We start from the raw sequence: 115,343 nt of genomic DNA on the forward strand, positions 1-115,343 counted from the left end.
TACCAATAACGGTGCGTGTCGGTCACCCATCCACCTTCCATAATGATAGGAAGCTTATATCTGTATTTCAAGGCAATATTTTTCTCCCAATCTTTATAATAGCCACTCATACCAAAAGCGTCGTGACGCAGGATGTATCCGTTATTGAGGGCTATGTTCAGCAACGGCTCCGCATCAGGCGGCACTGTTTCCTGCCAAGAATCCTGATAAGTATCGCCCAACATACGGTGATAGTTGATCACCAGAGGCACTTTCGTGAAATGACGTGCATACAACGCTGTAATCCACTCCATTACCTGAAACTTATTTCCATCGTTAGCATAAATCATAGCATGCGACTCTCCCCATTTACCCAATCCGTAACCGTCAATAAAATCTACCTTATCGGGGTCATTGTATTGGCGGGCAAAAGCCTCGATAAACTCTCCATAGTGCTTTTGGAACACTTGGTCATCAGGATAAGGACACTTATTGTTTGCTGTATTATACCATTTACAGCCTTCATCGAATACGAACTCAGGAGTATTCTGTTTTTGGTCGCGCCCATCCACCAGTACACGCAAGGCGATACGTAATCCTCTATCATGTACACTTTTAATGATACGTGAGATATCGGAGCTAGGGTCATCCCAAGCATATTTTCCCTTTTGGGGCTCCAATGTCTTCCAATTCGTACGCAAGTAGCAGGAAGAAGCGTAATCGGAGACTTTTACGTATTTTGCCAGATCGGGTACATACATGTGGTCATAGCCTCTTTCTTCCCAAAATGTCTCGTTTTTCTCACGCGCCAGATACAGTACCCAGCCATTCAGAGGATTCCGAAGAACACGTGTCTTATTAGGGTTAATCCGCACCGTTACATTCTCGGCAGGCAAATCCCCATCACCGGTATTTCCCGTTTCACTTTCACTATCCGAGCAGGCAATTGCTACCATAGCCCCGAAGAGCAACACTCCCAAAGGCATCATTATTCGTTTCCAGTTCATTCTCATATAATTATTCTTTAAAAAGAAGGATATGCCGCCCTAAAAACAGGGCAGGCACACCCTCTTCAGTAAATGACTTTAATATTCGCTCATGTATATCCGCATATTTCTTAAGTCGACGATGGTGAGCAACGGTCTCATGTACCATGTGAACATAGCTTCACGATACTGTTCACGAGCTTCGCTTTCCGCATGGATAGGTGTCCAGGTGTTCAGTTTCAACTCTTGCTTGTATTTCCATCGGCTATCACTCTTGTCCAGCGCAAGTATATCGTCAGGAATTACAGGAACAAGACACCATGAGAAATGGGGACCACCGGGATAACCGCCTTCGAAATGCGGAACATCAAGAACAAACTTACCGTTTTCTTTCTTATCCGAACCGCCTCCCCAAGCGGAAGTCCATGAAATCTTGCCGACAAGCAGTTGCGGATCGACCAAACTCGGCTTGAAGCCGCCGCCCTTCAGATCATTCCCCCACTTGGTAATGTCGCCATATGCCCAAAGGTTGGTAACATCTACATCATGCCATCCATTAAGTTTATCCTTAAAATGCGCCTTATATGGTTCCAGCTTCTTATCCGGTGAGTAAATTTTCAGTTTCCGGGTTTCCGTGTTCAATATTACACGATATTCTCCGTCTTTAGGCAAATTCAGCATCGCAGGCTCATCTCCCAATACAACATCTACCTCTTCACCGTCTACCCAGTTGTTAACGCCTTCTGCCAGTTGGATATAAGATTCACCCTGTTCTGTTTCCAAAGCAATCCCCATCTCACCCTGCACTAAATCTTGTACAAACGCATATTGGAACTCATTCTCCATGGTTTTGCTCATTACCAGCTTATCATTGTCGGTAGAAGTTCCGGAAAGAACAATGCGATTGGCTTCCCATACCAATGGACGGTAAGGACGCACATTTACAGTAACAGTACGCACTTCGGGCATAGCATAACGGGGACCACCCTCCCATTTTGCAATGACACGAAACTGCACGGGCACCACTTTGGAGTAGTTCTGTCCCCACTTATCCACCAGCAACATTTGCAGCTCTTCAGTGGTATAACTCTTACTAAATACTCCATAGTCCTCATCAACACGTACACAGCTTTCAAACTCGTGTCCTTCAATATCTATTTTAGTCACATAAGAGATAGCATAGTCTTCGGGCATCTCACGAGCCGGTGTCCACTCAAAACTCACCGCCACTTCATTCGGTCTGTCCCTATCTAATTCTATATCGGTAGCCGAAACAGTCAGTTCCATCTTCTCACCGGGGTTGGTGAGCCATGTCAAATCAGCTTCTTTATCATCTTTACATCCGCCAAGGATAAACAGTACTACCAATGGCAGATATGCATAAAATAGTTTGTTTCTCATATTTCTTATTGATTTTATAGTGTTAATCAATTCATCCAACCCGGCATCTGTTTCAAGTTCGGATTCTTGTCTATCTCATCCTGAGGTATCGGCCACCAATAACTTTTGAACTTACGAGTTTGATAACGCACACGTTTATAAAACTCATCTCTATTCCCCTTTTCAGCCAGCATGTTCATACCATAGAAGTTACCATTCAGCACATTCTCCGCCTCTTTCCAGCGACGCAGGTCGAACCAGCGCAAACCACCTTCGCAGTTCATCTCAACTCTTCTCTCACGACGAATCAGTTTACGCATCTCTTCCGGGTCGGTAGGAATTCCGAGCTTTTTTTCTCCTGCTGCATATTGCGGAATGCCGGCTCTTTCACGAATTTTATCAATGTATTTCACAATATCTGTCTTGTCGGCATCATAAGTACCTTTAGCAATACTATACTCGAGTGCTGATTCTGCATAGCTCAGATAGGCTTCAGCAAGGCGATAAAGAATACCTTGACGCGACTTATAGCTACCGGTATTCGTTGAATGAACGAAAGTAGGATCAACATGCTTCCGAATCAGGTAACCGGCTGACGGGTTATCGTGCGACGGCTGCCCATCTTCACCATTAAAAAAGAAGTTGGTCGCTTTCCCTTTCCCCCAATGGTACTGTTCGTTGTAGACCACCGAAATATAGAAACGAGGTTCACGATTACAATACATATTGAACGTATTCTTTGGAGCAACGACATGACGGTCTCCACTAGCTTTGGAACCGGCTACGGCATAATGCCAATTAGTAGCACGCACATCATCTTCTGTAGAATAACCTGTTTCACTATATCCGGACTCCAAATCAACAATGGCTGTTTGTGTTTCACCACTATTGTTGTATCCTAAGATAGGCATTTTACCGTCTTTCATAAAGAAATCGTCCACCAGCAACTGAGTAACACCTAGCGAACCAGACCCACCAGCACCACGAGGAAGAGCTTGGTCGTCAAACCAACCTGCATTATCCTTAGTACGCGGGAAAATAATTTCCGTATTGCCGTCCTTATAACGAAGCATCATCATGTTCTGATAAGAAAGGAACGGATCAATAGTTACTCCATCAGACAAATATTCCTTATATAAAGCGTGTCCCGCTTTCTCGGCTTCTTCAATCAGCAGTTTATTGGCGTCTTTTGCCCGTTTCCAATGATTTTCATTGAAAGTGGAATTAAAGATTTTCACTCCATCTACATTAGTCATAGCCTGCATTTCAGGATCCATATCTTTCCCAGGACTAGGATTCACCAAATCACTGGCAGCAAACGTCAGCAAACGGGCACGCATAGCAAGACAAATCAGTGAAGTGATACGACCGTATTTATTGGCTTCGTCATAAGAAGCGGGTAACTGTCGGGAAGCTTCCAACAACTCGTTAGCCGCCCAGTCTACAACAACATCAAAAGGTTCTTGTTTCAGTAATAAAGATTCCCCCGATAGTTCTACAGCCGCTTCCCGAATAATAGGAACTGCTCCGTACGTCATCGCCATCATAGCGTGGTAGTAAGCAATGAAAAAACGACACTCCGCTTTCATATAATTAATCTCCTTTTCAGATACATCGGACAAAGGATGCGCATATTTAATCAAAGTGTATGCTTGACGAATTGCCTTTGGATACTTATCCCAATAAGTCACTACTCCCGGACTGATAGGCGTCCAGTTTCCATTCTGATACTGAATCGCCTTAAATCCCTGTGACTCCCACCCTACAGAAGGTGCAAGTTCGTCACCAATGGCGTCCGGACCGTCATAAATATAAAACTCCGGCATTACAGAATAGAGATAGGAAAGCCAACGTTCCAGATTGCCCCTGTTGGAAAATACATTCTCCAATGTCAGCTGGTCATCCGGCATTTTGTCCAGATAATCAGAGCATGAAGTTAAAGGCAATACACCCAAAACGCCCAATAATATATATGTAATAATTCTGTTTTTCATATCATATTTATTTTAGAAAGTAATGTCAAAACCTACTGATACTGATTTCATAGCCGGATATTTAGCACCGTCACCGGTTGCCAGCTCCGGATCCCACAGATTGAACTTGGAGAAGGTTAGCAGGTTCGTTCCACGCACGAAAACACGGGCATTGGAAATCACAAACCCCTGCAACCATTTCTTCGGACAGGAGTATCCTAATTCTAAATTTTTCAGACGCAGGAAACTCATATTGCGCAACCACCAGGTAGACTTCTGGCTATTATTGGCATTCGGTCCGTAATCGGCACGCGGATAGAATACATCCTGGCTTTGGTTATCCACCGTCCAACGGTCTTGATAGTTATCAAAGATATTATACATGGAGCCTTTATTGGATGCCGGCATAATATTTGAAGAAAGGATACGCCAAGTACGTCCAATACCCTGAAACATTGCTCCAAAGTCAAGCTCTTTCCAGCGTAAATTCACTCCGAATCCGTAAACTATCTCCGGATTCTCGGTACCTCCGATAGCCATTTGGTCATAAGTATCGATAAATCCGTTCTTGTCCAGATCCACATACTTGATATCACCCGGGCGAACTTTTGCTGTAAAAGTTTGTTTCGGAACACCATCTTTCAAAACTCCGTTCTCCACATCTTTAAAATCATCTTCTGTAAACAAACGGTCGTGGACATAGCCGAAAATCTGCCCTACCGGATGACCGGTTTCAGCACGAGTTGTTCCAATGGTTCCCAAAGGTTCATCTTTGTCGATGATTTCATTATGGGCATAAGTGAAGCTACCCATCAGACCGATAAAGAAATCTTTGCCGATTTGCTTGTTGACATTCAACGTTACTTCCGCTCCCTGATTCTTCACTTTACCACGGTTGCCCCATGGGTTCCTATAGAAACCGGAGGTAGCAGGAATAGAGTTCAACTCTACAAGGATGTTGTTACGGCGTTCGTCGAAAAAATCTACCTGAAGGTCTACCATACCATTGAACAGACCCAGTTCCAAGCCAACGTTGGCTTTGTTTACAATTTCCCAAGTCAAGTCAGGAATACCGAAGTCGCCCTCTACCATGTTATTACGTCCATAATCTCCGTCCAACCCCCAACGGTATAAGTCAGGCACATCATTCCATTGATCAAGGATAGTGGATATATAGGCGAAACGACGTCCTTTCAGATTAGCATTACCTACCTGTCCGTAGGAAGCACGCAACTTCAATTTAGAAATCGTGTTGCGAAAAGGCTGCATGAAAGGTTCTTCCGAAACAATCCAGCCAACAGCAGCCGACGGAAAGAAACCATAGCGTTTTCCTTTGGCGAAGTTTTCAGTACCGTTGTACCCAAAATTGAATTCGGCTACATACTTTCCACTGTAGGTATATGAAGCACGTCCGGCCAATCCCTGATTACGGTAAGGCAGCGATTCCCCCTTATCGTAATGGCGACGGTTGAAGAGTAGCATGGCAGATACGGCATGTTTGTCAGCAAAGGTACGGTCATAATTCAGGCTGGCTTCCATATAGATACTCTTGTCACCATATTCTGCCGATTTGGAAGTACCCAAGAAGTTACCACCTTGTTGTTTTTGGGCCAGAATCAATTCGCCCTCTTCGTTTCTGCCGCTAGCGGCATTCCAATATTCTATTTTCTTGGAACGAGTCACTTTGCCGGTAGAATAACGGTCAAATGAGAAAGTTCCTTTTATTTTCAAACCGGGAGTCAAAAATTTCAGGTCTTGCTCCAGAGAAAACAGCGTCTCAATCTTACTGGCAGTGGAACGGGCGAAACCGCTCTGAGTAGCCATTGCCCAAGGATTACCCTCTTCCTGCCAAGCAGGAATCTCACCGGATGAATAGCGGATGGGAAACATGAAGGGAGTGAAACGGAACGCACGGCTGAAAATTTGGTCCGTACTTTCAGGTGAAGAGTTACGATCCTGAAGATATCCCCCGATATTAAAACGAACTTGAGTGGTGGGAGAGAGTTTCAAGTCAACATTGGAACGTACATTGTAACGTTGCAATTTGATAGTAGGATCCCAATCCAGGCTCTTGTCGCGTGTAAGAATGCCACGTTCGTTGTAAACCGCAGCCACAAACGAATAACGCAAATTTTCCGAACCACCGGATACATCTACTGTAATACGTTGGTTGGCAGCATGGTCTCTAGAAATAGCATCAATCCAGTTTACATCAGGATACAAATCGGGGTCATATCCCGCACGTGTTTTGGCAATCCGGTCGGCATACATCGGAGACTGTCCGGTATCATCCAATACATCATCCAGCAACTGCATATAATCGGCAGCCCCGATATAGCTGGGAAGTTTTATCGGTTGCGTGAACGCAAATTCCGATTTCACCACTACCCGAGGCTTACCCACATGTCCGCGCTTGGTATTAATCAAAATCACACCATTCGCACCACGTACACCATACACTGCACTGGCAGCCGCATCTTTCAATACGGAGAACGACTCGATTTCTTCTACATCAATATTATTCAGGCTACGTTCAATACCATCTACCAGCACCAATGGGTCTTTACCCACATCCTGAAAGGTACTGATACCACGGATCCAAAACGAAGAGTTATCGTATCCCGGTTCTCCGGAACGCTGCACACCAATCACACCTGTCACTGTGCCAGCCAAATTGTTACTCAATGAACGGGAAGTAGAAACATTCAATTTTGCCGGTTCAACAGTTGTGATAGAACCCACTACAGACTCTTTCTTTTGTGCGCCATAAGCCACAACAACAACTTCATCTAACTGACCAACATCTTCTACCATTATCACATTCAGTACTCTACGATTATTGACCTTTTCATCTTTCGGGACAAAGCCGATATAGCGGAAGGAAAGTTCAGCATATTTATCCGGCACAGCAATGCTATATGCACCATTCATATCTGTTATCGCATTCACCGTAGAGTCTTTTTTCATAAAGATTGAAACACCAATCAAAGGTTCACCCTTCTCATCGGTAACGTTACCCACAATCTTAAAACCTCGAACTTGCTTTATCGCAGGAGCCTGTTCCGGCACTGAAATCGTAATCTGTCTTCCCGACATTTTATAATTCAACCCCGTTTTTGAGAACAGCTCATTTAATACAGCATCTATTTTCTTATTGGAAACTGAAATGGAGACTTTGTTATTCAGATTCTTTTTCACATTCTCTGAATAAATAAATATGTACTTACTATGTTTCTCGATATAATCTAAGATATCTTTAACTGTAGCATTCTCATACTGTACTGAGAATAGATCTTCTTCGGAATTCCAACTAATAGAATTAGCACCGAATGAAGAAAATGGAATCATAAAAAAGACGTTTATAATGCAAAAAAGCTTAAGTCTTTTCTTTAAGTGTAAAAAATACTTTTCTTTACCATAAAAATTTCTTTTTAGGTTAACAATTTTGGATTTATTGATTTAACGAAGGAATTAATATCGGGTAAATACGCCAATATTTATCCGATTTTTTTGTGTATCATGAATAGTATTATCTGTTTCTCATAGGCTATATTGGTTTTATAAGATTAATTAAATTGTCATTATTTACTCAAGTATATACTAGTATCACTTTTTTCTACTTCAATAGGGATTGTCTGCCGGATACATTCAATCACCTCATCAATATCATCTTTCAAATCCAGTTTTCCATAAACCTTTTCTTTACCTACCATCGGATCGCATTGAATAGGAATGCCATAATAAATACTCAACTTCTGAATGATATGAGATAAATCATTACCATTTAACAACATGACACCATCCACCCAGCTAATATATTCGGCTACGTCCACTTGCTTCTGATAGGCAATTGCGCCATTGGCTATATTCAGCAAATCACTAGGTACCAGTTGCGCTTTTCTCTCATTCCTATCGGTCACCTCAACAGAACCTTCCACCAATACAATATTAGTTGCCCCCCCCTTGTAGTTTGAAATATTAAACTTCGTACCTAATACCCGTAATTTGAAATCTTCAGATTCTACAATGAAAGGGTGTTGCTTATCATGAGCAACTTCCAGAAACACCTCTCCCTGGGCATATATTTTACGAATATCTCCATTAAAACGACAAGGATAAATCACTTTTGATTGAGAGTTGACAACCAATCGGGTTCCGTCAGACAGTTCAACCCGCACTCTTTTCCCTGCAGGAACAAGTAACTGGTTATATTCCGGTTCGGCCTTTACTTTCTTTTCCTCTTTTTCTCTTATTACTTTAGAATTAACAGTAACCTTTCCTTCTTTTGAATAGGTAACAAAAGCATCCTCATCCAAATTGAGCTGTTCTTTAGCAGTGATAAGAGTCACTTCTTCAACAGACTGGCTGTCCATCTGTTCGGCAATAGCCTGAAAATCTAAATTAGTGTTTTCACTATGAGTTAAGAAGTGGATGGTTGAAATACAAATTAAAATAGAAGCTGCGACAGAAGCAGAAGCTACTAAGAAATAATTTCTTCGACGCCTCATTACATCTCTCCGGATCTTTTGTTTGGTTCGCTCTATTATAGAAGAAGCATCAATCTTTTCATGCCCGCATTTTTCCCAAAAGAATTTCAGTTTCCCGCCTTCAGGTATAGTAGTAAAATCATCCTCAAGCTTTTCTTGAGAATTCAGTTTACCAAATAAATCAGCAAGGCAATGGTATCCTTTTAAGTCCATAATCTTCTTTAATGTTGTTTTATAAATAAAGACGCAACATTAAAAAAAATCTCCTAGTTAAAAATGAACTTTTTTTATTTTTCTCGAAAAGTAAAAATAGCAAGAAGCTCTTTTAAACAATTAAGCCATTAAAATACAGACAATTAACAGTATACCTTCTATCATTTCTTACGCAAAACCAGATTCAGATTTTTAGCAATTTCTTCTAAAGCAAAAGCAATATGATTATTGATAGTCTTCACAGATATATTTAATATGTCTGCAATCTCTTTATAAGGTAACCCTTCTATCTTCGCCAAGAAAAAGACATGTTTACATTTAGGTGGTAGCTGTTGGATAGCATTGTTTATTTTCTCCATCTCCTCTTTACTAATCATCGCCTCGTCAGGTGACTGGATAGGAGCAAATATAAAATCCCCTATACCGTCAAGCGATAATTCAGTTTTTCCCGTTTCCTTCCTCAAATAAGAAATAGCTTTCCGATAAGTAATCGTCTGTATCCAGGCATTCATATTTTCTATACCACCCAAGGTTTTTCTGTTTTTCCAAACCTCATAGAAAACATCACTTACAACCTCTTCAGCCGGTTCCTTTTGACCAATCAAAGCAAAAACATAATGATATAGACGTGAAGAATAACGTTCCATAAAACGGCAAAAAGCCGCTTCATCACTGTTTATAATTCTGTCTATGTCATTACTTTCAGGTTTCACGGAAGTGTTTTACAGATTATTTCTAATTAACAAAATTGTGCCAAATATAGTAGTATATTAGCAATTATAAAAATAAAAAACCACAAAAACGAATTAAAAGTTATCAATTACGAAAGATTAAAAAGTAACTTGGTAGGACGTGCCATCAGAGACAGATTCTTTTACGCCTCACGCAATAAGTTTTCAAACATGGGGTTCACCTTTCACCTTTTCGTCGAAACCCTTTATTCATCGATGGTAGCGGGTGAAGGCTCTTCTTTTCACCGAATTTTTCTCTCTGAATGCTGTATCGTCCTTACTCTAGTGGTTCTTTTTCAATTTAGTTGACTAGTCATTGTAACCCACTACTTCATCTCCAATCTATTAATAGATAAGTTCTGTTTCATTAGGAGTAAAGTTACTTTCGTCTAATAGTAAAGTTATTTCCGATAGTACGGAAACTATAAACGCAAATTCTGATCATATAAATGCAAGCTTTGTTTTTATAAACGCAAGTTTCATTTATAAAAACAAAACTTGCATTTATAGTTTGCATCCATTGAAAAACAACTTTACTCCTAGACCAAAAGAAGTTTGCATAGGAGCAAAAGCAACTTATCCAGTAATAGACTACATGTAAGCTATTACTAAATTACATAAAAGAATGACTCAATCATCATTCATGCATTTGCATCCGGTACAATTCATTTTTCTAATTAAATACGAGGTGAAGGAGTGCCCCTTCACCCGCTATCGCTGATGAATAAAGGATTTCGAAGAAAAGGTGAAGAGTGAAGGGTATGTTCTCAACATTTCCTGTATGGTCACTTAAAGTGATGCTTTTAGCAATCAGAAAGCATCGGGACTTTTGAAAGACCCAAATATTGATTTATAAAAGCCTCTTACTTAAATAACGTACAGGATACCACACAGAAAGGAATCCGACTGCCAAAACGGTGATAAAAATAAGTACCACATCCCAAGCATGAACGCTGACAGGATAGGCGTCTACAACAAAAGTACCACCACCGCCTCCCAATGAAATTATACCAAATTTCTGTTGGATAAAACATAGGATTAAGCCCAGGGCAATACCGGAGATAGCGCCAAAAAGAGAAATGAGACGTCCTTCAAAGAGGAATATTCGGGAGATGAGTTTATCACTAGCTCCAAGACTCCGCAAAGTTACTACATCATCCTTCTTATCCAAGATCAACATAGAAAGAGAGCCTATCACATTAAAACAGGCTATCATTAAAATAAAAGTGAGGAACAAATAAGAGATTAGTTTCTCTATCTCCATAATACGGAAAACATCTGCCTGTTGCTGATAACGATTCTGAACAACAAAATCATCACCTAGTATGTTTTCTATTTTAGATTGTACCGATGAAGTATTTACATTAGGTTTCAATTTCAATTCCATCGCAGAGACTTCTGTTGTATAATCCAGAAGCTGACGAAGAAAATCGAGAGAAGTCAGAATATATTTTCCATCATATTCTTGCTGATTCACCACAAATACGACACCTGGAGAATACAGATAATCACGGTTAAAAGAAGCGCCGGGATTTGCCATGTTCACTTTGACATTTCGCTTGGGAAGATATACCTGAAGAGGATCGACAAACTCCAAACCAGTTCCCAAGGTCGCAACCAATTCCACTCCCATGACGCCATAATTCACGATCGAATCATGAAGAACGAATTCTCCCGCGCCATAAAGTATGCTGTCTATGGCCGTCAACTCTTCAAAATTATCTTCCACCCCTTTTAGTACAACCATAGCCTGACGGTCCTTGTATTGCACCATTGCATTCTCTTCGAGCGTCTCTGTAAACACCTCCACTTCAGGAAGCGCACAAACGGCACGAATCCGTTCATCTTGTGCATCAAAAACCTTTCCTTCACGGACCGTAATTTTCAACTGCGGATCAAAAGCCGTAAAAAAGCTGGCCACCATATCCTGAAAACCATTAAAAACAGAAAGAGTGCAAACCAAAGCAAGCGTAGCAAGAGCCACCCCACATACGGAAATGCCGGATATGATATTAATAGCATTATGCTTTTTCTTTGAAAAAAGATAACGCCTGGCTATATAAAAAGGGAAGTTCACCTCTGCAATGAGTTATTTCACTTCAGCAATGAATCTATTTTCTCAATATAATCCAATGAATCATCCACGAAGAATTTCAGTTCAGGAATGATACGTAGCTGGTGACGTACACGAGTCCCAAGCTCATAACGAATGGATTTCATATTGTTATTGATATTCTTCACCATCTCTTCTGCTTTCTCTGAAGGGAAAACACTGAGGTAGACACGGGCAATACTCATATCAGGACTAATGCGAACTGCGCTAACAGAGACCAATGTACCCGGCATGGACTTTGTTTGAAGCAGGAATATCTCACTTAGCTCTTTCTGCAACAGGCGAGATATCTTATTCTGTCTGGTTGTTTCCATAAGTTATTTACTGTTTTACGATTTACTACTTACTATTTTCTTCCTTATGATCGTTAATCCGTCACGCAAAGGAAGTATTACTTTTTCCACTCGCACATCTTGTGCTACCAAATCATTAAAGGCTTTAATACCAATTGTTTGAGCGTCCGTATTACGAGGCTGTTCAAGCACATGTCCGTCCCACAAAGTATTATCAGCAATGATATATCCGCCTTCGGAAAGATACGCCAATGTCATCTCGTAGTATTCAATATACTTACGTTTATCGCCATCAATAAAAGCCATATCAAAAGTAACACCTAAACGCGGAACAAGTTCTAAAGCATCACCTATATAAAAACGAATTTTATCGGCAAACGGTGATTTCTCCAACCATGGACGGGTAAAGTCCTCTTGTTCATCATTGATCTCAAACGTATGCAACAGTCCACCTTCCGGCAGACCTTCCGCCAAACAAAGGGCAGAATAGCCGCTATACGTTCCGATTTCCAATATCTGACGAGGCTGAATCATTTCTACAAACATCTTCAGCATCCGTCCCTGCAAATGCCCGGAAGCCATACGAGGACGAAGGAGCTTTACATGCGTATCCCGATAGAGCGATTTCAAGTAATCGCTCTCGGGATCAATATGCTGCAAAATATATTCGTCTATCGATTCGGTTTCCTGCATAAAACTTACCTCTTTAAAAATTAAAGATAACGGTTGTTGTTAGGTAATACAGTCTCCTCTGCATGCTTCAAAGCATCTTCCACTACATTAATTTCGAGGAATGAGGTCTTTGTTCCTGCCTTACCACTACTCAAATATCCTACCATATCGGAAGGCTGCAAACGGCCTTCTTTCAACAGACGGCGCAATGCCGCAAAGTAATATTGCTGTCCGTTAGCCAATTCCGGCATATAGATAGCTTCCACACCATAAGACAAAGCCAAATGACGCATTGTCTTTTCTTTATAGCAGATAGCCAGCACTGGATACTTTCCACGGAAAGCAGCCAGGTTACGAGCAGTGCGTCCGCTATAACTATCAGTGATAATAGCACGTATTTTTAGCTTAGAAGTAGCTTTTACTGCTTGTTTAGCAAGGAACGCCGTAACATCATTACTATTCTCATCTAACGGAATACGGATATCATTTTCTTCCAGTTTATCTTTTTCTGCCTGAGCCGCAACTTTAGTCATTGTTTTCACCGCTTCTACCGGATACTTACCATAAGCGGTTTCTCCGCTCAACATCAAAGCATCTGTACGATAGTAGATTGCATTGGCAATATCAGTCACTTCCGCACGAGTCGGACGAGGATTATTTATCATTGTATGGAGCATTTGAGTAGCAACGATTACCGGCTTCTTTGCCAGAATACACTTGCGAATCAATACACGCTGGATTCCCGGAATACGTTCTTGAGGCACTTCGATACCCAAGTCACCACGGGCAACCATTACGCCATCTGCCACTTCCAGAATTTCATCGATATTATCCACCCCTTCCTGATTCTCAATCTTAGCAATAATCTTAATATCACTATTATGTGCATCCAGAATTTCACGTATGTCAAGTACATCCTGACGGTTGCGCACGAAAGAGTGAGCGATAAAATCAATATCCTTTTCGATAGCATAAAGAATATTGTTACGGTCTTTTTCCGTTAATGAAGGAAGATTGATGCGAACACCCGGGACATTTACGCTTTTACGGCTTCCCAAAGTAGCATCGTTCTTAACTTCACACAGCAAATAACCATCCGTCTTATCAATAACTTCCAGTTCCAGATCGCCATCATCAATCAGAATCGTACCACCGATATTCAGGTCAGACACAAAGTTCGGATATGAAACAGCAATACATTCACGAGTTGTTTCCAAATCCGGATTACCTACAATCTTTACTTTCTCTCCTATTTTATATGGAATCGGCTCTGCATTAGCCGTCGTACGAACTTCCGGACCTTTTGTATCCATCAAAATCGCAATACGGTTGGACACAGCACGTACATTTGCAATCAAAGCTTCAAAACCTTCACGGCTAGCATGCGCTGTATTCATACGCACTACATTCATCCCAGCTTCAAACAACTGTTTTATAAAATCCACATCACAACGTCTATCCGAGATGGAAGCCACAATCTTAGTCTGTTTCAATAACATAGTCTTTCTACCTATTATATATTATTACCTTATTTATTATCTATCCAATAAAGCCTCCAAAGCCAAACGGTACGAATTTAGCCCAAAGCCACAAATCACTCCTTTACAAGCACAAGCAATCATCGATACGTGCCGGAAAGACTCGCGACTATGCACATTGGAAATATGCACCTCAATCACCGGAGATGTCACAGAACGAATAGCATCCTGCAAAGCTATGGAAGTATGTGTATACGCACCTGCATTCAAGATTATACCATCCACATCAAATCCCACCTGCTGTATGCAGTCTATCATTTCTCCCTCGATGTTCGATTGAAAATAGTCGATCTCCACGTCAACGTATCTTTTGCGAAGATCAGCCAAGTAATCTTCAAATGTAACGCTTCCGTAAATGGAAGGTTCACGCTTACCCAACAGATTAATATTCGGGCCATTAATAATTTGTATCTTCATCGCGCAATCCTGTTTTTTTATACCTTTGTATCTGAAAGAATGTGCAAAGGTAGAAAAAAGAAATGGAAATCAACGAAAAAAAGCATAAGAAGGAACAACAAGAGCTGATAATCAGGAAGTATCAGCAGTATCTCAAACTGGAAAAGTCCTTATCTCTTAATACGCTGGATGCCTATCTGACGGATCTGGACAAACTGATGAGCTTTCTGACATTGGAAGGGATTAACGTATTGGACGTATGCCTGTCCGATCTTCAACGTTTTGCGGCCGGATTACATGACATCGGTATTCATCCCCGTTCACAAGCCCGCATCTTATCAGGAATCAAATCATTTTTCCGTTTTCTCATCCTCGAAAACTATCTGGAAGCAGACCCCAGTGAACTATTAGAAGGCCCTAAAATAGGTTTCAAACTTCCTGAAGTACTGACTGTGGAGGAAATTGACCGGATTATCTCCGCCGTCGACCGCAGCAAAGCTGAAGGACAGCGAAACAGAGCTATTTTAGAAACACTATACAGCTGCGGACTTCGGGTATCAGAACTTATCACCCTTAAACTATCCGACCTCTATTTTGATGAAGGCTTTATCAAAGTAGAAGGAAAAGGAAGCAAACAACGACTCGTACCAATCTCCCCCCGGGCTATTAATGAAATAAAACTTTACATACCAGACCGTAACCAAATTGAAGTAAAAAAAGGGCATGAGGATTTCGTTTTCGTCAGCCAACGGAGAGGCAAAGGCCTTTCCCGGATTATGATCTTTCACATGATAAAAGAATTAGCGGAAAAAGCAGGCATTACCAAAAACATCAGTCCGCACACTTTCCGGCATTCCTTCGCCACTCATTTACTGGAAGGTGGAGCCAATTTGCGAGCCATTCAATGCATGCTCGGACATGAATCTATTGCGACAACGGAAATCTATACACACATTGACCGCAACATGCTTCGTAGTGAGATTATTGAGCATCACCCGCGAAATATCAAGTACCGGAAAGAAAAAGAGGAGTTGTTTCATTAAATTATGATAAAATCGCCCCCTTATCTATATAATTATATTAAGAATTAATATCTTTGCGTTACTTTTTCTGTGTGAGCAGAAGGAGGTTGGCAAATAGACGATATTTCAATTACAAACATTTAATTTATACCTAAAATGACTAAGAAGTTGTACTTGCCTTTACTCATGGCAATGGTTGTTGCATTATTCTCTTCTTGCAGCAAAAAAATGGGTGAATTATCAGCTGATTACTTCACTGTTACTCCGCAAGTGCTGGAGGCAGTAGGTGGTAAAGTTCCTGCGACCATCAATGGTAAATTTCCTGAAAAGTATTTCAACAAGAAAGCGGTTGTAGAAGTTACTCCGGTTTTGAAATGGAATGGCGGCGAAGCTAAAGGCCAACCAGCTACTTTCCAAGGTGAAAAAGTGGAAGGTAACGACCAGACTATCTCTTACAAGATGGGCGGTAGCTACACTATGAAAACTTCTTTTGACTATGTTCCGGAAATGGCTAAGTCTGAATTGTACCTGGAATTCAAAGCTACTATCGGTAAGAAAGTAGTTACTATTCCTGCTGTGAAAATTGCTGATGGTGTAATCTCTACTTCTGAATTAGTAAACAATACATTAGGTAACGCCAACCCTGCATTGGGCGAAGACGCTTTCCAACGTATTATCAAAGAAAAACACGATGCTAACATCATGTTCTTGATCCAACAAGCTAACATTCGTTCCAGCGAGTTGAAGACTGCTAAAGAATTCAACAAAGAAGTAGCTAACGTAAACGAAGCTGCTAACAAGAAGATCAGCAACATCGAAGTTTCTGCATACGCTTCTCCTGATGGTGGTGTAAGCTTGAATACTACTCTTGCTGAAAACCGCGAAAACAACACAACCAAGCTGTTGAGCAAAGACCTGAAGAAAGCAAAAATCGACGCTCCGATCGATGCTAAATATACTGCACAGGACTGGGAAGGTTTCCAAGAACTGGTTTCTAAATCTAACATCCAAGACAAAGAGTTGATCCTCCGCGTTATTGCAATGTATCAAGACCCTGCTCAAAGAGAAAGCGAAATCAAAAACATCTCTGCTGTATACAAAGAATTGGCTAACACTATTCTTCCTCAGTTGCGTCGTTCTCGTTTGACTTTGAACTATGAAATCATCGGTAAGTCTGACGAAGAAATCACTAAACTGGCTTCTTCTAATCCTTCTGAACTGAATGTAGAAGAATTGCTGTATGCTGCTACACTGACTAGCGATCCTGCTAAACAAGAAGCTATCTATACTCAAGCTACCAAACAATTCCCGAACGATTACCGTGGTTACAACAACTTGGGTAAATTAGCTTACCAGGCTGGTAACATTGACAAAGCTGAATCTTACTTCAAGAAAGCTGCCAGTGTTAATGCTACTCCTGAAGTTAACATGAACTTAGGTTTGGTTTCTTTGATGAAGGGTGACAAAACTGCTGCAGAAGCATACTTCGGTAAAGCTGCCGGAACAAAAGAACTTGGCGAATCTATGGGTAACCTGTACATCGCTCAAGGTCAATATGAAAGAGCAGTTAACTCATTCGGTGACTCTAAGACTAACAGTGCTGCTTTGGCTCAAATCCTTGCTAAGGACTACAACAAAGCTAAAAACACATTGGCTAACGTAACAAGACCGGATGCTTACACTGACTACCTGATGGCAGTTTTAGGTGCTAGAACTAACAATTCTTCTATGGTAACAAGCAGCTTAAAGAGCGCAGTTGCTAAAGATTCGTCATTAGCTAAGAAAGCAGCTACTGACTTGGAATTTGCAAAATACTTCACAAATGCAGATTTCATGAACATCATTAAATAAGAGAATTACCACTCTATTTTAAATATTAAGAATTGCCTGTCATTATAAATGACGGGCAATTCTTTTTTTTTATCTGTAAAAACCGTACTTTCGCAGAAAAGAAATCAAAGCAATGAAAAAGAGTAGCATTTTAATCCTCATAATCATTTGTCTATGCAGTTGTGGTAAATCTTCAAAGAAGGTTAGCATAACCGGGGAAATCAAAGGCCTGGGCACAGATACGCTTTATCTGTATGGAATGGACGAATCATTCGACCGGATAGATACCATTTTCGCGAAGAACGATAAATTCTCTTATACAGCTTCAATAGACACCATTACTTCTGCCTTTTTACTTATTGACAATCAGACAGAATATCCAATCTTCCTTGACAAAGGAAATCAGATCAAAATAAAAGGAGATATCAATCACCCGGAATATCTGGATATCAATGGTAATATATATAATGAAGAGTTTACAAACTTTCAGAAAGAACTAAATAGCCTGCCTACCCCATCCGAGAAAGATTTAGAGCAAAAAGCAGAAGAATTCATCATGAAGCATCATTCTTCTTTTGTCAGCCTCTACTTGTTGGATAAATACTTTGTTCAGAAAGATTCGCCCGATTTCAACAAAATAAAGAAGCTAATTGAAGTCATGACAGGAATATTGCAAGACAAGCTGTATATTGAACAGCTCAACGAAGCCATCTCACTGTCAGAGAAAACAGAAACAGGCAAATATGCTCCCTTCTTCAGTCTATCTAACATAAAAGGAGAGAAAATTACCCGGTCATCAGAAGATTTCAAGAAAAAGAACTTGTTAATCAACTTTTGGGCTTCATGGGGAGATAGCATTTCCAATCACCAAAGCAATACCGAGTTAAAAGAGATCTATCAGAAATATAAGAAGAACAAACATATAGCCATGCTCGGTATCTCCCTTGATATGGATAAACAAGAATGGCAGGATGCTATAAAACGTGATACGCTCAATTGGGAGCAAGTCTGTGATTTTGGCGGACTAAATTCCGAAGTAGCCAAACAATACGCCATCAAGCAAGTTCCCAGCAACATTCTTCTGTCGGCAGACGGTAAGATTCTCGCGAAAAACCTCAAAGGAGAACAATTGAAGAAGAAAATTGAGGAAGTAGTCACTGCTGCTGAAGAAAAGGAAAAACAAGACAATAAGAAGAAAAAATAATCAATAATCAAACGTGTTAATTAAAGTATTCGGAGCGGCTGTTCAAGGGATTGATGCAACACTCATCACAATCGAAGTTAACAGCTCGCGCGGCTGTATGTTCTATCTCGTCGGCCTTCCGGATTCTGCGGTCAAAGAAAGCCATCAACGTATTATCTCCGCACTGCTGGTGAATGGTTATAAAATGCCCACTAGCAATATAGTAGTCAATATGGCACCAGCCGACATCCGTAAAGAGGGTTCAGCTTATGACTTGCCTCTTGCCATCGGGTTGTTAGGAGCTAATGAAACAATCTCTTCCGAGAAGTTTTCCCGCTATTTGTTAATGGGCGAACTAAGCCTGGACGGAAGTATACAACCTATCAAAGGTGCGCTTCCCATTGCTATTAAAGCGCGCGAAGATGGTTTCGAAGGACTAATCATCCCCCAACAAAACGCACGGGAAGCTGCCGTTGTCAATCAATTAAAAATATACGGAGTCAGTAATATCAAGGAGGTCGTCGAATTCTTCAATAATGAACGCGAATTAGAGCCGACTGTTGTTAATACACGGGAAGAATTCTATCAACAACAGACGAACTGCGACTTGGATTTTGCAGACGTTAAAGGGCAAGAGAATGTAAAAAGGGCACTAGAAGTTGCAGCAGCCGGAGGGCATAATTTAATAATGGTAGGTGCTCCGGGTAGCGGTAAATCGATGATGGCCAAACGCCTTCCTTCCATTCTTCCTCCTCTTTCACTGGGTGAAAGTCTGGAAACCACCAAGATACATTCAGTTGCCGGACAACTAAAACGCGGGTCCTCATTGATTTCCCAACGCCCATTCCGCGACCCTCACCACACAATTTCCCAAGTGGCGATGGTTGGTGGAGGTAGTTTTCCACAACCCGGAGAAATCAGTCTGGCGCATAATGGGGTACTTTTTTTAGATGAATTGCCGGAATTCAACCGAGGAGTGCTGGAAGTGTTGCGTCAACCATTGGAAGACCGCCAGATCACTATTTCCCGCATCAAAAGTACTATCAGCTATCCGGCCAATCTGATGCTGATTGCATCCATGAACCCATGCCCCTGTGGATATTACAACCATCCGACAAAAGCATGCGTATGCAGCCCCGGACAGGTTCAAAAGTACTTGAATAAGATATCCGGTCCATTATTAGATCGCATCGACATTCAGATAGAGATTGTACCTGTACCCTTTGATAAGATTTCCGATCAAAGACAGGGAGAATCGAGCAATATCATCAGACAGCGAGTGATAAAAGCCCGTCAAATGCAGGAAAGACGCTACACCGAATATACCGGAATTTATTGCAATGCACAAATGAACAGCAAACTGCTTGCAATGTACGCTCAACCGGATGCCAAAGGACTTGCATTACTGAAAAATGCAATGGAACGACTCAATTTATCTGCCCGAGCCTACGACCGGATTTTAAAAGTTGCCCGTACAATCGCCGATTTGGAAGGAGCAGAACAAATACTCCCCAATCATTTGGCAGAGGCTATCAGTTATCGGAATCTCGACAGAGAGAACTGGGCTGGATAATAACAATGAATATAAACATAAGAGAATTATTTCATCGATAACACTATCTTTTTTCATATATTTGTTTTACATTTGTGACAAACAAATATGCAATCATATGAAAACATCAATAACAAGTCTTTTAATGATATTTTGTTTGAGCATATTGGCTTATGCGCAAACTCCCCAGGACAGAGCCACAGAACTAAAAAAACAAGCGCAAAGCAGTCTCAATCAAAAAGATTACATCAAAGCGCGTTACTTATTCAAAAAAGCATACGAAGCATTTGCAACCCGCGGAAACTATCCACAGGCGATAGAATGTGGTGTTCAGGCCAATGCTTTATACGTCAGAGAGAACTTTTACAAAGAAGGATTCGAACTTTGTCGTGACATGGACCAACTTATATGGACCGGAGAGCAAAATCAGAAGAAAGTCTTTTATGACCTCCGCTTCCTCGTAAACAAGGAGCGGTTGCAGATGTACACGGCACTTAAAAATCCAGCCCAAGCAAAAACACAGCTGAATAAATTGGAAGAAACCGCTAACCTTGCCAAGAATGACTCACTGACAGAGGTTTTACTGTATACAAAAGCCAACTATTACTATACATTTAACCAAAACACGCAAGGTGATGCCTGTTTCCGCAAACTGATTAATCAATATAAGGAAAAGAAAGACTATGCCAAAGTGAATGATTGCTACAAGAACCTTATCGGAATTGCCCGTAAAGCCAATAATGCCCCTTTAATGGAACGCACCTATGAAAGTTACATCGTTTGGACAGACTCCGTGAAAGCTCTGACAGCTCAAGACGAACTGAATGTACTGAAAAGGAAATATGACGAAAGCCAACTGACTATACAAGAAAAAGACGACACACTATCAGCCAAACAATACATCATTATAGGTCTGTGTGTTCTTGTAGTCATCCTCGTTGCCGGACTGGCAATACTGGCCGCCATATTACTGAAATTTATAGCCGGCAACCGCAAATTAAAGAAAAGTGTGAAGATTGCCAATGAACATAATGAATTAAAAACCAAATTCATTCAGAACATATCCTCACAGATGGAACCGACTTTGAATACGTTGGCTACCTCTGCGAATGAACTTTTACAGAAAGCCCCTCAAGAAGCGAGCCAAATGCAGAGCCAAGTCGCTGCTCTGAAGAAATTCAGCGATGATATCCAGGAACTGTCTTCATTAGAGAATTCATTAACCGAACTCTATGAATTGGGTGAAATCAACGTAGGTACTTTCTGCGAAAATGTAATGGATAAGGTTAAGGAGCATATAAAAATAGATGTTACTCCTTCAGTCAACGCTCCCAAACTTCAGGTAAAGACAAACAAGGAGCAACTGGAACGTATCCTTCTCTATTTACTGAAAAATGCAGCCTACTACACCGAACAAGGACGTATCAGCCTTGAGTTCAAGAAACGTGGTGCACATACTCATCAATTTATCGTGACGGATACGGGAATCGGTATTCCGGCAGAGCAACAGGAAAATATTTTCAAGCCTTTCACGGAAGTGAAAGACCTCACTACAGGAGATGGGCTAGGATTACCAATCTGCTCACTTATCGCCGCAAAAATGAATGGTAGCCTGACGCTAGATACCAGTTATACCAAAGGAACCCGTTTCATACTGGAACTTCACGTCTAAATTTTGCATAAAACGAATAACTTGTATCATTAGATTACTTTCTAATTTGTTTATTATAGTTACCTTTAGCAAAGAGTATTCCAAACGCAAACTTGAAAACATACAAAAATATGAACAATTTCCCATATAAACGGATATCACGTTTTAAATAAACCTTTGAGTAGTTTATTAAGAACAGTATTTGAGTTTATTAAAAACTTTGCAATCGGATTTCCGAGTTCTCAACTCTATCTATTACAACAAAAAGGCTGCAAATTTCATGAAATTTGTAGCCTTTTTGCCTATAGCCGATACACCATTTCTGATACTAATCAGGAAATAAAAAGCATTTGTCAAGAACCTATTGTTTTTTTGCTGAAAAAATAAAGAGAAAACTAACTTATATATAATAAGATAGCCTTCTCTCTATTTATAAACTGACTTTCCGCTTTATTCTACAGAATATCATCTCACGATATTTTGTATCAATAAATATCAGACAATAAGATCTTACTCTTGCGGCATATTTCCCATTTTTACCACTGAATAGCTTGGTCTGTATCAGGAATCAAGCTATTAACTTTTCGTTCCATCAACATACTACCTTCAGCACGACAAGGTACAACGATATCTTTATCTTCATACGTTGTCACATCATCATACGTATATGACATATAAATCGTCGTGAAATGATGTTCCAAATAAGGAGTTACTTCATCTAAAGACATGCTAGTCGTATAAGTAGGCGCATCTCCTATAAGTCGGAAGTTCATGGCATTAGTCGGATCGGCAGGTTCAGCTGTCAGTGTCCCATTTTCGTTAAAAGTCAACACAATCTTATATTTATCTCTATCCTTCAATTCTTCACTAATGACTCCGGCATAGAAGAAGCATTGATTCTCACTCACTACATGCAAGGTACGTGTACTTGAAACCATAGCACTCGTATTATCCATCATATATACAAACATATTGGTGGCCCCATAAGCTCCTGAATGATCATTAAACGGCATCACACGGAGAAGTGCTTTACGATAATTCTTGCGTGGATTCGGATCATACGAGTCACTATCCAAAATCGTCAATGGAAGTACCCATTTATCAACAAGATCCAGTCCGCTAAATTTGAATTTAATATCAAACAAACCTTGACATTCCCCAGCCGGAATATGACAAGTAGGAGAGGCAAACTCATAGTGTTTCTTATCCAGCAATTGAAAATACAAGTCTTCACGTTGTTTCCAGCGAGCTTCATTCAAACCAATCAATGTATCCGGATCCACATCAATAGCAACATCCAGATCTCTTTCATTCATAGTAGAGCCACCTACAATCACCGGTAGCCGATAAGTCACTTCACCGTTCGCTTGATAACGCAAATATACATCAGTCACTCCCTTACTATTGACAGGGGCTTTCAATCCGACATTTTGCACATACACTTCTTCCACCCATTCATTGTTACATGCACCAGTCAGAACAAGCGTTAATAACAATATAAAATATACGATATAATTTTTCATATTTTTCCATTTAATAAGGTTAATCATAATATGTCCATCCCGGGTTCTGAGTCAGACGCAAGTTTCTTCTCAACTGATCATGGGAAATCGGCCAGAAATACATTTTACGGCTAAAAGTAGTCGGCAAGTTCGAATTGATCACTTGAGTATGAAATAAGTCTCTTTCTGTTTTACTCATATATGCATTGCAACCATACATCTGCTGCGACTCCTCATATTCGGCATCCTTCCAACGGCGCAGATCAAAGTAACGACTGTTTTCTGCAAATAACTCTATCTGGCGCTCATGCTTCAAATGCTTGCGGAACTCATCAGCATTCTCATAAACATCTGATCCAAAATCGGGAACTCCTCCACGAATACGAACTCTGGAAATAGCATAACTCATTTCATTCTTATCACGTGAAATATCATAAGACTGAGTTCCATCCCATGAAGGAATCTGATAAGTACTCGCACCTAATTCATTTAATGCCTCTGCATACCATAACAACACGTCAGCATAACGAATACCAATCACAGGCTTTGAGATAACCCCTCCCTCTGTCTTAAAGTTGTCACGAGAACTAACAAATTTCCTGATCCCAATACCAGTAGCCAACCAACGATCACCTGAATTACTCCAGCCACTCTCTTCACCACGATAATACCATATGATTAGATTCCGGTCATACGACTGTACAGCATTAGTACCATTCCATAAGCAACCATTGTATGCTACCGTAGCATAAAAACGTGGTTCACGATGTCCATATTGTTTATTCACACCTTCCACCAATGGTGCCCAATCACCACTAGCTGCTTCCTCGGCACTCACATAATTTTCATCACCCGTCCAGTCTTTCGTCTTATCAAAAGGTTTTCCGGTATTCATCTGATAGGCATCGCATTGCTTACCTGTCATAGCATGACAATTATAACCTCCGAATGCTATTGGCATCTGATGTTGAATCATCGTATTGATATCTCCGTTGTTCTGTCCGGTTGTAAAAATCATCTCTTTGTTTTCCGAAGGAAAAATCACTCCATTAAAAAGTGTCTCGTAAGACTGTAACGGGTCAATATTCCGCCATCCTGCAGGAAAATCCGCATGAGAATATACCGCATGCGTAGGAGGAGCAATCGTTGCCGGATTATCAATTGTACCAGTAGAGTGAGCTGAGACCGTATGTAGCTCATACACACCCTTACGACCAAGTTCTACCACATCACGAGCAGCTGCTGCCGCCTTTGCCCACTTTTCTTCATTGTATTCTTGAGCCATCAGATAGCGTCCTTCATCATCCACCAAATCCGTGAAACGTTCAGTATCGGTTGGACGCGGATTATTGAGAGGGCTGGCAGCATAAAGCAATGCTTTTGCGCGAGTTGCCAAAGCTGCTCCGCGAGTAGGACGTGCCATATTACGTGTATCACGTTTCAATGGTAAGTCTTTCGCTGCAAGCTTCATTTCCTCTGCAATGTAGTTGACACAATCGTCATACGTGCTACGTGGGATATAAAGATCCTCATAAGCAGCATTATAGTCCATCACACCATCATTAGGTATAATTGGTATAGGCCCGTACTTTTGCAACAACTTCCAGTAGAAATAAGCGCGTACAAAACGAGCCTGTGCCTTATAATCAACAATTTCATCCGGAGTCATTTCTTTATTTCTGTCAATATTATGAATAAAAATCGAGGCATGACGGATACCATCATAAGCTTGTGCCCAGGAGTCTTGTTTCCAATTCTCATCATATTCACAATATTTGAATACACGATATTCAAGATTACGGTCGCTATAACACATATCGTCAGAAAAGTTAGTAATACAGTTATCTTTCGAACCAATATCGATGTTACTCCATGTCAGCCAAGCGTATGCAGTCGCCAACCATTGTTCCGACCATTCTTTATTTTCGAATATATTTTCCAAACTCTGGGTATTTTCTCCCAATTTCCCCTCCACGCTCAAATAATCTGAACAAGAGGAAACCATCATTCCCATACTGATAATGGTGGAAAACAATATATGTTTCTTTTTCATATTTCGTATTATATATTAACAGTTAAACCTAAAGTGAGCATTTTAGACAATGGATACTGCTGCCCGTTAGAGCTCCCCATTTCAGGATCCCATAATTTGAACTTAGAGAATGTTAACAGATTTGTCCCGATAAAGAAGATGCGTACATTATTCATCAAGATTGCACGACTGATGTTCTTTGGAAGTGTATAACCCACCTCTACCGTTTTCAGGCGCAGATATGAACCATCACGCAACCAATATGTCGATTCACGGTTATTGTTACTGTTATTCTGCCAGGTCAAACGAGGATATTTGGCATCAGGATTCTCATTCGTGCCAAGACTCCAGTAGTTTCCTACTACATCCGTAAGAATGTTACCCCAGTCACCACCACTAAATGGTCTGACTCCAAAACCATCAATAAAGAAAGAGGATTTACCAGCACCTTGGAAATGTAGATTCACATCGAACCCTTTCCATGTAGCAGACATACCAAAGCCGTAAATCAAATTCGGACGGGTTGTAGAACCAATAGGTACCCTATCACTATCATTAATCACGCCATCACTGTTCACATCTTTATATTTAATATCACCAGGCATTACTGTTCCCCATTCTGTTTGTTGAGGACTGTTACGTATATCATCATAATCCTTAAATAAGCCAAGAGCTATCAGACCTTTCGCTTGATTGACACGATACCCTGTATCACGTATATAAGGATATGCGCTATTTGCCTCGTCAGCAGCCAGAATCTTATTATTACTATAAGTGAAATTACCGCGTACAGTCAGACTGACATTGCCTATATCCTGTTTGAAAGCCACATTTCCATCAAAACCGGTAGAACGTACCTTACCTACATTCGCACTAGGTGTAAGATAACTCAAACCTAAAGTTCCTGGCAAACTTTGACGCTGCATAAAGATTCCATCACGTGTTTCATGAAAATAATCTACAGTACCAGTAAACCTGTCATCCCATAACGAGAAGTCAACACCTATATCATGCTTAGTAGCAATCTCCCATGTCACACCAGAAGAAGATATCTGCTTATAAATCTGTCCATTATCCACATTAGGAGTATTGTAATCTCCCCAATTATAAGGATTTCTACTTTCAAAAAGCTCCAGATAAGGGAAACGAGTTCCAATATTGTCACTACCTACCTTACCATAAGAATAACGAAGCTTAAACATATTCATCCATTTCAGATTCTTCTTAATAATAGGTTCTTCCGCAATATTCCATGCTACTGAGTATGCAGGAAAGAAGCCAAACTGGTTGCCTGGGGCAAAATTTTCTGAACCATTGTAACCAAAGTTGAAATCAACCATATAGCGATATTTCCATCCATAGGTAATACGACCAGCAAGTCCCATGTGTCTATTAGGTAGCCAATCATAGCCGGCTGTACTTTGTGTGTTGACATATTCATCCTGAGTATATTTCAACGTACCGCCCACCGAATGATCACCGAATCGACGATCATATTGCAAAATAGCCTCCAAAAACTGCCTACGGTTACCTGAAGCAGAAGACTCATGAAACATCAGCTGTTTCTCTGCCACTTTTTTGAAAACGATTTCCCCGTTAGAATCTCGCTGACGTTCGGCTTGCCATTGTTCAGGCCACTGCTTATGATTACGATAGTTATTGTTATAAGTATCAAATCCAAAACGTCCGGTAAACTTCAAACCTTTCGTTATAAAATCCAATTTCTGATCCAAAGTCGCATTCGTTTGAATTACGTTCTGCCACTCCTCATAATAACCGGTTTGTGTAGCAATTACCCATGGATTAGTACGTTCACTTGTTCCTGCAGCCGGAATTCTTCCGTTCGAAAAAATCACCGGCATATTAATAGGTGTTTGTCCCATTACGGACTTCCACAATGCATCAGAGCCAAGTCCCGGATCATTCTGAGTAGAAAGCCAGCCTGAAACACCTACCGTCACCATGGTGGTCTTTGTAACATCAAAATCTACATTCATACGATAGTTCCAACGCTGGTAATTGGCATTTGTATTATAATCTTTCAACTTACCGTCTGTCTTATACATACCTCCCTCGCTAACATAGCTTGCTGACACAAAGTAGCGTGCCACAGAACCACCGCCACTTATATCAAGATTAGCACGATAAGTCATTGCACCGTCTCTTAACAATACATCCATCCAGTCTACATTCGGATACAAATCCGGATCCAGTCCTGTCTGAATCAGTCTCAACTCATCTTGGGAATACATCGGCTGTTGAGAACGAGTTGTACGTGATTCGTTCAGCATGGTAGCGTAAGTATAACCATCTACAAAGTCAGGAGTCATGGTACGTGTATTATAAGAAGTTTCCACTTTCGCATTGATATTAATTTTACCAGCCTTACCTCTCTTAGTAGTAATCAACACTACGCCATTTGCACCACGACTACCATAAATTGCTGTAGCTGAAGCATCCTTCAATACAGAGAATGACTCAATATCTTCCACATTGACTTCATTCAGGCTACGTTCGAATCCATCTACTAAAACCAATGCTCCGGAACCTGCCCCAAAAGTAGAGATACCACGAATCCAGAATTCTGACATATTGGCTCCCGGTCTACCGGAAGTCTGCCTTGCTAACACACCAGGAACATTTCCAGCCAATGCATTTGCCAGACTTGAAGTAGGAGATGACTTCAACACATTCACATCTACCGTAGAAACTGCACCTGTCATTGTTATTTTCTTTTGAGCACCTGTACCGGTGATAACCACTTCATCAATCACACTAGCAGAAGATTCTCGCAATGTGACATCAATCTTACTCATATTATCCTTTATCAGGACTTCTTGTGTTTCAAATCCTATATAAGAAAAGATCAGCGTACTGTAAGGAGCTATTTTAATCTTATACTCACCATCAATGTTGGTGATAACTCCCAAACCTGCAACATTCTTTACCGAAATATTGACTCCAGCCAAAGGTATCTTTTCGGCATCTCTGACCATACCGGTTACCTCTATCGTCTGACTCTGGGCATACATATCAATGACGTAACCTGTTGTCAATAATAATATCATAAATAAAAATTTCCTCATAAAATAAGAATTGTGTGTTAATCATCAATTTACTGTAATGCAATGGTACGAACACGGTGATTACCGTTGTCACCAACATAGAAAGTACCTGTAGACTCTTCATAACAAAGTCCTAAAGGATAGTTGAAACGTGCTGTTTCACGAGGATCACCGTCAATATATCCTGACACGATCTGATCTGTCGAATAACTTCCACGACCGGCAAACGTTGTAACAATACCATCAGGAGTGATCTTACGAATACAATGATTGGCAGCATCAGTAAGATAAAAATCATATATATCCGCACGTTGCTCTGCCACATATTCTTCGTTCAACACAAAACACCCTTGCATTGGATTATCAAAACGGGCAGAATTCTGGGATGCGTCCTTGTAACCATATGATCCGAACTCTCCAGCAAAAGTAATAGGAGTTTCCAGATATTTACCAGCCCAATTATATTCTGCTTTCATCACACATTGCTTGTCACGTGCTATTAAATAGGCAAAATTTCCACTTGGATGAAAAGTAACACATTGGAACCAGCCGCTTGGTCCCATCTTGGCAATCTGCTTCGGATCCCACATTTGTGTCTTCTCATTCCAAACCGCTTTATGAAGCGTAGCATCACGACCACGACACAAAAAGATAGTACCATCTATAGGATGCGTGAATAATGTATTGAAATCATCTCCATTTAAAGCCGGATAAGAGTTTTTAAAATTTTCTTTACGAAGTAGGTAATAAGCTCCTGCACGTTCTACATTCCCCTGCGGACAGTTCACAAACATAGTATCCCTGTCCACACTCCAGCCAAGTCCACTCGGAGCACTACTCCAACCAGCAGCACCATTAGTAATCACAGTAGCTATGGAATCCTTATCTAGATAAATTTTACGTAAACTATGTTCATTCTCGAAAAAATAAATGCAACGTTCGCCTGATGATTCGTCATAGTACATGGCAAGAGGAGTTTGAGTTCCTGCTTTATCAAAATTACCATCCGTAATAGAAGTATTGCCTTCACTATCTACTACACCGCACAACGTGCCGACAACTACATTATACTGATAAGAGAACTTTTGGTCAAATGTATAGGTAGCATTCAAACTTTTATCTTTATTCAATATATCCACCTGCACAGACCCTCCATCCGCACGGGAAGGAACAATACAATAAATCTGTGTACCGGAAGAGCTAACAACCTTCGCTTCCTTACCACCGACAACCACTCGTATCAGTGAGGGATCAGTCCCAAAATTACTACCATTGATAAACATGTTCGTGCGTACAGCACCTTCCAAAGGAGAATAGTCAGTAAAAACAACTTCAACATTAGGATCAGAAGCTACATAAGACGGAAGATTTACTTCCACATTTTTGTCCATGCAACTACCCAATCCACCCAAGCAAATCAAGGAAAACAATACAAACCTAACCTGTTTCCCTCCTTTTTTTGTTTTAAAAAGACTTTTCATTGTATTAAATTATTCGTTAAACAATAAATATAAAAATCAAAAGAAAAAATAACTATGCATTATTCCAATGTGCACTATTAACGAAATGCAAAATAAAACGCTATCCTATTAATAGAATAAAAATAACGGTTCAATAAATGACAAAAACAGGTCAAAAACCTATAAAACAGCTATCCTAGTATGTTTTGGAGCACTTTTACTATTTTAGCTTATGTTGTGTGCTTTTCTCTATTATCATCCAACCTATATCTCCCCCCCCGAAAGTGATATTACATATAGCATAGTTGTATAAATGGTCATAAAAATACAAACTCTTTCTAAAATGGAGCAACATCAGAAAATATCAACTACAGTAGTATCTGGCTTGCCCTTCATTACTTATATAAAAAAATAGTGGGAGCTTTTATCACCCCACTATTACATTTCTCATACTATTGCTTGCTCCAGCAAATAGATTGCAAAAACCAAGCTTTATTTTCGTCATTCAAACCCTGACGCTTCAAAACCTCCGGGAGGTCAGTATAACTTTTCCAAAAATCGGAAACTAAAGAAGAGATCTTCTCCGGTGCATAGATTACCGCTTCACTCAGACTTCCCATTTTACCAAATTCTTCCTTAAAGCAAATATATGAATCACGGTATTTTAACTGCTCCATAGATTTAGCTATTCGTCTAGATACTCCCAACAAGCCGTTCATATCAGCTGTTTCCGTAGGATAAACTATTTTAATAACCTTTTCCTGATCACATGACAAAACAGGCAAATCAACCGAAAGAGCAAACTCTTCACCCAAATATTCATATTTGGCAGGTTGACCATTTACAGTGACAGACTGAGGAACAAGTGATGAGAGCACTTTCACTTTGAATGAACGAGATTCAGGCATATCTTTATATCGGCCATCACGTTTACCGATAACAATCGTTCGTTCCTGCCCTTGGCTGAAAGATGTTAATTTAGTCACAGCATATTCCGAAGCATAGTTCTTATCATTTCCATTATCTTCATAAAAATTAAAGGACGAAATTCCATTTCCACCAGGGAATACGGTAACAACAACCTCCTCATCATTACCGTTCAGGTTCATCACCTTTCTTGTATACATCGGCAATACCGCTCCCGCTTTTACATAAATCGGATATTCGTCAATAGCAAAAGGACGTTCCACTATTTGTCCTCCTTTCAGTAAGGTACCTGTATGCAACTCATACCATTCACCTTCGGGCAGCCACACACGCACTTGTACATAACCATCTTTTGCAGGAGCTGTGGCAGGAGCAACCAGAATATCATCTCCAAACATATATTCATTACGGAACTCATATGCTTCCTTATTATCCGGATGATCATAATACATCGGACGGCAAAGTGATAATCCTTCATCATAACCTTTACGAGCCATTGTATAAATATAAGGCGCCATCTCATAACGTTGCTGGATTGTCTTACGAAGAACATCACAATATTCTTTGTTGAATACCCATGGTTCCTTATTCAAACCGGCACTTTTTTGAGAATGTGTACGCATAATCGGGCTTAAGGCTCCGAATTGCAACCAACGAGTGTACATTTCCGGATCTATACTTTCACCGATATGTCCTCCTAGGTCATGACTCCAATAACCATATAATACATTGGAAGCTGTCGAGTTGAAGTAAGGCTGAAAATCTAATGATTTCCATGAAACAACTGCATCACCGGAGAACCCCACCTGATAGCGATGATTACCCAAACCTCCCCAACGGTGATATAGCATCGGACGTGTGTCCCTGTTCTTTTCCATATTACTAAAGAAAGCATAATTAATCCACCAAGTGTTGCTCAAATTCTTCACCTTCGGATCATATATCCTTTGTTGCCAGTCCAGCCACCAAAAATCAACACCATCTTTCTCCATTGGCGTCAATACATTCTTAAACATATTTTTAATAAACTTCTTATCTGAATTTATCCATGGAATAGTCTGTTTGGACTGAGGATCAACTCCCATATCTTTTGCTAATCCAGAATATTTTTCTTCATAAGAAGCTACTCCATCCGCCGGATGTAAGTTAAGGGTGATTTTCACATCATTCTGTTTCAAGTATCCCAAAAACTCCTTTGGGTTCGGGAATAAATCACGATTCCATGTCCAACCGGTCCAACCACCTTTTCCTTGTTCTGTATAATGCCAGTCCATATCTACCACCAATACATCCAAAGGAATCTGATAAGTATGGAAATTATCAATCAGATTACGGAACTCCCTGTCAGAATATAACCAATAGCGTGACCACCAATAACCAAATGCATACCGGGGAGGTAATGGTACTTTTCCCGCAAAGAGGGTATAATCTTTCAAGGCAGCTTTATAGTCATGTCCATATGCCATGAAATACCAATCCTGTCCGCCATTAGCCGGACGCTCTTTCACCCAATCCCAATCTTTATTATCATCAAACAAAAGTCCCTGAGAATCATCAATCAGAGTCCAACCGTCCGTAGCCAACAGGCCATCTTCCAGTTTCAGTTTATCACCTTTCTTTGTATCAGCCACCCATGTTTGTGTCTGTGTATCACCATCCATACCATCCAATGTACGATAGGTTCCTTTCAAGTTGCCCTTCTGTTGCATACCGGGTTTCCAAGTAAAAGGTAATATTTCTTTAGAGGCAGTGATAACCAAGTTCTTATCTGTAAACTGTCCACTCTTTTTCTTATAACGCATCTTCATTTTGGAAGTCGTTATTTCAACCCATCCTCCTCTTGTTTTTAGCTTGTAATCTACCTGGGGATAGTTACGATTCACAACGATGTGAGATCTATCGTCCACGAATTTCCCATCCGGTGCATATTCCAGACGGATTGCTCCATCAGAAATGACTGTAAATCTTACATTGCCATCTGTATAAGCAATATTTCGCTGTGTGTTTTGCGCATGCAATACAAATATAAAACTCTGCATGACACAGAGTAAAAGCAATAATCCTCTTTTCATGATAACATTTAAAAGCAATAAATTTATAATTCGAGAATAAAATAGGGTCGTTGCAGTTATCATAGCTACAACCACCCTATGTCAACTACTTACTCTTCTTGAAAGTCGGAGCTTCCGCCTTCACAACCGGTCCGTCCCCTACGAGATACGGCCAATCATCGTCATCCCAATAAACTCTATCAAGCAATACTACACGACCTAAAGATGGATCGGCAGTCCGGTAAGCATGATAGATAATCCAATCTTTACCTTCATCATCCTGCACTATTTCAGCATTGTGCCCTGTCCCCAGAAACGCATCATTTCTGTGTATCAGTACCTCATGTTTATTATCATTCATGTTGTCACCTGATTTATTCAAATAAGGACCAAAAAGCTCGGTGGAACGACATACAACTGTCTGGTATGTACTATTTGCACCGTCACAGCAAGTACCTGTAGAGCAGAACAAATAATAGTATTTACCTCTTTTCAAGATATATGATCCTTCATAAGCATTGGTACCTCCAGTATTGGCAGCAACCTGTATTTTTGTCGCTTTTGCATTTTCAATACCTCCTTTCAGTCCAAGACCGTCTTCAGTCAATTCAATACCCCAAATACCATACCAGCTTCCCCAGAAAAGATATTTTTTACCATTATCTTCAATATAGAAAGGGTCGATACTATTATGAACATCGATCTCATTGCTACGGAATAATTTGCCTTGATCGGTAAACGGTCCTTCCGGCTTGTCCGAAACAGAAACACCAATACCACAAGTTGCTCCACCTCCCCACTTGGACAAGGAGTAATACATCACATATTTTCCATTGATATAATTGATATCCGGCGCCCAAATACCTGCTTCCGGTTCCCATGACGGTTTTTTATCATCCTCGTAAGCACCGCCCACATAAGTCCAGTGAACCAAGTCTTTGGATTTGTGTATCCATGTATTTCCTCCGGTAGCATACAAATAGAAATATCCGTCTTCCGCTTTTATCACTGTCGGATCCGGATTATCGGAATCGATGACAGGATTTGAATACCACACTTTGTCTGCCAATGGAGCTTGTTCTGCTTCACCTTTCTGTTTATCGCTGTTACCACACCCCCATGTAAGCAGGGAAAATATTCCAAGCGTAATTGTATGTTGTAAGTATAACATAAGTTCTCAGTTTTTATTAATTTTACTAATCTATTCCATACTCGAATTCAATTCAACACCAGGTCCCAATACAATATGGATTATGGAAGTCTTTGATTCTTTGTCCGTTTCTGAAGTAATTGGCATACCATCCGACTGAAACGCTTCCAATGTAATGCTAAACTGAGCTTCTTTTTCGTCCACTCCAAAAGCTTTCATATATTCCATTATCTGTTGATTGGTAAAAAGCTGTTCGCGTACTCCGTTATAAGTAAGTATGCTTTTATCTTCCACACCCATTGTTTCAGTTATTTCTCCATCTACCTGCAGTCCTAAAGTCATAACATACTTCGATGCTGTTTCTATATCCAGCCAACGGTAGACAAAAGCAACCCCATCCATATTTTCCTGTGTAATCTGTACATAATAATCATCAGATTCCACTTCTACTCTCGGTACACGTGGTTGTGGGTCACCCTCACTTTCCACATCTCCACATGCTCCCAATACAAATATATTAGTAAGCAGATATAGTATTATAAACAGTTTTTTCATGATTTTCATATTTTAATTTACTTCTTATGGAGATTATTCAGTCGGCTCCAAATATATCTTCATCTCATTAAGGTCTACTGTCAAAATGTATTTACCATCAGCAGCAACAATCCATTTCAAGTCACCGCCATTATCCTGATACCTTGCTTCTCCGAGTTCATGTTCTACGCCCGGATTTGCTCCTTGTGAAGGAGCAAAAAAGAATTTTCCTGCAAAATCTGCTCCATTCGGCTCCAACGCCAACTTAAACTCTTTACCGCCATAAAAGTTACCTGTATACGTCCAACGTTCTGGATGGCGTGGATCATTATTCACAAATGCACCTTCCTTTTTCATTTTACCCCAATCCCATCCGATGGTACTGGCATCGCCAACAATCCAAATCCCACCTTGCGGTAAAGGGTAAATACTAACGATATTCACATCCAAACGATTTAAGTCCACAACTATTGTATAGGTACCGCTTTTTGTGTTTTCAAACATCTCACCATTCCCTGCTTCTGCCACATATTGCAAAGAATTATCTCCATTCTCAGCTTTCATGTAGCATGGATAATCAGAATCCGGACTAAGTGCAAAGAAGTACTCACATGGCTTCAATTCTGCTGTCGACTGATATACTCCTGAACCCACAACCTTCTCGGTCATTCGGCGAACAGTTTTCTCTCCAGCATCATCCACCATCACCATATATATCGCAGTAGCATTCTTATCATATCCGATCACATTCAATTGCGTCTTCGACAACTCCGGTTTCAAGTATTCTACAGATGAATTGACCTGTCCTATAACCTCTGCTTCAATAGTCACCTTATCCCCAGGAAGTATACTCCAAGAAGCCAGTATATCATTTAACTCCTTATGCGTGAAACTAATGGAACGCTCTTCCGATTCAATCTCATACAAATCTGTCACATTAGAGTGTAAGTCTGCCATATACATTCTGAAAAAATAGGTGATAGTAGCATCAGCTCCTCCACGTTGAGCTGCAGCATCCCATGTAAATATAACAGCTGCTTCATTCTCTTTTTCTTTCTCCAAAGTAATTTCAGAAGAAGAAGCCTTCAAAAGCATCTGATCTACAGGAGTTTCAAGCGTGTAATACTCCGGATCTTTATTACAGCTCGCTACTATCAACATAAGAAAGAGCAAGCATATTAGTTTCATTATCTTATTCATAATTATGCTTTTCATTTAATTAATTCCAGAAAGGCGCCTGAACCAAGTTCGTGTTCTTATTCATTTCATCTATATATACCGGGAACCAGTACATCGCCCTTTTCCACACACGTGTCTGGAATACGGTTCTCTTATAAAATTCCTGACTATTTGTTCCTGCGAAATTCATACCATAATCATCTCCACACATCTCCGGGAGCTGTTCCACAATTCTCCATCGACGGATATCCGACCAGCGTGATCCTTCACAGCAAAGTTCAACACGGCGTTCCATACGAACTGCCTCACGTACTGCCAGTTGATTGTCATCTACATGAATGTATTTTGCATCATCTGCCGCTACGGCATCCAACGTATATTGGCGCACGCCTGCACGTTCACGGACTTTATTCACATATTTTAATGCATCCTCACGAGATGCTCTATTATCATAAGCCTCATTAACAGCCTCAGCATAATCCAAATAGGAAGCAGCTAAACGATATAGGAACATTTGACGCCATTTGTAACTACCATTCTTCGGATTATCCTGTGAATATACTTTCTTACGAACCAAATAACCATTTTGGGGTGCATCATGTGTATAATCATTATCTTTCTGATTCTTAAAGAATTCGAATTTACGCTCTGCCAAAGCATACCAAGAACCATTATAACTTACTGTAGTATAAAAACGAGGTTCGCGATTACAATACATATTATATGTACCTTCGGCAGTTATTTCTCCCTTTTGCCCTGTACCACCAGTCCAATTAGTAGATCGGGTTTCTGTCTCCGTTGAAAAACCTTCTTCTACATATTTCGAATTATCATCGTCTTTCGGAAGCCCATTCTTCATGAAGAACGCGTCCACCAAACCTTGATATACACCTAAACCATTTCCACCACCATATTCTTTAGTTACAGCTTTATTCGTATAGAACTGGTAACTTTGATAAGCATCTTCTTTTGTATATGGGAACAATATCTCCTTATTTCCATCTTGAAATTTCGTAAACCAAAGATTTTCAAGCGAAGTAAACGGGTCTATTTCTCCCTCATCATTATATTCTACGTACAAACGATAACCGGCTTGCTCTGCTACATCAAGCAATCGTTTGCAGGCTTCTGCCGCTTTCACCCATTTTTCCTGGCTATAAGTAGAATTGAACAATTCCTCACCTTCTTTATTCTTATGTCCAATGTACCACTCATTTCCATTTACCAACGGACTTGCAGCAAATAATAACATCTTCGCACGAACAGTTAGACACATAACTGAAGTTATACGACCATATTTCTCCACACTCTGCCATACAGCAGGCAATTGTTTAGATGCTTCCAACATCTCATTATCCAAATGGCTGACAATCTCATCAAAAGGTCTTTGTCCGACCATTAAATCTGAAAGAGTAAAGTCAGTCGGAGCAATGTAATTCGGTCTAAATGGGATAGGACCGTATGTCTCCAATAATTGCCACCAATAATAGGCCGCAAGGAAACGTGCTTCCGCTTTCATATAATCCACTTCTCTCTGAGGAAGGTCGGAATCAGGTAATGCATGTACACGTTCTATAAAAATATAAGCCTGACGTATTTTTCTCGGAAGACCATCCCAGAAATTTCCTGCCCATTGTGTATTCGGTGTCCATCCACCAAAAATCTTGGTGATATTGGGCCAGTCCCATTGCTGCCAACGTGCAGAAGCAGTCAAGTCATCTGCAAACACTTCCCAACCATACGTATTTAACCAGTCATTACCCGGATTAGGGATACGGCTGTATACATTGGCCAGCCATGATTCTACTTTTGTCTTATTCTCAAAGACCATGTCTATATCAATTTCCGTATCCGGTTCTTTATCAAGATACGTACAGGAACCCAACGATACGATGCCTATTAAACCAGCAACTATATATTTCTTAAGTTTCATTATCGTCATTTTTTTTAATTAGAAATTCAGGTCAACTCCAAACATTACAGAACGCATAGCCGGGTAACGCAGACCGGTGTTCGTATTTAATTCCGGATCCCACAGTTTGAAAGGAGAGAAACAGAATAAATTATTACCACTCACGTAAAAACGAATAGCTTTAGAATGTATCTTATCAGTTACAGATTGCGGTAAAGTATATCCAAGTTCCAGCGTTTTCAAACGCATAAAACGCATATTCTTTTTCCACCATGTAGAATTCCGGTAGTTCTGTCTGTTAGGTTCCTCCGTCAATCTCGGCCAGAATACATCTTGGGAAGGATTCTCTTCTGTCCATCTGTCGTTATAATTAGAGTAGACATTGCCTTGTAATGTTTGTCCACTACCCGGAATGAAATACGTAGTTCCACCAATCACACGATAAGTATCACCTGTTCCCTGGAAGAAGAAATTCAAATCCCAGTTTTTGTAGCTCACATTACCTCCGAAACCATAAACAATACGCGGGTCTACCGTTCCACCAATGTATCCTTCATCCGCATCAGTGATAATGCCATCGCCATTCATATCTATATATTTGATATCACCGGGACGTACTTTTGAAGCTCCAACGTCCTGTGTCGGTATACCGAATTTCAAATTACCATTCGCATCGAAATCATCTTCTGTAAACAATCTTTCTGCCTGCAATCCATACAAAGTATTTAATGAACGGCCTGTCAATCCTCTGTATGTACCTTTCACAGTTTCTGGCTCATCGTATTCGTCCACCCTATTAATAGCATATGTGAAATTAGAACGGAAACCTACAAACCAATCTTTATTAATTTGTTTATTATAGTTTAAGGAGAATTCCACACCGCGGTTAGTCACTTCACCAAAATTGGCCCAAGGGTTAGTCAAGAATCCTGTCTGTGAAGGAATAATCTTACGCTGCATAAAGATATTGGTACGTTTTTCTTTGAAAACATCTACCTGTAATTCCAATTCATTCCATAATCCCAGTTCAAAACCAAGGTTCATTTTCAGAGCTGTTTCCCAGGTAAGATTTTCAACTCCAACTTCTCCTTCTGAAATACCGGTACGACCAATCTGTCCTGTATCACCCCAGTTATACTTATCTGCATTGGTATTCAATGTTGTTATATAGGCAAAACGGCGTCCTCCGATATCATCATTACCAACTTTTCCTATAGAACCTCTTAATTTCAATTTACTCAATGTATTTCTGAAACGATCCATGAAAGGTTCTTCAGACAATAACCATCCGACTGCCACAGAAGGGAAAAAGCCGAAACGTTTACCTTTAGCAAAATTCTCTGAACCATTATATCCAAAGTTGAACTCCGTCACATAACGGCTATCGAAAGTATAAGACAATCTACCCGCAATACCTTGTTTTCTATAAGGTTGTACACTACCATTATCATAACTTTGCTGATTATACAGAAACAATGCATCTACGTCATGCTTTCCGAAAGTGTGAGCATACGTTAATGTTCCTTCAAAATAAACCCTCGAATTTCCATATTCCCCTTTATTTCCATGTCCCAAAGAGTCATCTCCATATTTAAGTACAGAATGAATCAGATTACCTTCAATGTCACGTCCGGTAGCAATACTATGATAAGTAGCATCCTTTCCCCTTGTAATCGAACTCTGATTCCAACGGTCGAAAGAAAAGGTTACTTTCGCTTTTAATCCCGGCGTGATCATCTTCAGATTCTGTTCAATAGCAAAGAGTGACTGAATCTGTGAAGCTGTAACTACGTCGTAACCTTGCTGTGTCACCGCTGCCCAAGGGTTCACATCATTAATAGCCATAATTGGAATAGTCCCATCTGAATAGCGGGCAGGATACACGAAAGGAGAAGTTATAAACGCTCTATCAAAAGCATCGTCCGTACTAAATGCCTGTTTGCGGTGTGTTTGGAGGAACCCACCGACATTTAAACGCAGCACTGTTGTCTTAGTCACATCCAAGTCAACATTCGCACGCATATTATAACGAGTTAGTTTCGTTCCTGTATCATAAGGCAAAGACTTATCCGTCTCCATGATTCCCTTCTCACCGAAATAAGAACCAACCAACGAATAGCGCAGGAAATCGGAACCACCTGATACAGTCAGATTCGCACGAGTAGAATAAGCATAATCCTTTGTTATTTCATCCAGCCAATTTACATCCGGATACAAATCTCTGTCATAACCATCTCTCGTTCTGTCAATCTGCTCCTGACTGAAAGGCAAACGCGACTTATTCTCTGTTATTTCATTTATCAATGCCATATGATCGGCTGCCCCAATAAAATCCGGAAGTTTTGTCGGCTCTGCAATAGAATGTTCCACACGCAAATTGACAGAAGGAGCTCCTACTTTACCACGCTTCGTATTGATAACAATGACACCATTTGCACCACGTACACCATACATAGCACTCGCCGATGCATCTTTCAATACTGAGAAAGATTCAATTTCAGCGGGGTCTATGTTATTCAAGTCGCGCTCGATACCATCTACCAACACTAACGGAGATTGTCCACCGGAGAAAGAAGCAATACCGCGAATCCAAAAATTCGAGGAATCGTAACCCGGTTCTCCCGAACGTTGAACCGCTATCACACCGGCAATCTGTCCTGCCAGATTATTAGACAAAGAGCGTGTGGCACCAACCTGTAACTTCTTAGGCTGTAATGTCTCGATAGAACCGATAACCGACATTTTCTTCTGACTACCATATCCAGTAACTACAACTTCATCCAAGGCTTCAATATCTTCTTCTAAAATTACATCAAAATTAATCTTACTTCCAACTTTTATTTGTTGAGTTTTGAAGCCAATATACGAAATCTCTATTACAGAATTCTTTCCGGGTACATTCAAATAAAAATGTCCGTCCATATCCGTAATCACTCCAGTCCCTGTCTGTTCCAGTACACGTACATTCACACCAGGAAGAGGATTCTTGTCCTTATCGGTTATCGTACCACTGATACGAATACCTTTCGCTTGCTCCGACATATTAGTCTTACCAGACATAGAAGAATGTTCCGGTAAAGCGGAGTTAGCGCTTGTTCCATAATAGAACAACAAGCAAACAAACAATGCTTTCTTCAAGTCCATAATATTAAATTTAAAAAACTCATAATAAATACTTTATCTCATATTGAGTGAGAGCAAAAGTAGACAATTAATACAAAATGTAATAAAATAGATAGACCAATAATTAAAAAAAATCGTTCAAAATGAAATTAAAATATAATTGAGATATCTTCTGACCTATTTCTGTCATTTTAAGAAATGTTCCGCACGCCCCGGAGTCAATAACTCCCACAAAGAAGCGACTGTCCATCCCGGTGCGAAGATATCGTTATAATACCCTTTCCCATTTTTGCCATAATCCCAGTTGGTATGTTGAACGACTTCCGGATAAAAACCGGATTTGGCAATTCCACATAGATGCCCTTCATGAGGTAACAATTGGCGCATGGAAGTAGAAATCACCTCCGCGAAATGGGCAAAACGTGGCTCCTTATATTCCTTTGACAACCATTGCAGTACCGAAGCAAATTCAAAAACAAACACATCAATATGGTTATTTTCTACAGAAACATTACCCCAACCACGAGTTTTTAGACCGATATCACCCAACATCTGACCTTGAGCAAAAGGAACGTCCCATACATAATACCATGACAATGCAAAATAAGCAGCCTTTCTTGTCAGGTCGGCATAATGACGATGCTCATCTCCTTTCGTTATCAACGAAAGATAATAAGTTGCCGTAGCAGCATAAAGAGAAGCCTCTTTATCTTCACAATTGGCATCGAGAGTAGATGAAAAATAGTCAGCTTTAGATATCAAGACTTTCTCCAAATAATCTGCTGTCCTTTTAGCACTAGCTAAATAACGTTTATCCTTAAAATATTTATATCCCATTATTAAAGGTAAAGTGGCCGAGGGTGTACTTCCTCCACTATTATCGACTATTGTAAAATCATCGTGGAATTTACGGGGGAAACTGCCATCTTCATGTTGCAACTGCAGAAGTATATCGAGCATATTTTTCATCTTTTGTTCCCATTCAGGATGACGACGGCCATTCTCCCTTTCATAAGCAAGAAAATGAAGCATAGCATAAACTCCTTCTGATTGACGACGAATACTATGTACAGGATCTTCATACCCTCTATCAAAGTTTACCGATTCTTTAAAGAAACCAGCCTGGGTAAAGCCATTCTTCAAATAACTATCGAATACTTTCATACTGTTTTCTTTCAGATCTTCTCTGCCACATTGCCAACTATATTCCCAAGCATTGAATGCATTAAGGAGTACACGGCCAATAAAACCAACTTCTGCCTGACCGTTACTCTGACAATCAGCAGTCCGCAAATGAATACCCGAATTAAAAGTCAACGAATTACCAGTCACCAGACTATTCACAAAAAAACGGCTCATAACTTCTTTCATATCCTCAATAGAATAAGGAGTATCAACCGGAACCGGAGCATAAGTGTCATAGCTATACTCCCACGCATTCCGAATAAAATCAGAATAATCATCAGCTTTATTCTCCAAGATCTCCCATGTCAGTAACATTGTTTCTCCTTTTCTCAGAGACTGAAAAGCCTCTACCGCCGGAGCCAATGTTAATTTTCGAATATAGCTTTTAGGTGCTTCACGGTAAGGAAAACCGAAAGAAAGTGTTGCCACTCCATTCTGATTTTCGAATCCAGTAAAACCTATTGAAGTTTTACCTGAAAGAATGATTTCTCCCTCTCGATGAGTAGACAAAACCTCATTAGCAAAATTGTCTATACGACTCACCGTCACAAAGCTTTTTTCCTTTTCTGAATAAATACCTGTAAGAGGAGCACTCAATCTATCCTCACGCACCAACCAGCTGTCTGATGTATGAAATGAAGGTGCTTCCTTAGGAGATCGCAGATTGCGACGATACCAGAACCCCGGCATATAGAACTGGCAATCATCATGATTAAAACCGGTTGACAACTGCTCGCTAAAATTAAAATAAACATCCTCTAATGCAGTTAGACTGACATTGATACGTAACTTACCATTCATATCCTCCATTCTCTGAGTTATTACCATCGGAATACCTTTGGAAGGTTCCAACAGATAAGATGAACAGTCATTCTTCAACTGCCGCATATCCAGCGAGTATTTTTCCGATTCATTTCCCGGTACTTTTAAGGAAATAGATGCTGAAATCTTTTCTGGAGTATAATTGACGGCTTCAACAGCCTCAACATATAACCCAATAAGTATTCCACAAAATAAGCATTTTAAATTCATGTAAATTCAATTAAATGAATCAGTAATAAAATAAATACTGGTTCTGTTAATACACTAATAATTCATTTTCAAACTTGAGCAACAGCTAATATTTTGTAGCCTGTGTGATACGCAACAAAAGTATGGAATTCTACCAGCTTAGGATATTAAAAACAGGTCAATAAATGAAATTCCAGTCTCAATTTCCCTCCCAAAGTATACATCTTCTGACTCTTATTTACGCAACCGAAAAAATTGAACTCATTTCTGAAGCCGGACATATGTTTTACCATCCGGTCCGACTCCTTTAACTACCAACTTCTTCCAATGTCCTGGCAATTTCGAAGGCAATTGTTTAATACCGCTATCTGTAATTTCCAAACCACAAAAGCCATTGATTACAGCCTGCAAAAGTCCTCCCGCACCAGTTGAGAAATAAGGATTAGTACCTCCTGCACCTTCAGAAAGTACACCGAACGGAGGTAGCTGGTTGGGACGGAAGCTTTGCACAAATAATTCATAAGCCTTATCCCCTTCACCAAGGCGTGCATATTGCAAAGCCAATACAGAGAATGACATTGCGGGGCCTCCTTTGTCAATCTTTCCCTCATAATACTCCAAATCCTTACGAATTTCTTCCGGACGGGTAATCAGGTTCAATGGATATACCAGTAAATTAGCATCCGCCTGCTTGATAACCTGTCCATTATAACCATCATACTCCATAGTCACTCCATTTTCAAATTTGGGGATGCGCAACTTTGCTGCTATTTCCTTCCAAATTACTGGAGCTTTAAGCCCACATATGGAAGCAGCTTTAGCAGCATCCTGTAATGCGCGTATAACAGTACCGTTCGTGAAGGCATTATCATCACCCTCTGCGTATTCATCGGCACAAACCACATTACGAATCGAATAAGAACCATCGTCATTCTTTTCTACACGACTTACCCAAAATTCTGCCACTTTCTCCATTAAAGGGAATCCTTCTTCACGCAACCATCGCTGATCGCCACTCATACAGTAATAATTCCAGGCCGCAATGGCGATATCAGCTGTGATATGATGTTCAAAAGGACCAGTCAACGCCCAAGTCGGACACGCTTCTTCTCCTGCATCATCACTTTCCCAAGGAAACATAGCCCCATCATATCCATAACTTAATGCTTTCTGGCAAGCAGCTTCCAGCCTATCTGTACGATAATCCATCATTGTTCGTGCAATGCCCTGATTCATAAAGAGCATAGGCGGATACATCCAAAATTCGGTATCCCAGAAAATATGCCCATTATATCCCTGTGAAGAAAGTCCAAAAGGAGGTATACTCAACCGACTTCCTTTGCGTGCATTGGAATACAGATTATAAAGTGCAAAACGCACAGTACGCTGTGCTTCATCATCCCCCTCAATCACAATATCACCTTTCCACATCTCGTTCCAGAGTTTCCGATGCCCATCCATCAGACGCGTCAATCCCTCTTTCGCACCATAAATCACTTCACGGTCTGACTCATTGTATGGATCTATAAAATCACGTCCGGTACAAACAGCACCTAATAAAGTAAAAAAGAATTTCTCTCCTTTCTTTAATGAAATAGAAATCTGACCACTCCCATTATATTGTTGCTGCACACTGGAATTCTTATCATAAATAAATGCGGAAGAAGCTGAAACTTTTTGTTCGCGGTATTTTGATAAAGCCCAAGTACGCACTATTTTTATATCATTCCCATTAACATTCACATTGACCAGTTTCGAACCTATGTTTTTATACTCATCAGGTATCTCAATAGGATTTGACACTGTCAAATACATATCCCCCAGTGCCACAACCTCCACACGAACCAGTCCTGCATAAGGTAAATTTCTTAGAGCACAGATGCTATAAGATACATCCGCTTTTCCATCACAAGTGAAGTGCGTATTATGGGTAGCCTCTTTCATATCTATACACTGTTCCCATCTCGAAATATTATCACCATTTACAGTCTGTCCATTAATTTGCATCTGCAAATTGAATGGATTGATTCCTCGTAAAACACGACTCACATCTTGAGGAGTAGCAGAATCAAAAACATGGTTTAGCATGACATGGCGAATAGAAAACGGTTCTTTCCACGGCAGGATACCAATCCCCCCATTGGCAACTGTTGCCCCGTAATAAGTTCCGTGATAATCAGTTGTCTGTATCTTCCACAAACTATCCTGTCCATTTGCCTTAATAGTAAGAGCTGATACCAGACAATAAAATACGATAAATAGATTTCTCATATAAAAAATAAGATATTTAATTTGTTAATGACATCCGACACAAAAATAGGGCGTATCTGCCAATCATTAGGAAATAACCTGACCAAATGATGTGACAAATAAACCAAAAGCGTACTAAAAATAATATTTAAGCCAATTTTGTTACCAAAATTGGCTTAAATCAAAAGACAGATTATTTTATCTTATTTAAATACGTACTTCAATCGGTTTTCCATTCGTAATCTTACTTCTTTTTACAATCTTATGATCCTTTTTTATCAGAACCAACAGTTTGTCATCTTTATCGCGCTTCACCTCAATATCGAATATGGAACCAAATGCACAGATACGTTTCAATGACATCGTATTCCAACTTTCCGGTAGCTGCGGTGTCATCATAAAAGCATCCAATGCAATGGGACGGATACCGAACAACCCCTCGGTCATAATGCGACAATACAAAGCACTTTCTGTGGATAAATGCCTTTGGTTTCCCTCCGGCCACGCTTCCACTGCGTAAGGAACATGATCACCCAACAAACGAGTAGCAGAGTATTTATCCAAATATTCAGTAGCTATATCTCTGGCACCACAAGAGTAAGCCCCCCGGAAAGCATAGAGTGTAGAACGATCCCAATAAGTAGAAGTACCCGATTGAGTTAACAACCCATTCTCCATCCACAGTTTATCAGAGAATAGAGCCTCCACAGTACCTTTCGCCTGATCATAAATACCCATAGTCAGAGGAATGCAAATCCATGAACGCAGCACTGTATTACCATCATAATAACGATAGGTGTCATACCCCTCTACATTACGGGCAAAATATGCATCAATATTCTTATAAAGTTCAGCAGCCCTATCCTGATAAGACTTTATCTGTTTATGTTCTTTTTTCAGTGCCTTTCCCAAATAAGCAGCTGAAACCAAGGCATCATAATATAATGAAGATGTACATAGATTGGCTTTTCCGGCAGGAAAACGATTTTCAAGTTCATCAGAATCAGATTTTACCACCCCATCCGCATTCAGCTGGCGATGACAATATTCCAGACACCATTCAATCAGCGGCCACAATTTTTCAGCCTCATTACAATTACCGGATGCCAAAGCATAACGTGCTGCGCCATAGCCAACCATTGCTACATCACCACGATCACCCGCAACACCAAAACAATCAATCCCTTCTGCAATTATAGATGAAGGTAAAGGTTTATACTCATCATTCATATAGCGCATAAACAACCCGAATGAATCCATAGCCGAACGGTTTCCGGCTTGATAACCTAAATATGGAAAAAATGGATTGATATATTCGGCCTGATCATTCGCCCAAACAGCAGCGTAATAAGCTTCTCCACCTGGGCTCTGCATATATCCGCCTTTAGTATCAAATATGCTTTCCGAACCACGTATCTTGGCAAAAGAAAACATAGTATTGATTACGTCACTCGGAGTCTCTAACACAAGGTTACCCTGTATCTGACTCAAAAATCTCCGACGTGCCAGAAGTTCATTATTAACATCCAACGCCAACTCCTGATCATGTTTCTTATATCCTGCATAGATTACCTGAAACCAGGCCTTTTCTCCGGCTTTCAGTAGATAAGTACCATCTTTTACCGGAGAAGAAAGGGTAGCCGTTAATGTATAACTGCCTTCCACTCCTTTTGCCTCATCAGTATAATAAGAAAGAGTGGTCGATGGGAGCTGAACTGTCTGTGGGTGATCTGTCGTATTCTCCAACTCATATTTCTCACAGAAGGCCGGTTGTGACGTGGAAGGAAAAAGTGTACGTGTCAACGAAATCCCTCTAGTAGCATATACACTCTTTACAGTCATAATTCCATTCAGCGATACAGTCTCTACCTTTTCACCTACTAACGGCTGGCCATTTACAAGGCATAAATGTGCCCAGTCTCCATTAAAATGATGCTGCAAACTACCATGGGTATCATTAGGGATAGTACGAAAAGTAGGTAAAACCATATTCCGGTCAATCACCCATTCACCAGCTTCATTAACACCATAGCGCAATACTGTTGAAACTTTCAGTCCACTCATTTCAATATGGTCATTATGCACACCATTCACTCTCCAGCAAATACTGTCAGGTGAAGTAATCACCCATCTCGTTATCTCACTGGCATTCAGAAAACTGGTATACAATCCAATTAGTAATAGTGTAAACCACAAAGTCTTTTGTCTGGTCATCATATCTTATCGTATTATTAAAATTTTCACACTTATAAATTATAAATCCTCAATATAACAGATGATATAGAGTGAAATACAACTCTATATATAATCTACTCTTCTTTCGAATTAACAAAATCCTTAGGCAATACCCCAAATTGCTTTTGGAAACATTTAGCAAAGTAAGACGGAGAATTAAATCCCACCATGTAGCAGATTTCATTCACCCGGTTTTCTCCCTCTTTCAACAATTGAGCTGCCTTTTTCAAACGCTCCAGGCGTAAGAACTCATTCGGACTCAAATCCAACACTCCCTTTATTTTCCGATAAAAGTTAGACCTGCTCATATTCAGGTTATCTGCCATGTCATCCATGCTAAATTCAGGATTGGCATAATTAATCTGAATTACTTCGTTCAACCTTTTGATAAATTCCTCATCAGCTTTTGTTAAAGCCATTGTATTAGCAGCTATAAAAGGAGACTCCGCAAAAGCTTGACGCAGTTTCTCTCTATTCTGAATAAGGTTAGAAGCACACGCTTGTAGATATTCTACAGAGAAAGGTTTTTCAATATAAGCATCTGCTCCCAGTTCCATCCCCTCTATCTTTGATTGTATATTGGTCTTGGCAGTCAGCAGGATAACCGGAATATGGCTGTAATTCAAATCCGACTTAATCGTCTTACACAATTCGAAACCATCCATCACGGGCATCACAACATCACTTATCACCAGATTCACATAGTTACCATCAAGCACCTTCAATGCTTCTGCACCATTAGTAGCTGTCAACACTGTATAATCTCTCGACAATTGACGAACAACAAAAGTAAGCATATCAGGATTATCTTCTACTACCAGCACAGTGGGACGGTTATCTTTCCTTCCCGCCTGTTCGGCAGGGATTTCGTTTACCCTATCAATTTCCACCTCCGCCTCTGGGGTTAAAGTGATTGTCATATCCTGAACGACCGGTAAAGTCAGACAGAAAATGTTACTTTCTTCTCCTGTCTCCATAGCCAAAGTTCCCTGATGTAATTCAGCCAACGAGCGAGAGAGTGCCAAACCGATTCCAGTGCCAGTAGTCACCTTTCCATCCTCTTGCTCATTGAAACGAACAAAAGGTTTAAAAATCTCCTCTTTCATTTCATCAGGAATGATTACTCCATCGTTTACTGTGCGAATACGGAATAGATTATCATCATCAGTTTCGGGTATTTCCAGCATTACATGTACATAACTCTCGGCATATTTCATTCCATTGTTCAACAAGTTGCTGATGATCTTCGTAAATGCTTCCTGATTAACATGGGCATAGAAATCTTTTTCTGGTACCTGTAAGGTAAATTCCAACCCTTTCTGTTTTGCAAGAGAAGTGAAACGTACATGAGTTTCCTTCAAGACCTCTGTTATATTGCATTTTGCAAAGTTCAACCGGAATCCCTGGCTTTCCGTCTTGCGGAAGTCAAGTAGCTGATTGGTCAGATTGAGTAATCGTTCCGTGTTCTGTTTCATGACGTTCAAGTCTTCACGGGTTTCAGCATCCACTTGTTTTTTCAGTATGATATTTTCCAACGGACCTTTAATCAATGTCAACGGTGTACGTATTTCATGAGCTACATTCGTAAAAAAGTCAATCTTTGCATGATAAACTTCACGTTCTTTCTCCTGCTCAAACTTCTCCATCTGCCTGCGATGCTTGTTGTTACTACGCCTCTTGAAATATATAATTACATACAAAGAACAACCTATAATCAACAAAGCATATACAAAATAAGCCCAAACAGAAAGATAGAAAGGAGGAAGAATATGTACTTTTAATGATATTCCATTTTCATTCCATACTCCATCACTATTAGAAACCTTCACTTTGAATGTATAATTGCCATATCGCAGATTGGAATAAGTAACAATAGGGCTTTCGCCAATTGTCAGCCAATCCGCATCAAAACCATCCAATTTATACATGATTTTACTCATTCTTGGAGCTTGAAAGTCCAATGCTGTTACCCGGAAAGAGAAAGAGTTCTGACTAGACTGAAGAATAAGTTCATCAGAGAAAGTGATACTCTTTTCCAATGGAGATCCCGGTTCACCGACATACACTTCTTTGCCAAACAATAGGAAATCCGTAATCACAATAGATGGGAGCGACCTATTCTCTGAAAAGGTCTTCGGATTGAAAGCGATAAAGCCGTCGATACTTCCCAGATAAATCGTACCATCTTCCGTCTCCAGGCTGGAGTGGTAATTAAACTGATCGCCCAGCAAACCATTGGAGGTAGTATATACTTTCATTGCTCCGGTAGTAGGTTGGAAACATACGAGGCCATTATTCGTTGTCAGCCAGAAAAGTCCATCTTTATCTTCCACAATCTGATAAACGACATCATTTGGCAATCCGTCTGCCAGATTATAGCTGGTAAAGGTTTCCGTTTCCGGATGAAACAAACAGAACCCTCCACCTTGAGTTGTCAACCAAACTTGTCGGTGAGAATCTTCGAAGATACTTACCACTTTATCATAAGGAAGGCTTTTCGGATTATTTTCATTATGCAAATAATTCTTCCATTTCTTCTCACTTACATTATAACAGTAAGCACCGTTTGCGTAAGTGGCCAGCCAGAGGTTTCCTCCCGAATCTTCTTTTATATCATATACAAACCGGCCATTCAGTTCCGGTATCCGGTCAAAATCATCAGATTGTCTGTTGTAGCGCAACAAACCGAATAAAGTACCCAGATAAATATCCCCCGTCGTCGTTCGGCAAATGGAGAAAACGCTATTATCTATCAATGAACGGGGCGAGTCTGTCTTCTGATAGGTTTTCACAATAGCTCCTGTACGAGTATCCACCACTTTTACTCCTTTCGAGAAAGTTCCCACCCAAAGATTATCATCAACCAGGCACAGTCCGTGAACATTTGTAAAAGCATTACTTGGCGTAAAGAAAGAAAAAGTCTTGGTTTTAGGATTAAAACGATTCAAGCCACCATCTTCCGTACCAATCCATAGAATTCCCTGGTTATCTTGACAGAACTCACGCACTCGTTTCCCGTGCAGGCCATTCTCTATTCCTTTCGGATAATATTTCTCGAAGTTCGTATAAAAACGAGGATAGTAGTTTATACCGCCGAAGTAAGAGCCAATCCAAATGCCACCCTCACGATCTTTACACAATGAATAAATGGCATTATCGGATAAAGAATAAGGATCATTAATCGAACTGCGCAAATGAACGTACTTACCTAGCCGGAGATTATAGATATAAAGTCCCGACTCTGCACCAATCCATAGTTCATTGTCAGAAGCAACCAACAGTTCACGACAGAAAACAGACTCCCCGGATTCATCTTCGAAAAGTAAATCATGCAATTTGTTTGAAGTCAGATTCAATTCTTTCACTCCTCCTTTTAAAGAACTTATATACAAGCAGTTGTATGCACCTTTTACAATACAGGTCACTACGTCGTTCGCATAAATTTCCTTGTTATTCACAGGCGATAAATAAGGATGGAGAGTTTTCAGACGGTCTTTCGAATAGAAAAGTCCATCGCCATAACAGCCGATCCAAAGGGTTCCGCTATTGTCAAAAGCAAAAGTCTCAACATTGGTGGTAAGAAAGGAGAAGTTCTGTAAGGTATAGTTCTGAAGCTCTCCTTTTTCCAGATTATAACAGAACAATCCCTGTGATTCCACTGCCATCCAGACACACCCCTGATTATCTCCGGAGATAGCCGTCACAGTATGTTCTATCCTTGTATTCTCTACACTTTGTTTGGTAAAATGCTCGAAAGAATCTTTTTCCGGATAATAGATATAAAGCCCTACGTCCGTACCCACCCAGATACTTCCTTTTTCATCCTCGTAAAGTGCCGTGATGAAATTATTGCCTATGCTCCGCTGACTACGGTCATCATGCTTAAATTTACGGAATGACAGACCGTCATATCTGTTCAGTCCATCCTTGGTGCCGAACCACATAAAGCCCTGCTTATCCTGTAAAATTGTATTTACTGTATTCTGCGATAATCCATTCTGTACACTTAGATTTTTGAAATAATAGTGTTCGTCTGCCACTTGAGCGTGACAGAGTATCTGATAACAAATAAGACAGATTAAAAGAGTCAGGGTTTTCTTCATACTATGTGTTTTCTATCCTTTCGTTTTGAGTTACCAAATGTAGGCAAAATCATAGCGGAAAGATAGTAAATATGTCTCAATGAATGAAAGAATAGTCCTATTTTTCTATTCGGATACACGCATCAACTGTTATAACGGCTCTTTGCGCAGCTAAAAACGGATTTATATCCATTTCTTTGATTTCTGTAGCGAAATGTAGCAAGGCGGACAAACGAACAATAGTTTCAGCAAATTTATCTTCTTTGACTCTCTTTTGTCCACGTGTTCCCTGAATAATTATATAAGCACGCAGTGAATGAATCAGAAATCTGCACCGACGAACGAAAGCTACTAGCTCCTCTTTATTATCGGAAACAAACTCATCTACCAGCGGAGTACCGGCAGCATGCAGTAATGCTTGTACGTAATTGGAAGCAATATAACCATTCTCCGGAATAGAATCAATAATGCGACGAATCCTCAAAATGTCTACCCCGCACCTTCGGCATAGACGATAATGTTCCTACAAAGACAAAATAAATTCCGAATAATGAAAAAGGTATATCAAAAATTCCATAATGAAAGTTTTTTTTAACATACCTCACATTCTTTTTACCTATCTGTTTCAGTCTTTACAGCTGAACCGTTACCCAAAAGATTAGGCCAAGCTTTATCATCCCAGTAAACTCTATCAAGCAATACCACACGCCCTAAAAAAATACCTAGTAACCAATAAAGAAAAAACGGTTTAATACAGAAGAAGATTCAGCCAGCAAAGCCTTACGCTGTTCGCTGTCAGCAGCAAATAAACTGGTAGACAAGATTTCCCCTATTGATCCGTTAGTTGTTACTACAGCAATTTGTTTGACGCCCTCCACCAATTTTCCATTTTGGGGAGAAACAATGTGCCGACGGCTGGGAGAGTCATTGCCGGAGGTTGTAAGGCATTCGTTGTGAAGAAGTATATCATTAATTTTCCATCCCGAACCTACCGGATGATTACCCAAAGCAAGAATAGAACTGTTTCCCATATTTATCAATGCATTTTCTATCAGAGCCTCATTCAATATACCTCTGATTGTTTCCAAAGCATATCCCTTGAGAAAGCCGGACAAATTGATAGTTACTCCCGGCTGTGAAAAAGCGACACTACGATCTCCGGCAGATAAATGTACTGAATGTATAGTGTTCTGATTGTAATTTTCCGAATGAACTGTGATATCGAAGCATCCCAAAGTCCTACCATTATATTCCAGACATAAATCGATCATTGAATAAAGTTCTTCGCTAAGAACAACGGGAGAAACAGAGGCTGTCCGGTTGAGAATAGACAATTCGCTGGCCGGATCATAAAAGTTCGCCATCTTTTCCAGCCGACACAATGCATCATAAATACGATTGACCACAAGCAGCAACTCCCCTTCCGGTTTCCGGCTGCATAAGATAATATCCACCCGTGTATGCATGGAAAGGAACCAGGCATAAAACAAGGAGTTACCATCATTTGACGGTTTGTATAGATGTTGAATAGTGGTCTGCATCGTATAAAACACAAATTAGGCACGGATTACACAGATTACGCGGTTTTTATTTCATTAGAGTAACCGTGAAACCCGTGTAATCCGTGCCTGAATAAAAATCATAAAGGAGTTTTGACGTATCTCCTAATAACTAGAAAACGGAACTATTTCAGTTCTTTAATCTTCACGTTCTTGAACCATACTTCATCTCCGTGGTCCTGAAGAAGTATATTACCTTCCTCCGGATTTCCGAAATTAGGCCAGTTTTTATATTTACTGTATGCTACCAATGCATTCCACATATCATTGTTACGATCATACTCAATCAGCTTAACTCCGTTCAGCCAATGTTCTACATGATTGCCTTTTACAATGATAGTAGCAGTATTGAATTCTTTCTTGTTGAATGGTTTATCTTTAGGAGCCGGAATCAGGTCATACAACGAGCCCAGCTTTCTGTTGCCTTTCACACCCAGTTTTGCATCAGGATGCTTGTCATCGTCAAGAATCTGGAATTCGCAACCGATAGCAGAGCCTTCCCCTTTATTCAGCCCCGGATTCACAAAATATTTAACTCCGCTATTTGCACCTTCAGTAATCTTGAAGTCTACTTTCAGAATAAAGTTCTTGTATTTACGGGTAGTCACAATATCACCACCATTTGCAGATTCAGCTCCACCACTCTTCATTACTTTCAAAATACCATTTTCTATCTTCCAGCCTTTTGCAGGGAAAGTAGAAAGTTTAGCGCCTCTCCATCCGTCAGTAGTCTTACCATCCCATAATAGAGCCCAGCCTTCTTTTGCTTCGCTCGGAGAAATCGTGTTGGCAATCAGATTCACTTCCGGTGCAGCTTGCGCTTCCGGTGTCTGATAGCGTTCTACATCCGTCGTACAAATACGGATATCCTTCCAACGAACTGTTTTTCCTTCATCAGCCGCATTTCCAATAGCGTGCACTTGCAAAGCAATGAAACCTACAGGAGTCATATCATCCCAGATATTAGCACAAGGAACTCCGTTTATCCAGGTACGGATCGAATTACCAACAGCTTCAATACGGGCTTTATTCCATGCGTTATTCTTAAAAGCGGTTTTTGCCGACGGATTCAGTGTCAAAGGATAAAGCCAGTTTCTACGTGCCTCATCATAAATGCCACCCGACCAAGCGCGCTTCGAAGGATCAATCTCAAACTGATAACCGTGTACGCGGCCTTTCTTATAATCCTTCTTGCTTTCACTGCGAAGCTGTACGCCGGAATTTAAACCATCATCTATCTTGAAATCAAATTCAAGGATAAAGTCACCATAATTCTTTGTCGTTGCCAGGAATGTATTGGGAGTTCCCATCTTAGATACACCGACAATAGCGCCATCTACAATTTTATACTCGGCTTTGCCATTCAATTTCTTCCATCCTTTCAGGTTTTTCCCGTTGAAAAGAGGTTCCCAGTTTTGTGCGCCCAACGAAGCGGCACAAAATAAAAGTAAAGTTAATACAATATTTTTCATGATTATTTATTGGTCCTTCTCCATCCCCTTCTCCTAAAGAAAGGAATGGAAAAAGCTGTTTCTATTTATAATTTATAAAATTCATCCCAACCTTTACGCGGCGGAAGTCCCGCCAACATTGCATTAGCAAATTCATTATTTGTAATCTGTTTCGTGCGGCTGTCAAAGAATAGCTGTGTATTAAGCCGTTGAGCCATTACACCCAGTGAGAACACCTGACTCAAAACACCGTTGATTTCGAACGGTGAGCGCGTCTTTTCAATACCGTTACATGCCAATAAGAAGTTTTCGAAGTGATTGGAAGGACTTTTAGGAACCTTCGGTAATTTGCCAGCCATCTCTTTCGCTTTCTCTTCCGGAATAATAGACAAAGTGCTTCCATGACTCCCCCCTTTAAAGATTAAATCTTTCGTATAGATAATCTTTCCCGGATTCAATTTAGCCGCAGGAGTATCTCCCTGATTTGTCGCAGGAATGTTCGGGTCCAGTCCCGATACTCCATAACCGGCAGGAATAGGAGGAAGATTATCCAGACCGTCATACCAAGTAATGTCTACCGGTGGCATCCCTTTACGTTGCGGGAAGCGGAAGAGAATCGTGGAAGAATAAGGGAAGAAATAATCATTATGACCATTTGCGTATTGCATGGTAACTTCATAAGGCAATCCCAGTTCCAGAAACTCGTGAGCCGTATCGAGGATATGCGCCCCCCAGTCGCCCAATGCACCCATACCAAAATCATACCAGCAACGCCATTGTCCTAAATGATAATCTTTATTATATTCGTGATAAGGGGTAACTCCGAGCCAGGTATCCCAGTCCATATCTTTCGGCAGTTGCTGTCCCGAAGGAAGTTTATAGATATTAGTGTCCCATTTATGCCAACGGCGCGGGTTATTCATGTGGGCAGTGATAGCAGTTACGTCTTTGATAATTCCCGCATCCATCCAAGCTTTAAACTGGAAATAGTTTGCTTCAGAATGTCCCTGATTTCCTACCTGGGTAACCAAGTTAGGACGTTTAAGCGCAGCTTGCATCAACAATTCCGCTTCATAGAAAGTACGGGCCAGCGGTTTTTCTACATATACATGTTTTCCGGATGCCAATGCCAGCATACTGATCGGGAAATGTGAATGGTCGGGAGTAGCAATCGCCACAGCATCAAACTCATTACCGGCTTTATCAAACATCTGGCGGAAATCTCTAAACTGTTTTGCCTTCGGATATTTAGCCATAATCTTTTGCGTATGTTTGGCACCCATGTCCACATCACATAACGCTACCACTTCTACCATACCTGTCCGCGCAAAATCTTCAATAATCTGTTCACCGCGGTTACCAATGCCGATATAGGCTATCTTTACCTTGTCACCTCTTCCTTTCTTGGGTGAAATCGTTTGAGCATGCAGTAAGTCACCTGCCCCCAACGCCAATCCGGCAGAAGCCATTGACATCGTTTTCAGAAAATCTCTTCGTGTTACCATAAGTTATTTATTTTCATTGATATTGATTAAGTTCGTGAACGAGTAAACAATGCCCGTAGCCCATTAAACAAGAGACGCAAAATCCCCCAAAAAGCATAAAGCACAAAAGTAAATATGATGATATAAAAAATAGAAGTTATCATCTCCGTAAATGGCGCATGATAAGCTATAATTGCATAGAGGTGTATCAAATTGGATACTACGAAACAAACGAGTAAAGTAATTAACTCTATTTTCTTTCGTCGTGCGGTTACAATCGTGTCTTTCATACTGCTTCGGGTGTTTTTACAGATTGATGGTTCAGATAATCTATTTTATATTCATCGGGGAAGTAGAGCATCCGCTCTTCCTCCAGTGCCTGATGTCCCAGCAAACAAAGCATACTTGCATAGTATCCTTCTTCCGCTATTCTTTCCGGTTGTTTTTGTGTTATGACGGCTTCAACGAACGCTTCCAGCAACAAGGACGTACCGTCACTCTTAGGACGTTCTCCAATAATGAACTCTCCAGTGTTCTCATTTGCAGTTTCCGGAGCCCAACTCGTTCCGGCAAAAGGAAGAGAATCGAAAACTTTGTTTTCCCAATCATTCACCATCTGCAGGAAAGCCGGTGCAGGAGCCACATTCTCAAAGTAATATTTTCCCTTTTCCGGTTCTACCGTACCAAGGTTACCCATGATCTGTTCTTCCAGTCCATAGAATTTATTGGATATAACGGAGTCGAACGTCATCTTCACCCCATCATCAAAGACATATACACAACTCACATTATCATACACATCCCTGCCATCCTTCCAATAAGTAATGGCACCATGCCCCATCACCTTCTCGGGAATCTTACGCAAAGCCCAATTTCCGATCTGAAGCTGGTGGCAAGCGAGTTCCGTCATCAGTCCCTTCGAGAATTCCTTGTAAAGACGCCAGTTTATCAGGCGTTCCAGATTGGGTGAAGGTACCGAGCGTCTCCAATCGCCATTCCGGTTCCAAAAGGTACGGATTGCATTTATTTCACCAAAGGTACCCGCATGAATCATCTCCATCGCTTTGATGTAACGAGGGTCGAACAAACGTTGTTGACCAGTGAAGAAAATCTTTCCCGTGCTACGATGTTTCTGATACATACGGTAACACTCTTCCATCGTAAAACCTATCGACTTCTCACAAAATACATGCTTTCCTGCGTCGAAAGCATCCAAGACGATTTTACAATGCGAACTAAGAGGGGTAGCTACGAGTATGGCATCTATCGACTTATCTTCCAGCACTTCCCGGTAGTCACCATACACTTTGGCATTAGGCACAAGTTCCAATGCGCTCTCGATAGACGGTTTATAAATGTCGCACAATGCTACGATCTCGACTTTGGGGTTCTTAGCCAGAAATCCCATTAAAAAACGTCCCCGGGAACCAGGACCGATTATTGCCAGACGGCACTTTTCGTTTGAGGTGTTCGTCACCTCCGAAAAAGCAGAAAGCCAAGGGCTTGCTGCAAGAAGAGTGCCAGCCCCGGCTATGCCTAAATTCTTTAGAAAATCCCGCCTGCTAATAGGGGTATGTTTCATGCTTGTGGTATTTAAGATTATAATTAGTTTATTTGAAAATCAGTTATTAAATACAGGTGCTTTTTGTGTTTCGTAAGAAGGAGATTCTCCTTCTACATAAGGCCATCCTTCTTTATCCCATTTGATTTGGTCCAGCAACAGAATACGTCCGTTCTCCGGGATCGATCTTGAAAAACCATGATACAGAAGCCAGTCTTGTCCGGCATCATCCCGGATAATCTGCGAACCGTGCCCATTGCCTACAAAATGATCATTCGCACCTATCACCAAAGAATAACCATTCTTCAACATCGGTTTGCCCGACTTATCTTTGTAGGGTCCCCAGACTTTTTTAGAGCGGCCCACTACAACTTTATAAGTACTCCTAATCCCCTCGCAACAACTTCCGATAGAGGCAAACATATAATAATAATCGCCGTGCTTATGAATATAGGCAGCTTCAAAAGCAGTTCCTGCTATTCTCTTTTTTTCCGCTCCCGGCTTCAATGACAGACCATCTTCAGTCAGCTCAATAACATATATTCCCCGGAAGCTGCCCCATACCAAATAGTTTCTCCCCTCATACTGCAGGAGACTAGGATCGATCGAGTTCTGTACACCAATCTCATTGCTACGGAGCATCTTACCATGATCCGTAAAAGGTCCCTGCGGAGAGTTGGCCGTAGCTACCCCTATTCCACACGTTTGTTCTCCTCCCCACACTGACATTGCATAATAAAGCACATATTTACCGTTAATATAATTAATGTCAGGTGCCCAGATTCCAGCTTTAGGTTCAAATCTGGGACGAGTTTTATTCGTGAATGCAGTGTTGCAATACGTCCATTCCACCAAATCTTTCGACTTCATGATCGGAACGTTTCTGGTAGATTCGGTAGCATACACATAAAAATAACCATCTGCAGCTTTAATCACCGTAGGATCGGGCATGGCAATATCTACAACCGGATTCTTATAACTCACTGCAGACTTTGTCTGTGCTCTCCCCTGCGAAAGACAAGCACCTATCATGAATACGAAAACGAACAAATTTACATACTTTTTCATCAAATCATTCTTTTAAAAGCTCCTTTTTACCTTATCTTTATAGCTATAAATTAATATTAACTTACAAAATCCTTTGGAAGCACTCCAAATTGCTTCTGGAAACACTTGGCAAAATAAGACGGAGAATTAAACCCTACCATATAGCAAATCTCATTTACCCGGTTTTCTCCTTCTTTCAATAATTGAGCAGCCTTCTTCAAACGTTCCAGTCGAAGATATTCATTCGGACTCAAATCCAAGACTCCCTTTATCTTCCGATAGAAATTAGAACGGCTCATATTCAGGCTATCCGCCATATCATCCATGCTAAATTCCGGATTACTATAATTCACCTGGATAACCTCATTCAACTTCTTTATAAAATCTTCGTCAGCTTTTGTCAACGCCATCGTATTGGCTGCCACAAAAGGAGACTGTGCAAAAGCCTTGCGCAGTTTCTCCCTATTCTGAATAAGGCTGGAAGCACAAGCCTGTAAATATTCCACAGAAAAAGGTTTCTCCAGATAAGCATCTGCTCCCAGTTCCATTCCCTCTATCTTAGACTGGATATTCGTCTTCGCAGTCAACAAAATAACGGGAATATGGCTATAATTCAAATCTGACTTGATCGTCTTACACAATTCAAAACCATCCATCACAGGCATCACAACATCACTAACCACCAAGTTCACATAATTACCATCCAACACTTGCAACGCTTCCGCACCATTAGTGGCAGTCAATACAGTATATTCTTTCGATAGCTGACGCACTACAAAGGCAAGCATATCCGGATTATCTTCTACAACCAGCACTGTAGGCCGATTATCTTTCTTTTCCGTCTCTCCAACAGGAATTTCATTCATCCTGTCTATTTCAACTTCCGGTTCCGGTGTTAAGGTTATTGTCATATCCTGAACGATCGGCAAAGTCAGACAGAAGGTATTATTTTCTTCCCCTGCTCCCATAGCCAGGGTTCCTTGATGCAGTTCTGCCAATGAACGGGAAAGAGCTAAGCCGATTCCTGTTCCAGTGGTCACTTTTCCGTCTTCTTTTTCATTGAAACGAACGAAAGGTTTAAATATCTCCTCCTTCATCTCATTGGGAATAATCACCCCATCATTCTCTGTACGAATACGGAATGAATTATTATCATCCGCTTCCGGCACTTCCAAAGATATGTGTACGTAGCTTTCAGCATACTTCACCCCATTGTTCAACAAATTACTGATAATCTTCGTAAACGCCTCCCGGTTCACATGTGCATAAAAGTCCTTTTCAGGCACTTGCAAGGTGAATTCCAAACCTTTTTGTTTGGCAAGGGAAGTGAAACGTACATGAGTCTCCTTCAAGACCTCCGTTACATTACATTTCGCAAAATTCAAACGGAATCCCTGACTTTCCGTTTTACGGAAGTCAAGTAACTGGTTAGTCAGGTTCAACAATCGTTCCGTATTCTGTTTCATTACGTTCAGGTCTTCCCGTGTTTCCGCATCAACCTGTTTCTTCAATATAATGTTTTCCAACGGACCTTTAATCAATGTCAACGGCGTACGTATTTCATGGGCCACATTGGTAAAGAAATCAATCTTTGCATGGTAAACTTCACGTTCTTTCTCCTGCTCGAATTTTTCCATCTGCCTGCGGTGTTTGTTGTTACTACGCCTCTTGAAATACATAACTGTATATAAAGAACAGCCAATAATCAGCAAAGCATACACACAATACGCCCATATAGAAAGATAGAAAGGAGGAAGAATATGCACTTCCAATATCACTTCATCGTCACTCCATACTCCATCACTATTGGCAACTTTCACCCGGAAGGTATAATCACCATATCGAAGATTGGAGTAGGTAACAATAGGGCTTTCACCAACTGTCAACCAGTCTGTATCAAAGCCTTCCAACTTATACATAATCCGACTTGTCTTAGGAGCCTGAAAATCCAGCGCAGCTACACGGAAAGAGAAAGAATTCTGATTAGACTGGAGAACAAGCTGGTCAGAGAAAGTGATACTCTTTTCCAACGGAAAGCCCGGTTCACCAGCATATACTTCCTTTCCAAACAGAAAGAAATCAGTAATTACAATAGACGGGAGAAACTTGTTCTCCGAGAAATTCTTGGGATTAAAAGCGATAAATCCATCGATACTACCCAAATAAATCGTACCATCCTCGGCCTCAAAACTCGAACGATAATTAAACTGGTCGCCCAACAATCCATTGGAAGTGGTATATACTTTCATCACTCCGGTTGTGGGCTGGAAGCAGACCAAACCGTTGTTGGTTGTCAACCACAAAAGACCGTCCTTGTCTTCTACAATCTGATATACGACATCATTCGGCAAACCAGCAGATAAATTATAGTTGGCAAATGTCTCCGTATCCGGCTGAAAACGACAGAATCCTCCTCCTTGGGTAGTCAGCCAGATTTGCCGGTGAGAATCTTCAAAGATGCTCAAGACCTTGTCATACGGAAGGCTCTTCGGATTATTTTCATCGTGCAAATAATTCTTCCATTTCTTTTCACTCACATTGTAGCAATAGGCTCCATTAGCATAAGTTGCCAACCATAGATTTCCTCCGGAGTCCTCCTTTATGTCATACACAAACCGACCGTTCAGTTCCGGTATCCGGTCGAAATCATCAGACTGTTTATTATATCGGAGCAAGCCGAACAAAGTTCCCAAGTAAATATCACCAGTCGTTGTGCAGCAAATAGAGAAAACACTATTATCTATCAATGAACGGGGAGAATCCGTTTTCTGATAGGTTTTCACGATAGCTCCCGTACGCGTATCTACTACTTTCACTCCTTTTGAAAAGGTTCCTACCCAAATATGATCTCCAATTAAACATAAACCATGCACATTGGTAAAAGCACTACTGGGCGTAAAGAAGGAGAATGTTTTGGTCTTGGGGTTGAAACGATTCAGACCACCGTCCTCCGTACCAATCCACAAAATACCTTGATTATCCTGACAGAACTCACGTACTCGTTTCCCACGCAAACCATTATCAGTCCCTTTGGGATAATATTTCTCGAAATACGTATAAAAACGAGGATAGTAATTCACACCGCCAAAATAAGAGCCAATCCAGATGCCACCCTCGCGATCCTTACACAATGAATAAATAGCATTGTCGGATAAAGAATAAGGGTCGTTGATCGAACTGCGCAAATGAACATACTTACCCATTCGGAGATTATAAATATAGAGTCCCGATTCTGCACCAATCCACAATTCATTGTCAGAAGCAACCAGCAGTTCACGACAAAAAACAGACTCTCCACTTTCATCTTTAGAGAGTAAATCATGCAGTTTGTTAGAGGTCAGGTTCAGTTCTTTCACTCCTCCTTTTAAAGAGCCTATATATAGACAATTATATGCTCCTTTCACCAGGCCTATCACGACATCATTCTCATAAGTTTTTTGATCGTCTACAGGTGATACATAAGGATGAAGGGTTTGCAAACGGTCTTTCGAATAAAAAAGTCCATCGCCATAGCAGCCAATCCAAAGGGTTCCGCTATTATCGAAAACAAAAGACTGGACATTGGTGGAGATAAAAGAAAAGTTCTTCAATGTGTGGTTCTGGAGTATTCCTTCCTCCAGATCATAACAAAATAGCCCCTGCGACTCTACCGCTACCCAGACACATCCTTTGTTGTCTCCGGAGATTGCAGTTACGGTATGCTCTATTTTCGTGTTTTCTGCGCTCAATTCAGCAAAATGCCGGAAAGAATCTTTTTCCGGATTATAGATATAAAGTCCTACATCCGTACCTACCCAGATATTTCCTTTTGCATCCTCATAAAGAGCTGTGATAAAATTATTACCAATGCTCCGCCGTGTGCGGTCATCATGTTTGAATTTGCGGAATGACAAACCGTCATATCTATTCAAACCATCTTTTGTGCCGAACCACATAAAGCCCTGCTTATCCTGCAAAATCGCATTGACCGTATTTTGAGATAACCCGTTCTGTACACTAAGATTTTTGAAATAATAATGCTCGTCCGCCATTTGCGCATGGCAGCCGATCTGATAGCCGATTAAACAGATTAAAAATATGAGAACTTTCTTCATAAACATACGTGTTTTCTATCCTTCCGTTTGAGTTACCAAATGTAGGCAAAATCACAGCGGAAAGATAGTAAATATGTCTCAATGAATGAAAGAATAGTCCTATTTTTCTATTCTGATACGCGCGTCAACTGCTACAACGGCCTTTTCTGTTGCTAAGAGCGGATTTATATCCATTTCTTTGATCTCTGTAGCGAAACGTAGCAAAGTGGACAAACGGACAATAATTTCAGCAAATTTATCTTCGTTGACTCCCTTTTGCCCACGTGTTCCCTGAATGATTTTATAAGCACGCAAAGAATGAATCATTGAATAAGCTTCTTCGTAAGAAAGCGGAGCCAAACCGGAAGATACATCTTTCAGCACCTCCACAAAAATACCTCCCAAACCACAAAGTACCACGTGGCCGAACTTCTCTTCATATTTTGCGCCAACAAACAGTTCCGTACCTTTCAGCATCGGCTGTACCATAATTGCTCTTGCATCAGGTATCTGCATCATACGATCAAATTCCAGTGCCAGATGTTGCTCACTTTTAATGTTCAGAACGACACCGCCGACATCTGATTTGTGCACAGGACCAACAACCTTGGCAACTACCGGAAATCCGCACCGACGGGCAAAAGCTACTATCTCCTCTTTATTGTCGGAAACAAATTCATCTACCAACGGAATACCGGCAGCGTGCAACAATGCCTGTACATAATTGGGAGCGATATAACCATCCTCCGGAATAGAATCAATAATACGACGAATCCTCGGAACGTCCACTCCGAACAGTTCTATTTCAGGAACTGCCGGTTTAGGAGCATTGACGATACGTGAAAGGGCAGTACCCAAGGTCACTTCGTCTGCAAAATTCACATGCCCTTTTGCCAGGAAGGCGGAAACCTCTGCTCCGGCTGTATTAATGGAAGGAAGAATGGGAAAAATCGGTTTCTTGCAAGTCTGCATCTTTTCGTGAAGCACATCATACATTTCAAACATAGTAACCAATCCCGGAGTTCCGAAGATGGCCATCATGGCGTCTATATTGTCAAGCTTTTCCTCGCAGTAGTCAATGCAAAGGCGCAGATGTTCCGGTGTTCCGGTAGCCAGAATATCAATAGGATTTCCGACGGCAGCACCGGGGAATAGTTGGGCTTTTAGTTCCTCGGCTACTTCTCCCTCCAGCTTAGGCACATTCAGTCCGCCTTTACTCAACGCATCTGTCAGCATCACTCCCGGCCCTCCGGCATGAGTGATAATGGCAAAATTCTTTCCTTTCAATTCGGGTAAAGTAAACACGCAACCCACAGTAGTCAATTCTTCACGAGAGAAGCAACGCACAATGCCTGCTTTACGGAACAAAGCCTCTACTGCCGAATCGGAACTGGCGATTGCTCCTGTATGGGAAGATGCCGCCCGGCTTCCGCTCTCCGAACTTCCGGCTTTGATTGCCGCAATCTTGCACCCTTTTCTAATCAAAGACGAAGCATGGAATAACAACCTGTCCGGATTCTGAATACTTTCAATATAGAGTAGTTTCAGATGAGAATCTTTTTCGGGATCGAAGTTCTCATCCATAAATTGCAATACATCTTCTACACCGATCTGCTTGGCGTTTCCCACCGACCAGACTGAATTGAACTGCAAACCTTTTGTTACGGCACTTTCGAGAATAAATACCGCCGTAGCACCGGAGCTGGAAATCAAGTCCACCCCTCTCGGATTTAAATTGGGAATTGGCTGGCTGAACACGCTATGATGCCATGTGTTCATCAATCCGATGCAATTAGGACCAATCAATGAGGCTCCGTATTTATTGACTGTTTCCAGAATACGCTCTTCCAACAGTGCTCCTTCGTGGGTTTCTTCACCAAAACCTGCAGAAAGTATGATAAATGCCCTGGTTTGCTTCTTGCTGGCCAATGTTTCCACAATATCGGGACACATTACAGCAGGTATAGCCAACACTGCCAGATCCGTATCCGGCAGATCGCTCACATCCGCAAAAGCAGGAACTCCCTGTACTTCCTTCTCCTTCGGATTCACCGCTCGAAGCTCTCCCCGATAACCTCCATTTATCAAATTCTTTAATATTGCGCCACCCGGCTTATGTACATTATTCGATGCCCCTACTACAACAATGCTTTCAGGACGAAGCAACTGGGTTGTTATCATATCATGCTTTGGTTTTCGTTTAACTTAGGTACAAATATATTCTTTCTTACGAGAAAAAAGAAAGAAAAAAGGGAGAAATATAGATGGAAATAGATGATAAAAGAGGAAATGAGCAAGAAATTATATAGATTATACTGACTTATTGAAATGCAAAGCTATAATCTTACCATGTAATTCTTATCATTAGAACAGAATATTACTTTATGCAGAAAAAATGGACATAAAACTCATACAGAATCAAAAATATACAAGATGAGTCCGGAGTATATTGGAAAACTTGAAGGATAAGCAAGTTGCATAATCCATATTCACACAAAACAGACTTTAAATCATTCGATTCAACATCAAAAAGGCAAAATTCCTAATTTCAGGAGCAGATTATTGCAAATATAAGTTCAAATAGAAACAACTCACATGTTACCTATTCGACAGCAACCAGCACAAAACAAGTATTCTAAATGCCCTTTTGTCCTTTCGTTTAAAAGCAAGAAAGTACTTCTCACTGACCAATAAACCGTTTCTTTAAAAGGAACGAAGTCTTCCTTTAAAAGCAATGATTCATGATTCTATCAACAATCATGAATATTCACTCATTTGTATTCAAGAAAGATTACTTATTCCGCATATTCATACAGTATTTTATACGTCACTTCTTTTATTAGAATACAATTTAGATACTCCTAATCTGTTTCAATCTTAAAAATAGAACATAATAGAAAATATAAAAATACCCCGATACAAATTCGCTATTTTCTAGCCAACTTATATCAGGGTAAAACACTTTCTTTTTACCTGTTTTTTTATTACGAAACGTTCCTGTTTCATTCTGTGACCACTTTTCAATGAAATAATCTGTGTTAATCCGTGTAATCTGTGGTGAAAAGTCATTATCTTTGCACATTGCAAAGTTGAAAACAACAAAAATCACACTATATAATGGAAAAGAAATTCAAAAGAACCACCGTCACATCGGCACTGCCGTATGCGAACGGTCCTGTCCATATCGGTCACCTGGCGGGTGTATACGTGCCGGCAGATATCTATGTACGCTATCTGCGTCTGAAAAAAGAAGATGTATTATTCATCGGAGGTTCGGACGAACACGGAGTGCCTATCACCATCCGTGCCAAGAAAGAAGGAATTACTCCACAGGATGTAGTAGACCGTTACCATTCACTGATTAAAAAATCATTCGAAGAATTCGGTATCTCATTCGACGTGTATAGCCGCACCACTTCACCGACGCATCACCAACTGGCTTCGGATTTCTTCAAAACATTGTACAATAAAGGAGAATTCATCGAAAAAACGTCTGAACAATATTATGACGAGGAAGCAAAAACATTCCTTGCCGACCGTTATATCACTGGAGAATGTCCCCACTGCCATTCGGAAGGCGCTTACGGCGACCAATGCGAAAAGTGCGGAACCTCACTTTCTCCTACAGATCTTATCAACCCGAAAAGCGCCATCAGCGGTAGCAAACCGGTAATGAAAGAAACCAAACACTGGTATCTTCCTCTCGACAAACACGAAGCATGGCTGCGCAAATGGATTCTGGAAGATCACAAAGAATGGCGTCCGAACGTATACGGTCAATGCAAAAGCTGGCTCGACATGGGTCTGCAACCACGTGCCGTGAGCCGTGACCTTGATTGGGGTATCCCTGTTCCCGTAGAAGGAGCAGAAGGAAAAGTGCTCTATGTATGGTTTGACGCTCCGATCGGATACATCTCCAACACCAAAGAACTTCTTCCCGACAGCTGGGAAACATGGTGGAAAGATCCAGAAACGCGTCTGATTCACTTCATCGGAAAAGATAATATCGTATTCCATTGCATCGTATTCCCTGCCATGCTGAAAGCAGAAGGCAGCTATATCCTGCCGGACAACGTGCCGAGCAACGAATTCCTCAACCTCGAAGGAGACAAGATCTCTACTTCCCGCAATTGGGCCGTATGGTTGCACGAATATCTGGCTGATTTCCCCGGAAAGCAAGACGTACTCCGCTACGTACTGACCGCCAACGCACCGGAAACGAAAGACAACGACTTCACTTGGAAAGACTTCCAAGCACGCAATAACAACGAACTGGTAGCCGTATACGGCAACTTCGTAAACCGTGCAATGGTGCTGACTCAAAAATACTTCGACGGTCGCGTACCCGCACAAGGCAGCTTAACCGACTACGACAAGGAAACGCTGAAAGAATTCGCAGACGTGAAAGCAGAAGTAGAAAAACTGCTCGACGTATTCAAATTCCGCGATGCACAGAAAGAGGCCATGAATCTGGCACGTATCGGAAACAAATACCTGGCCGACACCGAACCGTGGAAACTGGCTAAGACAGATATGGAACGTGTAGGAACCATCCTCAACATTTCCCTGCAACTGGTTGCCAACCTTGCCATCGCCTTCGACCCATTCTTGCCGTTCAGCTCGGAAAAACTCCGCAAAATGCTGAACATGGATACTTTCGAATGGTCTGAACTGGGAAAAGATAACCTGCTTCCTGTAGGCCATCAGTTAAACAAACCGGAGTTATTGTTCGAGAAGATCGAAGACGCTACTATCGAAGCACAGGTACAAAAGCTGCTCGATACAAAGAAGGCAAATGAAGAAGCCAACTACAAAGCTAATCCTATCCGCCCGAACATCGAATTCGACGACTTCACGAAACTGGATATCCGTGTAGGTACCATTCTTGAATGTCAGAAAGTACCGAAAGCGGATAAATTGCTGCAATTCAAAATCGATGACGGACTGGAGACACGTACCATCGTATCAGGTATTGCCAAGCATTATCAACCGGAAGAGCTGGTAGGCAAACAAGTTTGCTTCATCGCTAATCTCGCTCCGCGCAAACTGAAAGGAATCGTCAGCGAAGGCATGATTCTTAGTGCCGAAAACAACGACGGCAGTCTGGCAGTTATCATGCCGGGACGTGAAGTGAAGCCGGGCAGCGAAGTAAAATAATAAAACTAGAATAGGGAATACATGAAAAGCTATCATCACGCATAGCCTTTTCATGTATTCTTTGCAAATAACATGAGCGAGAATCAGTCACTAAAAGAAAAGACAGCCAAAGGACTATTTTGGGGAGGATTCAGCAACGGCATACAGCAGTTGCTAAACCTACTTTTCGGAATATTCCTCGCGCGATTACTCACTCCGTCAGATTATGGAATGGTGGGAATGTTGGCCATCTTCTCCCTCATTGCCAGCTCGATACAAGAAAGTGGTTTCACAGCTGCCCTTGTTAATAAGAAAGAAGTGACGCACAATGATTACAATGCCGTATTCTGGTTCAACGCGGCCATCAGTCTGTCGCTGTACCTGCTGTTATTCCTCTGTGCACCGCTTATCGCTGACTTTTACGATACTCCCGAACTGACACCACTGGCACGTTATTCTTTTATCGGCTTCTTCATTGCCAGTCTGGGAATATCCCACAGTGCCTATCTCCTGCGTAATCTGATGGTCAAACAGCGGGCATTGTCTTCGGTTATCGGACTCACCGTGTCCGGAATCACCGGAGTCACTCTTGCCTACTTTGGTTTCTCTTATTGGGGAATTGCTACGCAAAGCATCGTTTACGTAACCATCAACACAGCCTGTTACTGGCATTTCACCCGTTGGCGACCAAGCTTGCAGTTCAACTTCACCCCGATTAAGGAAATGTTCGGATTCAGTGGGAAACTACTGGTTACCAATGTATTCAATCACATCAATAACAATCTGTTTTCCGTGATACTGGGTAAATTCTACAGCGAAAAAGAAGTAGGATATTACAACCAAGCCAATAAATGGTGCGGCATGGGACAACTCTTCATCTCCGGCATGATAAACGGAGTAGCGCAACCGGTACTCACCAAAGTGTCCGACGACCTTGAACGGCAAAAACGGGTATTTCGCAAAATGCTGCGTTTCACCGCTTTTGTCTCGTTTCCCGCCATGTTGGGATTGGGAATCGTATCGGAAGAGCTGATTATCATCACCATCACCGACAAGTGGTATTCCAGCATATTAATCATGCAAATACTGTGTATCAGCGGAGCCTTTGCTCCCATCGCATACCTCTATCAACAACTGATTATCAGTAAAGGAAAATCCCGCATCTATATGTGGAACACCATAGCGCTCGGCATCATCTTACTGTCAAGCGTTCTATTAGCCCACTCTTATGGGATCTTTACCATGCTCACCGTCTATGTATCCATCAACATACTGTGGCTACTGACATGGCACTACTTTGTATGGCAGGAAATAGGATTGAAGCTTCGCCATGCCCTGATGGACATACTTCCTTATGCTGCCATTGCGGCTACGGTTATGGTAATCACCTATTACACCACCCGCTCCATCGAGAATATTTATCTCCGCCTGGCAAGCAAGATAGTGCTTGCTGCAGCACTCTACGTAGCAACCATGTGGGGCAGCCGATCGGTTACTTTTAAAGAAAGCATTCAATATTTCATCAAAAAGAAGACACATGAACCCAAATGACCTTGCCACCCGATACCATCTTCTGAATAGTTCTTTCAAAAAGACGATGATTTATCACATAGGTATAGATGCCGGTTTCTTCACCGAATATACCTATATGCTTCACGCAATGCTTTATTGCCTGCAACACAAAATACAGTTCAAGCTCTACTCCGACGACGCCAACTTCGGATGGGAAAAAGGTTGGGAAGATTGTTTCGCCCCCTTCTGCGAGCAAGTGCACGAACCGTTTCATCACACTTATAACACCCATCGCCTCCCCTCCTGGCAGGCATTGATGAAAGACAAAAAGCTGCCTAAGACGAAGTTACTGAAATGGAAACTGAAAGTAACCTGTAAGAACATCATCGGAAAAGCCCTTGCTTTCTTCACGTATGGCAAACCGGTCCGACTCAACTTTCAAGTGACGTTCAACCCCAACCAGCATTTCCATATCCCCGAACTGGGAATAGACGGTGACTACCTCCACACCTTCCAAAAGCTGACGGAAATCACCTGGAAACTCAACGACACCACCGCACAGGAATGTCTCCAATTTGCCGCCAGCCTGCAACTTCCGCCTCAATACGCAGGATGCCAAATACGCGGAGGAGACAAGATCACCGAAACCAACCTGCTTCCACCGGAACATTACATACGCCTCATCAAAGAAAAAACAGCCATCCGCGACGTCTTTGTATTGACCGACGACTACCGCCTCTTCGAGCAATTGCAAACCCTTGCCCCGGACATACACTGGTACACCCTTTGCAGCCCCGACGAAAAAGGATACGTCAACAGCGCTTTCACGCAGACCACCAAAGAGCTGAAACAGAGACAAATGACACGTTTCCTTTCCTCGATACAGATATTGATGAATGCCTCCGTCTTTATAGGAAGCATCACCACCGGTCCCAGCCTGTTCCTATTGAAGAAATTCTATCCGGACATTAATCCGGCAGACTGTCTGCTCAAGGACTTTCCGCAAGCATCCGTCCTCCCCATCCCGGGACGCGGACAAGTGGCCACCGAATTTATGCAAGGAAACTTAAAGTGATAGTAACTCAAAGTTATAGTAACTTAGCAATATAATTACTACTTTTGTAGCACAACGTGCATTAACCATTTCCGATGAACAAGAAATATACAGCCGAAGAGCTTGATTTATTACATGCCGAACTCTACGACATATTGGGAGAAACCATCCGGGTGTGTCAGAAGCACAACATTCCCTATTTTGTGATTGGCGGCACGGCAATCGGTGCACTCTACGACCAGGCGATTCTCCCCTGGGATGATGATATTGACATAGGCATGACGCGGGAGAACTACAACAAATTTCTGAAAGTAGCTCCCGGGGAACTGGGTCCTTCCTACTTCCTTTCATGGATAGAGACAGACCCTCATACCCCGTATTATTTTGCCAAAGTCAAGAAAAACGACACCCTTTTTGTAGAAGAAATGTTCAAGAATGTCCCGATGCATCCGGGCATTTTTGTCGATATATTCCCATTCGACAAAATTCCCGACAACAAGCTGCTGCGAAGAATACAATCCGAAGCACTCGGCTTCCTCAAATGCTGCCTGATGGGAAAAGAGATATGGATGTGGAAACACTTCGGTACATGTGAAATAGAGAACCCCACGAACCGGGGAGCCTTCTCCTGTTTCCTGAACAGGGTAGTCGACCTGCTTTTCTCTAAAAAAGCAATCTACCGCATGCTGGTGTCAGTTCAAAGCTGTTTCAACTCACGAAACACCCGTTACTATAACAACGTAATGGCCACTGCCGACCACGTAACCGTAGAAAGCATCCGCCACCTGCAACCCGTGAAATTCGGCCCTCTCACAGTGACCGCCCCCGACGACCTGGAAGGATTTTTGCGTTACAACTATCCAACCCTGCATCGATTTACAGAAGAAGAGCAGGAAAAAGTGAACAACCACTATCCTGCCGCCCTGTCATTCAGTACAACCCCAAAACAAGAACTATGAATATGAAATCCGCTTTAGTAGACGTCCCGGTACTTATCCTGTTCTTCAACCGCCCGCAACAGTTGTCGCAAGTGTTCGAGCAAGTGAAGAAAGCGCGTCCGTCCCGCCTCTTCCTCTATCAGGACGGAGCACGAAACGAACGTGACCTGCCCGGAATAAAAGCCTGCCGTGAAATCGTATCACAGATAGACTGGGAATGTGAAGTAGAACGGCTTTATCAGGAAAAGAATTTCGGCTGCGACCCTTCGGAGTACATTTCGCAGAAATGGGCCTTTTCGAAAGTCGACAAGTGCATCGTATTGGAAGACGACGATGTGCCCGCCGTCTCCTTTTTCCAATTCTGCAAGGAGATGCTGGATAAATACGAATATGACACCCGCATCAGCATGATTGCCGGATTTAACCCCGAAGAAATCACCCAAGATATGCCCTACGACTATTTCTTTACCACCACCTTCTCTATCTGGGGATGGGCAAGCTGGAAACGGGTAGTCGACCAATGGGATGAGTTCTACAACTTCCTGGACGACTCCTTCAATATGCAACAACTGGAACAGCTTATCAAGGAACGCAAATTCCGGAGCGACTTTATCTACATGTGCCAGCGTCACCGGGAACAGCAGAAAGCCTTTTATGAAACGATCTTCCACGCCTCCATACTGTTCAACTCCGGGCTAAGCATCGTGCCTACCCGCAACATGATTAATAACTTGGGAGCAACGGCAGATTCCACCCATTTCGCCGGCTCGATTCATACCCTGCCCAAAGGTTACCGCCGCATCTTCACGATGAAGCGCTATGAGGTGGATTTTCCACTGAAACATCCCCGCTACGTCATCGAAAACGTTGCCTACAAAGAGAGCGTTTACCGCATCATGGGCTGGGATCATCCGTGGATCAAGATCGGACGTTCGTTCGAAGAACTGTTCCTCAACCTGAAATACGGCAATTTCTCCATCATTACGAAAGCTGTCAAAAACCGAATCAACAAATGGCTGAAAAGAAACAAGCACCACTAAATAAGTTGCTTACTATTTATTTTTACCATACCCGCCTCACACGGGAAAGCTACGAGGAATGGAAAGAATATAAATTCCCCGGACACATCTTATACGGACTTCCTTTACTGGAGAATTACGGAATACACTCCGTGATGCACAAATGCAAATATTTCTCCGGCCGTCTGAAACTCATGCTTTACGCCACCAAAGAGATTCTCTTCTGCAAGGAGAAATACGACGTCCTCTACGCCACCTCTTTCCGGGGTATAGAGCCCGTCATCTTCCTCCGTGCACTGGGACTGTACCGCAAGCCCATCGTGATCTGGCATCATACGGCTGTCGTCACCAATCCCAAACCGTGGCGCGAACAAATCTCCCGCCTTTTCTACAAAGGTATAGACCAAATGTTCCTGTTCAGTCGGAAACTGATTCAGGACTCGCAGAAAACCCGGAAAGCACCGTCCCACAAACTGAAACTCATCCATTGGGGACCGGATCTTCCTTTCTACGACCACCTGCTTGCAGAAATGCCCGACCGGAAGCCCGAAGGATTTATCTCCACCGGCAAAGAAAACCGGGACGTAGACACCTTGCTCCAGGCATTTGCCGCAACGAACGAGAAACTGGATTTGTACATTGCCGTCTCATGCGGTAACATCAACTATAAAAAGATCATCGACCCGTATGCATTGCCCGACTCCATTCGCATCCATTATACCGACGGAGTGATTCCCTACGAACTGGGGAAACTGGTGGCACGCAAAAGTTGTATCGTGATCTGCTGCCTGGACTTCCCCTATACCGTAGGACTGACCACGCTCGTGGAAGCATTCGCCCTCGGCATCCCCGTCATCTGTTCGCGCAACCCCAACTTCGAAATAGACATCGACAAGGAAGGAATAGGCATCACCGTAGAATATAACGACGTACAAGGCTGGATAGACGCTATCCGCTACATCGCCGACCACCCCGAAGAGGCACGGCGCATGGGAGAGAATGCCCGCAAACTGGCGGAAGAACGTTTCAACCTCGAAATCTTTTCACGCGAAATAGCAGAAAGCTTGCTGGAAATATCAAACATTTCCTCTAAAAACCGTACATTTGCATAAACTTTTGCCCATGAGAGTCCTGATTATAAATACATCTGAACGAATAGGAGGAGCAGCCATCGCAGCAAGCCGGTTGATGGAGTCACTGAAAAACAACGGCATCAAAGCCAAAATGCTGGTACGTGACAAACAGACCGACCAAATCAGTGTTGTCCGCTTAAAAAGTAACTGGTTGCAAGTGTGGAAGTTCATGTGGGAACGGATTGTGATCTGGAGTGCCAACCGTTTCCGGCGTTACCATTTGTTTGACGTAGACATCGCCAACACAGGTACAGACATCACCTCACTCCCGGAATTCCGCCAGGCCGACGTGATCCATCTGCATTGGATCAACCAGGGAATGCTCTCACTGAACGATATACGAAAGATACTGACCTCCGGCAAACCCGTAGTCTGGACCATGCACGATATGTGGCCATGCACCGGCATCTGCCATTACGCACGGGAGTGCAACAACTATCAGCAGGAATGTCACGACTGTCCGTACATCTACAAAGGCGGGGGACGAAAGGATTTATCCTATCGCACGTTCCGCAAAAAACAGAAGTTATACAGCTACGCTCCCATTCATTTCGTCACGTGCAGCCATTGGCTGAAGGAACAAGCCCAGACCAGTGCATTATTTGAAGGGAAAAGCGTGACCAATATTCCGAACGCTATTAATACCAACTTGTTCAAACCCATGAACAAGAAGGAAGCGCGTGCCAAATTCATGTTGCCGGAAGGTAAGAAACTAGTTTTGTTCGGTTCATTAAAGATCACCGATAAACGAAAAGGGGTCGACTATCTGATTGGGGCATGCAAACTGTTGGCAGAAAAGCATCCGGAATGGAAAGACTCACTGGGTGTAGTCGTATTCGGCAACCAGTCGCAGCAGTTACAGGAACAACTTCCTTTCCATGTATACCCGCTCCCTTATATCAAAAATGAGCATGAAGTAGTGAATATCTACAATGCCGTAGACCTCTTCGCCATCCCGTCTCTGGAAGAGAATCTTCCCAATATGATTATGGAAGCAATGGCCTGTGGAGTGCCTTGTGTCGGTTTTAATGTGGGAGGTATCCCCGAAATGATCGATCATCTGCACAACGGCTACGTGGCACAATACAAATCCTCGGAAGATTTTGCCAACGGCATACATTGGATATTGACGGAACCGGAATACAACGAACTCTCTGCACAGGCCTGCCGCAAGGTTCTGGGTAATTATTCGGAGAGTATCGTTGCAAAGAAATATACAGATGTCTACAATAAAATAACGGGGAAATATGCATAGTGTCCATCCTACTCCCAAGTTCTCTATCATTACGGTGACATACAATGCTGAAAAGGTATTGGAAGACACGATTCAAAGTGTAATCTCACAAACCTATCATCATATAGAATACATTATCGTGGATGGAGCTTCCAAGGATGGAACCCTCTCTATTATCAACCGCTACCGGTCACGCATACACACCGTCGTCAGCGAACCCGACAAAGGACTGTATGACGCTATGAATAAGGGCATCGCCCTTGCCAGCGGTGATTATCTCTGTTTCCTGAATGCAGGCGACTGTTTTCATGAGGATGATACGCTGCAACAAATGGTGCACACCATCAACGGCAATGAACTGCCCGATATACTTTACGGAGAAACCGCTATCGTAGACAAGGACAGGCATTTCCTGCGGATGCGCAGATTGTCCGCCCCTGAAACGCTCACCTGGAAAAGTTTCAAACAGGGAATGTTAGTCTGCCACCAGGCATTCTTCCCCCGCCACACGCTCGTAGAGCCATATAATCTGCAATATCGCTTTTCTGCAGATTTCGACTGGTGCATCCGCATCATGAAGAAAGCACGTACTTTGCACAATACCCACCTGACAATCATCGACTATCTGGAGGAGGGAATGACTACCCGGAATCAGAAAGCATCCCTCAAAGAAAGATTTCGGATCATGGCAAAGCATTACGGGCTGATTGGAACCGTGGCGCATCATGCATGGTTCGTGATCCGTGCAGTTACTCACCAGTAGGCGAAGGCATATAAAGCATCACCTGGTCTAATATCACTCCTTCGTCCAATGCCTTGATTACCAATTTGTGGGACTTCTTTCCGGATACCGGAAGTCGAACCGTTCGGATGGCTTGATTGCGCAGCACGTTCTCTTTCCATTCTTCACTCCGTCCTTTCGTTTCATAAGAGATCACTTCAGGCGCTGCATCGTCCAACGATATTGAGAAACGTAATTGATCTCCTCTCACAGGATGATTAGGCAACAAGCGGATGTCAACCTCTACCGAGTCTGTTTTCCAGTTGTCAAAAGAGAACATCAGTGCATCTCCCTTGTCAATGCCTGTCGCTTTGCTTTCATATCCCAGGCCCTCACAAATAGCAGAAGTTCCTTTCCGCGCATTCAAGGTCTTACTATTCGGGATATTCTTCCCATCCAAGCCGTTCCATTTATAGATAGCTACACGCTCTTTCATCATCGGAGAAGTAGCCGTTTTTCTTTCCACGCGATTGAATACGGGGAGTTTTCGGGGTTGGAAATCCATCATGCGGTTCCACTTTCCATCTTCCAGTGAGTTATACTGTTTTGTCAATACTACAATGCTGTCATAGGCAAGATCACTTTTCTCCCAGTCCGCTTTTCCGTGGCGGGCTAATTGGGCATATAGCAATTTCCGGTTCATCTGTGTAGCAGCTTGCACCGGGTATTTCACCAATTCAAAATAGGCACTTTGTCTGCCGGATGGGATTTTCGAAGCTGCCCGTTCCACTGTCTCCGACAATTTATCATAAGCCTGCAAACGTCCGTTGATTTCTTTTTCACTCCATGGGAGATCTTTGACAACACGATAAACAGGATCTTTCTCCTCTTCCCTCGTATTTCCCATAAATTCAGGTTTACGAATATGGGCCAGACGATAGTGTTCCTGCATCACAGGTAATACTGCCTTTGCGCACGAAGCTCCCAATTCCCGTTCCAGCCAGTGTTTCAGATGAGAGGTCACTCCTTCCGAGGCCACAGCTTCTATATTCCAGGCCATATCCATAAACAACTCTATCTGATACTCGGCAGGCTTGATATCTCCGACGTTCAGTATCCACATCTTCTGTATGCCTCGATCGTAAGCCAGCTTCATTTGTTGGAAAATCAGATACGGGCTCATCGTACTCAACCAGAGATGGTCATGCGGACGTCCCCAATAAGAAACATGATAATAGACTCCATTCCCTCCTTTACGTGCGCATTCTTCGGCCGTAGGAAAATGACGGATATAGCCATAGTTATCGTCACACCACATCAATGTTACATCATCGGGCACCTGTAATCCGGCATGATAAATGTCGAGTACCTCTTTATAAGGGATAAAAACCTGCGGGACTTTAGTTACATCCTTATCAACATATTTTTCAATCAACCCGCGTTGATCTGCAAACACACGATCTATTACGGCCTTCTGTTCTTCCACCGTCTTCGCTCCCTGCATCTTGCCATCGTGTACACCACGCATACCCAACGTATAGAGTATTTCCTGATCTGCCACCTCTTTTACACGGTCTTCCCAGAATTTGTAAACAGCCGGAGCATTATTCACATAATCATAAGCCCCTTCTCCTCTTCGTTTCCACTCGCCGGCAGCGCTGCAAGCCATCGGTTCGCAATGGGAAGCACCGATGAAGATTCCATATTTCTTGGCAGCTTCCTGATTGCCTTTGGTCAGGAAGAAAGGAAGTGTACATTCGTGCATTGCAGGCCAATAGGTGTTGGCACGCAGACGAAGTAAGAGTTCAAAAATACGCTCGTTGGTACGCGGGCCTATCTCACCTTTCACTTTTGAAGGTTCATAGGTCCGACTGCTCCATGGCATCAAGCCCCAGTCTTCATCATTAATAAATATACCCCGATATTCCACCGAAGGAGCCTGAAGACTTTGGAATTTGGAAGATAGCTTAAAAAGTTTCTTCTTTTCCGGAGTTACGTCCGCCCACCATTCCCAGGGAGAGACACCTAACAAACGGGATATTTCGAGTATTCCATAAGCCGTACCATGTTTGTCACTACCGGCTACGATCAATTTACCCTCCGGAGAAACAGATAATAGAAAAGCCTGCTTCTTGCCTCTTAACGCAGAAACATCTATGCCGGTCCGGCTGATAAGCTCACTCTGCCCCACCGTTCCTATCACAATTTCACCTGTTTTCTCATTCGCTTGGGTAGTCGACGACAATACTGTCTGAATATCACGCCCCAGCATTTCCAATGCGGTTCGTACAACCAGTTCTTCAGAAGGGCTGCAAGCGATGACAACTGTTTGACCGGAAGTCAAAACAAAATCCTTACTACGAATCGGTAAAGCAACTATCAAGAAGATGAAAAAAGAAAACAGAAGTTTATGTCTCATAGGTTCTATTATTTATAGAAAACAAAATTACAGGTTTGCAGAAAATGTACTATAGAATAGTGTACAATTTCATAGAATTCCATCCGGCCTATTTAAAATGTAGCAGGCAACGCAAGCAACTGATACATCAGCGTTCGTGCCATGCGTATCTGTCCTTTCGTGCTGGGATGCAAACGGTCATATCCTGCATCATAGAAATAAATCAGTTGTTCTTCCACCATCGGATTCAATCCGGTTACCGCATTAAAATCAATCACGGGGACTCCCCACACATTGCCGGCTTCTTTAACAGCCTGCACGTAGGCATCTACATATTCGCCACAACTGTTCTGGTAGTTTTCATCCGGTTGCACATTCGTTTCTCCAAAATTGGCCAGTGAGCGGTGCAACGGGGTCAGCAACACAATCTGCTTGTCCGGGAAGAGTTGTTTCAGCCTATTGATTCCTATGTTGATACGTCCCTTATACGTGCTTCCATCCATTATAGGAGTACGTTTCTTACGGGTTTCCAGCTTTTGAGTTTGCCCACGGGCTGCCATCACTTGTTCTTCTGTTTCCGTAAACCATTCTCCAATAGGTACACCATCATTAAAATCATTCGTACCCATCAAAATCACGATAGCATCTACTTCTCCGCCGTGTTCTTTCTTCAGTTGTTCGGCTTGACGAGGCACATCATTCCATTGCCTGCCACTGATACCATATACATAAGGAGTAATTCCCAGCCATTCCTGCAGAAAATCCCAGTATTTCTTTATCTTGTCACCATAACAGTTGGGATCTGTAATAGAGTCTCCCAAATATCCCACTCTTTTTCCTTGCCACGGGTGCCGGATGCATCCATTATTCGTTTCAACAGAGTTTGCCACTTTAGAAGATTGATTCTGTCCGCACAGAAAAGAGGAACAGAAAAACAGGATGGTACATGTGAGTAATAATTTGCTTTTCATCGGTATCATACATTAAATGAGAGATTTGTATTTAATATTCGACAAAAATAACTCAAAAAAATGTAGTTTCAATCAATTTGGACGATCAATCTCATCCATGCAACCGGATATATAAACATATTCCTATTTGACTATTCTTGCTAAAATACAGGTTTACAGTCTTTTTTCAATCAAGTTATCATTGAGTTTTGCAGCTAAAACCCTATCTTTGTCACAAACTAAAAGAAATAATCGGATGTTTAACTCATTTTCATTCCATAAGGATTCCGTTCTGTAAATAATCTGTAAGCCTTCCTCTCATTACAGATTATCCCTTATGTTTTCTGACATACTCTTGTCAGAGTTATTTTCTATATCTAAATTTTCAAACTATTTGTATGGTCAAATGGTTGCAAGCATCATTATATGCCTCCATTCGCCGTACAACTAAAATATTAAAACAATGAGTAACGATTTTAAATCAATCCACGAATTCGATTTTACACTGATATGTAATTACTTCAAGGCATTAAAACGTCAAGGTCCCGGAAGTCCTGAAGTCACACAAAAAGCCGTAAGCTTCATCAACGAACTGTCCGACAAGGCACGAATAGCCGACATTGGCTGTGGCACAGGCGGTCAGACAATGGCATTAGCCAACTATACGAAAGGACAAATTACAGGTATCGACCTTTTCCCCGACTTTATCGAGCTATTCAACAAAAATGCAATAGAAGCCCATTGTGAAGACAGAGTAAAGGGTATCGTCGGTTCCATGGACGCTCTGCCATTTCAAGAGGAAGAACTCGATCTGATCTGGTCCGAAGGCGCTATCTATAACATAGGATTCGAACGCGGCATGAACGAATGGAACAAATTCCTGAAAAAGAACGGATTTATCGCTGTAACGGAAGCCTCCTGGTTCACCCCGGAACGTCCCTCCGAAATAGAAGACTTCTGGATGGCCAATTACCCGGAAATCGATACGATTCCAAGAAAGATAATGCAAATGGAAAAAGCAGGATATATCCCGACAGCCCATTTCATTTTACCGGAAAATTGCTGGCTTGAGCATTTCTACGCTCCCCAGTTCCCTGTTCAGGAAGCTTTTTTGAAGGAATATGCAGGAAATGACGCAGCCGCAGACCTCATCACCGGGCAACGGTATGAAGAGAGCCTATATAATAAGTATAAAGAATACTACGGCTACGTATTCTATATAGGACAAAAAAAAGATTGATTATCTGCCGGAGAAGTTAGCAAGATAGGACAACTCTCCGGCATTTATAATCCTTTACTTTGCAGAAAACATGGAGACGAAAGATATCAATAAACAGGAATATCAGTTACGGATCAATAAAGTGACCGACTATATTCACAATCACATAGACCAGCCGTTATCATTACAGAAAATGGCAGGTATCGCCTGCTTTTCTCCTTTCCACTTCCATCGCGTATTTACAATCCTGACGGGCGAAACGCCTACGGATTATATCAAACGCACCCGGATTGAAAAAGCAGCCCTATTATTAAAACGAAACAAGGAACTTTCCGCCACCGAAATCGCCCGTCTTTGCGGCTTTAGCAGCCTTTCACTTTTAAGTCGCAATTTCAGGTTGCATTTCAGTATGACGATCCGGGAGTTCCGTTCATTAAAATAAAACCCTAAAGAATATGGAAAAAGAAAATAAGATTCTGATTTTTCGAACTTCTATCACCCAAAGGCGTGACATCAAGCGCATAGGAGAGCTTTTGGCAGAGTTCCCCCAAATAGACAAATGGAATGTGGACTTTGAAGACTGGGAGAAAATATTAAGAATCGAGTGCAGGGATATCTCTGCACTCGAAATATCGGAAGTACTCCGGAACAATCATATTTTTGCCACCGAACTGGAATAAAACCGGGAAAAGAAAACCTCTCAAACTCCCAACAACTGTTTCAATTCAGCCACTCCTTCAGAAGCTCCCTTCTGAATTACATGTATCGAACGGGAAGTATGCGTATCTACCGGTTTCGGATCAATCAGATACACCTCTGCTCCTCTCGGTACATAATGAAGCAGCCCCGCCGCAGGATATACGTTAAGCGACGTACCGATAATGACGAAAATATCCGCTTTCTCCACATATTGGATGGCGGTTTCAATTTCCGGCACAGCTTCTCCAAACCATACGATAAAAGGTCGCAATTGAGTGCCGTCGCCGGCCTTGTCTCCCATCTTCACTTCATATTCTTCCGGTTTCAGTTCTTTTATGTAGTGGGGATTATGAGGATCTCTGCTGGAACACACTTTCGTCAGTTCGCCATGCAGATGAATGATGTGGCTACTCCCGGCACGTTCGTGCAAGTTATCAATATTCTGTGTCACCACCGTCACATGGAAGTTTTTCTCCAGTTCCGCCAACAATTCATGTCCACGGTTCGGTTTCACCTCCAACAACTGCTTCCGACGCTCATTATAGAAATTAATCACCAAAGCCGGGTCACGCTGATAACCTTCAGGAGTGGCCACCTGCTCCACAGGATACCTATCCCACAAACCGCCTGCATCGCGAAATGTACTAATCCCACTCTCGGCACTCATACCCGCACCCGTCAAAACTACCAGATTCTTCATTACTATTCCTCCTTCTTTTTTAATAGCCACACAAATGTAATCAGAATCATCGAATAAAAGAACACTTTCTCACGCTTAATATAATCCAATTTATGCAGAACTTTAAGATGAAAGATGCAGATAGTTAGCATCATTTATGGCAACAACTATTCGTCTGACTACTGTTACTCTTTCGTCTGACAGTTGTCAGACGAAAGAGTAACAGTAGTCAGACGAAAGTTCAACAGCTGTCAGACGATTAATTATCTACATAAACCAACCTAAATAATAAGAATAAGCCGATTAAATCCTACGAACAAAAAAACTAATTCTTTAAAGAAAAGCGATTAACTTTCACAGATATAAGAATTTTTAAATAGCAAATGCTAAATCATTCAAATAAAACACGTACTTTTGCGATTCATAAATTTGCAATTGATTGAAAGCTAAAACCATGATGGTGATACATTTCAATCGCCAACAAAAAACATTATATGGATAAATTCAGTTACTCTATTGGCCTCGGAATTGGTCAAAACTTATCAAGCATGGGAATCGGAAACCTTGCGGTAGATGATTTCGCACAAGCAATCAAAGACGTATTGGAAGGCAATCAGACGGCTATCAGCCACAATGAAGCCCGCGAAATAGTAAACAAGTATTTCGAAGAACTGGAAGCTAAAATGGGTGCCGTTGCTATCGAGCAAGGACAAGCTTTCCTCGAAGAAAACAAAAAAGGACCGGGCGTAGTTGTTCTTCCCAGCGGACTACAATATGAAATCATCAAAGAAGGTACAGGCAAAAAGCCGAAAGCTACCGACCAGGTAAGATGCCACTATGAAGGAACATTGATTGACGGTACACTGTTCGACAGCTCTATCCAACGCGGAGAACCGGCTGTATTCGGTGTCAACCAAGTAATCCCGGGATGGGTGGAAGCTTTGCAGCTGATGCCGGAAGGTTCTAAATGGAAACTGTATATTCCGTCAGAACTTGGTTATGGCGCAAGAGGTGCCGGAGAAATGATCCCTCCTCATAGCACACTCATTTTTGAAGTAGAATTACTCGAAGTATTATAAATAAAAAATTTCAAAGCAAAATGAAAAAAGTTAGTATTTTTATGGCAATCGCCGCTGCTGCAAGCCTTGCTTCTTGTACAGCTCAAGCTCCTAAAGCAAATCTGAAATCAGACATCGACTCACTGTCTTATTCTATCGGTATGGCGCAGACTCAAGGTCTGAAAGGCTATCTGACAGGTCGTCTGGACGTTGATACTGCTTATATGGCAGACTTCATCAAAGGTTTGAATGAAGGTGCAAACAAGACTAGCAAAAAAGACATCGCTTACATGGCAGGTCTGCAAATCGGTCAGCAAATCAGCAACCAGATGATGAAAGGTATCAACCAGGAATTGTTTGGCACTGACTCTACTAAAACCATCAGCAAAGAAAACTTCCTGGCAGGTTTCATCGCAGGTACTTTAGAAAAAGGTGGCGTAATGACTATGGAAGCAGCTCAAGAATATACTCGTACAGCTATGGAAACTATCAAAGCAAAAGCTTTGGCAGAAAAATATGCTGACTACAAAGCTGAAAACGAAAAATTCCTCGCTGAAAACAAGACTAAAGACGGCGTAAAAACAACTGCAAGCGGTCTGCAATACAAAGTAATCACTGAAGGCAAAGGTGAAATTCCTGCTGACACTTGCAAAGTGAAAGTGAACTACAAAGGTACTTTGATCGACGGAACAGAATTCGACAGCTCTTACAAACGTAACGAACCGTCTACTTTCCGTGCCAACCAAGTAATCAAAGGTTGGACAGAAGCATTGACTATGATGCCTGTAGGTTCTAAATGGGAACTTTACATCCCGCAAGAACTTGCTTACGGTGCTAGAGAATCTGGCAATCAAATCAAACCGTTCTCTACTTTGATTTTCGAAGTTGAACTGTTGGGCATCGAAAAAGATAAGAAATAAGAAAGTTCTTTTCTAAATAGAAAAAGGAAAGAGGTGCAAAACGTTTGTGCCTCTTTTTTTTGCTTTTTCCTATTTTTTTTCTCCGAAAAGAAGAATAATTAAAATAAATCTCTATATTTGCTTACTATTTGATAACAACAGGAAATTACAATTTATTATTATGGAAAGAATAGACAACCTCGACAGGCAGATCCTAGAGATTATCTCCCAGAATGCCCGCATCCCTTTTAAAGACGTAGCAGCCGAATGTGGAGTGTCACGCGCAGCTATTCATCAGCGTGTGCAAAGACTGATTGACCTAGGTGTCATTGTAGGCTCTGGTTACCATGTGAACCCGAAATCATTGGGCTACAGAACTTGTACCTACGTGGGTATCAAGCTGGAAAAAGGCTCCATGTACAAATCTGTCGTAGCAGAATTACAAAAGATTCCCGAAATTGTGGAATGTCATTTCACTACAGGACCGTACACAATGCTGACAAAACTTTATGCATGCGACAACGAACATCTGATGGATTTGCTGAATAACAAAATGCAAGAAATACCGGGTGTGGTAGCTACCGAGACATTGATTTCTCTGGAACAGAGTATCAAGAAAGAAATCCCCATCCGCGTTGAAAAATAATTGTGATGGAGTTTCTAAATGAATATCACCTTGCAGGGTTATTCATCGGAATCTGTACCTTTTTGATTATCGGCCTTTTTCACCCCGTCGTGGTAAAGGCCGAATACTATTGGGGTACAAAATGTTGGTGGATATTTCTGGTACTCGGCATAGCCGGTGTGGTCGCCTCATTAAGCATCGATAATGTGATTTTATCTTCTTTGCTTGGCGTGTTTGCATTTTCTTCCTTCTGGACGATTAAAGAGGTCTTCGAACAGGAAGAACGGGTACAAAAAGGATGGTTCCCCAAGAACCCGAAGCGCAAATATAAGTTCTAAAAATAAAGTATCGTAGTTTTTTATCAAAAGGATTTGCATAATTCGAGGGAAAATACTACTTTTGTCACCGCATCCAACAAAGGATACATCGGACTTGTAGCTCAGTTGGTTAGAGCAACAGACTCATAATCTGGAGGTCCCTGGTTCAAGCCCAGGCTGGTCCACAAACTAAGAGGCTCATTCCTAAGGGAATAGAGCCTCTTTTAGTTTGTAAACCCACCAGATATAAGTCTGTTGCTTCGGTAATATTAGCCTTAATTTAGGTAGTTGTTGACCTATTGTTGACCCCAAATTAATAGGTTAAAATGCTAACAATTAAAGCAGAAGTCCAACAGGACAAACAGAGGAGTGATAAGACATACAATGTCAAGGTAAGGTTTACAATGAATAGAAAGGTAAGAAGATTATCTACAAACCTATTCATAACACCTAAAGAACTTACTAAAGACTTCAAATTCAAGGAAGGTACTCCTATTAAGAAGGAGATTGATAATCTGGTAGTATACTACAAAGAACGGTGTAACAAACTTCAAATAGACCAGAATAATTACACATTAGAGGACATATTGGAGTTATTAAACCATGAACATGAGAAGAACCAAGTAATAGATTTCATTAAATTCAGTCGTGAATGGATAGCCTCAACTACAATCAAAGGTGCACCCAATTATACAACTGCCATTAATGCTTTAGTGCGTTTCATAGGTAAGGAGGAGTTGGATATTAATCTAATTACTCTTGACTTCTTAGAAGACTTCAAATCATTCTTGAATAAAGAACGTGAGATACGGACTAAAAGATTAATGCAGCAAGGCAAACGTGTACCTTCTAATCGTTCACTCTCCCTTTATTTGATAAGTATCAAGAAGTTGTTCAATGAAGCCAAGAAGAGGTATAATAAGAAGGATAAGAATTTAATCTTAATTCCCAACTCACCCTTCATAGAACTTGAAATACCCAAACAAGAAGCTACCCGTAAAAGAGCTATATCTGCAGATATTATAAAGAAGGTATGGAAGTTACCATATAAGGACATGAAGAAAGGTTACAAAGCTACGTGCCGTTATAATTTGGCTAAAGATTGCTTCATTCTATCATTCTGCCTTATGGGGATGAATTCAGCAGACTTATACAATGCCACTGAAATGAAAGACAATACAATTATATATAATCGTACCAAGACTAAAGACCGCAGACTGGATAAAGCTCAAATGAAGGTTGATATACCTAAATTAGCCCAACCACTCATTGAGAAGTATAAGGATGAGACAGGTAAACGCCTCTTCAATTTCTATCAATATTACGTTGACGAGAAAGGTTTTAATAAAGCCATAAACTATGGTTTAAAGGAGATTGGAACATTATTAGAGATTGACGACTTGGAATATTATGCAGCAAGGCACTCATGGGCTACCATAGCACTCAATAAAGTGGGAATTGACAAATATACAGTCCATGCAGCGTTAAACCATGTTGATGAAACAATGAGGGTAACGGACATCTACATTGAGCGGGATTTCGCCAACGAGAACAGAGCTAATGCGAAGGTCGTGAAGTACGTATTTGGTAGAATGTAATTACATTCTGTAGTAATTTGTAATGCTGTTCTATTGTGTAATGGAGCAGCATTATTTATCTTTACAGCACTAATAAGAAGCGATATGAGAGATTACATACTACCAATTCCAGAATTAAAGAAGATAGAACCCATACTCACGGAATACTTTGGCTATAAGCGTGCCATGTTTGAGAATGAACTGTCAGCTACTTACTACCATGAATATCCCAACGGAATCAGTGAAGATATTTGTAAGAACTACATGACAGACTATTCATTTCTAAACACTATCGCAGTAGATAACGGAGTATTTGATTATAAACGGTATGCTCCCAAATCGACTTCTACCAGTAAGGCGTTTAATCCAAGTAGCTTCATTATGGATTCAGAACACAATATACTTATCACTCTGCCAAGTGATAATTTATTGGAACGGCTGATTGATTTATTACAGAAGCATGGTGAAACTGATAATGACGGAGTAATTGGAATAAGTATGCTTGTTGTAGCTGCCATATATGAGAAGTATAAGAATGGTGAACTTTACACAGAAGTTGTCATATCAGAGAACACACTGCCTTATCTGGAACAAGTCCGTCCAGAAATGCTAAAGCTATATGAGTTGCTGAATACCAAGAGATACTCACCTTCCAAGAAGAAGGAGCTAAGGGTATTCAGTCCTATAACCATTGATAACGGAGTTAAGAAGATTACTCTTGATAACTCTTGCTATTGGCTGAGTGATTTATTGGATAACTACCTTCACATCTATTTAGGAGTAAACAGTTTGGAAGAAGCCCAACAGGAATTGAAGGAAGTATATTCACAGAAGAAGGGCAGGAAAGCCAATAATGCAGCCCATAATCTAATCATGTATGGTACATTCCACCTGTTACAAAGATATTCCTCAATAAAGACCAAGAGTGAACAGATACGTATGACTTTAGACTACATGGAATTATTATTTGAAGCAGGCAGTTTCAATAATGATGAGAACTACACCAATGCAGCAATAGCCTATTTGGTGAAACAAGGCTATAAACCGCAATGGAAGACCAAACAGACAGAAGACTACAATTTCTCACCCAATAATCAGTCTACAGAACATCTCTGGTAATTAATAATCCACCAATCCTTACAGACTACCATGTAATCACGTGGTAGTTATTTTTATGTCTTTAAATTAGCTAATTCGCTGATATTCTTACATCTAAAGAATGCACTTCAAATCGCCTTCTATTCTTTATAACACACCTTCCGACTATTCCTCACCTTTGCAATGTAATCAGAAACGATAAGGCGCCAAGTTGAAGATTGCACCAATTTATAAACTTAATTATTAATTTAAATTTAAACTATCATGAAGAAGATTTATTTAGAAGTTAAAGTTGTTGCAAATAATGAAGTAAGAAACGTAGCTTTTGCTAAAGGTATTAACCGTGCCATCAACTTGGGCAATGTAGAGAAGATATTAGCCATGATGAAGGTCAAGGGTTATAGAAAGGCAGAAATGGTACAGGTCGTTAAGGCAGAAGATGTAATCACAACAGGTGACATTCGTCTGGTTGACATTAACGGACAGGATATAAATCCAGAAGATGCAGCCAAATACTTCCTTGTATTGGACGGTCAGCACAGAACCATTGCCGCATCCCTCTATAATGAATGGGCAGCGGAGAACGGAGAGGAAGCAATAAATGTACCCGCCATTGAAGTTGAACTGCAAGGGAATGAAACCATTGCAGAATACATCAACGAGATTAATATTACCAAGAAGGAATGGACTACCCCAGACTATGTGCGTGGTGCAGCCAATATTAACCCAGACAATGAATTTCTGCAACGGTACAACGAATTAATAAAGAGCGAGAAGAACCCAGACGGTTATCCAATCTCAACACTGAACCTTATCTTTTGTGGCAATAATAACGCTATATCAAAGTCTGACTTCTCTTTATTATGCTCTGGTAAGGATGAGAAGGGGAAGAAGGTGAAGAAGCCTATCATTCCAGCCTATAACATGGAGATAGGTAACAAGTTCATCCAAATCTGCAAGGATAAAGGCTTTGATGACAAGGATATTGCCAAGAGATACTTAAGTAACCAATTCAATAATATCAAGACAATTACAGGAGATGTCAAGGAAGCTGTCAAGATATTCCAGTCCATTACACAGAACGACAAGGCGGCAATGTTCAATACACACGGAAATCTGGACGAGAATTTAGTAATGGAACAGTTTGAGAAGATAAGAGAACGGTACAATCGCCCTACTACTGTCATCTCAATTAAAGACAGCAAGGAAGTGACCGCCAATGATGACACAGAGGACATTCCTTATCTGGAAGCGGAAGAAGTCTGACCATGTAAAGAGCCTATGTGACAGGTAGGCTCTTCTACTCCAGATTCTTCCAGAGTGGTGAATTTCCATTATATAATAATACGGGTTACCCTAATAAATGAAGCTGAGAGTAACTTAAAGTCTGATTATTGAGGTGACAGGTAGCTGTTTTCCAATCACCAAGCAGAAGTGGGGATAAAGTTGGAATCTCCAAAGAGTGGTGAATTATCCCTATATAAAACGGTCAGTTACCCCAATATTCAGAGTTTAGGATTATTTAAAGTCCAATAATTAGGGGCACAGGTAACATATTTAAAATCACAAAAGATAACTTATGGTAAAGTTAGAAATTCAAGAGCGGGACGGCTTCCTCATTATGAAGGACTTCCCAAAGAACTGTATCTTCAACAAGGTGAAGACAGGATGTGGTGCTACTACGATAGCACTTACCAATGACGAGAATTACATTATAGCCGTACCTACGACAGAGTTAGTAATTAATAAGTGTTATCCACCTAAGGATAAGAATGGTAAGGACATTACTTGGAAGAGGTCACAGATTCAAGCAGGCGTAAGTCCTACTAATGACAGACTGTTCGGCTTGTATGGCAGTTTCAATAAAACAGTGCAAGCCAAGTTAAGGAAGTTTCTTGATAAGGACGGAGTGAAGAAGATAATCTGCACTTATGACAAGGTTGACAAGTTGATTCCTGTTATCAATCCACTGGAATTTAAAATACTTGTGGATGAGTACCACAACCTGTTAAAACAGTACGGGTTTAGGACAATAGTGATAAATCAAATCATAGAGAACTTCAAATGCTTCAAATCCCATTGCTTCCTGACCGCAACCCCTATCCCAGAACTGTTCAAGCCCAAAGTCTTTGCTGAAATGACAGAGTACGTGGCTGATTGGAAGACAGTGGATAAGATTACAGTCTACCCTTATCCATGTAAAAGCGCAAGCAGTACGGCTGCCAAGATTATAAGGCATTATAAAGACAACGGTTACTTTGTACTGGACGGGATTAAGAGTGAGGAAGCTTACTTCTTTGTTAATAGCGTAAGAGAGATGAAGGAGATACTTGAAGAAGCCAGACTGACTAATGATGATTGCAGAATTATATGTGCGGATGACGAGACGAACCATTACAAACTGGAAGGCTTTGAAATCTCCAGTTCAACAGCTCCCGCCAAACGGTTTACATTTATAACCTGTAAGGCGTTTGAAGGAGTGGATTATTATTCTGAAACGGCAATATGCTTCATTGTCAGCAACGGTTACAACAAGCATACCCTAATCAGCATTGACATGGATATTCCCCAGATTGCAGGACGTATCAGAACCAAATCCAATCCGTTCAGAAACAAGATAGTCCATATCTTTAATCCAAAGGTTATGAACTACTACCTTCCATTTGCTGAAATGAAGCAGAAGATAGCTAAGGAGCTTACAGCGGCAGAGGAACGGATACAGGTATTGAATGAGAGCAAGTTAGGGGAAGTTGCAAGGAAACAGCAGGACGATGAACTTAAGAAACTGGGGGCTGATACATATATCATCAAGAAGGGTGACAGGTATGAAGTCAATGACATGGTTGCCCAGTTAAAACTCTACCAACACTGGACTACACGTATAGTGTACAGGTCGGCAGAAGCATTGCAGGAAGGCTACAGACAGTTGGGCATGGCAATAGTCCAGACGTATGAATGGGACATTGCAGACGAGAATATTATCAAAGGCATACTTACCACTCCCCAATTCAGAGACAGGCTCAAACGCTTCTGTGACTTGAAGGAGAAATCCGCTCTGACTGATAACGAGTGGCAGGAGTTGGAAAGCCTTATGAAGAGAGACCCAATATTAGAACAGGGATATCAGCAGCTTGGATTAAGCCAACTAAGGAGAACAAGAACCAAGAAGGCTATCAAGGCTTTGATTGAATAAGAGTAAAACTCCAGACCACTAATACGGTTTGGAGTTTCTTATTATATACCCCAACCCAAGAATAGGGTATCTAAAATCATACCCCCGCCCTTTAGATTTAGGTTGTGTTTCTATTTAGACTTTATGCAGTGATAGGGTGAAATATTTGATTCGTCAGTGAGCGTATCAGATGTATATCGTGCATAAGCCCCCTCTATTACCCCTAATACCCCTCACCAATCATTAGGAGAAATGAAAGGATAACATGAATCGCTATTCAGTCAACAAACGCTTTGAACTTCTGAAATATGCGGACTTATCAACGATTTGTATATGTCTACATATAAAGATGCACAAAGATAAGTGAATGAATAGAACTTCATGTTAAGCCCTCATTTTGTCCTCAAATGCAGTATTTACTAATCATATTAACTTAATAATTTATCAGATTATGGAATCAACATTACAGATTATGCCAGTGCAGAGAATTAGTAGAAACTTTGGTGAATATGCAGAAGAAGCGGTAATAATTGAAGAGCCAATTATTAAGCAGAAACGCCCGTTATTTATTGAAGCCAATACGATTGAAGCCAGTTTGGAACATCTAAGGAATGATTGTATTATCCCTGTATTTGCCAAAGATAACGAAGCTACATTATCTCATGTGGCTTTTATCGAAGCGGTACAGGATGCAACCAATACATTCTTTAGCGGTGAACAAATTGAATCGCCAGATATTCGTGTTTCTCATGTAATCAAAGGCAGGATTCCCGAAGCAATTCATAAGCCAGCCAATCAGTTATTAGAGAGTGACAAGACTATCTACTATGAGAGGTGCGCTTTTGTTATTGAAGTTCCTACTATCTATGAGACAGTACACGGTAACAGGCTAACACTTACTATTGGTGGTGTCAGAGCTTATAACCACACCAATCTTTATTCAAAGAAGGGTGCGGAGCGGTTTAAAGTGTTTATTGGCTTCACCTGTAAGGTTTGCACAAATCTATGTGTATCTACAGACGGTTATCTTAGTTGTTTGGAAGTTACCAATACAAGGGATTTATATCAAGCGGTATTGGAAATGTTCCACAAATACGATGCAGCCAAACACATACATTTGATGCAGTCTTTAGGCAATACCTGTATGACAGAGCATCAATTCTGCCAACTATTAGGCAGAATGAGACTTTATCAATCATTACCACAGGGGTATCAAAAGGATATTCCTAAAATGTTGCTTACTGATACACAGGTTAACAATGTGGCTAAAGCGTATATCAATGACGAGAACTTTGGCAGCTTGGGAAATGACTTGTCTATGTGGAAGTTCTACAACTTGCTCACAGGCGCTAATAAGAGTAGCTATATAGATTCATTCTTGGATAGAGCCTATAATGCTACAGAACTTGCAACAGGTATATGTTCCGCTTTACACGGTGATGACAAATACCAATGGTTTCTTAGTTAGTGGTATTACACAGTATTTAACAGGGGCATCCATATAATAAGGGTGTCCCTTAATTTATTCATTACTTAATTAATAATTAAAGATTTATGTTAGTAGCATTATTCGCTGTTATATTTTGGACTATTATGTTCTTTATTGCATGTGCAGTTTCGCCTATTGTATTCTTCTTCATGATTATTTGGGCTATATATCAATATTTCAAATTATTATGTTGAAGTAGTACATGAAGTACTAATAAGGGTATCTATATACTATATATAGGTACTCTTGCTATTTATAAACCTCTTAAATATTATAAATATGGTAATAGAAGGCAGTCGCGAATACAAGGCAGCGCAAGAACTTGAAAGAGCCTTGAATGATTATAGTTGGAATCCTAGAAGGTTTGCAGAGAGTACAAGGTGTTATCACCGTACACTACAGCAGGAATTAATAAAGACCATTGTGGAGATTATTCGCATGGTTGGCAGTAAGGACTATGGTACAGACCTTAGGAATCAGGCATCGCACGAACTTTGTCAACGGATAGTTGACAGTGGCGTGTTGGATGAAGCTCACCTACCTTTTATATAGGTTGAATGAAGTAAGGACATTATTTACTTAGTGTCCTTGCTTTATAATATTCACTTCTGTTATTAGTGAATGTTTAGCTAATAATCAGCAAGTTAGATATTCCAGTTTAAAATTAATATTCACTTATATTAGTTTCACTATAAAACAGAACGTTATGTCACTTAAATATTCAAGTACAACAGCAGATTATCTGCAATGGAGCGAAGCGATGAACTTAATAAGAAAATTGGCAAGGGATAGTAATTATAAGATGTCACTTCTTATTGCTTTAGGTTGCTTCACAGGTCTAAGAATTTCTGATATTCTTGCTTTGAGGTGGAATCAGATACTAGATGCAGAAGAGTTTACCATTACAGAGATTAAGACAGGGAAGCAAAGGACAATTAGGATTAACATGCAGCTACAACAACATATCAGAGATTGTTATGAGCATATAAATCCAGTTGGCATAAATGCTCCTGTATTGATAAGTCAGAAGGGGACAGTGTATACAGTTCAGAGAATCAATGTCATGTTGAAGGAGATTAAGAAGAAGTACAGGTTACATATAGGCAATTTCAGTTGCCATTCTCTTAGGAAGACCTTTGGCAGACAGGTCTACAACATGAATAACGATAATTCGGAGCTTGCACTTGTCAAGCTCATGGAGCTATTCAATCATTCCAGTGTATCAATTACTAAGAGATACTTGGGATTAAGGCAAGAGGAACTACTTAATACCTATGATTGTCTTAGCTTCTGATAATTAGGTTGGTATGGAAGCTCAGAATTTCTACTTATATGGGGATTTGGCAAGTTTCATACCAACCTTGAATTATTGAGTAGAGACAGCTCTCAATGATTAATGAACAATAGTTCTTGCAAATATAAACATCTTTCGTAACTTTGTGGCAGTTTCAGCCTTTAGCGTTAAGGTTGACTTGTATTTATTACGAAAGGTGTTATTGATATTATCTTCTATTGACAAATTCTCGCAAGATTTGGAAGTAGTATGAAGATGATAGCAATAGCACCCATATCTGTTTGATTATGTTTCCCTTTATGGGATTTCATAGCTCTAAATAGGTGTGGGGTTGCTGTTGCTTTATCCATACTACAGGCAATGCGAGAAGCCAGTCAATAGGATGAAGTTAATAGTTCCCTGCACCTTCTTTATTTAATAATGCCTACCGTAGGGGAACAGGTTGGCAGAATTAAATTTATATCAATTATGAGAACATTGAGATTTATTGGAACGACCTTGTTAATGGTTGTGTTGTGTTTGAACTTTACCGCTTGTGGTGATGATGACGATGATGATACTCCTACTTCCGAGAAACTTGTAGGTCAGTGGATATTGGTTTATGAAGAAGGATATGAGAAGAATCCTGCATATCCCGAATATGATGAAGAGTGGTCGAGAGTCCCCGAAGGAGAATGTTATGATTATGGACATTTGACATTTAGAGCAGACGGAACATTCACTGAATATGAATTAGATAACTCTGTTATTGGTAATGGTAAATGGACATTAAGTAATGGTCTTCTATCTTTACGCTATGGTTCAGATACAGATGTGTATGATTTGAAAGTTACAGAGTTGACTTCTACCAAGTTGGTACTTGAATGTTATGAAGAGAAGTCAGATGGTGACAAGGAATATTCTAAAATGACATATCAGAGGAAATAACTACTATGAGAATCAGACTATTCACTATATTATTAACCTTCACTCTCTGTATTAGTAATGTGTACAGTGTTAATCCCGAAAGACAGAGAGGTATGAGGTACGCAGTAGAAGGACATTTCGCAGTCGGTGCATCAAGCGTAGAGAGTGCCATGAACTTTGGTTTCACAGCTTCCATAGGCTATCAACTTAATTCAAACATCTTCCTTGGTATAGGTGGAGGGTATATCAATTATCCGCAATACGCAGACGGCTATGTAGATAACGCCTTCCCTATTTATGCAGATGCCAAGTACAACTTCAATGACAAGAAGGTTTCACCGTTTGTACAGTTGAAAGCAGGATATGATGTTTCATGTAATAATGGCTTCTACACCAATCCAACCGTGGGAACAAGCTTTGCATTGGGACGTAATATGTTTCTTAATGTAGGACTTGGATATATCATAGACATAAACGAGGGGTATACAGGTTCAACCAAAGAGAACAAGACATGTGGTTCTGTCAATCTCAAGATTGGGTTTGAGTTTTAACAACAAAGAGAGGTCGTAGGTTTATTAACTTACTACCTCTCTTTACCTTCTAATTGCTGCCTTATTAATTACCTCCTTCTCTTCTTAACTAATTTATGCTTATCCTTCTTAGCTGAATTTGAGAATAGTTGTTCTAACATTTCCCTTGTAATAGGTAAATATGTAACCTCTGTTAATCTAGTCTCTCTAATCTCTTGTGGTAAATAATGAATTGTGTTAGTCTTCTTGGGTGTTACTTGCATATTTGTGTAGCAATAAATAGGTTGGTAATTGATTTATCTACAGTAAAGATACTAAGAAGCAGTGGAAGAATATAATACATGGAGCGAAGTTTTAAATATAGCATAGCAGGTACACATATATAAAAAATTCTGCATTTGGGTATAATAAGAAACAGTGATTTAATTCTTGATATGAGGAATTATTGCTAACTTTGCAGAGTAAGTTCAATGTTGACCTATTGTTGACCTCTGAACTTACATAGAGATAATTAATGTGTTGACAATCTGCCTTATACAAGGTTAGTATTAGAGTCTCATAATCTGGAGGTCCTAGGTTCAAGCCCTAGCTGGTCCACATTAATAATCAGCGACTTACGCACAAACGTAAGTCGCTGATTTTCGTTTTGCGAAAACAATGCGAAAACAAAAGGTTTGAGTTTCACATTATTACAAATAGAATATTAGTTAATCTCTGTGATATTTTATTTGTTATTGGGTAGAATTTGATGTTATTCAAGTCCAAGTCGCTTTTCTAATTCTTGAATGTGATCATTCACTATGCGTTTTCGTGTATCTTCCGAAACAAATTTATCACAATATACTTTCATGTTGCCACAAACAGAAAAGCAAACAGATGAAATGAATAGTGTTATTGGTTTTACCAATTCTTGCTTTTCTTCATAAACAGCTCTTTTCGTTGCGTGTGACAACTCTCCGCGATAACAATACATTATGTCAATAAGAGAATCAAAATTCAGTTCTTTGTGTTTATCGGTGCATTTCTGTTTAATCTCTAAATACAAATCATAGTTCCGCTCTTTAATCATGCTTATTGTCGATAATACAGCATATTTAAGCATGTTAGATTTCTTAAAATTCTGTTTTTGATCTCCAGAAAATTTGCCCTTTGCAAAACAATATTCTAAAATCATGTAAAAATGAATATAAGCAGAAATATAATCTAGTTTGTCTAGATAGCTATTAGCTTCTCGAAAGAAATTATATGGAACTTTGGCTTCTGGTATAAATGTTTTATCAAGCATTAGTTTAGAGAAATTGTCACTAGTAATTAATACCTTTTTCTGTTTGTTTAATGATTTTCTCATAGAAAACAATAACTCTTTTTTAGCCTTGTCTGTCCATGATAAGTCTAAGTATTCATTATAATAGACTTTCATTATGCCATGTTGAAATCCACCATAAACTTCTATATTACGAAATATATCAAGCATCCTACTGTCAAGGTATTTGTCCACATTCATGGTAAATGATTTGTTTTCTCCATTTTTAGACAATTCGACTAAATCTGAATGCTCAATACTAATCTCTTTGGAAACAGATAACATGTACATTCCGCCCTCAAGATATAGACTAATTTTATGTAAACAATATAATATCTGTACTGGCTCTTTCAGTACAAAGTTTCCATCAATAATTGTTTTGGCAGTAAATATAATATTCATATAGCCTATCTGATTTAAATATCCGAGTGTAAAGTTAATAAATTTATTGCTAAACAATAACGAAAATGAAAAATAATCATTATTTTTGCAATCAAAAGATACAATAATGGAAGACGTAAACAGAATCAAACTCGTTTTAGTAGAGAAAAAACGCACTAGTAAATGGCTTTCAGAACAAATGGGAGTTAACCCATCAACTGTGTCAAAATGGTGTACAAACACATCACAACCAGATATAGCAAGTCTGCTAAAGATTGCAGATTTATTGGAAGTAGATATTAAAGAACTGATTGTTCGCGAGTATAAACCATACATATTGTCTCAAAAGCCATGAAAAGGGATTTGTGGTTCATAAAGGATTTTCGTCCTATACATGGTTGCGATGGCGAGACAGCAAATCTTGTGGATGATGATTTGTCCGAGATTCCAGCAAAGGACGGAGTATATATTATTGCTTCACCACAAACGAAATTTGTATATCCCAAAGGAATGTCGAAAGTCATATACATAGGCAAAGCAAACAGCATTAGAAGAAGGCTGAAAGAACATCAGGTAAATCTTCGAAATGCTGTCAACGATTTACAAGACGAGTGGTGGCGATTTGACAGGTACAACTACATGAAATATCATGGAGCAAAAGTCTATTATTACCTTTGTCAAGGTAAGCAGGCATCCAAAAACCTTGAATCTGATATTTTGGGAATGTTTTATGACAGATTCGGTGCTATGCCTGTTGGGAACGGGGCAAGATCATTTCAATGTGAAATAACGGAGGGCGAAGAATGAAGCAGTTTAGTGAAGCGACACGGGTACAGATGCCGGCAATGGTTCATCTCACCCGAATAGGATATACATATTTTGGCAAGTTGAGTGAAGATAAAAATGGCACGGTCTATGACGGTGACACAAATATCCTTTTGCCGATTTTTGAGCAACAATTCAAAAAGCTGAACCCTGGTCATGAGGGTGAATGGATGCAAGTACAGAAAGACATCCGCAAAGAATTAAATGACGATGACCTTGGTCGTGGTTTTTACAATCGCCTCAAAGCGGTATCTCCTATAAAACTAATAGACTTTGACAATATCGGAAACAATACTTTCCATTTTACAGCTGAGTTTACTTGCAAAAACGGTCAAGACGAGTTTCGACCAGACATTACTCTGTTTGTGAACGGTTTGCCTCTTTGCTTTGTGGAAGTAAAGAAGCCCAATAATCATGGCGGTATGTTGGCAGAGAGCGCACGAATGAATAAAGAGCGTTTCCCAAATAAGAAATTCCGTCGCTTTATCAATATAACCCAACTGATGATTTTTAGTAATAATATGGAATACGATGCGTTGGGTGGTATCGTACCCATACAAGGGGCATTCTATTGTACAGGCGCACGCACTTATTCTCCATTCAATTGCTTCCGTGAGGAAAACCCCAGCGGACAGAAAATGGCTTCATACCATCGTGATTATCCATATAAGGAGATTGACAGGGTAGCGGAAAAGAAAATACTGTCTGATTACAACTGTCAAGTAATCCATACCAGTCCCGAATATCAAACGAATCTCGATTTCAATACGCCCACAAACCGCATATTGACTTCCATGTGTTCGCCAGAACGCTTACTGTATATCATTAGATATGGTATTGCTTACGTCCGCATGGAACGAGAGGTGGACGGCAGGATTGAATCTACCGACCAAAAGCACATCATGCGTTACCAGCAGTTGTTTGCATCGTTGGCTATTCGTAAGAAACTTGCCGAGGGGGTAAAATCGGGCGTAGTTTGGCATACACAGGGTAGTGGCAAGACCGCTTTATCCTATTACTTGACTTATATTCTTAATGATTTCTATTCCAAACAGAATAAGGTTGCCAAATTCTATTTTATCGTTGACCGCCTTGATTTGTTGGAGCAAGCCACACAGGAATTTGAAGCCCGTGGGCTGGTGGTTTCAACTGCTAACACAAGAGCAGAACTGATGGAGCAGTTCCGTTGCAACCAAGCACAACAAGGAACAAGCGGTCAAGCTGAAATTACAGTCGTGAATATACAACGCTTTGCAGAGGATAAGGAAAAAGTACGCATCAATGATTATGCTACAAATCTGCAACGTATCTTCATTCTCGACGAAGCACACCGTGGCTATAAGCCCGGTGGGTGTTTTCTTGCCAACCTTTTTGATGCGGACACCGATGCAATAAAGATAGCCCTCACGGGTACTCCGTTGTTAAAAGAGGAACGTGCAAGTTGCAAGGTCTTCGGCACTTACCTGCATACCTATTATTATGACAAGTCCATCGCAGACGGTTATACGCTGAAAATCATTCGTGAAGATATAGAAACATCCTACAAAGAACGACTTTCGGACGTGTACGACAAGCTGGACACATTGGTGCAAAAGAAAGACATCCGCAAATCGGAAATCATAGAGCACCCCAGTTATGTGAACGAGCTGGCTCACTATATCATGAAGGACTTGAAAGAGTTTCGTAAGATACAAGGAGATGATACATTAGGCGGTATGGTCATCTGCGAAACCAGTGAACAAGCAAGACGGCTTTATGATGTATTCCAAGAGGAGTGGCAGAAATACCAACCAAAGCCTATCAAGATTAAGCTCCCTGACGGGACGTTTGTGGTAGGTGAACCCGAAGTGGATTACAAATCAAAGTATAGACCACTGAAAGCCGGAATCATTCTCCACGACACAGACGACAAGGAAACGAGAAAACAGACAGTCAAGGATTTCAAAAAGAATATGACCGTAGATATTCTTATTGTCTTCAACATGCTATTGACTGGTTTTGATGCACCTCGTTTGAAGCGTTTGTATTTCGGTCGTAAGCTGAAAGACCATAATCTACTTCAAGCCATTACCCGTGTAAATCGTCCATATCCGGGAATGCGTTACGGATTTGTCATTGACTTTGCCGACATTAAACGTAACTTCAAAGAAACAAACGAGGCTTATCTGCAAGAGTTGAATCGTTTTAACGATGTGGAAGAGACTGGTGACGGCAATGCCACAGACACTTTCACTCAAGTGATTGAGGACAAGGACGAGATTGTGGCACAAATGAAAAAAGTACGCCAGACCCTCTTCGATTATTCCTACGATAATGCGGAAGAGTTTTCTTCGGAGATTTCCACGGAAGAAGACAAGGCTGTTCTGCTTGACCTAAAACAGGCTTTGGAATCTGCGAAAAATATGGCAAACCTCGTACGTACTTTCGGCGACGAGGACATGAAGGAACAATTCGCCAAACTTGAAATCACGAAGTTGCCTCAATTGCTTTCCGAAGTGCAGAGGCGCATTGGTATCATCAACCAAAAGGAAGCTTTTAGCATCGGTGATGAAACAAAGACACTAATCAATGAGGCGATGATGGATATAGAGTTCACCTTCTCTAAGATTGGACAGGAAGAAATGCGCCTTATTTCGGGTGGAGCGGAATTGAAAGAGAAATGGCAACGCACCATTGCTTCGTTTACCCAGAACTTCGACCAAGACGATCCTGAATTTATGTCGTTGCGGGATGCCTTTATGGAACGCTTCAAGGAACATGGCTTTGTGATTGATAGCATTGCCAAGTTCAACGAAGAAACTCAGGCTTTGGATGAAATAATAACCCGTTTGCAGGACTTACAAAAACGAAATAATGCTTTGCTAAAGAAATATAAAGGGGATGAGAAGTTTGCCCGAGTACATAAGCGCATCCGTGAGGTAAACAAACAAAGGGAAGAGAAAGGGCAGAAGCCTATGTTCTCATTCCTTGATGACGAGATAGTAACCATACTCAATATTATCAAAGAGGATGTGGATGCCAAAGTGTACGACCGTAACGATATTCTGAAAAAGGATGCCTATTTTGGGCGCACGGTAATGGCTCTTATCAATGGGTGCTTATATCATTTTCCACAAATAAAACCGGAAATGGACGATTATAAGTTCATCCAGCAACGAATTTCACAACAATACATCAACCAATACAATGCCACATACGGCATGGCTTAAAAAGAAAGAATTATGTCAGATATAAAAGAAAAAACATTAAAGCTCATTGACGGACTGAAAGCGACCTGCCAGTCTTATGGTATGGGTAACGATGGCAACGAATATAAGATTATCACTCAGGTGTTTCTCTATAAATTCTTGAACGACAAGTTTGGCTATGAGTTGAAAAACGCCAAAAGCGATATTGCCAAGAAACTGATAGGGGATGTGAAATGGGAAACGGCATACAAGAACCTTTCGGATGATGAGCGTATGCTTATCCAAAGTGCCATTTCTCCCGATGTTCCGATGCTGGAGCCTTATCACTTAATAGCCAACCTCTGGAACCAACAAGGTAAAGGGGATTTCGATACAATCTTTGATTCCACAATGACGGACATTGCGGAGCAAAATGCGGAAATATTCTCCACGCAGACAACTGCCAACACAAAAATTCCTTTGTTCGAGGCTCTTACTCCGTTTGTAACGGACACAGCGCAACGTGCACCATTCGCCCGTGCATTGGTAGATAAACTCGTGAACTTCTCTTTTGAGGAGGCATTTGCACAAAACTACGACTTCTTCTCCAGCATCTTTGAGTACCTGATAAAGGATTACAATACAGCCGGAGGTGGTAAGTATGCAGAATACTATACTCCTCATGCCATCGCCACCATTATGGCTCGTCTTTTGGTAGGTGACAATGCCGACCTACATAGCATGGAATGTTATGACCCATCAGCAGGAACTGGTACTCTTCTTATGGCACTTAGTCACCAGATTGGTGAAGACCGTTGTACCATCTTCTCGCAAGATATTTCTCAACGAAGCAACAAGATGCTGAAGCTAAATCTGTTGCTCAACGGACTTGTATCTTCACTCGATAATGCCATCCAAGGCGACACTCTTGTCAATCCTTATCATAAGAGCGATGATGGACAGCAACTGCGTCAGTTTGATTTCGTGGTCAGCAATCCACCCTTCAAGATGGATTTCTCAGATACAAGAGAAAAGATAGCTGCCATGCCTGCACGTTTCTGGGCAGGAGTGCCTAACGTGCCTGCTAAGAAAAAAGAATCAATGGCAATCTATACTTGCTTTATCCAGCATGTTATCAACTCGCTGAAAAAGACAGGCAAGGGTGCGATTGTCATCCCAACCGGATTTATCACAGCTAAAAGTGGTATTGAGAACAAGATACTTCATAAAATAGTAGATGACAAGATTGTATATGGCTGTGTTTCCATGCCAAGCAATGTATTTGCCAATACGGGTACGAATGTTAGTGTGTTATTCTTCGACAAGTCGGCAACCACAGATAAGGTAATTCTGATTGATGCCAGCAAATTGGGTGAGGAATACAAGGATGCCAACGGATTGAAGAAAGTACGTCTAAACGATGAGGAGATAGAAAAGATTGTCGGCACATTCCAACGCAAGGAGGCCGTAGATGATTTTTCTGTAGCCGTTACCTACGATGAGATTAAGAAAAAAGGATATTCGCTCTCAGCCGGACAATATTTCGACATCAAGATTGATTATGTAGATATTACCGAGGACGAATTTAACCAACGTATGGCGAACTACAAGCAAACCCTTGCCGAGCAGTTTGCTGAGAGCCATCGGTTGGAAGAAGAAATCATAAACCAGTTGAATGCTTTGCAATTCAACGTAAATGTAGGTGACAATGAGTAAAGGATTGACCATCATAGACAAAGACTATACCCAGTGGGTAGAAGATCTTAGTGTGCGTTATCGGCAAAGTCAAATCAAAGCCGCCGTAAGAGTAAACCGAGAATTGCTCAAGTATTATTGGGAACTTGGTCGAGACATAGAAGAAATGCACGTTGAAGAGCGTTGGGGACAGAGTGTCATTAAGAATCTCTCTGTGGATTTACAACTCAAGAATCCGAATTCAACGGGACTTTCACGTACCAACATCTACTATGCAAAGAAATTTTATTTGCTTTATTCCCAATACCTAAAAGTTGTCCCACAAGCTGTGGGACAATTAGAAGATGAAAATGGGCCACAATCTGCGGAAGACTCTTCTGAAGTTGTCCCACAGCCTGTGGGACAATTGAAAGAAATGCTTTTTTCCATACCTTGGGGGCACCACCGTTATTTGATTGACAGGTATGGAACTGAACCTGAAAAGGCTTTCTTTTATGTTAAAAAAACCATGAAAGAGGGTTGGAGTCGTGATGTGCTTCTCAACTTTATGGACTCAGGGTTATATGAACGAGAAGGCAAGGCACTAACAAACTTCACCCGAACATTACCGGACGAAGCAAGCGATCTCGCACAAGAACTGACGAAAGACCCTTACAATTTTGCCTTTACAGGAATCACAAAACCCTACAACGAGCAGATTCTTAAAGATGCTTTGCTGGCCAATATATCGCAATTTTTATTGGAACTCGGCACGGGATTCGCCTACGTTGGAAAAGAATATCGGCTTCAAATCGGGCAAAAGGAAAAGTTCATAGATTTGCTTTTCTACAACATAAATTTGTCATGTTATGTGGTAATTGAAGTCAAAATCGGCGAGTTTGACTTTCAAGACTTGGGACAGTTAAGCGGTTATGTTGTTGCATGCAACCATATCCTTAAAAAAGAAGGACGAGACAATCCAACAATTGGTTTGCTCATTTGTCGTCAAAAGGATTCATTACTTGCGCAATACGCATTGGAGGGAAGTAATCTTCCTTTAGGAATATCTGAATATGAGTTATCTAAACTCTATCCAGAAAAGGTGGATGGAACAATACCAACGATTGAAGAGATAGAAGCAAAATTGGGCAATAAAGATAAAAGTTGAAAGAAAAATATGATAGATTATGATAAAATAACCGAATATATGACCACTATGGGATTGAATGCGAATGGTGGTTTTCAGTTGTCTGCATTTGCGATAAATGAAATGTTAGGCAATCATTACTCTATATCCGAAAAAGACTTGCACGATGGTGTAGAATGGCTAAAAGCTAAGATGAAAAAAGAAGTTGAAGAAAATCCATATTGGACTACAGAGCATAAAGAAGATGTAAAAAATGGACAAGAATACTTTTTGAATTGCTTTGAACATGAAGCCAAATCATATCTAAAAAATCAAAATAGATTATTATGATTTTGACGAAATATAAATTGGGAGAAATCCTTGATGTTACAAGAGGTGCAAGTCTCAGTGGCGAGTATTACGCCACTGAGGGTGAATATATCCGTCTGACTTGTGGCAATTTCGACTATCAGAACAACTGTTTTAAGGAGAACAAGTCCAAGGACAATCTTTATTATGTCGGAGACTTCAAATCTGAGTTTCTAATGGAAGAGGGAGATATTATTACCCCTTTGACAGAACAGGCAATAGGCTTGCTTGGTTCTACTGCCATTATTCCTGAAAGCGGCAAATACATACAAAGTCAAGATGTAGCAAAGATTATCTGCAAGGAAGACTTGTTAGATAAGGATTTCGCATTTTATCTCATATCCTCCGCCCTCGTTAAGCAACAGCTAAGTGCTGCTGCCCAACAGACTAAAATTCGTCACACTTCACCTGATAAAATCAAGGATTGCACAGTGTGGATTCCCGAATTATCTGAGCAAAAACGCATCGGTAAGTTATTGCGCTCCATTGACCGCAAGATAGAACTTAACCGAGCGATAAATCAGAATTTAGAGGCGATGATGAAACTGCTCTATGATTATTGGTTTGTGCAGTTTGATTTTCTAAATGAAGGGGGTAAACCTTATAAAGCAAGCGGCGGAAAAATGGTTTGGAATGAAGAGTTAAAACGAGAAATTCCGCAAGGATGGGGTAATATGTCTATTGGAGATTATGCACCTTGTAAGAGTGGCTATGCATTTAAATCTAAAGATTTTGGATGCAAAGGTCTACCAGTTATTAAAATTGGAAATATCCAAGAAAATTATACGCTTGATATGGCTGATAGTCAATGTATAGACCTGTTTAATAAAACATTATTCCTTGCTAAAAGATATGATTTAGTGATAGCAATGACAGGAGCCACTATTGGAAAATTTGCAATATCTCAAAGAAATTATTGGGTAAACCAGCGTGTTGGTCGTTTTGATTTAGGAGATAGCCCATTATTAAGATTAGGCTTTCTTTTTAACTCTTTGAAACAAGAATACTTTAGAGAACAGATTTTCCAAATAGCTTGTGGATGTGCTCAGCCTAATATAAGCGGTGAACAAATTGATTCAATCTTGTTATTGAAGCCTAATAATACAGTCCTTAATCAATTTAATAAAATATGTAAGTCTTTATTAGAACTGCAAAGCGAAAATTATCTTCAAATAGAAGAATTGACTAAGCAGCGCAACGAACTTCTTCCACTCTTGATGAATGGTCAAGTATCGGTAAATTCTGATTTATCCGACGATTGAGTTCAATCTTCTTGTCTAATGCAGAGAATATTTCGCCAATTCGCTTTTGATCACGTAATGGAATCATAGGAACTGGAAACGAATTGAGTGCTTCAACGGATAACGCATAGCGTTGTCCGCTTCCAGACGCATTACAAGCGAAATACTTCTTTGCATAGTCAGTATGCAGAAGGGCGTTTAGGTAACGTCCGTCTAAAATATCTTTGTTTGGGGTAATCAGGGCACAATGGTACCCCAAGATAACATCATCAAAATCATCGGCAATATAAGTGGGAATACCAATGTCATCACGGGTCTCACTATCCTTGGTTAAAGCTACTTGACCTTTCTTTAATTGGAACTTGGAAATCTCATTGGGACGGGCAGTCGCAAACATAAAGCCATCATGCTGAGCTGTAGTTATAGCCCAGTTATAATAGACATCAACAAAGTTGCAAAGCCGGATTTCTTGTTCACCGTCTTTTGTTTTCTTGTCAACCCCACTAATTTCTACAGTGGCAATGTCTTCCAGTTTCTGTTTTTCCATTTGCATCCTATTTTGGATGCAAAGTTATACATTTTCAGGCAGAATCCAGTACGATTACCTATCCCAAGTATTTCTTATGGGCTAACTTTACATTGTTTTGGTTCACAATGGCATAGTGCAGTGTAGTATCAATGCGAACATGGCCAAGCAAGCGTTGCACCTGTTCGATAGGCATGCCTTTGTCAATAGCCATAGTTGCAAGCGTACGACGGAACTTATGAGGGTGAACCTTTGGCATAGAAAGGGATTTCCCTAAATCTCGAATTCTCACTTCTACACCGCTAATTGTTAAACGTGTATGAGGTAAATGGAGGGAAACGAATAAAGCAGGATTGTCATCTGTGCGTTCATCAAGATATTGCTGCAAATGTAGTTTAGTTCGGGCATTGAAGTAAACAATACGTTCTTTGTTGCCCTTACCAAATACCACGCACTGGCGTTCATGGAAGTCAATATCTTCACGATTCAACTTAACCAATTCACCCACACGAATGCCTGTGGAAGAAAGGATGTCTATAAGAGCAAGGTCTCGTTTGTTGGTACAACTATCTCGAAGTTGCTCCAACTGTTCATCGGACAAAACCTCTTTTACAAGCGAATCCGTCTTAACCTTGTGGATGCGCCTAACAGGACTTTTGGCAATATAATCTTCATCTTCCAGCCATGCAAAGAAACTGGAAAAGATGCGTCTCATGTTGTCCATAGTCACCTTACTGGATTGGTGCTCTTCTTGATAATCGGATAGATAGGCTCGAATATCTGATGTCGTAATATGACAAATTGCTATAGAAAGCGTAAGTAATAATCGCTCAATAGTATTACGGTAATATGCCAATGTCTTCTCTGAGCACCCCTCTATCTTCTTTGCCGAAATAAACGAGCTTAGAAGATGCTCATTCTCTTGCGCTTGTTGTTTGGAACAATCTTCTTTTTCGACTATTTCTACATTATGTAACTCTGATGCAAGCACAGCTTTAAGCCGTGCCATTTGTCGGCAGTCCAAGTCACGCTGCATCTCCGCAACTATTGCCTGAATGATGTTTTCTTTCATAATTCTATAAAAATGATGTATTATAATATAGAATATAAGCAAGAGAGACCTGATAGCCTCTCTTGTGCATTTTTAATTAGTCTTCGTTCCAATGCCTTTCACATTCAGGACAGCAATTGACACTAGATTCTGCATAGAACTCATGTCCACAACATTCACAAACGATTCTAAGGAATCTCTTTCGAATAATTCTATACCTCAAAATGTAATTATTGAAGGTCATGTGGGAATATGCCCATGTATATATGAATAGTAATTTAGCAGCACAACGGGCTAAAAAGAGTCGATAAATCAGAATTTAGAGGCTTGATAAATTCTGGTTGTAGTCTAAAGGCATCGGCATTTACACACATTTGGTAAAGATTGATATGTGGGTTCAGTTTTTTACGGACAAACTGAATTATTTTTTCTTTCTCTTGCTCATCTATGTTGACACCAAAATAAATCGACTCAAAACATTCTCCTTTCAACGGCATATAATGGTGTATCTCTCGCCAATCCCATATTTCCTTAGGATGTTTGGCTTGCGCCGGAGTCAAGGCTGCATATATGGAACTTGGTTTAGGCATTACTAATCTGACCTCCTGCTCATATTCCCATTCCTTCGCTTTTGTTTGCCATTGGTAATTGAAAATATCCTGTGCTGAATTATATGCGCTTGGACGTTCGATGATATTATAATATTGAACATCAAGGACAATAGGCTTAATGTATATTGAGCCAAACATTGGAGGAACAGATTCCATTATTTTATCCAAATCAAGACCGATGCAGATACCTTTGTGGTTATAACAATAATGTGCCCACATGAGTATAGAGTCATTGATTTTTGACAAGCTGCACAGCCATGTCTCGTTACGCAGATTAAGTGCATCGTTTTCTTCTTTCATTTTCCACCATTCCTCTGGTATCCATCCTTGCAGTTTCCGTTCTGGCACACTCGAATAGTCGAGCAGTTTAGGATGACAATCGAATGGGTCGTTCAATTGAGACGCATTAGTAAATTGAAGATTTTGGTTTCCAATCATGCACTTAGCCCCCGTTATGTCCAAATATTTGTATAGAATGCGAGCCATTTATTCTATTGTTATTTGTCCATTTATCAGCAACGGCAACAGTTCGTCACGTTGCTTCGTTAAAGAAAGTATCTGTTTTTTATTCTCTATTACCAAAGCAAGCAATCCATCTAATGTCTTTCGAGGATTGAAAGCTCTTGTTTTTAGTGGCTTTATCAGATACAATCCCTTCAAGTCCTTATCTGAAAGATGCCCAACGGTAGAACCCTTGGCATTTTGTTCTTTAGCCTTTATATATGGTTTGATACTATGAAGAATTTGAATTGACGATATTGTTGAATCAGAATGTGCTCGTAATCTCACACATCGTTGATTAAGATAGGCAATATTATCATGCCAGAAATTCATGTGAAAATTACCGTCCATTCCTACAAGTACATCATTTTCGTTCAGATGGTATTTTTCATCTGCTTTTTCCAAAGAATACGCAGAAGTAGTTCCTTCGAGTATGTCTCGGATGCGCACTACAGGAACATTCGTTTCTTCTTCTGTAAATTGTTCAGTCGCAAAAGGAAAACCATATTGTACACTAACGGCATCAAACAATGGAAGTACTTCCCAATCTATAGGTATTTCTCTTTTTAGTTTTTCATTCCAGACCATCTCGCCCCCGCTTGACTTATACGGTTTGCCCTCTTCATTCGGAAAGTCAAACTGTACAAACCAGTAGTCGTAGAGTTGCTTTGCCATCGCTTCTAAATTCTGATTTATCAACGTACACAATTCTGTCTTTCATTTTGCTTATACAGAAATACAAGAGCATTAATTTAATTTGCTGGTAACTTGCTGGTAAGCAGAATAACCGCCATAGACAGACTGTAACAGGGGAGGAAGGCCGTCCCTGTTAGTTTTATGTGATACAATATACAACTAGTCCCAGCTCCATTGTATAAACAAGCAGGGATATCACCAAGACTTTCATCCAGAAGTCCGAGTACCATACGCCCTCATTCCGTCTGAGGATTTTGCGTATATTGGATTCATGCTCGGTAATAAGTTTCGATTGTTCGGCGCGGTGATTAGCCAATACCGAAATCCAACTTTCTACAGAATGGTCTATAAGTTGCCTAAGCTTCGTAAGTTGCTCTGGGGTAATTGTTGTCTTGAATTTCGTGTCCCGTTCAGCTTTCACAATTGCATTACAGATGCCACTGACTATATTCTCACAACTGCCAGCTGCCGCTTTGAGCGCACCCTCAATGTGACATTCGGCAGCGATAGCTTTCTCCAAATCCTCATTGAACTTTATCAGCGTTTCTTTTGCCTCTCTGATTTCTACGAGAAGTTTATCTACTTCTGATTTTTCAGCTTCAATTTGCTGGTTGATTTCAACCTTCTCCAGCATGTCGTTGACATTTATGGGCGAAGTGCCCCTTGATTTTCCTATACCCATATCTTTCTTTTTATAAAAGGTGAATTATCTGCGAAGTCCTCTCCTGCGCTTGCACATGCTGTTTGCCATTCGTGCGCAACGGCGTGCCCATTCAAGTTCATCTTCGTCCTTGTCTCTTCCCCAGCCTCCTGTGTCAGAACCGCCACCGCCACTTGAAACAGCTATACTGGTAGCAGCATCCATATATCCTGCAAAGAGTAAAAGAGCCGTGTGTTGTATCTCTTCAATCTTAGCCAACGGATGAGTTTCCTCCAAAGAACACTCCTGTCTGATGATATTGTCAGCAGCGTCGGGTATCTCCACATGGTAGCTGTGATATTCGTCTGTCGCAATATCGTAATGATTTATAACAGGCAGTGAAATAGGAGTCAAATCTGCTGTCCGTGTTTGTTGAGGAATAGATTTTGTTGGCTCGGATTTCCTTTCCTGCTGATGTAGTTTTGCCCAAGTAGCCTCTATCTTTGATGGAGTCAGATTTCGCCCGACACCCAGCACGGACGATTTATAATTGGAGTTGCCCCGTTTGATGGAATAGCCATAAACCTTGCCGTCATCATTCTTTTGCAGATGTACTTGGTAACCTCGTTTTGCCAGCTCCAGTTCATACTGTTGCCAACTGAATTTATCCATTGTACGAAGTATATCTATGCAACAGTCTGATATTTTCTGTCTGTGCCGTATGCCGATTTCTTCCGACTGTACCCAACCACGCCTTTCGTTGATGATATTCGCAGCCATGACAGCCCTCTTACCAATCTTATGACTATCGTTGATTTTGCCATCCATGTCCACACGGTTGGCATCTATATGCAGATGGAGTATGCCACTTTTGGAATCCCGATGCAGGGCAACGATGTACTGAGAACCTTTGAGATTCGTCTGCTTTGACGATGCTCGTTTGGTCTTCTCGGAAAGGTCTATGGAATCAAATACGTGGATGAACTCATTTGCCAAATGTACCCAATCATCCATCGTCCAGTTCCGGCTCTCTTCCGCAGCTGGGGAAATCTCAATTCTTATCACGTTCCTACCAAGTGGTCTGCCTTTATTGATTTTCTCGGCAAACATTTTCTGCACAAGCATCATTCGTCCGTACATGGCTTCCGGCGAAATATCGTCAGGCAGCAGATTGGCTTTAACAATATCCGACCTATCCTTGTTGACAGAATATCTTATGGCATTTGCGCCATGCGGTATGGTACTGGCTTTTGCTATCATAACAAGTGGGGATTTTTATTCGGTAAGGTAATTCTCGATCTGGCCCCAGCGGTTGATAAGCTGTGTAGCTGCTATCATCCATCGCTCTACGAAGCGTGTATCACTGAAATACAAGGCTCGTTTGTCCGCTTGGATAGATTTCACGGCTGCCACAATACGGATAAGGTCACCCCTTGCATCCGTCAGGCTGCACAAGGCTTCTACTTCACGCTCGGTCAGCCGCTGACGAGGATGTTGCCCCAAAGCTGTGCGGCGCACATAGTTACTCATGGATAAACCGCATGTCTTGGCAAGTTCTTTCGCTTTGGCATATTCCTGTTCCGTTACTCTGGCTTCAAGCCGTAGGGTGCGTCTGATAACTTTCTTGTCGTTTTCTTCATCAACTTCGTTGTCGGTATTCTTTTTCTTCTTCATGCTCTGTTGTGTTATGGATGAAACTTCTTTCTAAAATTGGACATCACGGTGGGAGCTTGCGACTTCCGGAATATGCCTATGAAGTACGGATGAGCGCAGCGAATTTGTGCGACATAGGAACTTCTTGCAAGACCCCACACGAAAACATAGGCTCCATTGCCATTTCTAATATGATGATGTTGGGCTATCCGCAGAAATATCCTTATTGGATTCTTCCTCTGCCGCAGACTGTGAAGAAACAGAAATAAGGGAAGAAGGAATTTCTCCATTATCAGATATAACAGGCATTTTGCCTGCGAAGGAAAAATCTGAATCGGAAACGCGCCCCTCATTCATTGCTTCTGTTTGCCTGCAATCATCCTCTCCTTCTTCTTGCCGGTCTTTTATTCGGACATAAAAAGGATTGTCTATTCGGTTGCCATCCAACATCCATGCCGATATACATTTCAGGGTATGAACGCTTGTTCGGTTGCTCTGCATGGATGCGACAATTCCCAATTGGTTCATCTTGTCAAGTACACGGGATATAGTCTTCTTGTCATAGCCTAACTTGCAGGATAAATCCACTTCCGAAAGGATGGCTTGCCCCACTTGTAAGGTTGTGGAAAATCCTTTTATGACATAATCTGTTTCTTCCAACACAGCCGCTTCAATAAGTCGGTGCAATATTTTCATACGGTCAATGCCGTATTTGCTTCCTGCCAGATATGCAAGCTGCTCTGACGAAAGCACGATACAATAATTCAAGTTTGTTTTCATCGTCTGTCTGTTTGAAGATGGTTTATAAATGGTGCAGCCAAAAGAGAAAGTCATCGGTGCATTCCGCAACCTCTCTCCGGCATATAATACTTCCTGTCGTATGCGATGTGGTTAAGTACGTTTTGCAACCTGTCCAGTTGTTGGCTGTCCAGCACACGGATGGCGGCAATGGTAATATTCTGTGATGCGATACGGCGGTGTTCACAATTTCTTTCCGATATAGTTCCGTCCCCATCGGCATGGACACTTCGCAGGTAATCGTTCACCGCCTCGGTCTGTTCCTTGCTCGGAAAAGTGGAAGGGTAACGGTCTTGAACATACGTAACCATGTGGCTGACCGCATTTGCCAGCAACGAGTCACGTTCTTGTAGCTGTTTGATAAGTTCTTCTTTTCTCATATTGTGATTTATATTGTCCCGTGTCCCAAGCGTTTCTTATAATTTTCTATTTTGCTCACTTTATGTTTTTATTCTTTTTTCGAGGGCAAAAGGGACAAGGGGACATTAGTTTTTTCCTTTTCCCTTATTTTAAAGTTAGAATGGCAATTCCTGTTTACTTGGCAGTGTCGCGCAGGACTCTTCACATGGAGCGTCCACCCTCACCCATGGGTATTTAGTCCGTCCCGTCTTATCGCAGTAGGCTGGATGCAACCCCTTGACCTTCTCCTGTTCACTCCGTTTCCAATTGGGAAACATGGACATCAGGCGGTTGATGTATTGCGAAGTGTATTTGGACGGATTTCGTCTGACTAAATCATTGGGCAGTTCCTCTATTATCTGCCGGGCACAAACCATATTGAGTGAGGTAATTGTGGAATTTGGCTCTGAGTATGCTCCTTTCTGATAAGCTAGTCGTGTCGGGATCATCCAGTTTGCATACTGCATGGGAACCTCACGTTCCAGATACATTTCTATGTCCTCCATAATTGGGTCAACAAGAATGTTGGAATGTTGCATCTGCACTTCGTTGGCCTCATTCTCCATGTCCGGCGACAAATAGAGTTTCATACCTTGCTTATAATATGTATATGCCTCTGCCCATAGTTGAGGAACGGAACACTGTAGTTTATCCAGCCAATCCGACACATGACCGTTGCCTTTGACCGGGATAATCCACCATCGGCGGTTTCCATTGTCTCCTTGCAGAAAGTTCATTTCATTAGTAGTCGCTGCAAAGACATTGTGCCGCATGAACTCCACTACCTTGTGTCCATAAGCCGGACGCATATAATCACTGCAACGGCTTAGAAAAGCCTTGGCAGCTTCCGCATCATTCGCCCGTTTCAAACCATTCAACTCACTGATTTCAATAATCCAGCCATTGGTTATGGTCTCCACTTTCTCTTTGTCACCGCTGGCAAAAGAGAACGAATCGTTGAACCATCTCCCGCTGATGGCTTTGAAAAAGGTGCTTTTACCAATGCCTTGGGGACCGGGCAAGGTCAATACGTTGTCAAACTTGCAACCTGGATTGAATATTCTGGTTACAGCCGCCACAAACCAAAGTTTTGTCTGTTCCCGGACAAGCGGAGTGTCCTCGGCTCCAAGATAATCTATGATGGTTGTGGCTATGCGAGGTTGTCCGTCCCATGTCTCTTGTGTGATGAATTCCTGTACAGGATTGAAACTCCGTTCAGAAGAAGTGGTCTTCAGTATCTCAAATACCTTATTCTGCGTCAGACGTATTCTGTATGTCCTTTCCAGATAGTCCTGTATCTTTCCTGCCGATTCTTCATCAATTTTGTTACCATTGACATTGCGGAACAAAGGGCAGAAACACACATCGTCCTGACAGAAGGTATCGTACCTTATCTGACTAAGATTCTCATCCAGCGTAAAAATAAGCCGAAGATTACTGATGGAACGAACCGGATTCCCGTAACTGTCTGTTGCCAGATTCTTTTTCCAATTCTCTTCCATACCGCTATTCTTTGATATGGATGCCACCTGATTCCTTTGCCAAAGACAGTGCGAGGTCTGCATCCACTACGATTTTTCGTCCTATCTGTGTGATAGCCTTATCTATGATACCGCTTTTCTTAATGCGGTTTGCCGTGGGTACACTGCATCCGAACACACGGGCGATTCCCTCTATGCCATAGTAGTTGCCTTTGGATGCCACTTGGGGAGTAACCGTTTCTGTGTTTTCCACGCTCTTGGTGATGAGAAAGCAAAGTTCTTCGCCCGTCATCATGGCGATAGGCTTTTGGAGTAATTGGTTGAGATTGAGTTTTTCTTCCATACCTTTACTTGTTTGATGATTAAATACTTTAAGTATCGGTTCAACTCTGTGAAACCGATTTCGCAAGCAAAGGTAGTGTATGAAACTCTGTGTGTTGGTCGGTTTATTTATACCTTAATTTTACCGACCGTATTACAACAGTTGTTTGCAAAGTAAATACGGATAGCTGGATTTCCCAACTACCCGTTATTGGCAAAATAGTCCGTCCATCGGTCTATTATCCGTTTTGCTTTGGTGTAACTGCTTCCTCTTTGGGGTGAGTTTAAAGTAAGTTCCTTGATTTCCCCGTATCGCTTCTGCGGTATATCGTGCCCGTAATGCCGGTGGGAGAACTGTTCGATGGCACGGTGGAATGTCATGTATCTTGTGGACGCTTTGATTTTGCCGGACTTTACCAATGATTTCAACAGATAGGCAAGACTTATGTCCTCTGTATTCTCTTCAAGAAACAAAAGGATCCCCTGCTTGATACGTTCCTTGTCGTCCAAAAGAATATCGTCCAATGACTGTATCACTTTCTTGTTTCCACGTCTGCCTTTTACTTTTCGCAAGGCAAACATTACTTCTTTCCAGATTTCTGGGTTACACTTCTCAACGGTGTTTTCCCAATCCGCTTTGGTTTCTGCACCCATCTCTATACTTCTATTGACAAGCAGGGTAACACATGATTTTACCAAAAGCATATCGCCATGGTCAACCTCTTCACTGTTCAGCAAACGATTAAGCAACTTGGCCATACGTGAAAGACCGTGGTCAAATACCACGAAATAATATATGCAATAAGCCAAGTCTTCTTTCTTTTCCATTACACGGTCATAGAGATTAGCCATGAACCCGCCAATGAATACCGCATGAGAAAGAAAAACAATTTGAGAGATATAGGTCAGGAACTGATAAACCATTTTTCTTTCCAGCTTACTCAACAGATAACATCCCTTGCTGTTTTTCATGAACATATCTAATTGCCCAATCAAGTAGGACCTTAACTCCTGCGGCAGACGATTCCATATTTCAATAGGTGTTTCAGAATGAACCATCAGCAGCCCTGACTTTGGAGAAGTGAGCAGTTCTATTGTCCCCATTTTGATATTGGCACCTATCCACAAACGCTTGTTGGTGACACATTGGGCTATGGTCTCGGTATATTGACCAGCCCATTGTTGATTGGCTATATTTTGTACGTCTTTACCATTTGCCAAATTAGAAAGCCAGTCATACATCATCAAGGCTTCGGGAGGTGTGCATTTCTGCATCATTAGATACATGTCCATCAGGACAGACACATCACCTTTTGCCACAGCATCCATGCGCTTACAAAAGTCGGCATACACTTCTTCATGGGCTGATTTCCATGCACGGATAGCCATATCAGCAGTATCCCTCCTTTTGGAATAAGATTTTATCCTTTCTATGAGATTTATCATCAGCATTACGGATTAAGGTTGTCTGAATAATTTGAGCAGTTCTTCTGTGGACATGCTGGCCAGCTTCGTCAACAGAGCGTCCCTTTCAGAAGTGTTATCCAAGTTTAGCAGTTTTGAATTGTTCTGCATCTGTATATCGAGAGGATAATGCTCAATGTAGATTTGAGTAATGGCATGATCAGAAGTTGAATGCCCCATGCTTTCAGAGATATAATCCATATCCACTCCGGCATTATGCAGATTAGTAGCAAACGAATGTCGGCACCATGTACCGGATGGACAGATGGACTTATCCCAATTCAATGCCTCATGGCAAATCTTAATGACGCGGTCTTTCACGTTTGAGTTTTCTTGTACCGTGTATTTGCGGCGCAGTTCTTCTGTCTCCGCTCCCTTTAATATGTCGGGGAACACCAAGCCATCACGAGTCGGAGGCGCAGCAATCTCATTCAAGATATATTGTAAGGGAGGGATAATAGGAACTATCACCTCGGAACCATCGGGGCATCTTCGGGAAGTCTTTTTGCGATTGAAGCGGAACGCCTTGCCTTCTGTCTGGTAATAATAACTGTTGTAAGTCAGCCGTCCGGCATCAGCCATGTTGA

The 115,343-nt window shown here is 41.1% G+C and carries 86 protein-coding genes, 1 tRNA gene and 1 pseudogene (2 of these 88 running past the window's edge); 37 read left to right on the forward strand and 51 right to left on the reverse strand.

The annotated features are described in order from the left end of the window. The 11 genes from HMPREF9010_RS22815 to aroQ form a co-directional block, all read right to left on the reverse strand. Positions 1-992 carry the 5' portion of a hypothetical protein gene (locus tag HMPREF9010_RS22815; RefSeq protein ID WP_004311180.1) on the reverse strand. 580 nt of this gene lie to the left of the window's left edge, so 992 of the gene's 1,572 nt are visible here — the first part of the coding sequence; it begins with the start codon at positions 990-992; the stop codon falls past the left edge of the window. Between the two features lie 72 nt (positions 993-1,064). Next, complete coding sequence (locus HMPREF9010_RS22810; RefSeq protein WP_050428270.1) at positions 1,065-2,366, reverse strand: SusE domain-containing protein; 1,302 nt, start codon at positions 2,364-2,366, stop codon at positions 1,065-1,067. A gap of 26 nt (positions 2,367-2,392) precedes the next feature. After that, on the reverse strand, positions 2,393-4,339 hold the full coding sequence (locus HMPREF9010_RS22805) for a RagB/SusD family nutrient uptake outer membrane protein (protein WP_008646535.1): 1,947 nt from the start codon (positions 4,337-4,339) through the stop codon (positions 2,393-2,395). Positions 4,340-4,351: 12 nt separating this feature from the next. Continuing rightward, positions 4,352-7,666, reverse strand: a complete 3,315-nt coding sequence (locus tag HMPREF9010_RS22800) for a TonB-dependent receptor (RefSeq protein ID WP_008646536.1) — start codon at positions 7,664-7,666, stop codon at positions 4,352-4,354. Between the two features lie 233 nt (positions 7,667-7,899). Further along, complete coding sequence (locus HMPREF9010_RS22795) at positions 7,900-9,018, reverse strand: FecR family protein (RefSeq protein WP_008646537.1); 1,119 nt, start codon at positions 9,016-9,018, stop codon at positions 7,900-7,902. 161 nt (positions 9,019-9,179) lie between these two features. Further along, positions 9,180-9,731 carry an RNA polymerase sigma factor gene (locus HMPREF9010_RS22790; protein ID WP_004311175.1) on the reverse strand — a complete coding sequence of 184 codons (552 nt, stop codon included), beginning with the start codon at positions 9,729-9,731 and terminating at the stop codon, positions 9,180-9,182. Between the two features lie 868 nt (positions 9,732-10,599). Beyond that, entirely contained in the window at positions 10,600-11,826 is a 1,227-nt protein-coding gene (locus tag HMPREF9010_RS22785; protein WP_004311174.1) for an FtsX-like permease family protein, read from the reverse strand. Between the two features lie 17 nt (positions 11,827-11,843). Next, positions 11,844-12,176 (reverse strand): 30S ribosome-binding factor RbfA, encoded by a 333-nt coding sequence (gene rbfA / locus HMPREF9010_RS22780; protein WP_004296522.1) that lies wholly within the window; start codon positions 12,174-12,176, stop codon positions 11,844-11,846. 15 nt (positions 12,177-12,191) lie between these two features. Continuing rightward, positions 12,192-12,848, reverse strand: coding sequence for an O-methyltransferase (locus HMPREF9010_RS22775; protein WP_004311173.1), 657 nt, complete (start codon positions 12,846-12,848; stop codon positions 12,192-12,194). A 20-nt stretch (positions 12,849-12,868) separates the two neighbouring features. Continuing rightward, positions 12,869-14,326, reverse strand: a complete 1,458-nt coding sequence (gene pyk, locus HMPREF9010_RS22770) for a pyruvate kinase (protein ID WP_004311172.1) — start codon at positions 14,324-14,326, stop codon at positions 12,869-12,871. A 36-nt stretch (positions 14,327-14,362) separates the two neighbouring features. After that, entirely contained in the window at positions 14,363-14,782 is a 420-nt protein-coding gene (gene aroQ / locus HMPREF9010_RS22765) for a type II 3-dehydroquinate dehydratase (RefSeq protein WP_004311171.1), read from the reverse strand. A 62-nt stretch (positions 14,783-14,844) separates the two neighbouring features. Here aroQ and xerD point away from each other — a divergent pair, with 62 nt between their 5' ends. The 5 genes from xerD (at position 14,845) to HMPREF9010_RS22740 (ending at position 22,020) form a co-directional block, all read left to right on the forward strand. Continuing rightward, positions 14,845-15,804 (forward strand): site-specific tyrosine recombinase XerD, encoded by a 960-nt coding sequence (gene xerD, locus HMPREF9010_RS22760; RefSeq protein ID WP_008646540.1) that lies wholly within the window; start codon positions 14,845-14,847, stop codon positions 15,802-15,804. A gap of 135 nt (positions 15,805-15,939) precedes the next feature. Next, entirely contained in the window at positions 15,940-17,634 is a 1,695-nt protein-coding gene (locus tag HMPREF9010_RS22755) for a tetratricopeptide repeat protein (protein ID WP_008642433.1), read from the forward strand. 112 nt (positions 17,635-17,746) lie between these two features. Then, entirely contained in the window at positions 17,747-18,817 is a 1,071-nt protein-coding gene (locus HMPREF9010_RS22750) for a TlpA disulfide reductase family protein (protein ID WP_004296528.1), read from the forward strand. A gap of 13 nt (positions 18,818-18,830) precedes the next feature. Then, positions 18,831-20,369, forward strand: a complete 1,539-nt coding sequence (locus HMPREF9010_RS22745; RefSeq protein ID WP_008646541.1) for a YifB family Mg chelatase-like AAA ATPase — start codon at positions 18,831-18,833, stop codon at positions 20,367-20,369. 97 nt (positions 20,370-20,466) lie between these two features. After that, complete coding sequence (locus HMPREF9010_RS22740) at positions 20,467-22,020, forward strand: sensor histidine kinase (protein WP_032852407.1); 1,554 nt, start codon at positions 20,467-20,469, stop codon at positions 22,018-22,020. Positions 22,021-22,535: 515 nt separating this feature from the next. Here the strand turns inward: HMPREF9010_RS22740 and HMPREF9010_RS22735 are convergent. The 23 genes and pseudogenes from HMPREF9010_RS22735 to HMPREF9010_RS22625 form a co-directional block, all read right to left on the reverse strand. Further along, positions 22,536-23,522 carry a DUF4973 domain-containing protein gene (locus HMPREF9010_RS22735; RefSeq protein WP_032852563.1) on the reverse strand — a complete coding sequence of 329 codons (987 nt, stop codon included), beginning with the start codon at positions 23,520-23,522 and terminating at the stop codon, positions 22,536-22,538. Positions 23,523-23,541: 19 nt separating this feature from the next. Next, positions 23,542-25,554 (reverse strand): RagB/SusD family nutrient uptake outer membrane protein, encoded by a 2,013-nt coding sequence (locus HMPREF9010_RS22730; protein ID WP_004311163.1) that lies wholly within the window; start codon positions 25,552-25,554, stop codon positions 23,542-23,544. Positions 25,555-25,562: 8 nt separating this feature from the next. Then, entirely contained in the window at positions 25,563-28,619 is a 3,057-nt protein-coding gene (locus tag HMPREF9010_RS22725; protein ID WP_004311162.1) for a SusC/RagA family TonB-linked outer membrane protein, read from the reverse strand. 29 nt (positions 28,620-28,648) lie between these two features. Beyond that, positions 28,649-30,079 (reverse strand): IPT/TIG domain-containing protein, encoded by a 1,431-nt coding sequence (locus HMPREF9010_RS22720; RefSeq protein ID WP_022199415.1) that lies wholly within the window; start codon positions 30,077-30,079, stop codon positions 28,649-28,651. A gap of 431 nt (positions 30,080-30,510) precedes the next feature. Then, a complete protein-coding gene (locus HMPREF9010_RS22715) occupies positions 30,511-33,057 on the reverse strand; it encodes a glycoside hydrolase family 31 protein (protein ID WP_004311159.1) in 2,547 nt (848 codons plus the stop codon). 85 nt (positions 33,058-33,142) lie between these two features. Then, positions 33,143-34,207: a family 43 glycosylhydrolase gene (locus tag HMPREF9010_RS22710; RefSeq protein ID WP_008646550.1), complete on the reverse strand. Its 1,065-nt coding sequence runs from the start codon at positions 34,205-34,207 to the stop codon at positions 33,143-33,145. Positions 34,208-34,237: 30 nt separating this feature from the next. Then, positions 34,238-34,750 carry a hypothetical protein gene (locus tag HMPREF9010_RS22705; protein ID WP_004311156.1) on the reverse strand — a complete coding sequence of 171 codons (513 nt, stop codon included), beginning with the start codon at positions 34,748-34,750 and terminating at the stop codon, positions 34,238-34,240. Between the two features lie 24 nt (positions 34,751-34,774). Next, on the reverse strand, positions 34,775-35,920 hold the full coding sequence (locus HMPREF9010_RS22700; RefSeq protein ID WP_004311155.1) for a SusE domain-containing protein: 1,146 nt from the start codon (positions 35,918-35,920) through the stop codon (positions 34,775-34,777). Between the two features lie 19 nt (positions 35,921-35,939). Continuing rightward, the gene (locus tag HMPREF9010_RS22695; RefSeq protein ID WP_004311154.1) at positions 35,940-37,832 is read right to left on the reverse strand and encodes a RagB/SusD family nutrient uptake outer membrane protein; all 1,893 of its coding nucleotides are present in this window, start codon (positions 37,830-37,832) and stop codon (positions 35,940-35,942) included. An 18-nt stretch (positions 37,833-37,850) separates the two neighbouring features. Continuing rightward, positions 37,851-40,955 (reverse strand): SusC/RagA family TonB-linked outer membrane protein, encoded by a 3,105-nt coding sequence (locus HMPREF9010_RS22690; protein ID WP_008646554.1) that lies wholly within the window; start codon positions 40,953-40,955, stop codon positions 37,851-37,853. Positions 40,956-41,120: 165 nt separating this feature from the next. Further along, complete coding sequence (locus HMPREF9010_RS22685) at positions 41,121-43,151, reverse strand: hypothetical protein (protein WP_004311152.1); 2,031 nt, start codon at positions 43,149-43,151, stop codon at positions 41,121-41,123. A 240-nt stretch (positions 43,152-43,391) separates the two neighbouring features. Continuing rightward, entirely contained in the window at positions 43,392-45,401 is a 2,010-nt protein-coding gene (locus HMPREF9010_RS22680; protein WP_004311151.1) for a glycosyl hydrolase family 95 catalytic domain-containing protein, read from the reverse strand. A 186-nt stretch (positions 45,402-45,587) separates the two neighbouring features. Then, positions 45,588-47,597, reverse strand: coding sequence for a hypothetical protein (locus HMPREF9010_RS22675; RefSeq protein WP_004311150.1), 2,010 nt, complete (start codon positions 47,595-47,597; stop codon positions 45,588-45,590). A gap of 92 nt (positions 47,598-47,689) precedes the next feature. Then, entirely contained in the window at positions 47,690-51,718 is a 4,029-nt protein-coding gene (locus tag HMPREF9010_RS22670) for a two-component regulator propeller domain-containing protein (protein ID WP_008646557.1), read from the reverse strand. Between the two features lie 97 nt (positions 51,719-51,815). After that, a pseudogene (locus HMPREF9010_RS22665) lies at positions 51,816-52,193 on the reverse strand (acetate--CoA ligase family protein); the annotation flags it as partial. Positions 52,194-52,419: 226 nt separating this feature from the next. After that, positions 52,420-53,238, reverse strand: coding sequence for an FAD:protein FMN transferase (locus HMPREF9010_RS22660; protein ID WP_008646558.1), 819 nt, complete (start codon positions 53,236-53,238; stop codon positions 52,420-52,422). Between the two features lie 143 nt (positions 53,239-53,381). Beyond that, positions 53,382-54,731 carry a DUF1080 domain-containing protein gene (locus tag HMPREF9010_RS22655; protein WP_032852408.1) on the reverse strand — a complete coding sequence of 450 codons (1,350 nt, stop codon included), beginning with the start codon at positions 54,729-54,731 and terminating at the stop codon, positions 53,382-53,384. 62 nt (positions 54,732-54,793) lie between these two features. Beyond that, on the reverse strand, positions 54,794-56,212 hold the full coding sequence (locus tag HMPREF9010_RS22650) for a Gfo/Idh/MocA family oxidoreductase (RefSeq protein WP_004311145.1): 1,419 nt from the start codon (positions 56,210-56,212) through the stop codon (positions 54,794-54,796). Between the two features lie 26 nt (positions 56,213-56,238). Further along, positions 56,239-56,481, reverse strand: coding sequence for a hypothetical protein (locus HMPREF9010_RS26440; protein ID WP_008646559.1), 243 nt, complete (start codon positions 56,479-56,481; stop codon positions 56,239-56,241). Then, positions 56,478-57,773, reverse strand: a complete 1,296-nt coding sequence (locus HMPREF9010_RS22640) for a Gfo/Idh/MocA family oxidoreductase (protein ID WP_008646560.1) — start codon at positions 57,771-57,773, stop codon at positions 56,478-56,480. The genes HMPREF9010_RS26440 and HMPREF9010_RS22640 overlap by 4 nt, the downstream gene beginning before the upstream one ends. A 39-nt stretch (positions 57,774-57,812) precedes the next feature. Continuing rightward, positions 57,813-58,820, reverse strand: a complete 1,008-nt coding sequence (locus tag HMPREF9010_RS22635; protein ID WP_008646561.1) for a family 43 glycosylhydrolase — start codon at positions 58,818-58,820, stop codon at positions 57,813-57,815. A 56-nt stretch (positions 58,821-58,876) separates the two neighbouring features. Next, on the reverse strand, positions 58,877-62,893 hold the full coding sequence (locus HMPREF9010_RS22630; protein ID WP_008646562.1) for a hybrid sensor histidine kinase/response regulator transcription factor: 4,017 nt from the start codon (positions 62,891-62,893) through the stop codon (positions 58,877-58,879). 99 nt (positions 62,894-62,992) lie between these two features. After that, the gene (locus tag HMPREF9010_RS22625; RefSeq protein WP_008646563.1) at positions 62,993-65,053 is read right to left on the reverse strand and encodes an acetate--CoA ligase family protein; all 2,061 of its coding nucleotides are present in this window, start codon (positions 65,051-65,053) and stop codon (positions 62,993-62,995) included. Between the two features lie 936 nt (positions 65,054-65,989). Here HMPREF9010_RS22625 and metG point away from each other — a divergent pair. The 8 genes from metG to HMPREF9010_RS22585 all read left to right on the forward strand — a co-directional run bounded on the left by metG (position 65,990) and on the right by HMPREF9010_RS22585 (position 75,661). Then, positions 65,990-68,029: a methionine--tRNA ligase gene (gene metG / locus HMPREF9010_RS22620; protein WP_008646565.1), complete on the forward strand. Its 2,040-nt coding sequence runs from the start codon at positions 65,990-65,992 to the stop codon at positions 68,027-68,029. 72 nt (positions 68,030-68,101) lie between these two features. Continuing rightward, positions 68,102-69,559, forward strand: a complete 1,458-nt coding sequence (locus HMPREF9010_RS22615; RefSeq protein ID WP_008646566.1) for a lipopolysaccharide biosynthesis protein — start codon at positions 68,102-68,104, stop codon at positions 69,557-69,559. Then, positions 69,546-70,595 (forward strand): hypothetical protein, encoded by a 1,050-nt coding sequence (locus HMPREF9010_RS22610; protein ID WP_008646567.1) that lies wholly within the window; start codon positions 69,546-69,548, stop codon positions 70,593-70,595. Before HMPREF9010_RS22615 ends, HMPREF9010_RS22610 begins: the two co-directional genes overlap by 14 nt. Positions 70,596-70,669: 74 nt before the next feature. Next, a complete protein-coding gene (locus HMPREF9010_RS22605) occupies positions 70,670-71,533 on the forward strand; it encodes a phosphorylcholine transferase LicD (RefSeq protein ID WP_004311138.1) in 864 nt (287 codons plus the stop codon). After that, complete coding sequence (locus tag HMPREF9010_RS22600; protein ID WP_004311137.1) at positions 71,530-72,552, forward strand: hypothetical protein; 1,023 nt, start codon at positions 71,530-71,532, stop codon at positions 72,550-72,552. The genes HMPREF9010_RS22605 and HMPREF9010_RS22600 overlap by 4 nt, the downstream gene beginning before the upstream one ends. Further along, positions 72,525-73,643, forward strand: coding sequence for a glycosyltransferase family 4 protein (locus tag HMPREF9010_RS22595; RefSeq protein ID WP_004296594.1), 1,119 nt, complete (start codon positions 72,525-72,527; stop codon positions 73,641-73,643). Before HMPREF9010_RS22600 ends, HMPREF9010_RS22595 begins: the two co-directional genes overlap by 28 nt. Before the next feature lie 10 nt (positions 73,644-73,653). Further along, the gene (locus tag HMPREF9010_RS22590; protein WP_004296595.1) at positions 73,654-74,919 is read left to right on the forward strand and encodes a glycosyltransferase family 4 protein; all 1,266 of its coding nucleotides are present in this window, start codon (positions 73,654-73,656) and stop codon (positions 74,917-74,919) included. After that, entirely contained in the window at positions 74,912-75,661 is a 750-nt protein-coding gene (locus HMPREF9010_RS22585; protein WP_004311135.1) for a glycosyltransferase family 2 protein, read from the forward strand. The genes HMPREF9010_RS22590 and HMPREF9010_RS22585 overlap by 8 nt, the downstream gene beginning before the upstream one ends. Here the strand turns inward: HMPREF9010_RS22585 and HMPREF9010_RS22580 are convergent. Together HMPREF9010_RS22580 and HMPREF9010_RS22575 are read right to left on the reverse strand one after the other, a co-directional pair. Further along, positions 75,648-78,038 (reverse strand): glycosyl hydrolase 115 family protein, encoded by a 2,391-nt coding sequence (locus HMPREF9010_RS22580; RefSeq protein WP_008646569.1) that lies wholly within the window; start codon positions 78,036-78,038, stop codon positions 75,648-75,650. The genes HMPREF9010_RS22585 and HMPREF9010_RS22580 overlap by 14 nt on opposite strands. 92 nt (positions 78,039-78,130) lie before the next feature. Then, positions 78,131-78,988: an SGNH/GDSL hydrolase family protein gene (locus HMPREF9010_RS22575; protein WP_008646570.1), complete on the reverse strand. Its 858-nt coding sequence runs from the start codon at positions 78,986-78,988 to the stop codon at positions 78,131-78,133. Between the two features lie 442 nt (positions 78,989-79,430). Here HMPREF9010_RS22575 and HMPREF9010_RS22570 point away from each other — a divergent pair, with 442 nt between their 5' ends. From HMPREF9010_RS22570 to HMPREF9010_RS22560, 3 genes are all read left to right on the forward strand, one after another. Further along, on the forward strand, positions 79,431-80,207 hold the full coding sequence (locus HMPREF9010_RS22570) for a class I SAM-dependent methyltransferase (protein ID WP_004302574.1): 777 nt from the start codon (positions 79,431-79,433) through the stop codon (positions 80,205-80,207). 70 nt (positions 80,208-80,277) lie between these two features. Next, positions 80,278-80,628, forward strand: coding sequence for a helix-turn-helix domain-containing protein (locus HMPREF9010_RS22565; RefSeq protein ID WP_004302575.1), 351 nt, complete (start codon positions 80,278-80,280; stop codon positions 80,626-80,628). Between the two features lie 13 nt (positions 80,629-80,641). Further along, positions 80,642-80,866 (forward strand): hypothetical protein, encoded by a 225-nt coding sequence (locus HMPREF9010_RS22560; RefSeq protein WP_004311131.1) that lies wholly within the window; start codon positions 80,642-80,644, stop codon positions 80,864-80,866. A gap of 20 nt (positions 80,867-80,886) precedes the next feature. Here the strand turns inward: HMPREF9010_RS22560 and HMPREF9010_RS22555 are convergent, their stop codons facing one another. After that, positions 80,887-81,585, reverse strand: coding sequence for an SIR2 family NAD-dependent protein deacylase (locus HMPREF9010_RS22555; protein ID WP_008775240.1), 699 nt, complete (start codon positions 81,583-81,585; stop codon positions 80,887-80,889). A gap of 473 nt (positions 81,586-82,058) precedes the next feature. Between HMPREF9010_RS22555 and HMPREF9010_RS22550 the strand changes: the two genes are divergently transcribed. The 14 genes from HMPREF9010_RS22550 to HMPREF9010_RS22485 all read left to right on the forward strand — a co-directional run bounded on the left by HMPREF9010_RS22550 (position 82,059) and on the right by HMPREF9010_RS22485 (position 94,550). After that, a complete protein-coding gene (locus HMPREF9010_RS22550; RefSeq protein ID WP_004302578.1) occupies positions 82,059-82,643 on the forward strand; it encodes an FKBP-type peptidyl-prolyl cis-trans isomerase in 585 nt (194 codons plus the stop codon). A gap of 20 nt (positions 82,644-82,663) precedes the next feature. Then, complete coding sequence (locus HMPREF9010_RS22545; protein ID WP_008646572.1) at positions 82,664-83,542, forward strand: FKBP-type peptidyl-prolyl cis-trans isomerase; 879 nt, start codon at positions 82,664-82,666, stop codon at positions 83,540-83,542. A gap of 160 nt (positions 83,543-83,702) precedes the next feature. Beyond that, positions 83,703-84,167: an Lrp/AsnC family transcriptional regulator gene (locus tag HMPREF9010_RS22540; RefSeq protein WP_004302580.1), complete on the forward strand. Its 465-nt coding sequence runs from the start codon at positions 83,703-83,705 to the stop codon at positions 84,165-84,167. A 5-nt stretch (positions 84,168-84,172) separates the two neighbouring features. Next, entirely contained in the window at positions 84,173-84,484 is a 312-nt protein-coding gene (locus HMPREF9010_RS22535) for a DUF4491 family protein (protein WP_004302581.1), read from the forward strand. 90 nt (positions 84,485-84,574) lie between these two features. Next, positions 84,575-84,648: transfer RNA gene (locus HMPREF9010_RS22530), tRNA-Ile, on the forward strand. Positions 84,649-84,789: 141 nt separating this feature from the next. Further along, a complete protein-coding gene (locus HMPREF9010_RS22525; RefSeq protein ID WP_008646574.1) occupies positions 84,790-86,061 on the forward strand; it encodes a phage integrase SAM-like domain-containing protein in 1,272 nt (423 codons plus the stop codon). A gap of 84 nt (positions 86,062-86,145) precedes the next feature. Then, positions 86,146-87,159, forward strand: a complete 1,014-nt coding sequence (locus tag HMPREF9010_RS22520) for a hypothetical protein (RefSeq protein ID WP_008646575.1) — start codon at positions 86,146-86,148, stop codon at positions 87,157-87,159. Positions 87,160-87,402: 243 nt separating this feature from the next. Then, positions 87,403-88,404, forward strand: coding sequence for a hypothetical protein (locus HMPREF9010_RS22515; protein WP_004323956.1), 1,002 nt, complete (start codon positions 87,403-87,405; stop codon positions 88,402-88,404). Positions 88,405-88,717: 313 nt separating this feature from the next. Then, complete coding sequence (locus HMPREF9010_RS22510; RefSeq protein WP_008646581.1) at positions 88,718-90,331, forward strand: hypothetical protein; 1,614 nt, start codon at positions 88,718-88,720, stop codon at positions 90,329-90,331. A gap of 430 nt (positions 90,332-90,761) precedes the next feature. Beyond that, on the forward strand, positions 90,762-91,778 hold the full coding sequence (locus HMPREF9010_RS22505; RefSeq protein ID WP_008646582.1) for a DUF3871 family protein: 1,017 nt from the start codon (positions 90,762-90,764) through the stop codon (positions 91,776-91,778). A 300-nt stretch (positions 91,779-92,078) separates the two neighbouring features. Beyond that, a complete protein-coding gene (locus HMPREF9010_RS22500) occupies positions 92,079-92,351 on the forward strand; it encodes a hypothetical protein (protein WP_008646583.1) in 273 nt (90 codons plus the stop codon). Between the two features lie 154 nt (positions 92,352-92,505). Further along, positions 92,506-93,093 carry a tyrosine-type recombinase/integrase gene (locus tag HMPREF9010_RS22495; protein WP_008646584.1) on the forward strand — a complete coding sequence of 196 codons (588 nt, stop codon included), beginning with the start codon at positions 92,506-92,508 and terminating at the stop codon, positions 93,091-93,093. A 468-nt stretch (positions 93,094-93,561) separates the two neighbouring features. Beyond that, positions 93,562-94,020 (forward strand): lipocalin family protein, encoded by a 459-nt coding sequence (locus tag HMPREF9010_RS22490; protein ID WP_008646585.1) that lies wholly within the window; start codon positions 93,562-93,564, stop codon positions 94,018-94,020. Between the two features lie 92 nt (positions 94,021-94,112). Beyond that, positions 94,113-94,550, forward strand: coding sequence for a hypothetical protein (locus tag HMPREF9010_RS22485; RefSeq protein ID WP_229093013.1), 438 nt, complete (start codon positions 94,113-94,115; stop codon positions 94,548-94,550). A 730-nt stretch (positions 94,551-95,280) separates the two neighbouring features. Here HMPREF9010_RS22485 and HMPREF9010_RS22480 read toward each other — a convergent pair. Continuing rightward, the gene (locus HMPREF9010_RS22480; protein ID WP_157453716.1) at positions 95,281-96,234 is read right to left on the reverse strand and encodes a hypothetical protein; all 954 of its coding nucleotides are present in this window, start codon (positions 96,232-96,234) and stop codon (positions 95,281-95,283) included. Between the two features lie 106 nt (positions 96,235-96,340). On the opposite strand from HMPREF9010_RS22480, the gene HMPREF9010_RS22475 reads away from it, so the two are divergent. Genes HMPREF9010_RS22475 through HMPREF9010_RS22445 form a run of 7 tightly spaced genes read left to right on the forward strand, consistent with a single transcriptional unit; the run spans position 96,341 to position 104,636 of the window. After that, a complete protein-coding gene (locus tag HMPREF9010_RS22475) occupies positions 96,341-96,568 on the forward strand; it encodes a helix-turn-helix transcriptional regulator (protein ID WP_008646588.1) in 228 nt (75 codons plus the stop codon). Continuing rightward, positions 96,565-97,020: a GIY-YIG nuclease family protein gene (locus HMPREF9010_RS22470; protein WP_008646590.1), complete on the forward strand. Its 456-nt coding sequence runs from the start codon at positions 96,565-96,567 to the stop codon at positions 97,018-97,020. Before HMPREF9010_RS22475 ends, HMPREF9010_RS22470 begins: the two co-directional genes overlap by 4 nt. Further along, complete coding sequence (locus tag HMPREF9010_RS22465) at positions 97,017-100,247, forward strand: type I restriction endonuclease subunit R (RefSeq protein ID WP_008646591.1); 3,231 nt, start codon at positions 97,017-97,019, stop codon at positions 100,245-100,247. Before HMPREF9010_RS22470 ends, HMPREF9010_RS22465 begins: the two co-directional genes overlap by 4 nt. Positions 100,248-100,259: 12 nt before the next feature. Continuing rightward, positions 100,260-101,921 carry a class I SAM-dependent DNA methyltransferase gene (locus tag HMPREF9010_RS22460; protein WP_008646592.1) on the forward strand — a complete coding sequence of 554 codons (1,662 nt, stop codon included), beginning with the start codon at positions 100,260-100,262 and terminating at the stop codon, positions 101,919-101,921. Next, positions 101,914-103,047, forward strand: coding sequence for a YhcG family protein (locus HMPREF9010_RS22455; RefSeq protein ID WP_008646593.1), 1,134 nt, complete (start codon positions 101,914-101,916; stop codon positions 103,045-103,047). The genes HMPREF9010_RS22460 and HMPREF9010_RS22455 overlap by 8 nt, the downstream gene beginning before the upstream one ends. Before the next feature lie 9 nt (positions 103,048-103,056). Further along, positions 103,057-103,356, forward strand: a complete 300-nt coding sequence (locus HMPREF9010_RS22450; protein WP_008646594.1) for a hypothetical protein — start codon at positions 103,057-103,059, stop codon at positions 103,354-103,356. Then, on the forward strand, positions 103,353-104,636 hold the full coding sequence (locus tag HMPREF9010_RS22445) for a restriction endonuclease subunit S (protein WP_032852409.1): 1,284 nt from the start codon (positions 103,353-103,355) through the stop codon (positions 104,634-104,636). Before HMPREF9010_RS22450 ends, HMPREF9010_RS22445 begins: the two co-directional genes overlap by 4 nt. Here the strand turns inward: HMPREF9010_RS22445 and HMPREF9010_RS22440 are convergent. The 13 genes from HMPREF9010_RS22440 to HMPREF9010_RS22380 form a co-directional block, all read right to left on the reverse strand. Beyond that, entirely contained in the window at positions 104,560-105,168 is a 609-nt protein-coding gene (locus HMPREF9010_RS22440; protein ID WP_008646596.1) for a restriction endonuclease subunit S, read from the reverse strand. The two genes, HMPREF9010_RS22445 and HMPREF9010_RS22440, sit on opposite strands and share 77 nt — an antisense overlap. A 52-nt stretch (positions 105,169-105,220) precedes the next feature. Further along, the gene (gene xerA, locus HMPREF9010_RS22435) at positions 105,221-106,213 is read right to left on the reverse strand and encodes a site-specific tyrosine recombinase/integron integrase (RefSeq protein ID WP_008646597.1); all 993 of its coding nucleotides are present in this window, start codon (positions 106,211-106,213) and stop codon (positions 105,221-105,223) included. Between the two features lie 257 nt (positions 106,214-106,470). Beyond that, positions 106,471-107,289 carry a DUF2971 domain-containing protein gene (locus tag HMPREF9010_RS22430; protein WP_008646598.1) on the reverse strand — a complete coding sequence of 273 codons (819 nt, stop codon included), beginning with the start codon at positions 107,287-107,289 and terminating at the stop codon, positions 106,471-106,473. Then, positions 107,290-107,979 carry a restriction endonuclease subunit S gene (locus HMPREF9010_RS22425; protein ID WP_157453718.1) on the reverse strand — a complete coding sequence of 230 codons (690 nt, stop codon included), beginning with the start codon at positions 107,977-107,979 and terminating at the stop codon, positions 107,290-107,292. Between the two features lie 160 nt (positions 107,980-108,139). Further along, entirely contained in the window at positions 108,140-108,682 is a 543-nt protein-coding gene (locus tag HMPREF9010_RS22420) for a hypothetical protein (RefSeq protein WP_008646600.1), read from the reverse strand. A gap of 24 nt (positions 108,683-108,706) precedes the next feature. Next, entirely contained in the window at positions 108,707-109,900 is a 1,194-nt protein-coding gene (locus tag HMPREF9010_RS22415) for a relaxase/mobilization nuclease domain-containing protein (RefSeq protein ID WP_008646605.1), read from the reverse strand. Positions 109,901-109,915: 15 nt separating this feature from the next. Further along, complete coding sequence (locus tag HMPREF9010_RS22410; protein WP_008646607.1) at positions 109,916-110,314, reverse strand: plasmid mobilization protein; 399 nt, start codon at positions 110,312-110,314, stop codon at positions 109,916-109,918. 165 nt (positions 110,315-110,479) lie between these two features. Further along, positions 110,480-111,073, reverse strand: coding sequence for a hypothetical protein (locus tag HMPREF9010_RS22405; RefSeq protein WP_008646611.1), 594 nt, complete (start codon positions 111,071-111,073; stop codon positions 110,480-110,482). Between the two features lie 50 nt (positions 111,074-111,123). Continuing rightward, entirely contained in the window at positions 111,124-111,471 is a 348-nt protein-coding gene (locus HMPREF9010_RS22400) for a hypothetical protein (protein WP_008646613.1), read from the reverse strand. A 135-nt stretch (positions 111,472-111,606) separates the two neighbouring features. Next, positions 111,607-112,992, reverse strand: a complete 1,386-nt coding sequence (locus HMPREF9010_RS22395) for a virulence-associated E family protein (protein ID WP_032852410.1) — start codon at positions 112,990-112,992, stop codon at positions 111,607-111,609. A 4-nt stretch (positions 112,993-112,996) separates the two neighbouring features. Beyond that, positions 112,997-113,314, reverse strand: coding sequence for a DUF3853 family protein (locus HMPREF9010_RS22390; protein ID WP_008646617.1), 318 nt, complete (start codon positions 113,312-113,314; stop codon positions 112,997-112,999). Between the two features lie 179 nt (positions 113,315-113,493). Next, the gene (locus tag HMPREF9010_RS22385) at positions 113,494-114,738 is read right to left on the reverse strand and encodes a DUF6043 family protein (RefSeq protein WP_032852567.1); all 1,245 of its coding nucleotides are present in this window, start codon (positions 114,736-114,738) and stop codon (positions 113,494-113,496) included. A gap of 12 nt (positions 114,739-114,750) precedes the next feature. Continuing rightward, positions 114,751-115,343, reverse strand: the 3' portion of a protein-coding gene (locus HMPREF9010_RS22380; RefSeq protein ID WP_198139049.1) for a tyrosine-type recombinase/integrase. It continues 904 nt past the right edge of the window; the window shows 593 of its 1,497 coding nt (coding positions 905-1,497); the start codon falls outside the window, past its right edge; it ends in the stop codon at positions 114,751-114,753.

Origin of the sequence: Bacteroides sp. 3_1_23 (assembly GCF_000162555.1) — a bacterium.
Lineage (GTDB): Bacteria > Bacteroidota > Bacteroidia > Bacteroidales > Bacteroidaceae > Bacteroides > Bacteroides ovatus.

Bases quoted from the DNA above. Each gene is read 5' to 3' on its own strand.
- HMPREF9010_RS22810 (WP_050428270.1), bottom strand. From the start codon at position 2,366: ATGAGAAACAAACTATTTTATGCATATCTGCCATTGGTAGTACTGTTT.
- HMPREF9010_RS22805 (WP_008646535.1), bottom strand. From the start codon at position 4,339: ATGAAAAACAGAATTATTACATATATATTATTGGGCGTTTTGGGTGTA.
- HMPREF9010_RS22800 (WP_008646536.1), bottom strand. From the start codon at position 7,666: ATGATTCCATTTTCTTCATTCGGTGCTAATTCTATTAGTTGGAATTCC.
- HMPREF9010_RS22795 (WP_008646537.1), bottom strand. From the start codon at position 9,018: ATGGACTTAAAAGGATACCATTGCCTTGCTGATTTATTTGGTAAACTG.
- rbfA (WP_004296522.1), bottom strand. From the start codon at position 12,176: ATGGAAACAACCAGACAGAATAAGATATCTCGCCTGTTGCAGAAAGAG.
- HMPREF9010_RS22775 (WP_004311173.1), bottom strand. From the start codon at position 12,848: ATGCAGGAAACCGAATCGATAGACGAATATATTTTGCAGCATATTGAT.
- pyk (WP_004311172.1), bottom strand. From the start codon at position 14,326: ATGTTATTGAAACAGACTAAGATTGTGGCTTCCATCTCGGATAGACGT.
- aroQ (WP_004311171.1), bottom strand. From the start codon at position 14,782: ATGAAGATACAAATTATTAATGGCCCGAATATTAATCTGTTGGGTAAG.
- xerD (WP_008646540.1), top strand. From the start codon at position 14,845: ATGGAAATCAACGAAAAAAAGCATAAGAAGGAACAACAAGAGCTGATA.
- HMPREF9010_RS22755 (WP_008642433.1), top strand. From the start codon at position 15,940: ATGACTAAGAAGTTGTACTTGCCTTTACTCATGGCAATGGTTGTTGCA.
- HMPREF9010_RS22750 (WP_004296528.1), top strand. From the start codon at position 17,747: ATGAAAAAGAGTAGCATTTTAATCCTCATAATCATTTGTCTATGCAGT.
- HMPREF9010_RS22740 (WP_032852407.1), top strand. From the start codon at position 20,467: ATGAAAACATCAATAACAAGTCTTTTAATGATATTTTGTTTGAGCATA.
- HMPREF9010_RS22735 (WP_032852563.1), bottom strand. From the start codon at position 23,522: ATGAAAAATTATATCGTATATTTTATATTGTTATTAACGCTTGTTCTG.
- HMPREF9010_RS22730 (WP_004311163.1), bottom strand. From the start codon at position 25,554: ATGAAAAAGAAACATATATTGTTTTCCACCATTATCAGTATGGGAATG.
- HMPREF9010_RS22725 (WP_004311162.1), bottom strand. From the start codon at position 28,619: ATGAGGAAATTTTTATTTATGATATTATTATTGACAACAGGTTACGTC.
- HMPREF9010_RS22720 (WP_022199415.1), bottom strand. From the start codon at position 30,079: ATGAAAAGTCTTTTTAAAACAAAAAAAGGAGGGAAACAGGTTAGGTTT.
- HMPREF9010_RS22715 (WP_004311159.1), bottom strand. From the start codon at position 33,057: ATGAAAAGAGGATTATTGCTTTTACTCTGTGTCATGCAGAGTTTTATA.
- HMPREF9010_RS22710 (WP_008646550.1), bottom strand. From the start codon at position 34,207: ATGTTATACTTACAACATACAATTACGCTTGGAATATTTTCCCTGCTT.
- HMPREF9010_RS22705 (WP_004311156.1), bottom strand. From the start codon at position 34,750: ATGAAAATCATGAAAAAACTGTTTATAATACTATATCTGCTTACTAAT.
- HMPREF9010_RS22700 (WP_004311155.1), bottom strand. From the start codon at position 35,920: ATGAATAAGATAATGAAACTAATATGCTTGCTCTTTCTTATGTTGATA.
- HMPREF9010_RS22695 (WP_004311154.1), bottom strand. From the start codon at position 37,832: ATGAAACTTAAGAAATATATAGTTGCTGGTTTAATAGGCATCGTATCG.
- HMPREF9010_RS22690 (WP_008646554.1), bottom strand. From the start codon at position 40,955: ATGGACTTGAAGAAAGCATTGTTTGTTTGCTTGTTGTTCTATTATGGA.
- HMPREF9010_RS22685 (WP_004311152.1), bottom strand. From the start codon at position 43,151: ATGAATTTAAAATGCTTATTTTGTGGAATACTTATTGGGTTATATGTT.
- HMPREF9010_RS22680 (WP_004311151.1), bottom strand. From the start codon at position 45,401: ATGAGAAATCTATTTATCGTATTTTATTGTCTGGTATCAGCTCTTACT.
- HMPREF9010_RS22675 (WP_004311150.1), bottom strand. From the start codon at position 47,597: ATGATGACCAGACAAAAGACTTTGTGGTTTACACTATTACTAATTGGA.
- HMPREF9010_RS22670 (WP_008646557.1), bottom strand. From the start codon at position 51,718: ATGAAGAAAACCCTGACTCTTTTAATCTGTCTTATTTGTTATCAGATA.
- HMPREF9010_RS22660 (WP_008646558.1), bottom strand. From the start codon at position 53,238: ATGCAGACCACTATTCAACATCTATACAAACCGTCAAATGATGGTAAC.
- HMPREF9010_RS22650 (WP_004311145.1), bottom strand. From the start codon at position 56,212: ATGGTAACACGAAGAGATTTTCTGAAAACGATGTCAATGGCTTCTGCC.
- HMPREF9010_RS26440 (WP_008646559.1), bottom strand. From the start codon at position 56,481: ATGAAAGACACGATTGTAACCGCACGACGAAAGAAAATAGAGTTAATT.
- HMPREF9010_RS22640 (WP_008646560.1), bottom strand. From the start codon at position 57,773: ATGAAACATACCCCTATTAGCAGGCGGGATTTTCTAAAGAATTTAGGC.
- HMPREF9010_RS22635 (WP_008646561.1), bottom strand. From the start codon at position 58,820: ATGAAAAAGTATGTAAATTTGTTCGTTTTCGTATTCATGATAGGTGCT.
- HMPREF9010_RS22630 (WP_008646562.1), bottom strand. From the start codon at position 62,893: ATGAAGAAAGTTCTCATATTTTTAATCTGTTTAATCGGCTATCAGATC.
- HMPREF9010_RS22625 (WP_008646563.1), bottom strand. From the start codon at position 65,053: ATGATAACAACCCAGTTGCTTCGTCCTGAAAGCATTGTTGTAGTAGGG.
- metG (WP_008646565.1), top strand. From the start codon at position 65,990: ATGGAAAAGAAATTCAAAAGAACCACCGTCACATCGGCACTGCCGTAT.
- HMPREF9010_RS22615 (WP_008646566.1), top strand. From the start codon at position 68,102: ATGAGCGAGAATCAGTCACTAAAAGAAAAGACAGCCAAAGGACTATTT.
- HMPREF9010_RS22610 (WP_008646567.1), top strand. From the start codon at position 69,546: ATGAACCCAAATGACCTTGCCACCCGATACCATCTTCTGAATAGTTCT.
- HMPREF9010_RS22605 (WP_004311138.1), top strand. From the start codon at position 70,670: ATGAACAAGAAATATACAGCCGAAGAGCTTGATTTATTACATGCCGAA.
- HMPREF9010_RS22600 (WP_004311137.1), top strand. From the start codon at position 71,530: ATGAATATGAAATCCGCTTTAGTAGACGTCCCGGTACTTATCCTGTTC.
- HMPREF9010_RS22595 (WP_004296594.1), top strand. From the start codon at position 72,525: ATGGCTGAAAAGAAACAAGCACCACTAAATAAGTTGCTTACTATTTAT.
- HMPREF9010_RS22590 (WP_004296595.1), top strand. From the start codon at position 73,654: ATGAGAGTCCTGATTATAAATACATCTGAACGAATAGGAGGAGCAGCC.
- HMPREF9010_RS22585 (WP_004311135.1), top strand. From the start codon at position 74,912: ATGCATAGTGTCCATCCTACTCCCAAGTTCTCTATCATTACGGTGACA.
- HMPREF9010_RS22580 (WP_008646569.1), bottom strand. From the start codon at position 78,038: ATGAGACATAAACTTCTGTTTTCTTTTTTCATCTTCTTGATAGTTGCT.
- HMPREF9010_RS22575 (WP_008646570.1), bottom strand. From the start codon at position 78,988: ATGAAAAGCAAATTATTACTCACATGTACCATCCTGTTTTTCTGTTCC.
- HMPREF9010_RS22570 (WP_004302574.1), top strand. From the start codon at position 79,431: ATGAGTAACGATTTTAAATCAATCCACGAATTCGATTTTACACTGATA.
- HMPREF9010_RS22565 (WP_004302575.1), top strand. From the start codon at position 80,278: ATGGAGACGAAAGATATCAATAAACAGGAATATCAGTTACGGATCAAT.
- HMPREF9010_RS22560 (WP_004311131.1), top strand. From the start codon at position 80,642: ATGGAAAAAGAAAATAAGATTCTGATTTTTCGAACTTCTATCACCCAA.
- HMPREF9010_RS22555 (WP_008775240.1), bottom strand. From the start codon at position 81,585: ATGAAGAATCTGGTAGTTTTGACGGGTGCGGGTATGAGTGCCGAGAGT.
- HMPREF9010_RS22550 (WP_004302578.1), top strand. From the start codon at position 82,059: ATGGATAAATTCAGTTACTCTATTGGCCTCGGAATTGGTCAAAACTTA.
- HMPREF9010_RS22545 (WP_008646572.1), top strand. From the start codon at position 82,664: ATGAAAAAAGTTAGTATTTTTATGGCAATCGCCGCTGCTGCAAGCCTT.
- HMPREF9010_RS22540 (WP_004302580.1), top strand. From the start codon at position 83,703: ATGGAAAGAATAGACAACCTCGACAGGCAGATCCTAGAGATTATCTCC.
- HMPREF9010_RS22535 (WP_004302581.1), top strand. From the start codon at position 84,173: ATGGAGTTTCTAAATGAATATCACCTTGCAGGGTTATTCATCGGAATC.
- HMPREF9010_RS22525 (WP_008646574.1), top strand. From the start codon at position 84,790: ATGCTAACAATTAAAGCAGAAGTCCAACAGGACAAACAGAGGAGTGAT.
- HMPREF9010_RS22520 (WP_008646575.1), top strand. From the start codon at position 86,146: ATGAGAGATTACATACTACCAATTCCAGAATTAAAGAAGATAGAACCC.
- HMPREF9010_RS22515 (WP_004323956.1), top strand. From the start codon at position 87,403: ATGAAGAAGATTTATTTAGAAGTTAAAGTTGTTGCAAATAATGAAGTA.
- HMPREF9010_RS22510 (WP_008646581.1), top strand. From the start codon at position 88,718: ATGGTAAAGTTAGAAATTCAAGAGCGGGACGGCTTCCTCATTATGAAG.
- HMPREF9010_RS22505 (WP_008646582.1), top strand. From the start codon at position 90,762: ATGGAATCAACATTACAGATTATGCCAGTGCAGAGAATTAGTAGAAAC.
- HMPREF9010_RS22500 (WP_008646583.1), top strand. From the start codon at position 92,079: ATGGTAATAGAAGGCAGTCGCGAATACAAGGCAGCGCAAGAACTTGAA.
- HMPREF9010_RS22495 (WP_008646584.1), top strand. From the start codon at position 92,506: ATGTCACTTAAATATTCAAGTACAACAGCAGATTATCTGCAATGGAGC.
- HMPREF9010_RS22490 (WP_008646585.1), top strand. From the start codon at position 93,562: ATGAGAACATTGAGATTTATTGGAACGACCTTGTTAATGGTTGTGTTG.
- HMPREF9010_RS22485 (WP_229093013.1), top strand. From the start codon at position 94,113: ATGAGGTACGCAGTAGAAGGACATTTCGCAGTCGGTGCATCAAGCGTA.
- HMPREF9010_RS22480 (WP_157453716.1), bottom strand. From the start codon at position 96,234: ATGAATATTATATTTACTGCCAAAACAATTATTGATGGAAACTTTGTA.
- HMPREF9010_RS22475 (WP_008646588.1), top strand. From the start codon at position 96,341: ATGGAAGACGTAAACAGAATCAAACTCGTTTTAGTAGAGAAAAAACGC.
- HMPREF9010_RS22470 (WP_008646590.1), top strand. From the start codon at position 96,565: ATGAAAAGGGATTTGTGGTTCATAAAGGATTTTCGTCCTATACATGGT.
- HMPREF9010_RS22465 (WP_008646591.1), top strand. From the start codon at position 97,017: ATGAAGCAGTTTAGTGAAGCGACACGGGTACAGATGCCGGCAATGGTT.
- HMPREF9010_RS22460 (WP_008646592.1), top strand. From the start codon at position 100,260: ATGTCAGATATAAAAGAAAAAACATTAAAGCTCATTGACGGACTGAAA.
- HMPREF9010_RS22455 (WP_008646593.1), top strand. From the start codon at position 101,914: ATGAGTAAAGGATTGACCATCATAGACAAAGACTATACCCAGTGGGTA.
- HMPREF9010_RS22450 (WP_008646594.1), top strand. From the start codon at position 103,057: ATGATAGATTATGATAAAATAACCGAATATATGACCACTATGGGATTG.
- HMPREF9010_RS22445 (WP_032852409.1), top strand. From the start codon at position 103,353: ATGATTTTGACGAAATATAAATTGGGAGAAATCCTTGATGTTACAAGA.
- HMPREF9010_RS22440 (WP_008646596.1), bottom strand. From the start codon at position 105,168: ATGCAAATGGAAAAACAGAAACTGGAAGACATTGCCACTGTAGAAATT.
- xerA (WP_008646597.1), bottom strand. From the start codon at position 106,213: ATGAAAGAAAACATCATTCAGGCAATAGTTGCGGAGATGCAGCGTGAC.
- HMPREF9010_RS22430 (WP_008646598.1), bottom strand. From the start codon at position 107,289: ATGGCTCGCATTCTATACAAATATTTGGACATAACGGGGGCTAAGTGC.
- HMPREF9010_RS22425 (WP_157453718.1), bottom strand. From the start codon at position 107,979: ATGGCAAAGCAACTCTACGACTACTGGTTTGTACAGTTTGACTTTCCG.
- HMPREF9010_RS22420 (WP_008646600.1), bottom strand. From the start codon at position 108,682: ATGGGTATAGGAAAATCAAGGGGCACTTCGCCCATAAATGTCAACGAC.
- HMPREF9010_RS22415 (WP_008646605.1), bottom strand. From the start codon at position 109,900: ATGATAGCAAAAGCCAGTACCATACCGCATGGCGCAAATGCCATAAGA.
- HMPREF9010_RS22410 (WP_008646607.1), bottom strand. From the start codon at position 110,314: ATGAAGAAGAAAAAGAATACCGACAACGAAGTTGATGAAGAAAACGAC.
- HMPREF9010_RS22405 (WP_008646611.1), bottom strand. From the start codon at position 111,073: ATGAAAACAAACTTGAATTATTGTATCGTGCTTTCGTCAGAGCAGCTT.
- HMPREF9010_RS22400 (WP_008646613.1), bottom strand. From the start codon at position 111,471: ATGAGAAAAGAAGAACTTATCAAACAGCTACAAGAACGTGACTCGTTG.
- HMPREF9010_RS22395 (WP_032852410.1), bottom strand. From the start codon at position 112,992: ATGGAAGAGAATTGGAAAAAGAATCTGGCAACAGACAGTTACGGGAAT.
- HMPREF9010_RS22390 (WP_008646617.1), bottom strand. From the start codon at position 113,314: ATGGAAGAAAAACTCAATCTCAACCAATTACTCCAAAAGCCTATCGCC.
- HMPREF9010_RS22385 (WP_032852567.1), bottom strand. From the start codon at position 114,738: ATGATAAATCTCATAGAAAGGATAAAATCTTATTCCAAAAGGAGGGAT.